This window comes from Streptomyces sp. GL_148 (assembly GCF_057834205.1).
Genome location: NZ_CM174396.1, coordinates 6,411,400 through 6,526,742, shown reverse-complemented (window position 1 = coordinate 6,526,742; position 115,343 = coordinate 6,411,400). Strand labels below are relative to the sequence as shown.

90 protein-coding genes and 2 pseudogenes (2 of these 92 only partly in view) are annotated in these 115,343 nt (G+C 72.1%); 27 read left to right on the top strand and 65 right to left on the bottom strand.

Going from position 1 to position 115,343, the window contains the following annotated elements:
- Positions 1-878, top strand: partial view of a citrate synthase gene (locus AC3IYI_RS29830; RefSeq protein ID WP_489406579.1) — the 3' portion only. It extends 376 nt beyond the left edge of the window; 878 of the gene's 1,254 nt are visible here — the last part of the coding sequence; its start codon lies off the left edge, out of view; the stop codon is at positions 876-878.
- 54 nt (positions 879-932) lie between these two features.
- Here AC3IYI_RS29830 and AC3IYI_RS29825 read toward each other — a convergent pair whose 3' ends face one another.
- From AC3IYI_RS29825 to AC3IYI_RS29800, 6 genes are all read right to left on the bottom strand, one after another.
- Positions 933-2,540: a glycoside hydrolase family 13 protein gene (locus AC3IYI_RS29825; RefSeq protein ID WP_489406578.1), complete on the bottom strand. Its 1,608-nt coding sequence runs from the start codon at positions 2,538-2,540 to the stop codon at positions 933-935.
- Between the two features lie 133 nt (positions 2,541-2,673).
- Positions 2,674-3,549: a carbohydrate ABC transporter permease gene (locus AC3IYI_RS29820; RefSeq protein WP_489406577.1), complete on the bottom strand. Its 876-nt coding sequence runs from the start codon at positions 3,547-3,549 to the stop codon at positions 2,674-2,676.
- Positions 3,550-3,563: 14 nt separating this feature from the next.
- On the bottom strand, positions 3,564-4,472 hold the full coding sequence (locus tag AC3IYI_RS29815) for a carbohydrate ABC transporter permease (protein WP_489406576.1): 909 nt from the start codon (positions 4,470-4,472) through the stop codon (positions 3,564-3,566).
- A gap of 121 nt (positions 4,473-4,593) precedes the next feature.
- Positions 4,594-5,994, bottom strand: a complete 1,401-nt coding sequence (locus AC3IYI_RS29810) for an ABC transporter substrate-binding protein (RefSeq protein ID WP_489406575.1) — start codon at positions 5,992-5,994, stop codon at positions 4,594-4,596.
- 235 nt (positions 5,995-6,229) lie between these two features.
- Positions 6,230-7,249, bottom strand: coding sequence for a LacI family DNA-binding transcriptional regulator (locus tag AC3IYI_RS29805; protein ID WP_489406574.1), 1,020 nt, complete (start codon positions 7,247-7,249; stop codon positions 6,230-6,232).
- Between the two features lie 190 nt (positions 7,250-7,439).
- Positions 7,440-11,732, bottom strand: a complete 4,293-nt coding sequence (locus AC3IYI_RS29800; RefSeq protein ID WP_489406573.1) for a galactose-binding domain-containing protein — start codon at positions 11,730-11,732, stop codon at positions 7,440-7,442.
- 213 nt (positions 11,733-11,945) lie between these two features.
- Between AC3IYI_RS29800 and AC3IYI_RS29795 the strand changes: the two genes are divergently transcribed.
- Positions 11,946-13,568: an ATP-binding protein gene (locus AC3IYI_RS29795; protein WP_489406572.1), complete on the top strand. Its 1,623-nt coding sequence runs from the start codon at positions 11,946-11,948 to the stop codon at positions 13,566-13,568.
- 47 nt (positions 13,569-13,615) lie between these two features.
- The gene (locus AC3IYI_RS29790) at positions 13,616-14,308 is read left to right on the top strand and encodes a DUF7342 family protein (protein ID WP_489411729.1); all 693 of its coding nucleotides are present in this window, start codon (positions 13,616-13,618) and stop codon (positions 14,306-14,308) included.
- A 48-nt stretch (positions 14,309-14,356) separates the two neighbouring features.
- On the opposite strand, the gene AC3IYI_RS29785 is transcribed toward AC3IYI_RS29790, so the two are convergent.
- The 3 genes from AC3IYI_RS29785 to AC3IYI_RS29775 form a co-directional block, all read right to left on the bottom strand.
- Positions 14,357-15,949, bottom strand: coding sequence for a solute symporter family protein (locus AC3IYI_RS29785; protein ID WP_489406571.1), 1,593 nt, complete (start codon positions 15,947-15,949; stop codon positions 14,357-14,359).
- Positions 15,946-16,482 carry a DUF485 domain-containing protein gene (locus AC3IYI_RS29780; RefSeq protein ID WP_489406570.1) on the bottom strand — a complete coding sequence of 179 codons (537 nt, stop codon included), beginning with the start codon at positions 16,480-16,482 and terminating at the stop codon, positions 15,946-15,948. Before AC3IYI_RS29780 ends, AC3IYI_RS29785 begins: the two co-directional genes overlap by 4 nt.
- 177 nt (positions 16,483-16,659) lie before the next feature.
- On the bottom strand, positions 16,660-18,780 hold the full coding sequence (locus tag AC3IYI_RS29775; RefSeq protein ID WP_489406569.1) for a DNA gyrase/topoisomerase IV subunit B: 2,121 nt from the start codon (positions 18,778-18,780) through the stop codon (positions 16,660-16,662).
- Between the two features lie 446 nt (positions 18,781-19,226).
- Here AC3IYI_RS29775 and AC3IYI_RS29770 point away from each other — a divergent pair, with 446 nt between their 5' ends.
- Positions 19,227-19,463 carry a DUF7455 domain-containing protein gene (locus AC3IYI_RS29770; RefSeq protein ID WP_112449103.1) on the top strand — a complete coding sequence of 79 codons (237 nt, stop codon included), beginning with the start codon at positions 19,227-19,229 and terminating at the stop codon, positions 19,461-19,463.
- Positions 19,464-19,570: 107 nt separating this feature from the next.
- On the opposite strand, the gene AC3IYI_RS29765 is transcribed toward AC3IYI_RS29770, so the two are convergent.
- From AC3IYI_RS29765 to AC3IYI_RS29695, 15 genes are all read right to left on the bottom strand, one after another.
- Positions 19,571-20,551 carry a S1 family peptidase gene (locus tag AC3IYI_RS29765; protein WP_489406568.1) on the bottom strand — a complete coding sequence of 327 codons (981 nt, stop codon included), beginning with the start codon at positions 20,549-20,551 and terminating at the stop codon, positions 19,571-19,573.
- Positions 20,552-20,681: 130 nt separating this feature from the next.
- Positions 20,682-22,286: an RNA polymerase sigma factor gene (locus AC3IYI_RS29760; protein ID WP_489406567.1), complete on the bottom strand. Its 1,605-nt coding sequence runs from the start codon at positions 22,284-22,286 to the stop codon at positions 20,682-20,684.
- Positions 22,287-22,769: 483 nt separating this feature from the next.
- Complete coding sequence (locus tag AC3IYI_RS29755) at positions 22,770-23,636, bottom strand: FadR/GntR family transcriptional regulator (protein WP_489411728.1); 867 nt, start codon at positions 23,634-23,636, stop codon at positions 22,770-22,772.
- A 225-nt stretch (positions 23,637-23,861) separates the two neighbouring features.
- Entirely contained in the window at positions 23,862-25,658 is a 1,797-nt protein-coding gene (locus AC3IYI_RS29750; protein ID WP_489406566.1) for an ATP-binding cassette domain-containing protein, read from the bottom strand.
- A 194-nt stretch (positions 25,659-25,852) separates the two neighbouring features.
- Positions 25,853-26,599 (bottom strand): NUDIX hydrolase, encoded by a 747-nt coding sequence (locus AC3IYI_RS29745; protein ID WP_489406565.1) that lies wholly within the window; start codon positions 26,597-26,599, stop codon positions 25,853-25,855.
- 117 nt (positions 26,600-26,716) lie between these two features.
- Positions 26,717-28,651, bottom strand: coding sequence for a glycogen debranching N-terminal domain-containing protein (locus AC3IYI_RS29740; protein WP_489411727.1), 1,935 nt, complete (start codon positions 28,649-28,651; stop codon positions 26,717-26,719).
- A gap of 425 nt (positions 28,652-29,076) precedes the next feature.
- Positions 29,077-30,366, bottom strand: coding sequence for a DUF4192 domain-containing protein (locus tag AC3IYI_RS29735; RefSeq protein WP_489406564.1), 1,290 nt, complete (start codon positions 30,364-30,366; stop codon positions 29,077-29,079).
- Positions 30,367-30,488: 122 nt separating this feature from the next.
- Entirely contained in the window at positions 30,489-31,664 is a 1,176-nt protein-coding gene (locus tag AC3IYI_RS29730) for a hydroxymethylglutaryl-CoA synthase (RefSeq protein ID WP_489406563.1), read from the bottom strand.
- Positions 31,665-31,666: 2 nt separating this feature from the next.
- Entirely contained in the window at positions 31,667-32,659 is a 993-nt protein-coding gene (locus tag AC3IYI_RS29725) for a hydroxymethylglutaryl-CoA reductase (protein WP_489406562.1), read from the bottom strand.
- Positions 32,660-32,724: 65 nt separating this feature from the next.
- Positions 32,725-33,840, bottom strand: a complete 1,116-nt coding sequence (gene fni, locus AC3IYI_RS29720; RefSeq protein WP_489406561.1) for a type 2 isopentenyl-diphosphate Delta-isomerase — start codon at positions 33,838-33,840, stop codon at positions 32,725-32,727.
- Entirely contained in the window at positions 33,837-34,937 is a 1,101-nt protein-coding gene (locus AC3IYI_RS29715; RefSeq protein WP_489406560.1) for a phosphomevalonate kinase, read from the bottom strand. The genes fni and AC3IYI_RS29715 overlap by 4 nt, the downstream gene beginning before the upstream one ends.
- A 14-nt stretch (positions 34,938-34,951) precedes the next feature.
- Entirely contained in the window at positions 34,952-36,010 is a 1,059-nt protein-coding gene (mvaD, locus tag AC3IYI_RS29710; RefSeq protein WP_489406559.1) for a diphosphomevalonate decarboxylase, read from the bottom strand.
- Positions 36,000-37,106 (bottom strand): mevalonate kinase, encoded by a 1,107-nt coding sequence (mvk, locus tag AC3IYI_RS29705; protein WP_489406558.1) that lies wholly within the window; start codon positions 37,104-37,106, stop codon positions 36,000-36,002. The genes mvaD and mvk overlap by 11 nt, the downstream gene beginning before the upstream one ends.
- On the bottom strand, positions 37,103-38,194 hold the full coding sequence (locus AC3IYI_RS29700) for a polyprenyl synthetase family protein (RefSeq protein WP_489406557.1): 1,092 nt from the start codon (positions 38,192-38,194) through the stop codon (positions 37,103-37,105). Before AC3IYI_RS29700 ends, mvk begins: the two co-directional genes overlap by 4 nt.
- The gene (locus tag AC3IYI_RS29695; protein ID WP_489406556.1) at positions 38,191-38,358 is read right to left on the bottom strand and encodes a hypothetical protein; all 168 of its coding nucleotides are present in this window, start codon (positions 38,356-38,358) and stop codon (positions 38,191-38,193) included. Before AC3IYI_RS29695 ends, AC3IYI_RS29700 begins: the two co-directional genes overlap by 4 nt.
- 250 nt (positions 38,359-38,608) lie before the next feature.
- Here AC3IYI_RS29695 and AC3IYI_RS29690 point away from each other — a divergent pair, with 250 nt between their 5' ends.
- The gene (locus tag AC3IYI_RS29690) at positions 38,609-39,757 is read left to right on the top strand and encodes a 3-oxoacyl-ACP synthase III family protein (protein ID WP_489406555.1); all 1,149 of its coding nucleotides are present in this window, start codon (positions 38,609-38,611) and stop codon (positions 39,755-39,757) included.
- A gap of 69 nt (positions 39,758-39,826) precedes the next feature.
- Here AC3IYI_RS29690 and AC3IYI_RS29685 read toward each other — a convergent pair whose 3' ends face one another.
- Together AC3IYI_RS29685 and AC3IYI_RS29680 are read right to left on the bottom strand one after the other, a co-directional pair.
- The gene (locus tag AC3IYI_RS29685) at positions 39,827-41,833 is read right to left on the bottom strand and encodes a LuxR C-terminal-related transcriptional regulator (RefSeq protein WP_489406554.1); all 2,007 of its coding nucleotides are present in this window, start codon (positions 41,831-41,833) and stop codon (positions 39,827-39,829) included.
- 152 nt (positions 41,834-41,985) lie between these two features.
- A complete protein-coding gene (locus tag AC3IYI_RS29680) occupies positions 41,986-44,136 on the bottom strand; it encodes a RecQ family ATP-dependent DNA helicase (protein ID WP_489406553.1) in 2,151 nt (716 codons plus the stop codon).
- 362 nt (positions 44,137-44,498) lie between these two features.
- On the opposite strand from AC3IYI_RS29680, the gene AC3IYI_RS29675 reads away from it, so the two are divergent.
- On the top strand, positions 44,499-45,128 hold the full coding sequence (locus AC3IYI_RS29675; RefSeq protein ID WP_489406552.1) for a hypothetical protein: 630 nt from the start codon (positions 44,499-44,501) through the stop codon (positions 45,126-45,128).
- Between the two features lie 166 nt (positions 45,129-45,294).
- Here the strand turns inward: AC3IYI_RS29675 and AC3IYI_RS29670 are convergent, their stop codons facing one another.
- From AC3IYI_RS29670 to AC3IYI_RS29635, 8 genes and pseudogenes are all read right to left on the bottom strand, one after another.
- Entirely contained in the window at positions 45,295-45,891 is a 597-nt protein-coding gene (locus tag AC3IYI_RS29670) for a hypothetical protein (protein ID WP_489406551.1), read from the bottom strand.
- 59 nt (positions 45,892-45,950) lie between these two features.
- Entirely contained in the window at positions 45,951-46,661 is a 711-nt protein-coding gene (gene rnhB / locus AC3IYI_RS29665) for a ribonuclease HII (protein ID WP_489406550.1), read from the bottom strand.
- A gap of 123 nt (positions 46,662-46,784) precedes the next feature.
- Positions 46,785-47,356: pseudogene (locus AC3IYI_RS29660) on the bottom strand (TetR-like C-terminal domain-containing protein).
- Between the two features lie 4 nt (positions 47,357-47,360).
- A complete protein-coding gene (locus AC3IYI_RS29655; protein ID WP_489406549.1) occupies positions 47,361-49,058 on the bottom strand; it encodes a DUF4153 domain-containing protein in 1,698 nt (565 codons plus the stop codon).
- A 170-nt stretch (positions 49,059-49,228) separates the two neighbouring features.
- Positions 49,229-50,143: an ADP-ribosylglycohydrolase family protein gene (locus AC3IYI_RS29650; protein WP_489406548.1), complete on the bottom strand. Its 915-nt coding sequence runs from the start codon at positions 50,141-50,143 to the stop codon at positions 49,229-49,231.
- Between the two features lie 11 nt (positions 50,144-50,154).
- On the bottom strand, positions 50,155-50,814 hold the full coding sequence (locus AC3IYI_RS29645) for a histidine phosphatase family protein (protein ID WP_489406547.1): 660 nt from the start codon (positions 50,812-50,814) through the stop codon (positions 50,155-50,157).
- A 129-nt stretch (positions 50,815-50,943) separates the two neighbouring features.
- Complete coding sequence (locus AC3IYI_RS29640; protein ID WP_489406546.1) at positions 50,944-51,549, bottom strand: YdbC family protein; 606 nt, start codon at positions 51,547-51,549, stop codon at positions 50,944-50,946.
- A 32-nt stretch (positions 51,550-51,581) separates the two neighbouring features.
- Positions 51,582-52,406 (bottom strand): arylamine N-acetyltransferase family protein, encoded by an 825-nt coding sequence (locus AC3IYI_RS29635; RefSeq protein ID WP_489406545.1) that lies wholly within the window; start codon positions 52,404-52,406, stop codon positions 51,582-51,584.
- A gap of 79 nt (positions 52,407-52,485) precedes the next feature.
- Between AC3IYI_RS29635 and AC3IYI_RS29630 the strand changes: the two genes are divergently transcribed.
- Positions 52,486-53,445, top strand: coding sequence for a DUF1152 domain-containing protein (locus AC3IYI_RS29630; RefSeq protein ID WP_489411726.1), 960 nt, complete (start codon positions 52,486-52,488; stop codon positions 53,443-53,445).
- 51 nt (positions 53,446-53,496) lie between these two features.
- Here AC3IYI_RS29630 and AC3IYI_RS29625 read toward each other — a convergent pair whose 3' ends face one another.
- Together AC3IYI_RS29625 and AC3IYI_RS29620 are read right to left on the bottom strand one after the other, a co-directional pair.
- Positions 53,497-54,234 (bottom strand): class I SAM-dependent methyltransferase, encoded by a 738-nt coding sequence (locus AC3IYI_RS29625; RefSeq protein ID WP_489406544.1) that lies wholly within the window; start codon positions 54,232-54,234, stop codon positions 53,497-53,499.
- 158 nt (positions 54,235-54,392) lie between these two features.
- The gene (locus tag AC3IYI_RS29620) at positions 54,393-54,947 is read right to left on the bottom strand and encodes a hypothetical protein (RefSeq protein ID WP_489406543.1); all 555 of its coding nucleotides are present in this window, start codon (positions 54,945-54,947) and stop codon (positions 54,393-54,395) included.
- Positions 54,948-55,023: 76 nt separating this feature from the next.
- On the opposite strand from AC3IYI_RS29620, the gene AC3IYI_RS29615 reads away from it, so the two are divergent.
- Positions 55,024-55,479 (top strand): hypothetical protein, encoded by a 456-nt coding sequence (locus AC3IYI_RS29615; protein WP_489406542.1) that lies wholly within the window; start codon positions 55,024-55,026, stop codon positions 55,477-55,479.
- Positions 55,480-55,757: 278 nt separating this feature from the next.
- Here AC3IYI_RS29615 and AC3IYI_RS29610 read toward each other — a convergent pair whose 3' ends face one another.
- Both AC3IYI_RS29610 and nrdR read right to left on the bottom strand, forming a co-directional pair.
- On the bottom strand, positions 55,758-58,652 hold the full coding sequence (locus AC3IYI_RS29610; protein WP_489406541.1) for a vitamin B12-dependent ribonucleotide reductase: 2,895 nt from the start codon (positions 58,650-58,652) through the stop codon (positions 55,758-55,760).
- Between the two features lie 142 nt (positions 58,653-58,794).
- On the bottom strand, positions 58,795-59,304 hold the full coding sequence (gene nrdR, locus AC3IYI_RS29605; protein ID WP_250748823.1) for a transcriptional regulator NrdR: 510 nt from the start codon (positions 59,302-59,304) through the stop codon (positions 58,795-58,797).
- A 476-nt stretch (positions 59,305-59,780) separates the two neighbouring features.
- On the opposite strand from nrdR, the gene lexA reads away from it, so the two are divergent.
- Positions 59,781-60,572, top strand: a complete 792-nt coding sequence (lexA, locus tag AC3IYI_RS29600; RefSeq protein WP_489406540.1) for a transcriptional repressor LexA — start codon at positions 59,781-59,783, stop codon at positions 60,570-60,572.
- 100 nt (positions 60,573-60,672) lie between these two features.
- Here the strand turns inward: lexA and AC3IYI_RS29595 are convergent, their stop codons facing one another.
- The 5 genes from AC3IYI_RS29595 to AC3IYI_RS29575 all read right to left on the bottom strand — a co-directional run bounded on the left by AC3IYI_RS29595 (position 60,673) and on the right by AC3IYI_RS29575 (position 70,598).
- A complete protein-coding gene (locus AC3IYI_RS29595) occupies positions 60,673-62,643 on the bottom strand; it encodes an ATP-dependent DNA helicase (RefSeq protein WP_489406539.1) in 1,971 nt (656 codons plus the stop codon).
- A 52-nt stretch (positions 62,644-62,695) separates the two neighbouring features.
- A complete protein-coding gene (locus AC3IYI_RS29590; protein ID WP_489406538.1) occupies positions 62,696-64,510 on the bottom strand; it encodes an IucA/IucC family protein in 1,815 nt (604 codons plus the stop codon).
- Positions 64,511-64,690: 180 nt separating this feature from the next.
- Positions 64,691-65,362, bottom strand: coding sequence for a GNAT family N-acetyltransferase (locus AC3IYI_RS29585; protein ID WP_489406537.1), 672 nt, complete (start codon positions 65,360-65,362; stop codon positions 64,691-64,693).
- 32 nt (positions 65,363-65,394) lie between these two features.
- Positions 65,395-67,257: an IucA/IucC family protein gene (locus AC3IYI_RS29580; RefSeq protein ID WP_489411725.1), complete on the bottom strand. Its 1,863-nt coding sequence runs from the start codon at positions 67,255-67,257 to the stop codon at positions 65,395-65,397.
- Between the two features lie 2,069 nt (positions 67,258-69,326).
- Positions 69,327-70,598, bottom strand: coding sequence for a diaminobutyrate--2-oxoglutarate transaminase family protein (locus AC3IYI_RS29575; protein WP_489411724.1), 1,272 nt, complete (start codon positions 70,596-70,598; stop codon positions 69,327-69,329).
- 388 nt (positions 70,599-70,986) lie between these two features.
- Here AC3IYI_RS29575 and AC3IYI_RS29570 point away from each other — a divergent pair, with 388 nt between their 5' ends.
- A complete protein-coding gene (locus AC3IYI_RS29570) occupies positions 70,987-72,156 on the top strand; it encodes a trypsin-like serine peptidase (protein ID WP_489406536.1) in 1,170 nt (389 codons plus the stop codon).
- 71 nt (positions 72,157-72,227) lie between these two features.
- On the opposite strand, the gene hflX is transcribed toward AC3IYI_RS29570, so the two are convergent.
- The 6 genes from hflX to miaA form a co-directional block, all read right to left on the bottom strand.
- Entirely contained in the window at positions 72,228-73,736 is a 1,509-nt protein-coding gene (hflX, locus tag AC3IYI_RS29565; RefSeq protein WP_489406535.1) for a GTPase HflX, read from the bottom strand.
- Positions 73,737-73,913: 177 nt separating this feature from the next.
- On the bottom strand, positions 73,914-75,362 hold the full coding sequence (locus AC3IYI_RS29560; RefSeq protein ID WP_489406534.1) for a M1 family metallopeptidase: 1,449 nt from the start codon (positions 75,360-75,362) through the stop codon (positions 73,914-73,916).
- Between the two features lie 76 nt (positions 75,363-75,438).
- Positions 75,439-77,529, bottom strand: coding sequence for a RelA/SpoT family protein (locus AC3IYI_RS29555; protein WP_489406533.1), 2,091 nt, complete (start codon positions 77,527-77,529; stop codon positions 75,439-75,441).
- Positions 77,530-77,669: 140 nt separating this feature from the next.
- Positions 77,670-78,545: a diaminopimelate epimerase gene (dapF, locus tag AC3IYI_RS29550; protein ID WP_489406532.1), complete on the bottom strand. Its 876-nt coding sequence runs from the start codon at positions 78,543-78,545 to the stop codon at positions 77,670-77,672.
- A 60-nt stretch (positions 78,546-78,605) separates the two neighbouring features.
- The gene (locus AC3IYI_RS29545; RefSeq protein WP_489411723.1) at positions 78,606-79,229 is read right to left on the bottom strand and encodes a hypothetical protein; all 624 of its coding nucleotides are present in this window, start codon (positions 79,227-79,229) and stop codon (positions 78,606-78,608) included.
- Between the two features lie 132 nt (positions 79,230-79,361).
- Entirely contained in the window at positions 79,362-80,300 is a 939-nt protein-coding gene (gene miaA, locus AC3IYI_RS29540; protein ID WP_489406531.1) for a tRNA (adenosine(37)-N6)-dimethylallyltransferase MiaA, read from the bottom strand.
- 174 nt (positions 80,301-80,474) lie between these two features.
- On the opposite strand from miaA, the gene AC3IYI_RS29535 reads away from it, so the two are divergent.
- Together AC3IYI_RS29535 and AC3IYI_RS29530 are read left to right on the top strand one after the other, a co-directional pair.
- On the top strand, positions 80,475-80,690 hold the full coding sequence (locus AC3IYI_RS29535) for a hypothetical protein (RefSeq protein ID WP_489406530.1): 216 nt from the start codon (positions 80,475-80,477) through the stop codon (positions 80,688-80,690).
- A gap of 22 nt (positions 80,691-80,712) precedes the next feature.
- A complete protein-coding gene (locus AC3IYI_RS29530) occupies positions 80,713-80,958 on the top strand; it encodes an antitoxin (RefSeq protein ID WP_489406529.1) in 246 nt (81 codons plus the stop codon).
- Between the two features lie 96 nt (positions 80,959-81,054).
- Here AC3IYI_RS29530 and AC3IYI_RS29525 read toward each other — a convergent pair whose 3' ends face one another.
- Together AC3IYI_RS29525 and miaB are read right to left on the bottom strand one after the other, a co-directional pair.
- Positions 81,055-81,762: a class III extradiol ring-cleavage dioxygenase family protein gene (locus AC3IYI_RS29525; RefSeq protein ID WP_489406528.1), complete on the bottom strand. Its 708-nt coding sequence runs from the start codon at positions 81,760-81,762 to the stop codon at positions 81,055-81,057.
- 599 nt (positions 81,763-82,361) lie between these two features.
- Positions 82,362-83,810 carry a tRNA (N6-isopentenyl adenosine(37)-C2)-methylthiotransferase MiaB gene (gene miaB / locus AC3IYI_RS29520; RefSeq protein ID WP_489411722.1) on the bottom strand — a complete coding sequence of 483 codons (1,449 nt, stop codon included), beginning with the start codon at positions 83,808-83,810 and terminating at the stop codon, positions 82,362-82,364.
- Between the two features lie 182 nt (positions 83,811-83,992).
- Between miaB and AC3IYI_RS29515 the strand changes: the two genes are divergently transcribed.
- The gene (locus tag AC3IYI_RS29515) at positions 83,993-84,988 is read left to right on the top strand and encodes a TAXI family TRAP transporter solute-binding subunit (protein WP_489406527.1); all 996 of its coding nucleotides are present in this window, start codon (positions 83,993-83,995) and stop codon (positions 84,986-84,988) included.
- 78 nt (positions 84,989-85,066) lie between these two features.
- Here the strand turns inward: AC3IYI_RS29515 and AC3IYI_RS29510 are convergent, their stop codons facing one another.
- The 4 genes from AC3IYI_RS29510 to AC3IYI_RS29495 all read right to left on the bottom strand — a co-directional run bounded on the left by AC3IYI_RS29510 (position 85,067) and on the right by AC3IYI_RS29495 (position 88,072).
- Positions 85,067-85,984 (bottom strand): ROK family protein, encoded by a 918-nt coding sequence (locus tag AC3IYI_RS29510; protein WP_489411721.1) that lies wholly within the window; start codon positions 85,982-85,984, stop codon positions 85,067-85,069.
- Positions 85,985-86,091: 107 nt separating this feature from the next.
- Positions 86,092-87,189, bottom strand: a complete 1,098-nt coding sequence (locus tag AC3IYI_RS29505) for a LacI family DNA-binding transcriptional regulator (protein WP_489406526.1) — start codon at positions 87,187-87,189, stop codon at positions 86,092-86,094.
- Positions 87,190-87,197: 8 nt separating this feature from the next.
- On the bottom strand, positions 87,198-87,512 hold the full coding sequence (locus AC3IYI_RS29500; protein WP_489406525.1) for a hypothetical protein: 315 nt from the start codon (positions 87,510-87,512) through the stop codon (positions 87,198-87,200).
- A complete protein-coding gene (locus tag AC3IYI_RS29495; protein ID WP_489406524.1) occupies positions 87,419-88,072 on the bottom strand; it encodes a glycoside hydrolase family 38 N-terminal domain-containing protein in 654 nt (217 codons plus the stop codon). Before AC3IYI_RS29495 ends, AC3IYI_RS29500 begins: the two co-directional genes overlap by 94 nt.
- Before the next feature lie 453 nt (positions 88,073-88,525).
- Here AC3IYI_RS29495 and AC3IYI_RS29490 point away from each other — a divergent pair, with 453 nt between their 5' ends.
- Together AC3IYI_RS29490 and AC3IYI_RS29485 are read left to right on the top strand one after the other, a co-directional pair.
- Positions 88,526-89,878, top strand: a complete 1,353-nt coding sequence (locus AC3IYI_RS29490; RefSeq protein ID WP_489406523.1) for a glycoside hydrolase 5 family protein — start codon at positions 88,526-88,528, stop codon at positions 89,876-89,878.
- Positions 89,879-89,998: 120 nt separating this feature from the next.
- Positions 89,999-91,830 (top strand): annotated as a pseudogene (locus tag AC3IYI_RS29485) (endo-beta-N-acetylglucosaminidase); the annotation flags it as partial.
- Between the two features lie 55 nt (positions 91,831-91,885).
- On the opposite strand, the gene AC3IYI_RS29480 reads toward AC3IYI_RS29485, so the two are convergent.
- Together AC3IYI_RS29480 and AC3IYI_RS29475 are read right to left on the bottom strand one after the other, a co-directional pair.
- On the bottom strand, positions 91,886-93,304 hold the full coding sequence (locus tag AC3IYI_RS29480; protein ID WP_489406522.1) for a sensor histidine kinase: 1,419 nt from the start codon (positions 93,302-93,304) through the stop codon (positions 91,886-91,888).
- A gap of 12 nt (positions 93,305-93,316) precedes the next feature.
- The gene (locus AC3IYI_RS29475; protein ID WP_489406521.1) at positions 93,317-94,075 is read right to left on the bottom strand and encodes a response regulator transcription factor; all 759 of its coding nucleotides are present in this window, start codon (positions 94,073-94,075) and stop codon (positions 93,317-93,319) included.
- A gap of 284 nt (positions 94,076-94,359) precedes the next feature.
- Between AC3IYI_RS29475 and AC3IYI_RS29470 the strand changes: the two genes are divergently transcribed.
- The 8 genes from AC3IYI_RS29470 (at position 94,360) to AC3IYI_RS29435 (ending at position 100,711) form a co-directional block, all read left to right on the top strand.
- Positions 94,360-95,145, top strand: coding sequence for an amino acid ABC transporter ATP-binding protein (locus tag AC3IYI_RS29470; protein WP_489406520.1), 786 nt, complete (start codon positions 94,360-94,362; stop codon positions 95,143-95,145).
- A 97-nt stretch (positions 95,146-95,242) separates the two neighbouring features.
- Complete coding sequence (locus tag AC3IYI_RS29465; protein ID WP_489406519.1) at positions 95,243-96,097, top strand: glutamate ABC transporter substrate-binding protein; 855 nt, start codon at positions 95,243-95,245, stop codon at positions 96,095-96,097.
- 116 nt (positions 96,098-96,213) lie between these two features.
- The gene (locus tag AC3IYI_RS29460) at positions 96,214-96,888 is read left to right on the top strand and encodes an amino acid ABC transporter permease (protein WP_489406518.1); all 675 of its coding nucleotides are present in this window, start codon (positions 96,214-96,216) and stop codon (positions 96,886-96,888) included.
- Entirely contained in the window at positions 96,885-97,763 is an 879-nt protein-coding gene (locus AC3IYI_RS29455; RefSeq protein ID WP_489406517.1) for an amino acid ABC transporter permease, read from the top strand. The genes AC3IYI_RS29460 and AC3IYI_RS29455 overlap by 4 nt, the downstream gene beginning before the upstream one ends.
- Positions 97,764-97,975: 212 nt before the next feature.
- Positions 97,976-99,559 (top strand): FAD-dependent oxidoreductase, encoded by a 1,584-nt coding sequence (locus tag AC3IYI_RS29450; protein WP_489406516.1) that lies wholly within the window; start codon positions 97,976-97,978, stop codon positions 99,557-99,559.
- Between the two features lie 69 nt (positions 99,560-99,628).
- A complete protein-coding gene (locus AC3IYI_RS29445) occupies positions 99,629-99,715 on the top strand; it encodes a putative leader peptide (protein WP_311318651.1) in 87 nt (28 codons plus the stop codon).
- 73 nt (positions 99,716-99,788) lie between these two features.
- Complete coding sequence (locus tag AC3IYI_RS29440; RefSeq protein WP_489406515.1) at positions 99,789-100,334, top strand: cupin domain-containing protein; 546 nt, start codon at positions 99,789-99,791, stop codon at positions 100,332-100,334.
- Positions 100,325-100,711 carry a rhodanese-like domain-containing protein gene (locus tag AC3IYI_RS29435; protein ID WP_489411720.1) on the top strand — a complete coding sequence of 129 codons (387 nt, stop codon included), beginning with the start codon at positions 100,325-100,327 and terminating at the stop codon, positions 100,709-100,711. The genes AC3IYI_RS29440 and AC3IYI_RS29435 overlap by 10 nt, the downstream gene beginning before the upstream one ends.
- Positions 100,712-101,376: 665 nt before the next feature.
- Here AC3IYI_RS29435 and AC3IYI_RS29430 read toward each other — a convergent pair.
- The 3 genes from AC3IYI_RS29430 to recA all read right to left on the bottom strand — a co-directional run bounded on the left by AC3IYI_RS29430 (position 101,377) and on the right by recA (position 105,804).
- Positions 101,377-103,923 (bottom strand): FtsX-like permease family protein, encoded by a 2,547-nt coding sequence (locus AC3IYI_RS29430; RefSeq protein WP_489406514.1) that lies wholly within the window; start codon positions 103,921-103,923, stop codon positions 101,377-101,379.
- A gap of 117 nt (positions 103,924-104,040) precedes the next feature.
- A complete protein-coding gene (recX, locus tag AC3IYI_RS29425; protein ID WP_489406513.1) occupies positions 104,041-104,676 on the bottom strand; it encodes a recombination regulator RecX in 636 nt (211 codons plus the stop codon).
- Positions 104,677-104,679: 3 nt separating this feature from the next.
- Positions 104,680-105,804, bottom strand: a complete 1,125-nt coding sequence (recA, locus tag AC3IYI_RS29420; protein WP_489406512.1) for a recombinase RecA — start codon at positions 105,802-105,804, stop codon at positions 104,680-104,682.
- 184 nt (positions 105,805-105,988) lie between these two features.
- Here recA and AC3IYI_RS29415 point away from each other — a divergent pair, with 184 nt between their 5' ends.
- Positions 105,989-106,579, top strand: coding sequence for a 2'-5' RNA ligase family protein (locus AC3IYI_RS29415; protein ID WP_489406511.1), 591 nt, complete (start codon positions 105,989-105,991; stop codon positions 106,577-106,579).
- Between the two features lie 78 nt (positions 106,580-106,657).
- A complete protein-coding gene (locus AC3IYI_RS29410) occupies positions 106,658-107,419 on the top strand; it encodes a Clp protease N-terminal domain-containing protein (RefSeq protein WP_489406510.1) in 762 nt (253 codons plus the stop codon).
- On the opposite strand, the gene AC3IYI_RS29405 is transcribed toward AC3IYI_RS29410, so the two are convergent.
- Together AC3IYI_RS29405 and AC3IYI_RS29400 are read right to left on the bottom strand one after the other, a co-directional pair.
- The gene (locus tag AC3IYI_RS29405; protein WP_489411719.1) at positions 107,367-108,461 is read right to left on the bottom strand and encodes an AI-2E family transporter; all 1,095 of its coding nucleotides are present in this window, start codon (positions 108,459-108,461) and stop codon (positions 107,367-107,369) included. The genes AC3IYI_RS29410 and AC3IYI_RS29405 overlap by 53 nt on opposite strands.
- A gap of 358 nt (positions 108,462-108,819) precedes the next feature.
- Positions 108,820-109,014: a DUF3046 domain-containing protein gene (locus tag AC3IYI_RS29400; protein WP_254386113.1), complete on the bottom strand. Its 195-nt coding sequence runs from the start codon at positions 109,012-109,014 to the stop codon at positions 108,820-108,822.
- Between the two features lie 81 nt (positions 109,015-109,095).
- Here AC3IYI_RS29400 and AC3IYI_RS29395 point away from each other — a divergent pair, with 81 nt between their 5' ends.
- Positions 109,096-110,085: a hypothetical protein gene (locus AC3IYI_RS29395; protein WP_489406509.1), complete on the top strand. Its 990-nt coding sequence runs from the start codon at positions 109,096-109,098 to the stop codon at positions 110,083-110,085.
- On the opposite strand, the gene AC3IYI_RS29390 is transcribed toward AC3IYI_RS29395, so the two are convergent.
- From AC3IYI_RS29390 to AC3IYI_RS29380, 3 genes are all read right to left on the bottom strand, one after another.
- A complete protein-coding gene (locus AC3IYI_RS29390) occupies positions 110,054-110,362 on the bottom strand; it encodes an AzlD domain-containing protein (protein ID WP_243331856.1) in 309 nt (102 codons plus the stop codon). The genes AC3IYI_RS29395 and AC3IYI_RS29390 overlap by 32 nt on opposite strands.
- Positions 110,359-111,078 carry an AzlC family ABC transporter permease gene (locus AC3IYI_RS29385; protein ID WP_489406508.1) on the bottom strand — a complete coding sequence of 240 codons (720 nt, stop codon included), beginning with the start codon at positions 111,076-111,078 and terminating at the stop codon, positions 110,359-110,361. The genes AC3IYI_RS29390 and AC3IYI_RS29385 overlap by 4 nt, the downstream gene beginning before the upstream one ends.
- Before the next feature lie 156 nt (positions 111,079-111,234).
- The gene (locus tag AC3IYI_RS29380) at positions 111,235-112,125 is read right to left on the bottom strand and encodes an AraC family transcriptional regulator (RefSeq protein ID WP_489406507.1); all 891 of its coding nucleotides are present in this window, start codon (positions 112,123-112,125) and stop codon (positions 111,235-111,237) included.
- A gap of 80 nt (positions 112,126-112,205) precedes the next feature.
- Between AC3IYI_RS29380 and AC3IYI_RS29375 the strand changes: the two genes are divergently transcribed.
- Positions 112,206-115,343 carry the 5' portion of an ATP-dependent helicase gene (locus AC3IYI_RS29375; RefSeq protein WP_489406506.1) on the top strand. 1,467 nt of this gene lie beyond the right edge of the window, so 3,138 of the gene's 4,605 nt are visible here — the first part of the coding sequence; its start codon is at positions 112,206-112,208; its stop codon lies beyond the right edge, outside the window.

The window sequence follows — 115,343 nt, the reverse complement described above, 5'->3', positions numbered from 1 at the left end:
CCGCTCCCCCGGAATCCCTCGCCGCGGCCCGGCGGGCGGTCGCCGCGCTGCCCGAGCACAGCGGTCCGATCGACCGGCTGCGGGTGGCCGTCGCCGCCGCGGCGGTCGCGGACCCGCTGCGCTTCGACCTGTCCGGGCCGTCCGTACTGGGCTCCGCGCGCTCCCTGATCCCCACCCTGGTCGGCGCCCTGCCCGAGGTGGGCCCGGCGCAGTGGGGCGGGGACGGCCGCCTCTCCCGGCAGCTGTGGCCCCGGCTCTCCGCCCTGGACCCCGATCCGGACGCGCTGGCCGTGCTGGACCTGGCCCTGGCCCTGCTGACCGACCACGATCTGGCCGCCTCGACCCTGGCCGTACGGGTGGCCGCGTCGGCGCGCGCGCATCCGTACGCGGTGGTCTCGGCCGGGCTCGGCGCGCTCGAAGGCCCCCTGCACGGCGCGGCCGGCCGGCTCGCGCACCGGATGCTCGTAGAGGTGCTGGAGCGGGGCGGCGCGGCCCCGGTGGTGGCGGAATACCTGCGGGCCGGGCGCCGGGTACCCGGGCTCGGGCACCGGCTGTACGCGGCCGAGGATCCGCGGGCGACGGCGCTGTTCGCGCGGCTGGAGCCGCTGGCGCAGGCCGGTCCGGCGCTGGGTGCGGCGCGCGAGGTGGCCGGGGTGATGGCCCGGCACGGCGGCGGCCTGTACCCCAACGTGGACCTGGCGCTGGCGGTGCTGACGGTCTCCTGCGCGATGGCCCCGGAAGCCGGGGAGACCGTCTTCGCGGTGGCCCGTACGGCCGGGTGGATCGCGCACGCCCTGGAGGAGTACGAGGAGCGCCCACTGCGGATGCGACCGAGCGGGCAGTACCACGGCCCCCGCCCGCCACAGCCGTTGCCGTAACGGGCGGGGTGGCCGGTTGGTTGGTTGGTTGGTTGGGGCGGTCCGGCTGCGGCGTCAGGTCCGCAGCCAGACCGCCGTGTCCTGCCCGAGCAGCCCGTCCGCATCCAGGGCGGAACTGCTCAGCAGGAGGCTCGTGTGGGCCGGCAGCGGGACGGGCTCCGGGGACAGGTTGGCCACGCAGACCAGGCCGTCGGGGCGGCTGAAGGCGAGCACCCCGGCCGGCGCGGGCAGCCAGTCCAGCGATCCGCCGCCGAAGCCGGCCGCGGCGCGGCGCAGCCCGAGGGCCGTCCGGTAGAGGGTGAGCATCGAGGCCGGGTCCCCGTCCTGCCGGTCCGCGGCGTACTGCGGCCAGCTCGCCGGCTGGGGCAGCCAGGGCTCGTTCCAGGGCTCGGCGGTCCACGGGAGCGGGACCCTGCACCCGTCCCGTCCGGGGTCGGTGCCACCGGACCGGAAGTGCATGGGGTCCTGGATCCGGCCGAGCGGGATGTCGGCCTCCGGAAGCCCCAGTTCCTCACCCTGGTACACGTAGACGGCGCCGGGCAGGGCGAGGGTCAGCAGCGCGGCGGCGCGGGCCCGCCGGGTGCCCAGCACCAGGTCGGCGGGGGTTCCGAAGGCCTTGGCGGCGAAGTCGAAACCGGTGTCGGCGCGCCCGTAGCGGGTGACCGTACGGGTCACGTCGTGGTTGCACAGCACCCAGGTGGCCGGGGCTCCGACGGGGGCGTGCTCGGCGAGGGTCTCCTCGATGGAGGTGCGCAGCCGGCCGGCGTCCCACGGGCAGCTGAGGAAGGAGAAGTTGAAGGCGGTGTGCAGTTCGTCGGGGCGCAGGTAGCGGGCGAAGCGCTCGGAGTCCGGCAGCCAGACCTCGCCGACGAAGATGGCTCCGTATTCGTCGGCGATGGCCCGCCACGAGCGGTAGACGGTGTGCAGGTCGTCGCGGTCGATGTACGGGTGGACCTCGCCGGGCCACGGCTCGGGCGAGCGGCCGGCCAGGTCGGGCAGGGCCGGGTCCTTGGCCAGCAGGGCCGCGGAGTCGATCCGTACGCCGGACACCCCGCGCTCGAACCAGAAGCGCAGGACTTCCTCGTGTTCCCGGCGGACGGCGGGGTGGTCCCAGTTGAGGTCGGGCTGCTCGGGGGTGAAGAGGTGCAGGTACCACTCCCCGTCCGGTACCTGCGTCCAGGTGGCCGCTCCGTTGAACTGCGAGGGCCAGTCGCCCGGCGGTAGTTCGCCGTTCTCGCCGCGGCCGGGCCGGAAGTGGAAGAGCTCCCGCTCGGGGCTGCCGGGGCCGGCGGCGAGGGCGGCCTTGAACCATGCGTGCTGGTCGGACACGTGGTTCGGGACGATGTCGACAATGGTGCGGATGCCCAGCTCGCGGGCCTCGGCGATGAGCTTCTCGGCTTCGGCGAGGGTGCCGAAGGCGGGGTCGATGGCGCGGTAGTCGGCGACGTCGTAGCCGCCGTCGGCGAGCGGGGAGAGGTACCAGGGGGTGAACCACAGGGCGTCGACGCCCAGTTCGGCGAGGTAGGGGAGGCGGGCCCGGACGCCCACCAGGTCACCGGTGCCGTCCCCGTCGCCGTCGGCGAAGCTCCGTACGTACACCTGGTAGATGGCGGCCGAGCGCCACCAGTCTGCGGCGTTTTCGGGCAGGGGAAAGTCAGCCACGGAGGGGTCCTTTCACTGCGGTCTTTTCACTGCGGCGGTCTTTTCACTGCGGCGGTCTTTTCACTGCGGCGGTCTTTTCACTGCGGTCTTTTCACGGGAGGCGGCCGGGCAAGGCGGCGGTGCGGGGTGGCGCTCACCCCTTGAGGGAGCCTGCCGTCAGGCCGCTCATGATGTTGCGCTGGAAGATCAGGAAGATGATGAGCGTGGGCGCCGAGGCCATCGCGAGCGCGGCGACGAGATGGTTCTCGGGCACTCCCCTGGCGAGCGAGTAGATGCCGACGTTGAGCGTCTGCAGGGCCGGGTCGGGGAGGGTGAGCATGGGCCAGAGGAAGTCTTTCCAGACCCCGACGATGGCGAAGATCGACACGACGCCGAGGACGGGCCGGGACATCGGCAGGACCACGGACCGCAGGGTGCGCAGGGAGGAGGCTCCGTCGATGGCGGCGGCGTCGAGGATCTCGCCGGGGATGGAGTCGAAGAATCGTTTCAGAAGGAAGATGTTGAAGGCGTTCGTGACCGAGGGCAGCCAGATCACCCAGGGTGTGTTGAGCAGGTTCCGCTCGATGAGCGGCATGTCCAGGACCGTGAGGTACTGCGGGACGACGAGGACGGTGGCCGGGATCATCAGGGTCGCGAGCATCATGCCGAGGACGGCCTTGCCGAAGACCGGGCGGAGCTTGGACAGCGAGTAGGCGGCGGCCACGTCCAGGACGAGCTGGAAGGCCAGGGCGCCGAAGGCGTAGTAGAGGGTGTTGAACAGCAGTTTGGCGAGGTCCATGACCTTCCAGGCCGCCGAATAGTTCTCGGCGTGCAGGGAGTCCGGCACCACGGTCGGCGGGACCTGGGTGAACTCCGCGGTGCTTTTGAGGCCGTTGACAACCATCCAGTAGAGGGGCCCGAGGAAGACGACCGTGAAGCCGATCACGACCACGGCCAGGACGGTCCAGTAGGCGATCTTGCCCCGGGTGCGGCCGAGTTGGGCCGGCGATATGAGCGTGCGCTCTGACATGTGAGGTGCTCCCGTCAGTTCTCGTTGTCGCGGCTCAGCCGGACGTACACGGCGGAGAACCCGGCGAGCAGGACGAGCAGGCACAGGCCCAGGGCCGCGGCGCCGCCGTACTGGTTGAAACTGAAGGCGTACTGGTAGATGAGGACGACGACGGTGGTGGTCGACCCTTCGGGGCCGGCGCCGCCCGTGAGCATGAACGGTTCTACGAACACCTGCATCGTCGCGATGATCTGCATGAGCAGCATCAGCGAGAGGATGAGCTTCGTCTGCGGGATCGTGACGTGCCAGATCTTGCGCAGCAGCCCGGCTCCGTCGAGCTCCGCCGCCTCGTAGAGCTCCCCGGGGACGCTCTGGAGGGCTGCCAGGTAGATCAGGGTCGCGCCGCCCATGTTCATCCAGGTGGAAGCGATGACCACGGAGAGCATCGCGGTATCGGTGGATTGCAGCCAGTCTTGCGCCGGCAGGTGCAGGAATTCCAGAATCCTGTTGAAGACCCCGTAACCGGGGTCGTAGAAGTACTTGAAGAGCAGGATCGAGGCCACCGGCGGCATCATCACCGGCAGGTAGACCAGCAGGCGCAAGTAACCCTGAGCGTGCCGGAATTCGTTGAGCACGATCGAGACCACGAACGGGACGGCGAAGCCGAGGACCAGCGCGAGCCCGCTGAAGAGCAGGGTGTTGCGCCAGGCCTGCCAGAACGCGGGGTCGTTGAAGACGTAGCGGAAATTGTCCCAGCCGACCCAGTGGACGGCTCCGCCCTCGGTCTTCTGGAAGGCCAGCAGGAACTCCCGGACCATCGGATACCAGGAGAAGAAGGAGAAGCAGAGGACGGCGCCGATCAGAAAGCCGTGGGCCGAGAGGTTCCGCTTGAACGCCCGGGTGAATTCCTCGCGGGAGGTACCGGACAGGGTGGGGGCCGACATCGCCGCTCGCTCCTTGGTGGGTGGGTCGTCGCCATCGGTGTGCGGGGTACGGGGCCTGCGGGCGGGTCCGGGCCGGGGAGGCCGCCCGGACCTCCCCCGGCCAAGACGCGCCCCGGGGCCGCTACTGGTTGGCCAGCACCTGGTTGACGGCCTTCTCGGCTTCCGCGAGGAGCTGCGCCGAGTCGGCGTCCTTGTTGGTCAGGACCCCCGACATCACCTTGTCGAGGACCTTGTAGACCTCCTGGGCCTTCGCCGGCTCGGCCTTGCCGGCCACCGGGTTGTCCAGGAAGGACTTGAAGTTGGCGACCGGCATGGTGGCGCCGGCGGCCTTGAGCTCGTCGTCCTTGGCCTTGCTGGCGCCGGTGAAGAAGGCGGGCTGCGGAAGCCCGACCGGCAGGCCGTCGGCCTTGGAACGGTCGTACTGGAACTGCCCCTTGCCGACGGAGAGCGTCTTGAAGTTCAGCCAGGCGATCGCGGCCTTGACCTTGTCCGGCGAGCTGCCCTTCTTGATCATGTATCCGTTGCCGCCGGCCAGTGTCGCGGCGCCGCCGGGGATGGGGCCCATGCCGAAGTTCTCGTACGTGCCGGAGAGCTGCTGGACCATGTAGGTGATGTCGTCGGGCGCGGCGAGGAACATGCCGAGCTTGTCCGAGGCCATCTGCTTCTGCAGGTCACCCCACTTGAGCAGCTGGGTCTTGCCCATGCTGTCGTCCTCCCAGCGCATGGCGTGGAGGTTGTCCACGAGCTGCTTGCCGGTCGGGTTGTTGAAGGCTGCCTTGCCGTCGGCTCCGACGACGTCGCCGCCCATGCCGTACATGGCGGCCGTGAAGTGCCAGCCGCCGGTGTTCTCGACGCTGTACTCGCCGTAGCCGGCGGTGCCGTTGCCGAGCGCCGCGATCTTCTTGGCGGCCGCGCGGACCTCGTCCCAGGTGCGCGGGGGCTGGTCGGGGTTGAGGCCCGCCTGCTGGAAGAGCTTGCGGTTGATCAGCAGGCCCATCGTGTAGTTGCTGGTGGGCAGCCCGTAGAGCTTGCCGTCCTGCTTCAGGGTGTTGACGACGTTCTTGTCGATGTCGTCGATGCCCGGAACCGTCTTGGCCGTGACGTACGCCGAGATGTCCTCGGCGCCGTCGTTGTCCAGGACCTGCTTGAGGTCGGTGAAGTAGGCGTAGAAGACGTCCGGCTGGGACTTGGCCTTGAGCATCGCCGTGAACCGAGGGGGCTCCAGGCACTGGCCGGGGGTGGAGCGGCCGTCGATCGTGACGTTCGGGTAGGTCTTCTTGAACTCCGCCACGTCCTCCTTCCACTGCTTGAGCTCGGCGGCCTTCGCCGCCGGCGGCATGCAGTCGATGGAGAGGGTGACCTTGGTCTTCGGGTCGAGCGGCGCGGAGGCGTCCGTGGAACCGCCGGACGGCTGGTTCTTGGTGTCGTCCCCGCTGCTGCTCGTGCCGCAGGCCGCGAGGGCGGTGACGGCGAGCGCCGAGACGAGGGCGGTCGCGGTGGTGCGGCGGATGTTGGTTCTCATCGGTGGTCCCCTTCGAGCATCGAGCAGGAGGCGTGGGGCGTGGATGGAGGCGAGCGCGGCACACTCAACCACCACCTACAGATGAACGCAATATCTCGCGCAGATTTCGCAAGAGATTGGCAACATGGCGCCGGACAGCTCGGATGGGGAACGCAAAACAGGGCCCCGAAACGTCAGCGGGACGTTTCGGGGCCCTGTTGCCGGGGGCCGAACTCGGTGGAGCCCGGCGGGGGCGCTACGCCGGACGGGGGCGCGGCACCTGCGCGGTGGAGCCCCGCACGACGAGCTCGGGCTCGAAGAGCAGCTCGCCGGGCTGTACGGCGGCCCCCTGGATCTGCGCGGTGAGCAGCTCCACGGCAGCCCGGCCCATGGCCTCGATGGGCTGCCGGACGGTGGTCAGCGGGGGTTCGGTGCAGTTCATGAAGGCCGAGTCGTCGTACCCGACGACGGAGACCTCGCGGGGCACGTTCAGCCCGCGCCGGCGGGCCGCCCGGATCGCCCCCAGGGCCAGGGGGTCGCTCGCGCAGATGATGCCGGTCACCCCGCGGTCCAGCAGCCTCGACGTGGCCGCGTGGCCACCCTCCAGGGAGAACAGTGCCCGCTCAACGTGTGCGGCGGGCAGCTCGGTACCGGCCGCCGCGGCGACCGCCTGGGCGGCCACCAGCTTGCGCAGGGAGGGGATGTGGTCGGGCGGGCCCAGCACCAGGCCGATGCGCTCGTGGCCGAGGGAGGCCAAGTGGCGCCAGGCCTGTTCGACCGCGACGGCGTCGTCGCAGGAGACGCACGGGAAGCCGAGGTCCTCTATCGAGGCGTTGATGAGCACCACCGGGACCTTGCGGTCGCGGAGCAGCCGGTAGTGGTCGTGCGGGGCGTCGGCCTGCGCGAAGAGCCCGCCGGCGAAGACGACGCCGGACACCTGCTGCTGGAGCAGGAGCTCGACGTAGTCGGCCTCGGAGACCCCACCGGTGGTCTGCGTGCAGAGCACCGGGGTCAGCCCCTGCTGGGCCAGCGCGCCGCCGATCACCTCGGCGAAGGCCGGGAAGATCGGGTTCTGGAGTTCCGGCAGGACCAGGCCGACCAGCCGGGCGCGTTCGCCGCGCAGCTGGGTGGGGCGCTCGTAGCCGAGGACGTCCAGGGCGGTGAGCACGGACTGGCGGGTTGTCTCCGAGACGCCCGGCTTGCCGTTGAGCACCCGGCTGACCGTTGCCTCGCTGACCCCCACCTTCTTCGCCACTTGAGCAAGTCGTCGCGTCATGAGCGCAAGAGTAGCGCAAACAATGCAAGTTCCTTGCAGTTCGATTACGGCCAGTTTGGCCCATCGGAAACCGGCGCGGAACCCCCGCGCCCCACCGGCCCCGGCGGCCCTGGCGGCCCCGGGTCGGCGAGCGGCGGGACACCCCGAAGGGATGCCCCGCCGCCCCCGTTCCCCGGGACCGGGCCGCCCGCTAGGGCAGCTGGTTGATCTTGAACGTCGAGGTCGTGTTCCGTACGTCCACGGCGTTGTCGCTCATCCTCAGGTTCTGGATGGTGACTTCACCCACGGCCGGCCCTTGTCCCGCCTCGGGCATCTCGTTCGCCCAGAGACCGAAGCCGGACTTGGTGTCGAAGGCGTCACCGCTCTTCTTCGCCCCCGTGATGGTGATGTCCTTCAGAACGGTGTCCTTGATGGGATTGACCGGCTGGCCGCCCACGTACTGCGTCTGGAACATGATTCCGCTGTAGGTCGGATCGACGATGTCCACGTTGTTGATGCGGATTCCCTGGAACACCTTGGACGCCGAGAAGATCCAGATTCCGGGGAAGGTCTGCGCCCCCCAGAAATGGCCTCCGGCCCGGACGATCGAGATGTTCTCGAAGAGCGTCGGGTCGGTCCCGAATCCGTTCATCGGATACCCGAAGTCCAGCGAGCTGATGGTGATGCCCGAGTAGACGAGGATGTCGGCGATGTAGATGTTGCGGAAGGTGTTGTTGAAGCCGCCGTAGACGGCGACACCGGCCGCGCGCCAGGTGAGGATCGCGCTCAGGTTCTCGTAGACGTTGTTCTTCATGTCCGCGCCGCCCGCGTCGATGGCGGAGAACAGAGCGAAACTGTCGTCACCCGTGGAACGCGCCTCGATGTTGGTCACGAGGTTGTCCGTGCTGCCGTTGGTCATGTTGATGCCGTCGGCGAAGGTGTCGCGGATCCGCGAGTTCTTGATCGTGATCCGGTCGGTGTTGGCGCCCCAGTAGAGGCACACCTGGTGTTCGTTCCAGATGTTGTCGATGGTCATGTCGGTCACGTTGGAGAAGTCGAAGACCTTGCCCGGACCGTCGATGCGCGAGGTGTAGTTGCCGAAGTAGGCGAAGCCGGTGAAGGACGAGCCCTTCGCGGTGCCCTCCGCGCGCCAGCCGTTGTCGGTGTTGTCCTGCGAGGACGGGGCGTGGAAGCGGGTGAACCACGGTCCGGCGCCCACGACCTGCACGGCCTTCCCGTACACCTGGAACTTGCTCGCCGTGTCGTAGTCGCCCGGTGGCAGGTAGACGCCCACGAGCTTGCCCGTGGTGTCCATGCGGACCTTGTCCAGGGCGTTCTGCACGTCCTGGTGGGTGAAACCGGCGGGCACCGTGTAGGCCGCCGGGTCGGGGTTGGGGATCACCGCGGCCTGTTCCAGGCTCACGAAGTCGATCGCGTAGGTGGCGGTGTTCGCCGCGTCCTTCTGGAGGCGGATCTTGCTGCCCGGCGGGACGGTCTCGCCGAGGAGGATGTTGGCCTCGTCGTAGATGTGCCGCGGGGCTCCGGCGCTCGGCGCGTTGCCCGGCCCGGCCTCGGCCCCGTAGAGCCAGGCGTACTTCGAGGTCAGCGGCAGGGCCTTCTTGAGGACGCCGTTGACGTAGACGTTGATGGTGGAGTCGATGCCGCCACCGCCCGGGGCGTCCGGGATGGAGAAGCGGGTGACCAGGGTGTTGGTCGGGGCGCGGGTGGTGAACTCGACGTACTCGCCCGTCGCGTCCAGGTTCACGGCCTTGCGGCCCGAGGCCTCGCCGGCGATGTCGCCGACGGTCCGGTTGGGCCCGACGACGCCCGCGCCGCCGCCGACCACGCCGTCCTCCGCCTCGTAGGTATCGAAGGGCATGTTCGCCCCGCGGCCGACGAAGAAGGGCTTGGTGGAGGTGTTGTTGGCGCGCTTGACCGGCAGTTCGTCGGCGTCGTCGGCGAGGATCACCTTGACGGTGTACTTGCCGTTGGCCGCGGTCCAGTTGCCGAGGGCGATCGGGGCCGATGAGGCACCGGCCGCGAGGGCTCCGCTGAAGGATCCCGTCAGGGTACGGACGGTGGCGCCGCCCGCGTCCTGCAGGGTGAGGGTGACGTTGTGGGTGCCCGCGGCGGCGGCCACGGTGCCCTGGTTCTTGACCGTGACGGAGAAGTCCACGGACTGGCCGGCGGACGGAGCGCTCGGCGACCAGCCGACGGACGAGGCCACCAGGTCCGAACTGTCGACGGGGCGGACCACCAGCGGGGATCCGGTGAGGCTGTTGTTGGTGTCGTTCTGCTCGATGACCGTGTTCGCCTCGTCGACGATCGCGCTCAGCGGGTAGCTGCCCGCGTCCCGCGGACCGATGCCGGCCGTGACGGTGGCCGTGGCGCCGGAGGCCAGGGCGGGCACGTTGGCGGAGGCGATCTTCGAGCCGCCGAGCTGGAAGGAGACGGAGGTCGCCGGCGCCGGGGCCGGGCCGCTGTTCTTGACGGTGGCGGACAGGGTGACGGAGTCCGACTCGACCGGGGCGGCCGGGCTGGCGCTCACGGCGGTGACCTGGAGGTCCGGGTTGGGCGCCGCGACGCCGATGACCTGGAACTCGGCGATCTGGCCGTTGGAGGAACCGGTGTTGGAGGTGAAGCGCAGCTGCACGTCCGCGACCCGGGCGTTCACCGGGATGGTGACGGTGTTGGAGCCGGAGGCCGGGTTGAAGACGTAGTCCTTGGCGGCCACCAGGCCGGTGACGCCCGAGGCGCTCTGCTCGCGTCCGAGGACCTGGATGTTCTGGGTGCGGGCGCCCCAGCTGCTGTCCGGGTTGAGCCCCAGGATCAGGCGGTCGACGTCGGCGTTTGAGCCGAGCTTGACGGTCAGGGTGCTCGGGTAGGCGCCGCCGGCGCCCTCCCAGTAGGTGGCGGTGCTGTTGTCGTTGGCGTTCTCCGCGACGAAGGTGTGGATCACGGAGGAGCCCTCGATGGGCTTGCCGACGGCCAGGTTGGAGCCGCCCGTGCCTCCGCTGCCGTTGCGGGTCACTGAGTTGCTGTCGCCGGAGCGGTTGCCCGCCGCGTCCTTGGCCCGGACGAAGTAGCTCACGGTGGCGGTGGCCGGCTGCGTGTCGGTGTAGGCGGTGGCGCTGCCCGCGACGGTGGTGAGCAGCACGTTGTTGGCGAAGACCTCGTATCCGCTGACGCCGACGTTGTCGGTGGAGGCCTGCCAGGCCAGCTTGATCTGGCCGGCGGCCGGCTCGGTGTAGCCCAGGGCCCCCGGGGCGGTCGGGGCCTGGGTGTCGCCGGTGTCGCCGGCGCGGGTGACGCTGTTGCTGTTCGCCGACTGGTTGCCGGCCGCGTCCTTGGCCCGGACGGAGTAGGTCACGCTCGCGGAGGCGGGCTGGGTGTCGGTGTAGGTGGTGACGTCGCCCGCGACGCTGGTGCGCAGCTGATTGTTGGCGTAGACGTCGTAACCGGTGACGCCCGTGTTGTCGGTGGCGGCGTTCCAGGTCAGCTTGATCTGGCCGGTCGCGGGCTCGGTGTAGGCGAGCGCCGTCGGGGCGGTCGGGGCCTGGGTGTCGCCGGTCGTCGGGCCGTAGACCTCCAGCTCGGAGAGCTGCCCGCCGGGCTGCACGGAGTTGGCCGATATCCACACCCTCACGTACCGGGTGGTGGTGGCGTCGAAGGTGACGGTCACCGCGTTGGCGCCGGCGGCGCTGAACTCGTAGGTCTTGGACGCCGTCAGGTCGGTGTGGTCGGTGCCGTTGGCGCTGCCCTGGATCTTGAGGGTCTGGGTGCGGGCGCCCCAGCTCTCGGGCAGCTTGAGGACCACGCGGTCCACGCGGACGGAGGAGCCCAGGTCCGCCTGGAGCCACTGGGGCATGGCGTTGTTCACGCTCTCCCAGTAGCTGGCGGCGTTGCCGTCGCCGGCGTTGCCCGGCACGTAGACCTGGGTGTTGCTGCTCGCAGTGAACGTCCTGCCGAGGGCCAGGTTGGTCCCGGAGTCACCCGGGGCGCGGACCTCCAGCTCGGAGAGCTGGGCGGCCTGCCAGCCGGTGTTGGCGGTGATGTCGATCCGCACGTACCGGGCCTGGGTGGCGGGGAAGCCGACGGTGACCACGTTTCCGGCGCCCTGGCCGAAGGTGTACGTCGCCGAGCTCACCAGGGTGCTGAAGCTGGTGCCGTCGGCGCTGCCCTGGACGGACAGGGTCTGGTTGCGGCTCTCCCAGGAGGCGGGGAGCTTGAGCACCACCTGGTCGACGCGGGTGGTGGCTCCGAGGTCGGTCTGCACCCATTGCGGGAAGGTGCTGCCGGCGCTCTCCCAGTACGAGGACGGGTTGCCGTCGGTGACGTTGCCGGCGGTGTAGCCGCCGTTGGTGCTGCTCGCCGTGGCGGGCCTGCCCGCCGAGACGCTCGGTCCGCCGGCGGCCACGGCGGTGAGAGCGGGCCAGCCCAGCATCAGAAGGGCCGTGCTGATCAAGGCGGCCAGGGTCCGCCATCTCCAGTTGTGCCTTCTCATATGTCCTCGTCCCTCGACATGAACTTTCTGAACCATGGGAGATAGGAATTTGCAGGGTGCGGTGCGAGAGTTGCAGAGCTTTGCCGAGTCGTCTACATCTCCGACCGCACTTTCATGCCGTCATCGCTTGCGCAAGCTGGGCGCAAATAACGCAAGCCATTTGCGTGAGAGACCCACATTCCACTTACGCCCGAATCGCCCTACCGTTCCTAGATGCGGTTCCTCCACATGAGGGCTCGGCGCCTCGGGCTCCCCCGACGGGCCGCCTCCCAGATCCTGCTGACCCAGCTGGCCATCGCCGCCGGGGTCCTCGCCCTGGCCACCGGCCTCTTCCTGGCCCCGCTGAGCGCGCAGCTCGACGACCAGGCCATGCGGCGCGCCCTGGCCATCGCCCAGAGCACCGCCGCCGACCCCGCCCTGGCCGCCGGCCTCCTCGGCTCGGCTCCCTCGCCGGACAGCCCGGTACAGGCCTCCGCGGAGCGGATCCGCTCGGCCACGGGCGCCGAGTACGTGGTGGTCCTGGACCTGGACGGCATCCGCCGCTCGCACCCGAGCCCCGACCGCATCGGACGGCCCGTCTCCACCGACCCCGGCGACGCCCTGGCCGGCCGCGAGGTCATGGAGATCGACGAGGGCACCCTGGGCCGCTCCGCACGCGGCAAGGTCCCCCTGCTCGCCGCCGACGGCGAGATCATCGGCGCCGTCTCGGTCGGCATCGCCTACGACAGCGTCCAGGGCCGCCTGCTGGGCGCCATCCCGGGCCTGCTCGCGTACGCGGGCGGCGCCCTGGCCGCGGGCGCCCTGGCCGCCTACCTGCTCTCGCGCAGGATCCACCGGCAGACCCGCGACCTGGCCTTCTCCGACATCGCGGGCCTGCTCGCCGAACGCGAGGCGATGCTGCACTCCATTCGCGAGGGCGTGATCGCCCTCGACCGGGCCGGCCGGGTGCGGCTGGTCAACGACGAGGCGGCCCGGCTGCTGGGCCTCGCACCCGAGGCCGCCGGCGCCGTCGCGGGGCGCGCGCTGGACGAGCTACTCGGCGCCGGCCGCACCACCGACGTCCTCACCGGCCGGGTCACCGGCCGCGACCTGCTCACCGTCCAGGGCAGCCGGGTCCTGGTCGCCAACCGGATGCCCACCGAGGACGGCGGAGCCGTGGCCACCCTGCGCGACCGCACCGAGCTGGAGCACCTGGGCCGCGAGCTCGACGCCACCAAGGGCCTGATCGACGCCCTGCGCGCCCAGGACCACGAACACGCCAACCGGCTCCACACCCTCCTCGGCCTGCTGGAACTGGGCCTCCACGAGGAGGCCGTGGAGTTCGTCACGGAGGTGGTCGGCGTGCACCGCAGCACCGCCGAGCAGGTCACCGAGAAGGTGCACGACCCGCTGCTCGCCGCCCTGCTGATGGGCAAGACCACGGTCGCGGCGGAGCGCGGGGTCCCCCTGCGGCTGGCGGATTCCGCCCTGCTGCCCGACCGCCTCGTCGACCCGGGGGGTCTGGTCACCATCCTCGGCAACCTGGTCGACAACGCGCTGGACGCCGCGGTCGGCTCGCCGGCACCGCTGGTCGAGGTCGACATCCGGGCGGACGGCCGCACGGCGGTCCTGCTGGTCCGCGACAGCGGCCCCGGCGTCCCGGTGGCGCGCCGCGAGGAGATCTTCACCGAGGGCTGGTCGACCAAACAGCCCCAGGCCGGTGCCCACCGCGGACGCGGGCTCGGTCTCGCCCTGGTGCGGCGCCTGGCCGAGCGGCAGGGCGGCACGGTCCGGGCCGGCGGGGCAGCGGACGGAGGGGCGGAATTCTCCGTCGTACTCCCGGAGGCCCTGCGATGAACGATTTCAGCGCACTCAGCGCATCCGGCTCATCGAACTCATCCGGCATTTTCAACGTATTGGTCGTCGACGACGACATGCGTGTTGCCCGGATCAACGCGGCCTACGTGGCCAAGGTTCCCGGCTTCCGCGTGTCGGCCCAGGCCCATTCGGCGGCGGAGGCACTGGCCCTCCTCGACTCACGCCCGGTGGACCTGATCCTCCTCGACCACTACCTCCCCGACGAGAACGGCCTCGACCTGGTCCGGCGCCTGCGCGAGCGCGGCCACCGCACCGACGTGATCATGGTGACGGCCGCCCGCGACCTTGCCACCGTCCAGGCCGCGATGCGCCTCGGCGCCCTCCAGTACCTGGTCAAGCCCTTCACCTTCGCCGGCCTGCGCACCCGTCTCGAGGCCTACGGCGCCCTGCGCCGCACCCTGGACACGGGCGGCGAGGCCGAACAGGACGAGGTGGACCGGATCTTCGGCGCCCTCGCCGCGGCCGGCGCCGACGCCCCGAGCGACCTCCCCAAGGGACACTCCCCCACCACCGCCGACCTGGTCCGCGGGATCCTGCGCACGGCCGAAGGCCCGCTCTCCACCCAGCAGATCGCCGACCGCGCGGGCATCAGCCGCCAGACCGCCCAGCGCTACCTCAAACTCCTCGACCGCACCGGCCGCGTCACCCTCGCCCTGCGCTACGGCGAAACGGGCCGCCCGGAACACCGCTACGCCTGGCGCCCGCCCACCACGGGCTGACACCGGCCGGCGGCCGGCCGGTCCCGGTCCCCCGCCGCCACATCGGCCCTACACCGCCCCGGCCCCGGTCAGCGCGCGGACCTCGGTCTCTGCGTGCGCCCGCTCGTCCGGCTCCTCCGCCGAGGTCACGGTGCCCAGCCAGCCCGCCAGGAAGCCCAGCGGGATGGACACGATGCCCGGGTTCTGGAGCGGGAAGAGCTGGAAGTCCACGCCCGGGAACAGGGATTCGGGGCTACCGGAGACCACCGGGGACAGGGCCACCAGCAGCACGGCCGGGAGCAGCCCCCCGTACACCGACCAGACGGCGCCCCGCGTGGTGAACCCGCGCCAGAACAGCGAGTACAGGAGCACCGGCAGGTTCGCCGAAGCCGCCACCGCGAAGGCCAGACCCACGAGGAAGGCCACGTTCAGCTCTTGGGCGAGCAGCCCCAGCGCGATCGCCACCGCCCCGATCCCGACCGCCGCCACCCTGGCCACCGCCACCTCGCTGCGCTGCCGGGCGTGGCGGCGCTTGAGCGAGGCGTACAGGTCGTGCGCGACGGAGGCCGACGAAGCGAGGGTGATTCCCGCCACCACCGCGAGGATGGTCGCGAAGGCGATGGCCGCCACGAAGGCGAACAGCACCGCGCCTCCGGTCGAGTCGGCCCCGCCGCCCAGGAACGCCGCGAGCAGCGGAACCGCCGTGTTCCCCGAGGCGTTGGAGGCCCGGACCTGCTCCGGTCCGAGCAGCGCCGCCGCACCGAAGCCCAGCACGATGGTCATCAGGTAGAAGCCGCCGATCAGCCCGATCGCCCACACCACCGACCGGCGGGCCGCCCGCGCGGTGGGCACGGTGTAGAAGCGCGACAGGATGTGCGGCAGCCCGGCCGTGCCCAGGACCAGGGCGAGCCCGAGGCTCATGAAGTCGAAGCGGGCCGTCCAGTCACCGCCGTACTTGAGCCCGGGGCCCAGGAACCGGTCGCCGTGCCCGCTGCGCTCGGCGGCGCTGCTGAGCAGTTGGTCGAAGTTCCCGTGGAAGCGCAGCAGCACGAGCACCGTCAGGGTGATCGCCCCGCCCATCAGCAGCACGGCCTTGACGATCTGGATCCAGGTGGTGGCCCGCATCCCGCCGAAGGACACGTAGATCACCATGAGCGCGCCGACCCCGATGACGGTCAACGTCCGTGCGGCCCGGCCCGAATCGGCGAGCAGCAGGCCCACGAGGCTGCCGGCGCCGACCATCTGCGCGACGAGGTACAGCACGGAGACGACCACCGAGGAGGTCCCGGCGGCGATCCGCACCGGCCGCTCGCTCATCCGCGCGGCGACCACGTCGGCGAGGGTGAACCGGCCGCAGTTGCGGACGAGTTCGGCGACGAGGAACAGGACGACCAGCCAGGCGACGAGGAAGCCCACCGAATACAGCAGGCCGTCGTAGCCGAAGAGGGCGATGAGGCCGGAGATGCCGAGGAAGGAGGCGGCGGACATGTAGTCACCGGCGATGGCGAAACCGTTCTCCATCGGCGAGAACAGCCGCCCGCCCGCGTAGAACTCCTCTGCCGAACCGTGCCGGTTACGGCTCACCCAGGTGGTGATGCCCAGGGTGACGGCGATGAAGACGCTGAACAGGAGCAGCGCCAGGGTCTGGTGCTCGGTGGTCACCGGCCCGCCCCCCGTGCGCGGTTGCGCTCCCCGGCGTCGGCCCGGCGGACCTGCTCCTGCTCGAAGACCGTCCAGCGCAGGTCCAGCGCCGCGCGGTCGCGCCGCAGCCGGGCGTGCCGGGCGTAGGCCCAGGTGAGCAGGAAGGTGCTGAGGAACTGGCCGAGGCCCGCGAGCAGGGCCACGTTGACGGACCCGAACACCGGCCGGGCCATCATGCCGGGCGCCGTGGTGGCGGCGATCACGTAGGCCACGTACCAGAGGAAGAAGCCGGCGGTCGCGGGGACGACGAACCTCCGGTAGCGGCCGCGCACCTCCTGGAAGGCGGCGCTGCGCTGCACTTCGAGGTAGATGTCGGACGCTGCGCGCGCGGGGGCGCCGCCGGGGCCGGAGTTCGGGGGTGACGTTTCCGCTCCGCCGCCCGCCGCTCCGAGGGCTCCGTCGCCGGCGCCCTCGCCCCAACCGACGGCCAGCGCGTCGTACCAGGGGTCGTCCAGCCGGATCGTTCCGGCATCACGACCTTCGTGCTTGTCCACCGAACTCTCCTTGTCCGCCGCCGCAGTGGCCGCGTGCCCACAAGGATGTGCGGGAGGGACTGTTTCCGGACTGGCACACCGGTGCTCTTCACTCCATCAGGTGATGGAGTGAAGAGCACCGGTGTGCCAGTGCCCCGGAAGTGCCACCGGAGGTCCCCCCGGTGGCTCCGGGTCCGCTCAGGCGTCGATCCGCGAGCGGTCCAGGGTGGCGGCGGAGCTGGTGATGAACTCCTTGCGCGGAGCCACCTCGTTGCCCATGAGCAGGTCGAAGACCGACTCGGCCGAGTCCAGGTCGCCGATGTTGATCCGGCGCAGGGTGCGGAACCGGGGGTCCATCGTGGTCTCCGCCAGCTGGTCGGCGTCCATCTCGCCGAGGCCCTTGTAGCGCTGGATCGAGTCCTTGTACCGGATGTTCTTGCGCTGGTACTCCAGCAGGGTCTGGCGCAACTCGTTGTCCGAGTACGTGTAGACGTACTTGTCCTGGCCCTTCTTCGGCTGGACGAGCTCGATCCGGTGCAGCGGCGGCACCGCGGCGAAGACCCGGCCCGCCTCGACCATCGGGCGCATGTAGCGCTGGAAGAGCGTGAGCAGCAGGCAGCGGATGTGCGCGCCGTCCACATCGGCGTCCACGAGCAGGACGATCTTCCCGTACCGGGCGGCGTCGATGTCGAAGGTCCGGCCCGAGCCGGCTCCTATGACCTGGATGATCGCCCCGCACTCGGCGTTCTTGAGCATGTCCGAGACCGAGGACTTCTGGACGTTGAGGATCTTGCCCCGGATGGGCAGCAGCGCCTGGAACTCGGAGTTCCGGGCGAGCTTGGCCGTACCGAGCGCCGAGTCTCCCTCGACGATGAAGAGCTCGCTGCGCTCCACGTCGTCGCTGCGGCAGTCGGCCAGCTTGGCGGGCAGCGAGGAGGTCTCCAGCGCGGTCTTGCGGCGCTGCGCCTCCTTGTGCTGGCGGGCCGCGATCCGGGTCCGGGCGGCCGCGACGATCTTCTCCATCACGGAGCGGGCCTGCTGCTTGTCGTCCCGCTTGGTGGAGGTCAGGAAGGCCTTGAGCTCCTTGGCGACGACGGCCGCGACGATCCGGGTGGCCGCCGACGTGCCGAGCACCTCCTTGGTCTGGCCCTCGAACTGCGGCTCGGCGAGGCGGACGGTGACGACCGCCGTCATGCCCTCCATCGCGTCGTCCTTGACCACGTCGTCCTCGGCGACCCGCAGCAGCTTCGCGGAGCGCAGCACCTCGTTCACGGTCTTGGTGACCGAGCGCTCGAAGCCGGAGATGTGGGTGCCGCCCTTGGGGGTGGCGATGATGTTCACGAACGACTTCACGTTCGTCTCGTACCCCGTGCCCCAGCGCAGGGCGATGTCCACGCCGAGCTCACGGGTGACCTCCGTGGGGGTCATGTGGCCGCGATCGTCGAGGACCGGGACGGTCTCCTTGAAGATGCCGGTGCCGGTCAGGCGCAGGACGTCGCAGGCCGCCTTGTCCTGGGCGAGGTACTCGCAGAACTCGCTGATGCCCCCGTCGAAGCGGAAGGTCTCCTCGGTCTTGCCGGCCCCTTCCAGGGCCCGCTCGTCGCGGACCACGATGGTCAGGCCGGGCACGAGGAAGGCCGTCTGGCGGGCCCGCTGGTAGAGCGTCTCCAGCGTGAGCTTGGCGTCCTTGAGGAAGATCTGCCGGTCGGCCCAGTAGCGGATCCGGGTGCCCGTCTTGCCCTTGGCGATCCGCTTGCCCCTGCGCAGACCGTTGGCGGGGTCGAAGGGGCTGTCGGGGCCCTGCTCGGTGAACATGCCGGGGACGCCGCGGCGGAAGCTGATGGCCTGCGTCGCGCTGCCCCGGTCGACCTCCACGTCCAGACGCGCCGAGAGCGCGTTGACCACGGAGGCGCCGACGCCGTGCAGGCCGCCGGAGGCCGCGTACGACCCGCCGCCGAACTTGCCGCCGGCGTGCAGCTTGGTCATGACGACCTCGACGCCGGAGAGGCCGGTCTTGGGCTCGACGTCCACGGGGATGCCGCGGCCGTTGTCGCGGACCTCCACGGAGGAGTCCTCGTGGAGGATCACCTCGATGTGGTCGCAGTACCCGCCCAGGGCCTCATCGACGGAATTGTCGATGATCTCCCAGAGGCAGTGCATGAGGCCTCGGCTGTCGGTGGAGCCGATATACATGCCGGGGCGCTTGCGGACGGCCTCGAGGCCTTCGAGGACGAGCAGGTGCCGCGCGGTGTAGTTGGAGCCGTCCCGGTCTGCTCCGGTCAGCAGTGCGCTGGAAGGCACGGACGTGTCGGCGGTCACGCAGTTCGCTCCTCGCTGAATTCTTTTTCTGGCCCGGTCGGGCGCAGTGGTGGCTCGGTTGCCGCTGGAAGGGTACCGAGGCCTGGTAGAGCCGATGCAACGCCACCCCAGCCCCTTCGTCAGCCTAGTGCAGGTCCGCACGCATGTTCGATCCCCCGTGGGGGTGAAGCAAACATCACGTTCCCTTCCGCGCATGAACCATTTAGTGTTCGGGCACGTCCTCATCAACAACCGGCACTCAGCCGGAGAGGGCAGAACCGCGACAAGCGAACGACCTGACAACGCGAAACCGTAAAGCAACGCAATACGGCTCCTTCGCCGCCAACCGGCAACGGCCGGCCAGCTTCGGAAGGAAGTTTCGAGGAAAAGCCGAGAGCGGGAACGTTTTCGGCCTGGTTGGATGTTGACCCTGGTACGACAGCTCGTCGAGCTAGAGAAGAGGCGACGTGACTACTGTTCTGACACCCGCGACCCCGCTGACGGCCGCTGACCGATGCGACCGTTGCGGCGCCCAGGCATATCTGCGCGTCGTCCTGCTGAGCGGCGGTGAACTGCTCTTCTGCGCCCACCACGGTCGCAAGTTCGAGCCGGAACTCAAGAAGATCGCCGCGGAAATACAGGATGAGACCGAGCGGCTTACGTCCGCTCCGGCGGCCAGTGCCGCCGAACCCGAGGACCGCTGACACAAGGCCTACACCTCGCATCCGACGAGCCAGGACCGGCGAAGCCGGTCGACGGGCGGTGCCTCTGCGACCCAGAGGCCCCGCCCGCCCTCATGTCCGGACGAGCTTCACCCCGTCCGGACGGGGTTCAGCGCTTCGGCGTGGGGCCGGTCCCCGGCCGCGAGGCCCCTCCCGGGCCCCTGAGCGGGGCGTACGTCCATCCCCAGGACTCCTCGGGCACTAGGACGGCCCAGGTCCCCCCGGGCCGTCTCCGGGCCGCTCGCGGAGTCGGCGACGAAGCCGATCAGCGGTGCGATCCGCGTGTACACCCCCGGGCTGTCGGCTCGCCCGCAGCCGCGCCCCCAGGACACCAGCCCGATCAGCCGGCCCTGGGCCACCAGGGGACCGCCGCTGTCCCCCTGGCAGGCGTCCTTGCCGCCCGCGCGGTCCCCCGCGCACACCATGGAGTCGGCCCGGTACTGACCGTCGGCGTCTCCCGGGTAGGCCCGCCCGCACACTTCGTCCGCCAGCACCGTCACCCCGGCGGCCCGCAGCCCGTAGGCGTAGTCGCCGAAGCCGCTCGTGTCGCCCCAGCCGTATACGGCGGCCTCGTTTCCGGCCTCGTACGCCGGGTTCCCGAGGCCGGCCATCGGCAGCACGTTCTGCGCGGCCACGGCTTCGACCAGCTCCAGGACTGCCAGGTCGCCGGCATTGCTGCCCGGGTCGTAGGCCGGGTTCACCCGGGCGGAACGCACCGCGATCTCCCGCCCCTCGCTCGCGCGCAGCTCCGTACGCCCGGTGATCACCCGGAAATCGCGGACGGAGTCGACCGGGCCTCCCAGCACCTGACGCCCCAGGCAGTGGGCCGCGGTCACCACCTTGGTCGGGGCGACGAGGACGCCCCCGCAGAACTGGCCGCCGCGCGTACCCCCGAACCGGTCACGGCTGGCGAGGGCAACGACCCACGGGGCTTCGGCGGCCTTCACCGGCCTTCCGCCGATCACCACGCTGTCCGCGGCCGCTCGCGGCGCCTGGGAGAGCGGCGCCGCCGCCGCTCCCGCGGCCAGGGTCAGCGCTCCCGCCAGGACACGGGCAAAGGGACGACGCATGAGGCCTCCTGACTCCGAGTGTGCATGACTCCACTCAGAGTGGGACGCCCGGTGGCCGTGCGCACCCGCGCGGCCACCGGCGACGACCTGCGGCGAACCCCTCGCCGCGCCCGGTCCGGACCGGTCCGGCTCAGTCGAGGTAGTCGCGCAGCACCTGGGACCGGGACGGGTGACGGAGCTTGGACATGGTCTTCGACTCGATCTGGCGGATGCGCTCACGGGTGACCCCGTAGACCTTGCCGATCTCATCGAGCGTCTTGGGCTGGCCGTCCGTGAGGCCGAAGCGCATCGAGACCACGCCCGCCTCGCGCTCGCTCAGCGTGTCGAGCACCGAGTGCAGCTGCTCCTGCAGGAGGGTGAAGCTCACGGCATCGGCCGGTACGACCGCTTCGGAGTCCTCGATGAGGTCTCCGAACTCGCTGTCGCCGTCCTCGCCCAGCGGGGTGTGCAGGGAGATCGGCTCGCGGCCGTACTTCTGGACCTCGATGACCTTCTCGGGGGTCATGTCGAGTTCCTTGGCCAGCTCCTCCGGGGTGGGCTCGCGGCCCAGGTCCTGGAGCATCTGGCGCTGGACACGGGCCAGCTTGTTGATGACCTCGACCATGTGCACCGGGATGCGGATGGTGCGGGCCTGGTCGGCCATGGCCCGGGTGATCGCCTGCCGGATCCACCAGGTGGCGTACGTGGAGAACTTGTAGCCCTTGGTGTAGTCGAACTTCTCCACGGCGCGGATCAGACCCAGGTTGCCCTCCTGGATCAGGTCCAGGAAGAGCATGCCGCGGCCGGTGTAGCGCTTGGCGAGGGAGACCACGAGGCGGAGGTTGGCCTCCAGCAGGTGGTTCTTGGCCCGGCGGCCGTCCTCGGCGATGATCTCCAGCTCGCGCTTGAGCTTGGGCGCCAGCTTGTCGGAGTTGGCGAGCTTGTCCTCGCCGAAGAGTCCGGCCTCGATGCGCTTGGCGAGCTCGACCTCCTGCTCGGCGTTGAGGAGGGGAACCTTGCCGATCTGCTTGAGGTAGTCCTTGACGGGGTCGGCGGTGGCGCCGGCCACGGCGACCTGCTGGGCCGGGGCGTCGTCCTCGTCGTCCGAGATGACGAAGCCCTTGCTCTCGGCGCCTTCCTCCTCGTCCTCGGACTCGGCCTTGGCGGCCCCGGAACCCTCTTCCGTGGTCTCTTCGTCGCCCGCTGCGTCGGCGTCCTTCTTGGCGGCGGTCTTCTTCGCCGCCGTCTTCTTGGCCGTGGCCTTCTTGGCGGGCGCCGCCTTCTTCGCCGCCGTCTTCTTCGCCGCGGTCTTCTTCGCGGCGGGCTCGGTCGCGGTCCCCTCCGCGAGGGCGTCGGCGTCGGCTTCGACGGGGTCCGGCTGCGCCGCCCCGGCCGCCACGTCCGGTACGGCCGCGGCGGGCGCGGCCGCCGTCTTGGCCGCCGCCTTCTTGGCGACGGGCTCGGTGGCAGTCCGCTTGACGGGGCTCTTCGCTGCGACGCTCTTGCGGGTGGTGCGCTTGGGCGACTCCGCGGCACTGACCATCAGCGTCACACCCTCTTCCTCGAGGATCTGGTTGAGGCTGCGCAGAACATTCTTCCACTGGGTCGCAGGAATCTGGTCAGCCTCGAAGGCCCGACGCACGTCATCGCCGGCGATCTGCCCCTCGGCCTTGCCCCGCTCGATGAGCGCCATCACAGACTCGGAATCGGCGATCTCCGGCGGGAGCGTACGGGATGTGCTGGCCGACACGAACAACCTCTCGGAACGATGGAAACGGCTTCCGACCCCGGCCTGGTGGTGCTGGACCGGAGCCGACGACCACCGACTGGGGATGGGCCGGGGGCGCGGGCAGGGGCCGGGGAGCTGCACAGCACCCGCAAGGGCTGCTGTCTTCCCTCCGTCGGCCATCACCTCTTAGGTCATCGCGTGACCTCGCAGAGCGTTACGCCCAATCTTCGTGGCCCGAGTCACACCCCGTTTGATGCCATGACGGTCATACCGTTATTTGTGCACGTCTGGTGTGTCCGAACACGCCCCGTTTCGCGGGCCGGACGACTCCCCGCAAGCGGAGTCCCGGGAGCCGCGGACCGGAGCCGGGAACCGGCCGGGGCGCTCAGGACCCGGACGGGGAGCCGGACTCCGCTGCCGCCGAACCCTCCCCGGACCGGGTCCGGGGGTGCCACTCGGGACCGGCGGCCCATCGGCACGTCCACGCCCTCGCCCGCGCGCTGCGGCCCGTCAGTGCTCGCGCGGGGCGGGAACCACGCGCTCGACCTCCGGATGCACCGTCAGGAGCTGGCGCATGGCGTTCTCCGCGCCCAGCGCGTCACCGGCGGCGAGGGCCTCGACCATGCGCGCGTGGTGCGCGACGCAGGCCTCGCTGGGACGGTCGCAGGAGGTGACGGGACTGCCGGACACCTGCAGGGCGGCGGAGACGATGCCGGAGAGGTGCTCCAGCATGCGGTTGGCCGCGACCTGGATGAGCAGGGCGTGGAACTCGTTGTCCGCACGCGCGAAGGTGATCGAGTCACCCTGGCCGAGGGCGTGTCCCATGATCTCGACCATGTCGGCGAGGCGCTGCTGGATCTCCGGGCGGCCGTGGCCGGCGGCGAGGCGGGCGGCGAGCGGCTCGATCGTCCAGCGGAGCTCGCCCAGCTCACGGCGCTGGTCGTCGCGCTGCGGGCCGTAGGCGCGCCACTCGATGATGTCGGGGTCGAGCAGGTTCCAGTCGGCGACCGGGCGGACCCGGGTGCCGACGTTGGGGCGGGCGCTGACGAGGCCCTTGGCCTCGAGGACCCGCAGCGATTCGCGGACGACGGTACGGGAGACCTCGAAACGCTGCCCGATCTCCTCGGGGACCAGCGGGCGGTCCGCTCCGAGGTCGCCGGAGACGATCATCTGGCCGAGCTGCTGAACGAGTTGGCCGTGCAGTCCGCGGCCGCGGCTGCCCGCGGCACGGCGGCCGACCCGGCTGAGCTCGACGTCGGATCCGTCCCAGTGGGGCACTCCCACCCGGTCGGCCCCCGAGGCCTCCGGGTAGGGGTAGCGGTCGAGTTCGCCCGCGCCGGCGAGGCCGGAATCGGCATGGCGGGCGGCGGTCATCATGGTGTGCGCAAGGGTACTCACGAATCCTTTGTCGGCCTTGTCTCCGCGACCCTTGAGGTCTTTGGTGAAAAGCACACGAAAGGGTGATCGGTGCCACCTACGCAATTGACGACTTATCGTAAAGAACCGGGCCTTTCGCGGGGAGTTGCGGTCCGTCGGACTTGATGTGGACCACAACGGTCCCGTTGGGTCCGGACCGGCGCCGGAACGATCACCAACGATCCCTCACAAACGGACGCGGCCGCGCAGTCCTGTGAACCCATAGGCGCACAACAGGACCATCAGCGACAACACCAGGGCGGTGCCGACTGGTTGGGCCATCACCCGGATCGCCCCGAGGATCACCCGGTCCGCCTCCGGCGGCCACTGCGCCCAGGCCAGGCCGCGCAGCCGCTCCGCGAGCCCGGTCACCGGGTACGCGGACGGGCCGTCCAGGGCCTTGCGCACCAGCGGTACGACCATCACCGGTACGGCGAGCACCGCGGCCAGGCCGGCGGAGGCGGACCGGAAGACGCCGGAGGCCAGGACTCCGGACCAGGCGCAGCCGATGAGCAGTCCCGCCCAACTCGCGGCCGGGGAGACCCACTCCGCGGGCGTACGAAGCGGCCCGCTGCCGAACACCAGTGTCAGGGCGGCGGCGTCGGCGGTCACGGCGAGGGCGCCGAGCAGCAGCGCCATGGCGGCGCTGACGCCGAGCTTCGCCGTGAGCAGCCCGAGCCGGCGCGGGACGGTGCCGCGGTCGGCGGCGAGCGCGGGATAGCGGTACTCCTCGCCGAAGGCCAGGGCTCCGAGCAGCCCGGCGCCGAGCGCCGCGGGCGGCAGCGGGAGCAACTCCGGCCAGGCGGCCAACAACCGGTTCTGCGGGGTGTGGCCGACCCGGGCCAGGACCAGCGCCGTGACGAGGGAGACGGCGACGACGAGGGCGGCGGTGAGTACGGGGGTGGCGGTGCCGAAGAGCCGGTGCAGCTCGTAGCGCAGTGGCCGCAGCGGGCCGCCGAGCCGACGGACGGCCGAGGCGGGCAGCCCCGTGCGGGCGGGGCGGGGCCGCTCCGCGACGCCCGCGCCGGGCGCGGCCGGCGTTCCGTCCGCGGCCGCGGCCCGGGCCTCGGATCCGGCGCGGTCCCGGGCGCGCGGCAGCGACGGCGGCGCTCCCGCGTCACCGGTCTCGTCGGCGAGTTGGTGGACCAGCACGCCGTGCCGGAAGGCGGCCTCGCCGACCTCGGCGCAGTTGCTGCCGTAGACGGACAGCCGGCTGCCGCTCTCCTCCACGATCTCCACCGTGCGCTGGGCCGCCCGAGCTTCCCGGCCCAGTACGTCGGCCAGCCGGGCGGCGTGCGGGGTGCGCACGGCGACCCGCGGCCGGAGCCGGGTCCGGGCGAACTCGGTGGCGTCCTGGTCGGCGACGAGCCGGCCCGCCTCGATGCTCACGACCCGGTCCGCGCTGCGGGCGGCCTCCTTCGCGTCGTCGGTGGTGAAGAGCACCGCGCCGCCGAGGGAGGCGTGGCCGCGCAGCAGGCCGTGCAGCCAGCTCCGTTCGCGGGGCGAGAGCCCGGCGGCGGGCTCGTCGAGGAGGAGTGTGCAGGGGTCGGCGAGCAGGGCGGCGGCCAGGGCGACCCTGCGCTCCATGCCGAGCGAGAGCGAACCGAGCCGCTGGTCGCGCAGTCCCGCGACGCCGACGACCTCCAGCATGGCGTCGGCCCGCGCGGCCGGCACGCCCGCGGCGGCGCAGAGCATCCGCAGCTGGCCGCGCACGGTGCGCGAGGGGTTGCCGGGGAAATCGCCGAGGAGCACGCCGACCTCGCGGCCCGGATGCGGGATCCGGTGCAGGGGGCGCCCGCGGAAGTAGGTGACTCCGCGGCCCGGTTCGAGTTCGAGCATGAGTCGCAGCGCGGTGGTCTTGCCCGAGCCGGGCTCGCCGAGCAGTGCGGTCACGCTTCCGGGGCGAGCCTCGAAGGTGAGGTCGTCCACAAGGGGAGGGAGGTTTCGACGGGGGGCGCTGGTGAGTCCGATGGCCTGGAGCATCGCTTCTCTCGCGGGGGGTGAGACCGCTCTGCGGCAGGGTGATTACCGCCAACAAGATAACGCGATATATCCGATTTAAGGCGTAGCCCGCCCCGAATCGCGCCCGTGTCGGCGCCGAGGCTGTTGCCCCCGGGGGCGCGAGCTCGGATACCGGCTCGGGTGGCGCCCCGGGGTGGGGGCGGGGCGCCTGGGTTTCAGACTTCCGGGCGCAGCATCGGAGGATTGAGCAGTGTTGCTCCGCCGGCCCGGAACAGCTGGGCGGGACGGCCGCCCTGACGTGTCGTCGTCCCCCCGGCCGGCACCAGGAACCCGGGGGTGCCGGTGACCTTGCGGTGGAAGTTGCGCGGGTCGAGGGCGACTCCCCAGACCGCTTCGTAGACCCGGCGCAGCTCGCCGACGGTGAACTCGGGCGGGCAGAAGGCGGTGGCCAGCGAGGAGTACTCGATCTTCGAGCGGGCCCGCTCGACCCCGTCGGCGAGGATCTGCTCGTGGTCGAAGGCGAGTCCGGCGCCGCTCTGGCCGTCCGTGGACAGGAGCTCGTCGACGGGGGCCCAGCGGGCGCTGTTGGCATCGCCGCCGGCCCGGGGCGCGGGCAGGTCCGGAGCCAGCACCAGGTGCGCCACGCTGACCACGCGCATGCGCGGATCCCGCTTGGGATCACCGTAGGTCGCCAGCTGCTCGAGATGCGCCCCGTTGCCCACGTCCGGAGCCGTCGGGTCGTGGGCGCAGAGGCCGGTCTCCTCGGACAGCTCGCGGGCCGCGGCCGCCGAGAGGTCCTCGTCCCCGCGCACGAAGCCGCCGGGCAGCGCCCAGCGTCCCTGGAACGGCTGCTCACCCCGTCGGATGACCAACGCGCAGAGCGCATGGCGCCGCACGGTGAGCACGACCAGGTCGACGGTGACGGCGAAGGGCGGAAAGGCCGACGGGTCGTAGGGCGACATGCCGCGATCATAGTCGTCTGCCTGACGATAAACAGAGCTTTGGAGATCTTCGGACCACGGAACCGTCCGCGGAAGCGGAAGCCGCGGCCCGATCCGGCCCGATCGGCAGGACGTCCCCTACCCGCCCAGTTGCAGCGCATCGGCGGCCTCCTCCACCATGCCCAGGCCCAGCCGGCTGATCCGGACGGCGAAGGGCTCCCCCGAAACCCGCAGTCCTGAGAGGCGGAGCCCGCCGAGCGGAGCGCCGGGGAGGGGTACGAGGGCGACCGTGCCGGCGGGGGCGTCCGGGCGGATCCCGGCCAGGGCTGTCAGTACGTGGATCCCCGCGGCAGCCGCTACCGCCGCGGGCCGGCAGGCCGCCGGATGCGGAAGCGGAGCGCTGCCCACCGTGCGCTGCTCGACGGCGTACATCTCCGGGAGGCGGTACCCGAAGCCCTCCGCCGCGTCCAGCAGGCCCCGCAGCAGCCCCGTGGCCTCCTTCTCGAAGCCCGCCTGGGCCAGGCCCGCCACGGCGACCGCGCTCTCGTACGGCCGTACCGCGCCCGAGCGGTACCCGAACGGGTTGTGCCCCGGCTCGCGGACCGCCATGCTCCGCAGCCCCCAACCCGAATCCATGGCGGGGGCTCCGAGCAGCCGGGCCAGCTGCTCGGTACGGACCCGGTCGAGCAGCCCCCGCGCGAGCCGGCCGCCCCCGAGCAGCCCGGTGTCCAGCAGGTGGGCGGCGGCCCCCGTCAGCCGGGGCAGGGGCCGCCCGTCGGGATGCAGGGCCGCCGCGGGCCGGCCGCCATCGGGGCCGTCGACCCAGAACCGGGCTGCGAACCGCTCCCGCAGCTCGGCGGCCCGGTCCCGCCACTCCTCGGCTCCGGCCCGACCGCACCCGGCGAGCAGGTCGGCCCCGAGGAGCGCGGCGCGATGGGCGTGGGCCTGGGTTTCACAGCGCCGGGGTCCCGGATCGGGATCGGCCAGGAAGCCGTCCTCCCCGAAGGCGCCCCGGATCCACTCCAGGCACCGCTCGGCGGCGGGGAGCAGCTGGGCCACCTCCGCCTCGGGCATCCCCCAGCGCCGGGCTTCGGCGAGGACCGCGGGGAAGGCGAGCGTCGCCTCGGTCCCGGTGCATCCCGGGGGCAGCTGGGGACCGGCCCCGCGGAGCGGTCCCGGGATCTTCCCCGCATCGGCGCCCCGCCCCCCGGTCTGGGTCCGGGCCAGGACGCGCAGGGTCGCGGCGGCCAGTCCGGTGCCGAGCGGGAGTGCCATGCGGGCGGCCCACAGGGACTCCGCCGGGGCCAGTCCGAGCCGCCACGGCACTCCGGCCGCCGCATAGCTGTCGGCCGGTTCCTTCGGGTCCCTGAGCAGCAGCCCGCCCAGGTCCTGCACGCTCGTGCGCAGCCACGCCTCGGCCCGCGGGTCGTCCCCCTCCGCGCGGGCCTCGGTGGACAGCGGATTGGCCACCTGTCCTGCGGGGGCGCGCGCCCCTCGGTCCCGGGTGGTACGCAGCTCGATGGTGCGGGATTCGCCGGGGCGCAGTTCGAGCTGCCAGCGCAGCAGCCCGGCCGAGGCCAGCGCGTCGTCGGGCGGCGGCTCCGCCGCGGTGACGGCCTGGGCCTCGCTGTTGGCCCAGCGCAGCCCGGCGGCGTGCACCCCGGCGGGCAGCTCCGGCCCGGCCCGGCCGGCGGCCACCTCGGCCAGCTCCGCCAGGTCGGTGCCGAGCGAGACCTCCACCGGGATCCGCAGGGACCGTCCGGTGAAGCTGCGCAGGGTGATCCGCTCGGTGCCGTCGGCGTGCCGGATCCGCTCGACTCCGACGTCGGGATCGGGCCCGGGCTCCGCTCCGGTCCGCACGGTCGCGGTGAAGGAGGCCCGGTCGGCGCCGAGACTGCGGGCCTGGACCGCGACCGGGTCCCGGCCGCCGACGCGCAGCACGCAGCGGGACAGCAGCCGGAGCCCGGCGCGGTAGATCCCGTCGGCCCCCCGCCCGGTGAGCTGGCCGTGCTCGGGCGAGATGACCAGGCACGGCGCGGCGACGCAGATGACGGCACCGTGCACGGGCGGCAGGTCGGCCCTGCTGGATGTGGCTACGCGGGCGGGGGGTACGCGGGCGGGGGGTACGGGGTGAGACATGGGTCGCCTTGTCTGCGCTCCGGGTGGATCGGCTGGGCGGCGGCGCGGCCGGGTCCCCACCACCCCCCAGCGCAACGCCCCGGCCCCCGCCCGGGTCACGGGCCCCGGTGGGGGCTGCGCCCGGCGGAGCACCGCCCTTCGCGGGGGCCGTCGCCGCAGGACCTCTCGCGCCCCTTCCCGCAGCCACCCCCGGAGCACGGACCCACAGCCCTCGCCCCGGCCACGCCCCCGGCCCGCACAGCCGCTTCCGTCCCGGCCCCGGACCCGACCCTGACCCATGTCGCTGCCCCAGTCACCGCCCCGACCCCGGCCCCAGACCCGACCCATGTCGCTGCCCCCGTCCCGGCCCCGTCCGCGCCTCACTGCTCGCTCCCCGCGGTGCTGCCGGACTCGCGACGGCTGCTCGTCCTGCCCGGGCGGCCGGGCGGCCTGGTGACGGCGCCCGCCCGGCGGGGTCCTGCGGTCAGGCGCCCGCGGCGCGGCTCCCGTCGTCGGCGCTCCTCCCGCAGGCACTCCCGCAGCCCCTCCGGGTCGATCCCCTCGTTGCAGGCGTGGTGGAGCAGCTGCGCGAAGCGGTACCCGTCGTCCGCCCGCAGGGCCAGTCCCAGGGCGATCCTGGCCGTCGGCTCGTCCCCGGTGGACCAGGAGACCCAGCCCGCCAGGGTGAGGGGAGCCGCCGCGTGCTCCCCGTAGGCCCCGACGCAGCGCCGGGCCAGGGCCCGCCACAACCGCAGGGCGGGTGCCGCCTCCTCGCCCTCCATCCACTCGGCGGCGATATCGCGGATCTCGCGGTCCTGGAGCCCGAGGATCAACGAGGCGGCTTCGTCGTGGCCCAGCAGCGCGTCATCCCGGGCATCGGAGCCGGTGCCGCCTTCGGCCGGCGGGGCGAGGGTCATGCGCTGGATCAGCGCGCGGGCGAGCAGGACGGTCTCGGCCCCCACCTCCTCCCGTGTGGCCCCGTCGAGGATCTTCGGCACCAGCGCGACGGCCGCCCGGTCCAGGGCGCCCTCCATCTCGTCGGCCACCGTCCCGCGCAGCGGTGTCAGCCGGTGCTCGATCTCCCGGAGGGAGCCGCGTACCTGGAGCCCGGCGAAGGTGGCCGCGGCGGCCATCACCGAGGTGCCGGGCGCGGCCAGCGCACTGCCCTCGGCGGGGCAGCACCGCTCGTCCGGGCAGCAGTAGGACCAGTACCGCCCGGCGGAGAGGCACAGGGCCTCCAGTACGGGGACGTCCAGGGCCCCGCAGGCCAGCCGGATCCGCTGGGCGAGCGGGCGCAGCCTGGTCATCACCCGCTGCGCGCTGTCGCCGCGGTCCGGGTCCTGGCAGAGGAAGACGATGATGCCGTCGGGCCTGGCTCCGCGCCGCACACTGCCGCGGATCAGACAGTCGGCGACTTGCCGGGCGGTGTCCTCCCATTCCTCAGGGTCGGCGGGGATGCCCACCCGGAGCCGGCCGCCGAAGCGGCCGGCCTCCCCGTGGACCGCGACCATGACGAGGGAGTCGCTCGGGTGGAAGCCGAGCATGTAGGGCAGCGCGTCGGCCAGTTCGGCCGGACTGCGCAGGGTGATCCGGGATGCGTCCACGCCTGCGGACGGGCTGGTGGACGAGGGGTCGGACGGGGTGCGTGCTGCTTCGTGATTGTTCGTCATGTTCCGAAGGTCCCGTGTCCGACCGAATCCGGAAACCCCTGTGGATAACCGTGCCGACGGCGCCATGGGGCGCCGTCGGCACACGAGGACGATGCGACTTACCCCGCCTCTAGCCGCACTTCTTACCGCACCTCGTAGACCCGCTTGTGCTCGAACAGCCCGGACAGCCGGTACGGACCGGTCGTTTCCCTCGGCGCCGGGTAGTCGCCGCCGTCGACGGGAAAGGCCTGCTCGTGGCGTTCCCGGTAGTCGGCGTAGCCGATGTCCTGGCGCCGGGCGATCGCCTCGCGATGCTGCTCGGATCGCAGGTGCGACCGGTAGCCCGGGACGGGGATGCCGGCGAAGAACTCGGCGACGCTGCCGGACCCGTAGCTGAGCAGGCCGATGGCCTGGCCGGTCAGATCGTCGGCGTTGTCGAGCAACGCGGCCAGTCCGAGGTACACGGATGCGGTGTAGCTGTTCCCGACGGCCTCGTTGTAGGTCGTCGTCTGCCCGACGGCACGGACGACTTCGTCCTCGTCGACTTCCTGTCCGCAGGTCTCGAGCAGGTGCCGGTGCGCCTTGTAGGCCATCTTCGTGAACGGCTGGTGATAGCAGAACGCGGCGAACTCGCCGAGTGGACGGCCGCCTTGCTCGGCGTAGTCCTTCCACGCACCGTCCGCCGCCTGCAGGTACGCGGAGACGGACTCCTTCCCGTCGACCAGAGCGGTGGTGAGGTAGTTCGGCCGCCAGAAGTCCATGATGTCGGCGGTGAACACCCCCGACGGTTCCTCGATGCGCACCAGAGCGGGATCCGCACTGATCAGCATGGCCACCGCCGCGGCCCCCTGGGTGGCCTCGCCCGGCTGGTCCAGCTCGTACTTCGAGACGTCGCTGGCGATCACGAGGACCTGCTGCGTGGGATCGCGATGGACGAGGCCGATGGCGAACTGCAGGGCCGCGGTCCCGCCGTAGCAGGCCTGCTTGAGCTCGACGACCCTGGTGGCGGAGGGCATGGCCAGGAGCGAGTGGACGTGGATGCCGGCCGCCTTCGCCTGATCGACGGACGACTCCGTGGCGAAGATGACGGTCCGGATCCGGTCGGCGCCGTGCCGGGCGAGGATGGGGGCGGCGGCGGCCGCGGCCATCGTCACGATGTCCTCATCGGTGGCGGGCACGCTCATCGACCGCTGGCCGATGCCCACGTGGTACTTGCCCAGCTCGGTACCGTTGTGAGCGGCCAATGTCTCGTGCGTCAGGGCGAACTGGCCCGTGGCGAAGGAAAGGTCGTGGATTCCGACCGCGAGGTCCCTGGGCATCTCTACCGTCCGATCTTCGTGGTCGTGTTCTTGCGTTCCAATGCGACGTGCGCCCGCATGAGTTCGCCCGGATTGGTCTGCGCCGCCATGAGGGAGAGCTCGCCGCACAGCACGGTCGAAGCCACCATGACCGCGAGCCGCCGTGCGTTCTCGCCGGGCTCGCGCTCCTCGCGGCAGCCCAGGCGCGCCAGGTTGTCCTCGACGAAGCCGAGTCCCTTTCCGTTGCCGACCGTTCCGACGATCAGGTTCGGCAGGGTGCAGGAGAAGTACAGGTCGCCGTCCCGGTCCTCGGCCACGGTCACGCCCTGTGAGCCTTCGACGATGTTGGCCGCGTCCTGGCCCGTCGCCAGATAGAACCCGAGCAGCATGTTCGCGTAATGGGCGTTCGCCGAGCGGATTCCACCGGCGAGCAGGGTGCCGATCAGGTTCTTGCGCACGTTCAGCTCGGCTATCGCGGCGGCCGAGGTGTGCAGCACGTCACGGACGATCTCGCGCGGTACGAGCAGCTCGGTGACGACGTTCTTGCCGCGGCCGAGAATGCCGTTGATCGCGGTGGCCTTCTTGTCGGTGCAGTAGTTCGCGGAGATCGAGCCGTACGAGATCCCCGGAATGGCACCCAGGATGTGCGTCAGGAGCGCATCCGCGGCCAGCGTCGCCATGTTGTGGCCGGAGGCGTCGCCGGTGCTGAACTCGAACCGGAGGAACAGCAGGTTGGCCACGATCTCGTGGCGGAAACCGATCAGTTCGACGAACCGGCCGCAGGTGCGCACGACCGCGCGCAGCTCGTCGAACCGCGCGTCGACTTCGAGCGCCGCCAGGTACGCGGTCTGCGCGTCTTCGGCCGTGACCAGCACCGAGCGCGTCATCCGCTCGTCGATGAGAGTGGCGACGATTCCCTGCTCGACCAGCATGGAGATCTTCGCTCCCCGGCCGACGGAGGGCCACAGGGGCGACTCGTAGGTGGCGAGCGGCACTTGAGTCTCGGTGGTCGCCACGTTCCCCGAAATCCTCAGGGGTCCTACCCATTTCATGGGAACGCCGGCTACCGCGTGCGTGTCGTTCATCGGGTGCCTCCAATCGTCTCGTGAGCGGTGTCGTAGGAGCGGGAGTGGGAGCGGGAGCGGGAGCGTGTGGCCAGCTCGTGGGTGTCGATTCCCCGGTCGGCGCAGAACGCGCGCAGGTCGCCGTGGACGAGCACGTCGCACCGGCTCAGATCGGACGGGGTGCGCGCGCCCAGAGCGGTCATCAGGGCTTCCACCTGATCGAGCCACGTGGTGATCTGGGTGATCAAGGCGGACGGGCCGCCGTCGAGAACGGTCCGGAGGAACCCTCCGGACACGCCTACGGCGGCAGCGCCGAGCGCCAGTCCGCGCACCACGTCGAGTGGGTTGCGGACCCCGCCGGAGGCCAGTACCGGGATGGCGGCGTTCTGGGAGTCCAGCAGGCAGGCGGGAGCGGACTGGCCCCAGCCGTCGAGGTAGGCGTAGTCGGCGTGCTTGCGCCGGTCGTTCTCGATGCGCGCGAAGTCGGTGCCGCCGCGGCCGGCGACATCGGCGACGCGCACGCCCATGTCCCGCAGCGCCGCTACGGTTTCGCGGCTCAGCCCGAAGCCGACTTCCTTCACGATGACCGGTACGTCGGCTCCGAGGGCGTCCGCGATCTTCTCGATCTGCGGTCCCCAGGAGGAGAACGACCGGTCGCCCTCCGGCATGACCGTTTCCTGGATGACGTTGAGGTGGATCTGCAGGGCGTCCGCCCGCAACAGGTCCACGGCCCGTCGTGCCTTCTCGACGGAGGCGTTGGCGTTGATGTTCGCCATGACGAACCCGTCCGGGTTCTCGCGGCGCAGCACGCTGAAGGTGTCGGCGACGGCCTCGTCGGCGAAGTACGCGCTCATGGAGCCCGTCGCGATCGGCACGCCGGTCTCACGGGCGGCGATCGCCAGATCCCGGTTGATGGCGCCCGTCCGCACGCTGCCGCCGGTCATCGCGTTGATGTACAGCGGCACCTTCCACTCCATGCCGCCAAACCGCGTTACCAGCGAGGCATCGGACCGGTCGATGCCGGCCAGGGCGTGGTGGACGAAGGACACCTCGTCGAACTGGTTGTATCCGCCCAGGTGGCGTTGCTGCTCGGCGGCGAACCGCACGTGGTCGTCCTTGCGTTCAGCGATCATGCTGCGCTCCCTTTCGTCGGCTGGAGGCGGATCGGCACGGGGAGCACCCCTGCGGCGGCCCATCCCTTGCGCAGGTGCGAGATCTGCTCGTCCGCCGTGGCGTCCAGCAGCGCGATGCCGCAGTCGCCGCCCCCGGCGCCCGAGGGCTTCCCCGCGCCTCCGACGGCCTCGGCCGCGTCGCACAGCGCGGTCAGTGTGGTGGTGAAGATGCCGAGCCGGACCTCGTCGTCCAGTTCGGCGAGCATCCGGCGGGCGCCCCGGACCTGCCGCAGCAACTCGGGGCCGTCACCCCGTTCGAGTGCGCCGGCCGAGGCGCGCACACAGGCGTCGCTGCGCTCCACGAAGGTCCGCTGCGACGTACTGCCCTGCCAGGCGCGCTTGCCGAGGCTGCCGACCAGGGCGGTGGTGCTGGCGGGTCGGCCGGTCCAGCCCACCTCGAGCGTCACGCCCTGGGGCGCCGGCAGCCGTCGCACCCCGAACCCCGGCCACGGCGCGCGGATCGACTCCTCGATCCCCCGGCGCCGCATCATGTCGAGCACGGCGACCCGGTCGGGCGCGTGGTATTCGATCCAACCGCCCCAGACGCTCGCGGCGAGATCGCCGCCGGAGGATCCGGCGTCGAGCCGCACCGACGCGAGCATCGCCAGCCGGAACCGCTCGTCGTGCGACAGCTCCAAGCCGTAGTACGCGGCTACGGCGGACACCGTGGCGACCGTCACCGCGCCGCTCGATCCCAGGCCGAGTTTGGTTCCCTCGTGGTGCAGGCGACTGCTGATCGAAACGTGGACGGGGGGTGCGGACAGCCCCTGCCCGGCCACCAGTGCGTCGACCACTTCGATCGCCGACACCACGTGGGTGAGACCGTCCCGCACCCGCTGTTCGTCGTCCTCGCCGAGTGCGGCGAGGACGCCGTCACCGCGCCGCAGTCGCGCCTGTTCCGGGCAGAGGTCGGAATCGATCACGACGTCGGCGCCGTGGGATGCCGACACCGTGACGTCGACCTGTCGGTCGACCGCTGCCAGGATCGCCGGGTGGCCCGGCTGCACCACCGCGTACTCGCCGACGATGAACAGTTTGCCCGGCGCTCGCCGGCTCACGGTTCTCGTACCGGTCACTGCTCGGCCGCCGTCAGCAGCCTGGCTCCCGGCCCGCGCCGGGCGGTGAGCACCGAGCATCCGGGGGCGGCGGCCAGCAGCGTTTCGGCGACCCGGGGCGCGGCCTCGGGGTGGCAGAGCACCTTGACGTTCGGTCCGGCGTCCATGGTCGCGTAGGCCGGTACGCCGTCCTTGCGCAGGTGCAGGACGCCGTCGAGTACGGCCACCGTGGCCGGTGACAGGTAGCGCACCGCCGGCCGCGCGGCCAGCATGGTCGCGTGCATGCCGAGGGCGTTGCGCTCCGCGATCTCCCCCACCGCTTCGAGGTCTCCGCGGAGCAGCGCCGCCCGCATGTCGATCAGGTCGCCCTTGCTCGACGTCGCCCAGGCCTGGTAGAGCGGCGAGGTCTCGACGGTCCGCCGCATGGCCGCACGGCTGGACACGGCCTTGGGGCCGGCGTTGACCAGTGCGACCACCAGGGCGGGGTCGAAGTCCGGGAGGGGCACCGGCTCGGCATAGGAGCTGAGGTCCGCGGCCTCGCCGACGCCCTGGCCCGCGTGGCACAGTGCGAAGCCGCCGAAGATCGACCGGGAGGCCGACGCGGACCCGCGACGGGCGAGGCGGGAGAGGGCGGTGGGATCGAGGTCCAGCCCGTACGCGGCGGTGGCGGCGACGGCCAGGGCGGCGAACCCGCTCGCCGACGACGCCAGCCCCGCCCCGGTGGGGACGGCGTTGCGGGTGTCGACTGCCGCCCGTTCGCTCCGCCCGGCCAACTCCCGTACCAGGTCCAGGAAGACGATGACGCGCTCTCGCGGTTCACCCTCCGCGGGCTTTCCGTCGAGGATGACGCTGTCGGTCTGCGCCTCGGGGTCGAGCCGAACGGTGGTGTTCGTCGGGAAGACGTCCAGGGTCATCGACAGGCTGTCGACGTACGGGATGACGAGCCGCTCGTCGCGCTTCCCCCAGTACTTGATCAGCGCGATGTTCGGATGGGCGACGGCGGTCGACCCGTGGTCGAGAAGACCCGTCTGCGGTCCCGTCAGTCCCGTGGGCCCCAACTTGTGGTCAATCGGCATGGTTTACGAACCTTCCCATCGGGACTACCCAGGTACGGACGGCTCCGGCTTCGCGGAGGCTTCGCACGGTCGCCTCGGCCTGTCGCGGCTCTGCGGCCAGCGCGATCACGCAGCCCCCCAGCCCGCCGCCGCTGATCTTGGCGCCGAGGCTGCCGGCCGCGAGAGCGGCATCGACCAGGCCGTCGATCCGGTCCGTACTGAGCCCCATCTCGTGGAGCAGCTTGTGGTTTTCTGTCATCCGCGCGCCGAAGTCGCTCGATCGGCCGCGCGCGAGGTCACGTGTGGCGGCGCGGGTCAGGCGCGACACCCCGAGGACGAAGTCCGCCTGGGTTTGCGCGTTGCGCTCGAATTTCCGCCACAGGAGCTCCACCGCTTCCTTCGTACTGCCGCTGACACCGCTGTCCGCGATGACGAACAGCCCGTCGAAGTCGTAGGGCCGGCCTTCGTCGGCGTGGCCCCCGGTGTCCTCGGAGGGACGTGCGGGGGCGTGCCCCGGCATGGGAACGGGCAGTTCACGGGCAGTGCCGGAGTGGAAGAGGAGCGGAGACGTCACACCGGTGGCGAGCGCGTCGATACCGCTCGACCTGCCGTGCGCCACCTTCTCGGAAGCCTGCACGAGATCGAACACCTCGCGGGCCTCGAGCCGGCGGTCGAAGAGGTCCGCGAGGGCCAGCACGGCCGCCCGGGCGCACGCGGCGCTGGAGCCGAGCCCGCGGCCCTGCGGGATGGCGCAGTCGATGATCACGTCCACACACGCGTGGCCGTCGACGCCCGTCATCGCCTTGAAGTCCGGGAGCAGGCGCCGCAGTCCGTCCGCGGCAAGCGGTGTCACCGCCCCGGACCCCCGGCCGGCCAGTGCGAAGGAGACCCTGTCCGCTCCTTCGTCGGAACACCGCAATCGCTTGGCGGTCGCGGTCACCGTCAGTTGTGGAACCGGAATCGCCAGTGCCGGTGCGCCATAAACGACGGCGTGCTCGCCGAGCAGAATGGCTTTCCCGTGGGCGCGCCCACAACCGATGCGGTCGTATTCAACGTCCGGATCAGCCGTGGAAACGGCCAGATCGGCGAAAACGGGTGAATTCTTTGGTGTCATCATCGAGCTCGCTGCGTCGCATTGATCGCCATGGCGGCGAGCTGGTCCTTTGCCGTGGTGGTGGCACTGCTGGCGTCCAGTACGGCCATGGCCCGGTCGGTGCGGTGTGCGATCTGCCGCTCGATATCGTCCACGGCGCCGACCTTGACGAATATGTCCCGCAGGGCATCGATTTCAAGGCCGGACAGGTCGGTTCCCATCTTCGCCCTGAGGAACCTCGCCGCATCCGGATCCCGTTCGTCCGCATGCTTGAGCGCCGTCGCGAGCAGCACCGTTCGCTTGCCCTCTCGAAGGTCGTCGCCCGAGGGCTTTCCCGTCACCGACGGGTCTCCGAACACGCCCAGCAGGTCGTCGCGGAGCTGGAACGCGATCCCGATGTCCGCCCCGAAGGCACCGTAGGCCGCGACCAGGTCCGCCCCGGCGCCGGCGATCGCGGCACCGAATTGCAGGGGGCGCTCCACCGTGTACGAGGCCGTCTTGTACTGGTTGACGCGCAGTGCCGAATCGATGCTCTCGTCGTCGCCGGCCTGGTTGATCACATCGAGCAGCTGGCCGTAGAGGACCTCCGAGCGCACCGCGGACCACACCGGACCGATCCGGGCCTGCGCGTCCGCCGGTAATCCCGATGCGCGGACCATGACGTCGGACCAGGTCTGGGCCAGGTCCCCGACCAGGATGGCGGCGGCGGTACCGAAGGCCTCGGGGTCCCCGGAGAAGCGCCGCGTCCGATGCCGCTCGGCCAAGGCCACGTGCGCGGCGGGATGACCGCGGCGGGTGTCGGACGCATCGATGATGTCGTCGTGTAGCAGGGCCGACGCGTGCAGCAGTTCAAGTCCCGCGCAGGCGGTCAGCACCGCCGTGGCGCCCGGATCGTGCTGGTCGCCGCCGGCACCGATCCAGCCCAGCCAGGCGAAGACCGGCCGGACGCGCTTGCCGCCGCGCAGCACGTAGTTCTCCAGCTCGGCGACCACGGCCGCGAAGTCCTGGCCGAGCGCGTCGGCTTCGGCCCGGCGCTGTCCGAAGAAGTCACTGATCACGGCGTCGATGGCAGCCGTATCCACGGATGCCGCCCCGAGATAGCTGACGGTCATGCTCTCATCTCCCGGTCGAGGTGACGGTCGCCCTCATCATCAATCTCGTAATCAATCTCGTATTCGCACGAATTCACCGAGATCACGTCACCCGACTCCGGGCTGCCAGCCCTTTCCGAAGAGACATCGGCCTCGCCGATTTCCACAGAAGCCCATTCATGCATGCCCCTGAGTCACCCCACACCTGATCAGCATGCTTCGATGTTAGCCAGGGCATGCCGCTCTGCCCACTACTCACGCGAGTAGTGCCCACCGGTAGGGCCGTATACGGACGGGCAGGATCCCACCCAACCGAGTGAGACATTCCGCGTCAGCGAAATGCGGGAGCATAACGTGCCACGATGAGTTACCCGCTCGGATGATCGTCAGGACAACACGCGGGTGGTCATGAATCCATCGACAGGGCGTGAACACATGCCGTCCACGCCGAGGACGCGCATCGCGCCGATTCCGGTGCGGAAGACGTCAACACCGATCCTCACCACGGGAGTCACCATCCGACCCATCCGATCCATCCGATCCATCGGAATCCTCGGTACCGGCGCGTACCTCCCCCCGACCGAGGTCTCCAACGACGAGATCGCCGAACGGGCCGGCGTCACGGACGAATGGATCGTCCGCAAGACGGGCATTCGGAGCCGCCGCCGGGCGGATCCCGGCCAGGCCACGTCCGACCTCGCCGCGGCGGCCGCCGTCCGGGCCCTCGAGCAGGCGGGTGTCGACCCCGAGGAACTCGCCTACATCGTCGTCGCCACGTCCACACCCGATCACCCGCAGCCGTCCACGGCGAGCATCGTCCAGCACCGGCTCGGGGCGGTGAACGCGGCGGCCTTCGACCTGAACGCGGTGTGCAGCGGTTTCGTCTACGCGCTGACGGTCGCCGAACGGATGCTGCGCACCGAGTCGGCCGAGCGCTACGGACTGGTCATCGGCGCGGACATCTACTCGCGGATCCTCGACTACTCCGACCGCCGGACCGCCATCCTGTTCGGTGACGGCGCCGGGGCCGTCGTCCTCGGCCCGGCCCCGAACGACCGGGGCATATTCGCCACTTCACTGATCACCCGGGGCGACCAGCACGAGCTGATCAGCGTGCCGGCCGGCGGCAGCCGGATACCGACCACCGCCGGGACACTGGACGAGGGCCTGCAGTACTTCCGGATGGACGGCCGGCGGGTCCGCGCATTCGTACAGGACAACCTGCCCGGGGCCGTCACAGACCTGCTGGCCGGCGCGGGCCTGGCCCCGCAGGAGGTCCGTCATGTGGTCGCCCACCAGGCGAACGCGGTGATGCTCAAGGAGGTCTGGCCCTCGCTCGGACTGCCCGGGGCCAGCTTCCACCTGGCTTTGGAGTCCTACGGCAACACCGGCGCGGCCTCCGTGCCCATCACCCTCGACCTCGCCCACCGCGACGGCGCCCTCTCCGACGGAGAGGTGGTCCTGCTCACCGGCTTCGGCGGCGGCATGTCGGTGGGCTCGGCCCTGACCCGCTGGCTGCCCACCCGGCACGCCCGCCCGCCCCGGGATTCGGCCTACGCCGCGGCCCCCGCGCAGTCGAGGTGAGACACCACGTCTCACCCGACCGTCCGAGGGCCAAGCAACCGAGGGACCGACCGCTCGAGGGCCCGTAATCTATTCGGCTTCGATCGAATAGATCGCCGCTTTGCTCGAATAGCTCGCGGCTCCGCGTGCCAGTTCGACACGGGTGTTGATGTTCAGCCTCCTGTAGATCTTCCTGAGGTGGTAATTCACCGTATGCGCCGACAGGTGCACCCTCTTGGCGATCTGCTGGTTCGTCATCCCCGCACTCACCAGGTAGGCGATGCGCCGCTCCATGTCGGAGAGACCGGACCAGTCGGCGGAATTGAGCGGTGCCACCACTTCTTCGGGCTTCGTCTGCGAGTGATCTGAAGGATCCCCATCCGCGTCCTGCCTGCGGGCCGGGACTTTCGCACCGTAGATCTTGGCGAGTTCCTCCGTCGCCAGGGCGACCGAGAGCGGGTCCGGCGACTGCGCGATGATGCGCGACAGTACGGCCGGATCGCCGGCCACCAGAGCGTTCGCGTGCAAGGCGCTGAGGCCGAGCACGGAGATTCCGGGGTTGTCACCCGCGAGACCGTCGACCGTTTCGAGCACGCTGTGCCTGAGGTTGGTGTCACCCACGTCCAGCGCAAGACGGACCAGGAAGGCGGCGGCGGCCGGATCCTCGATGTAGAGGCTCCGCTGCGTCGGCATATGGCTGTACTTGTCGGAGAACAGCTCGACAGCCGCCCTCGGACCCTCCCTTTTCACCGCGATGCGCACGTCGGTCCAGGCGTACTGCGGGGAATAGAGGACCGCCTGATCCGTCTCGAACTCGCCCTGCACCCGCTTCAGGTAATCGGTCGCCGCGGGCAGGTCTCCCTTGTAGAGGAAGATGGTGCTGAGCACCGAGTACGCAAGGGGCCGGAGTCCGGGAACGGCGTCCCGATCGACCGCCCCGGTCGCCACCTCCGCCTGTCGGCGAGCATCCGCGACCCGTCCGGCCTGAAGGAACAACCGGGCCCGCATCGCCGCGAGTGCGCCGTCCCACGCGCGTGCGCCCAGTTCACGCAGGCCGGCTTCGGCGTCGTTGATCAGCGACTCGGCCTTTTCGAATTCGCGCAGGTTCGCGACCTTTCCGGCCAGTGCGAGCTGGAAGTGGAGGCGCCACACGGGATCCGCCTTGTCGCTGTACCGCACCGCGGCACGGCCCAGGCTGAGCCCTTCGCCCAGTTCCCCGGCGCGCCAGCGGGCGTTGGAGAGCGCCGTCAGCGCCATCAGCGAGGCAACGTCACCCGGCCCGGCTCCCTGTTCCCTCAATATCCTGGCGGAACGCTTCTCCGCTTCCTCCATACCGAGCAGGGAGTAGCCCAGGATCACGGACGCCTCCGCATCGAGCCGGGCGGAAGCCGAACTCGCGGGGCTGGAGAGAACGCGCTCCGCGACACGAATTCCGACGGTCGCCTTTCCGTCCATGATCAGACTGTGGGACTTCGAGTACACCTCGCCGGAGTCACCTGCGGCCTCTTTGAGCGGGTCAGCCGGACGGTCGGCCATCCAGAGCGGGTGACCGGTCACCCAGAATTGCCGGTCGTCTGAACCTGCGCGATTCCCGGAGTGCCCCATCGCCTCGCGTTGCAAGGCACCCCGCGCGGGAGCGGGAATCGACTCGACGACCCCTGCCAAGAGGAAATCGCTCTTGAAGACGAGTTGATGTTCCGCCGCAACGACGAAACCCGAGGAGATCGCTTCATCCAGGGATGAAAGCAGGCTGGCCGCGGATTTATCCAGCATTCTGGAGACATCCTCCAGCATGAAGGACCTACCCAGGACTGCCGCAATCTTGAGAAATCGCTGGCAGTCCATGCTGAGATCACCGAGACGGCGCTTCACGAACGCCACCACACGCCCCGGGACCCGCCGTTCCGTCAGCCCGACCGTTCCGCCGTACTCCCTTACCAGCCCTTCCTCCACGAGCCCGGCCGCACATTCGGCAAGCAACCGAGAATTCCCGCCGGCATCTGCCGTGAAGTCGAGCAGCCCTTGGTCCGGTTCACCCCCCAGGATGTCCCGCAGGATCTGTTCGTCGGCAGACTCCTTGAGCAATTCCGTTGCCATGACCCCGGCTACCCCCGTATGTAGTCCGGCGCGCTACAACCCGCACGCCCTCCTGCGAGGATCTTACGAACCATTGTCCGGTCTTGACTTGGCAAACACATGAGCTGGTGCATTATGCACACCGGCCCGGCCGCTGGGGGCGCCGAAGCGCCTCACCCCGCCAGGGCGAGGGTCAGGGGGAGCACCTGGTCGGCTCCGCTCTGGCGCAGGAGACGTGCGCCCACGGCCAGGGTCCAGCCGGAGTCGGCGTAGTCGTCCACGAGCAGGACCGGTCCCGGGGTGGCGGCCAGGGCCGCGGCGAGTTCGTCGGGGACGGTGAACGAGGCGGCCAGGGCGCGCAGCCGCTGGGCGGAGTTGCTGCGGTGTGCGCCGTACTCGCCGGCCTGCGCGGTGTAGGCGAGGCTGCCCAGCAGCGGGAGCCGGCCGACGCGGGCCAGGCCCTCGGCGAGCGAGCCCACCAGCTGGGGGCGGGAGCGGGAGGGCATGGCCACGATCCCGACGGGCCGGGCCATCGAGCCGCCGGCCCACCCACCCGGCGAACGGGCCCAGTCGGCCACCACCTTCACCACGGCCGCCAGGACGTCGTCCGGAACCGGCCCGTCTGCGGCCCGCTCCGACAGGAGCGGGCGCAGCCGGTTGCCCCAGCCGATGTCCGACAGGCGTCCGAGCGCGCGCCCCGTGGCCGCCTGCTGGCTCACGGGGATACGGCCCTTGAGGTCGACGCCGACCGCGGGCATGCCCGAGGGCCACATCCGGCGGGGCTCGACCTCGACCCCCGGGCGGTCCAGCTCACCGGTCGCCGTATCGAGGGCCCCGTGGGACACGGCGGGGTCGAGCCAGGGCCCGGCGCAGGTGTCGCAGCGGCCGCACGGGGTCGCCTTCTCGTCGTCGAGCTGGCGTTGCAGGAACTCCATCCGGCACCCGGTGGTCGCCACGTAGTCCCGCATGGCCTGCTGCTCGGCCTGCCGCTGCCGGGCCACCCACTCGTACCGCTGCGCGTCGTACGCCCACGGCTGTCCGGTGGAGGTCCAGCCCCCCTTCACGCGCTTGACCGCACCGTCCACGTCCAGGACCTTCAGCATCGTCTCCAGCCGCGAACGCCGAAGGTCCACCAACGGCTCCAGCGCCGGCAGCGACAACGGCCGGCCGGCCTGCTCCAGTACGTCCAGGGTCCGCCGGACCTGCTCCTCGGGCGGGAACCCCACCGAAGCGAAGTAGGCCCAGATCGCCTCGTCCTCCTTCCCCGGCAGCAGCAGCACATCGGCGTGGTCCACGCCGCGCCCCGCACGGCCCACCTGCTGGTAGTAGGCGATCGGGGACGAGGGAGAGCCCAGGTGCACCACGAACCCCAGGTCCGGCTTGTCGAAGCCCATCCCCAGCGCGGAGGTCGCCACCAGCGCCTTCACCCGGTTCGCGAGCAGATCTTCCTCGGCCTGCAGCCGGTCGGCGTTCTCCGTCTTCCCCGTGTAGGAAGCCACCGGATACCCGCGCTGCCGCAGGAACGCCGCGACCTCCTCCGCGGCCGCCACCGTCAGCGTGTAGATGATCCCCGAGCCCGGCAGGTCTCCCAGCCGCTCCCCCAGCCACGCCAGCCGATGCGCGGCATTGGGCAGCTCCAGTACCCCCAGCCGCAGGCTCTCGCGGTCCAGCGCGCCGCGCAGAACCAGAGCGCCCCCGCCTCCCGTGCCCAGCTGCTCGGCCACATCGGCCGTGACCCGGGCGTTGGCCGTCGCGGTGGTGGCGAGCACGGGCACGCCGGGGGCGAGCTCGGCGAGCATGGTGCGCAGCCGGCGGTAGTCGGGGCGGAAGTCATGGCCCCAGTCGGAGATGCAGTGGGCCTCGTCGACCACCAGCAGACCGGTCGTGGCCGCGAGCTTGGGCAGCACCTGCTCGCGGAAGTCCACCGAGTTGAGGCGCTCCGGACTCACGAGGAGGACGTCGGTCTCGCCCCGTTCGACCTCCCCGTAGATCGTCTCCCACTCCTCCGGGTTGGCCGAGTTGATCGTCCGCGCCTGGATCCCGGCCCGCGCGGCGGCATCGACCTGGTTGCGCATCAGCGCGAGGAGCGGCGAGATGATCACCGTGGGGCCGGCGCCGCGACGGCGCAGCAGGGCCGTCGCCACGAAGTACACGGCCGACTTGCCCCACCCCGTACGCTGCACCACCAGCGCCCGCCGACGCTCCTCCACCAGGGCGGACACCGCCTGCCACTGGTCCTCCCGCAGCCGCGCCGAGCCCCCTGGGGCACCGACCAGCTCAGCGAGGATGGCATCGGCTTCAGCGCGGAGCTCCAGGTTGTCCATGCCCCCATGCAACCCGATGCCCAGGACAATCGGCCAATTCACCCAGCGTGACCGTCCGACCCACGAGCCGTCCGCCCCGGCGACCGACCGGTGCGACGGACGGTCGCCAGGGCGGTGTTTCCCCTGGTGCCCGCGCTCCGGCCTGGACCGAATGAGTCATCTTCGGCGTAGCGGGGCAAGGATATCAACGGCATACCGGCGAATTCCGGTCGGCGGCTCCAATTGCGCGTTGCCGCATGCTCACGGGCCACGCGAGAATTGTCTTGCTCGCGCTCGGCGCGACGGCGCTCTCCTGGGCCGTGCCGCGGCGCGCCCGCACTCCAGCTGTGCCCGTTCGCGGGCGTGTACCCGAAGGGAGGACCGTGACCTTCGGATTCGCCCCGCCCTCGACCACGTCCCTGACCACGGCCACCGGCGGCGCCAGCCGGCACGGCAGACTGCTGGAACCCTCCGAGTGGACGGCGTCGGGTGTCCCCCTGCTGCGCAATCCGCGCGAGGTCGTCAGCGGACTGCACTCACGGCACAGCCCCGTACCGTCCACGGCCGTGATCGCCGTGCTCGGACCCGAGGAGCGGCTCGTGGCCAGCGCCTCCTTCGTTCAGCGCTCCACCGCGGCCGACGGCTGGGAGTACCGCAACGCCCTGCTCTCCCGGTTGCGCCGGGTCATTCCGCACGACCTGCGGCGACGGACCCCGGTACGGACCGCCGTGCTGCTGTTCTGCCGCGACGGCGACGAGCGCTGGACCGAGGAGGACGGCGCCTGGATGTGGGGGCTGCGGGACGCCTGCACCCTGCACGGGCTGCGCTGCGGCGCGTACATCACCCTCACCCGGAGCGGCTGGCAGGTGCTGGGCGAAGGCCGCGGCGGCCGGAGCCCCAGCTCGGACTCCCGGCCCGAGCGCCTCGGCGATGCGCCGTCCGAGTTCGCCCCGCTCGCCCTGCGCGGCGGCGGCGGAGCCACGGAGGCCCTGCGCCGCACCGCCGCGCGCTGAGCCCGCAGGGCCCGTACCCGAGAACGCGGAGCCCGCAGGGCCCCGTACCCGGGAACGACCAACGGCCGTACACCCGGAAACGGCCGTACGGCTGGTCAGGCCTCGGACTTCGGCAGGGCCGGCCACCGGCCCGCCCCGCCCCTCGACCGTGCGGGGGTACGGGGCGTCAGACGCCCGCCCCCAGCACGGAGTTGATCTGCTGCGGCTCACCGCACACGATCAGGAGCGCACCGGCTCGCGCGAGCGCGACCGGCAGGGCTCCGGCAGCCGCGGCGGCCGGTCCGCCGTTGGCCGCGAAGACCACGACGGGACGGCCCGCGGCGCGCTGAACCTGCGCCGCGTCCGCGTAGAAGACGTCGTCCCGGGCATCGTGCAGCGCCCAGTACGCGGCCTCGCCGAAGGACAGCTCGTGCGCGGCCCACGGGTGCGGGTCGCCGGTGGTGAGCACCAGGATGTCACCGGGCGCACGCCCGGTGTCGAGCAGCAGGTCCACGGCCTCTTCGGCCGCGTCCAGCGCGCCCTCGGCGGATGCCGGGATCAGCTGGACCTGCGGTACGGATGCCGAGACCGAGGGGGCGGTGGCGGCTACGGGAACGCCGGCGGCCTGCGGTTTCCGCGGGGCGGGCGGCGCGGGCCTGGGGGCGGGACGCGGACCGGGTACGGGGCGGGGGGTCTGCGCGCTGCGGCTCGCGGCCGGCGTGACGCGGGGACCCTGGGCACTCTCGTGAATCTGAGGCTCCTCGGGGGCGGGGGTGAGAGGCATGAGCTGATATCTATCAAACACCGGTGCGAAACGTACCGGTTGGTGGCACGTGCGTGCGATCAGAAATCGAAGCCGAGTTGGCCTCCGTTTTCCAGCTCCATCGATTCCTCGCTGCGGCGCACCTTCTTGAGGTGGCTCCAGCGGGGCAGCGCGTCGAGGTAGGACCAGGAGAGCCGGTGGTACGCGGTCGGGCCCTGTTCCTCGAGCGCCGCCCGGTGGGCGGGCGAGGGATATCCAGCGTTGGCGGCGAAAGCGAAGTCTTCGATTCCGCCGCCCTGTTCACCGATTTCGACCATCATCCGGTCGCGCCGGACCTTGGCGATCACCGAGGCCGCGGCGACGGCGACGCAGGACTGGTCGCCCTTGATCACCGTCCGGACCTGCCAGGGCGCACCGAGGTAGTCGTGCTTGCCGTCGAGTATCACCGCGTCGGGCCGCACGGGCAGTGCCTCCAGGGCGCGCACCGCGGCGAGGCGCAGGGCGGCGGTCATCCCGAGCTCGTCGATCTCCTCGGGGGACGAGTGGCCCAGGGCGTAGGCCGTGACCCAGTCCTCCAGGACGCCGACGAGCGCGTCGCGGCGCTTGGGGGTGAGCAGTTTGGAGTCGGTGAGTCCCGCGGGCGGTCGGCGCAGACCGGTGATCGCCGCGCAGACGGTGACGGGCCCGGCCCAGGCCCCTCGTCCGACTTCGTCGACCCCGGCGATGACCTTGGCGCCGGTGGTCGCTCGGAGGGAGCGTTCGACGGTGTGAGTGGGTGCTTCATACGGCATGGCGCCAGCAAGGTTACGCCGCCCCGAGCCGCCTGCACACCCCGCCCCCTCCCCGCCGCGCCGCCGCCCCATCCCCGCCGCGCCCCGGCCACCTCCGCGCCGCGCCACCCACCCCGCCCCGTCTCACACCCTGAGCAGCGGCATCATCACCCCGTCGGTCATCTCGGCGATTTCCGAGTCCGCCCATTCGCTCCCGCACACCTTCGCGCGGTACATCATCAGCGCCGGGATGACCTCGACGAGAAGTGGACCGGTCGCGTCCGAATGGACGTCTCCCCGGTCGATTCCGTGTCGCACCGGGTCGCCGATCAGCACGTGCGCCGGTTCGTACAGCCCGCCCCGGACCAGGTCGCGAAACCGCTCCGCATGCGTGTGATCGCACTCGTGAAGGCACCGTGCGCAGCGCCTGTCCGGCCCGCGACCGCATGACGTCCCGCATCCGCACGCACACCGCGTACAGGTCCTCGCGCACCGACCCCAGGTCCGCGATCCGGCCGAGCGGCGGCAGCCGCGTCCGCAGCGCCTCGGCCACCAGGTTCGCCTTCGGGGGCCGGCGCCGGTACAGCGCGGCCGGCCTTGCCCGTCTGCGCTCCCGAGGCAACGCCCTCCACGGTGAGGGCCTTCCAGCCCGTGGTGCTCAGCTGCTCCAACGCGGCATCGAGAATCGCCCGTTCGAGTTCGGGCCCGCCCCGCACGGTCCTAGTACTCGACCCGGCTCCTGAAGGTCCCCAGGCTCTTGCACTGCTCGTACGAGGCGCTCACCCCGCGCTCGCTCAGGATCTCCCGGGCCCGGCGCTCCCCCAGGCTCGTCGCGTACCAGGGCCTCCGGCCGGCCTCCGCCAAGTCCCCGGCGATCGCGCGCAGGGCGCAGGAGCGCTGGGGCTCGGGCAGCCGGTCCAGGGCGGGTACCGCGTCCGCCGACAGGGACTGGAAGTAGGCCAGGTCGATCTTGCCGTCCTGCTCGTAGCGCGTGACGTTGCCCTCCGCGATCACCCCGTCCGGGGACATCAGGCCGAAGGCCAGTACGGCCGCCACGGCGCTCCCCGCGACCGCGCGGGGCAGCCAGCGCGCGCCGAACAGCCCGCCGGCCATGATCAGTACGATGACCAGCCCGAGCCACAGCTCCACCCCGGCGACGGACAGGCGCAGCCTGGTCAGCCCGTACGCGTCCACGTACAGGTCCATGCGGCGAAGCGCCGAGGCGACGACCACGATGGTCAGCGCGCAGAGCGTTCCGAGCACGACGCGCACCAGCCGCCGGTCGCCGGCTCCGTCGCGCGGGGCCCAGCGCAGGGCCAGCGCGATGACGGCGAGGGTGAGCAGGGTGGCCCAGAGCAGCTGCCAGAAGCCCTGGCGCGCGTACTGCGCGTAGGTGAGGCCGGTGGCCTCCAGGACCTTGCGGTAGCCACCGAAGAGGACGGCGAGCTGGACGGCGTTGAAGGCGGCGAAGAGCAGGTTCAGCACGATGAGCGGAAGGGCCCACTCCACCCGGGAGCGCGCCTTCCCCGGGCGCACCTCGATGCGGTCCCAGCGGGAGGGTGCGGCGGCCGCGCGGGCGACGGCGATCGCGACGAGGAGGCCGAGCGCGAAGAGCAGGAAGCGCACCGGGCCGCCCATGCCGCTGATGTCGGGGGTCAGCCCGCTCAGCAGGTCCGCGAACGCGGCGTCGGCGGAGGCGAACAGGGTGCCGAAGAGCGCCAGCAGGACCACCGCCACCACGACGGCCTTCGCCACCGGCAGCCAGCGCTCCCGGCGCCCCTCGCCGCGCGAGCGCAGCCCGCTCCAGACCCAGCGCACCCCGAGGACGGCGGAGTCGAGGAGGCCGACGGGCCCGAGCAGGATGCCGGGCCACCTGCGGCTGCCGTGCAGGGCCAGGGCGCCCGTCAGGAGGGCCGCGAACAGGGCCGTCACGGCCGGCCAGGCGGAGGCGCGCAGGGCGGGCACGGCGAGCAGTGCGAGGCAGCCGAGCGCCCAGAGCGCGGTCCACGGACGCAGCCTGCGGCCGGCCGCACGGGCGGCCGCGTAGGCGGCGAGCAGGGCCGGGACCACCGCGAGCAGCAGGCCCGGGCCCAGCCCCTCGCCGAGGAGCAGGGAAGCGGCGATGCCGGAGGCGAGTACGGCGCCCAGCACGACGGCCGGTACGGGCCCGACGGCGGCCGGGCGCGCGGCCTCGGCCCAGGCGAGCGGGGCCATCGACCAGGCACCGGAGGAGGCGCGCTCCTTGCGCAACTGGTGGATTCGCCAGGCCTTGGGATCCCAGCCGGGCGGCGCGGGCGGCGTGGGCGCGGGCGCGGGCAGAGCGGACCCCGCGTCGGCCTCCACACCCGCGGCCCTCGCGCCGGCCCCTACCGCGTCCACCGTCCCGGCCTTCTCCGCACCGGCGTTCTCTGCTGACATCGGGTTCCCCTCCCCTGTCGGCCACCCCTGCCATCGGGCGGGGGTGGCGAAGCCGACAGAGTAGGCCGGTCACCTGCAGTTTTGAACAGGATCAAAAGACGCCTGTGGCAGGACCGTGACAAACGGAGGGGTACGAACCGGCACGGACCGCCGCCACCCCCGACACCCCACTACCCCGCCGACTCCGGCAGCCAGGCCGGCAGCGCCTCGGTGCGGGCCAGCCAGGCCTGCGGCAGCACCGCGTCCCCGCGTGCGCCCAGCACTCCGCCGACGATCGCGCAGGTGGTGTCCACGTCTCCGCCCACCTGGGCGGTGGTCCAGAAGGCCCGCTCGTAGTCGTCCAGGCCGCGCGCCGCCGACCACAGGGCGAACGGCACGGTGTCGTGGGCGCTGGTGCGCCGCCCGCAGCCCAGTACGGCGGCGACGGTGGTCGCGTCGCCGTAGTCGAGCATGTCGCGCGCCCGCCGCACCCCGGCGCCCACCGCGCTCCGCGGGACGAGCGCGATCACGCCGTCCAGCAGGTCGGCGGCCTTCGGCGGCCCGGCCGGATCGGCCGCCAGCGCGGCCGCGGCGGCCACGGCCATCGCGCCGCACACCGCTTCGCGGTGCTGGTGGGTGGTGTAGGCGGAGATCTCCGCCTGGTGCGTGGCCTGCTCGGGGTCGTCGGCGTACCAGGCGCCCAGCGGGGCGACCCGCATGGCCGCGCCGTTGCCCCAGGAGCCCTGCCCGTTGAACAGTTCCGCGGCGAGCGTGCGCCAGTCCGCGCCCTCGCGGATCAGGCGCAGCATCCGGTTCACGGCGGGCCCGTAGCCGCGGTCGAAGTCGTGGTGGTGGGCGAAGGAGGCGGCCAGGGCGTCCTGGTCCACCCGGCCGTGCCCGGCGAGCACGGCCACCACGGAGCAGGCCATCTCGGTGTCGTCGGTCCACTGCCACGGATCGCTGCCGGCGGGCAGCTCGCGCCGCTTGAGCAGCGGGTAGTTCACGGGGACGAAGTACTGGGAACCCAGTGCGTCGCCCAGGGCCAGCCCGCGGAGGCTGGCCATGGCGCGTGCGTAGCGCCCTTCGGGGGAGGAGTCAGCGGTCATCGCGCGTCACTCTAGCCGTCCAGGTCATAAGGCTCGGGTGTGGTCCACCGCTCAAACGGGCGGTCCATCCGGTACCGGCCGTCGGACCCCAGCAGGAGCACCCGGTATTCGCCGTTGCCCGGGTTGGAGAGGGCCTCGAACTCGGCCACGGACCAGTGGAACCATCGCATGCAGAACAGTCTCATCGTCAGGCCGTGCGTCACGAGCAGCACGTTCTCCGGATGGTCCGGGGCCTCGAAGCTGCGGTAGAGGCTCTCCAGGAAGGCCCCGACGCGGTCGTACACGTCCGCGCCCGACTCCCCCTGCGCGAAGCGGTAGAAGAAGTGCCCGTACGCGTCCCGGTAGGCCTTCTGCAGCCGTACGTCCTCCCGCTCCTGCCAGTTCCCCCAGTCCTGCTCGCGCAGCCTCGGCTCCTCGCGCATCCGCACGCGCGTCGGGTCCAGGCGCAGCTCCCGGAAGGTCTGCAGGGTCCGGCGGTACGGGGAGACGTACGCGCTGACGTGCTCGTCCCCGAAGAGCTCGCGCAGGCGTCCGCCGACCTCCGCGGCCTGCTCGCGCCCGGTGTGGGTCAGCCGGAGGGCGTGGTCGGGCTCCCGCTCGTACACCGTGTCATCGGCATTGCCCTCCGATTCCCCGTGCCGGACAAGGACGATGCGCCGTGGTCGTACCATCCCACGACCCTATTCGGCCACCGGCGGGCACACCGACCGGGCTCGCCGGTCGGGGCCGGCTGCGGCCGGACAGTCAGCTCGTCAGGCAGGTCCTCAGGCAAGTCCTCAGGCGGGTCGTCAGGTAGGTGGTCACACCGTCCAGGACGCCTCGAGGTCGACGACGTCCCCGGTGAGAGCCTCCACGTCGGCCTGGATCTGGGCGCGCAGCGACAGCCGTTCGACGCGCTCCTGCCGGTACTTCCCGTGTTCGGCCGCCGCGTGCCACATCGACAGCACGAGGAACTCACGGCCCGGGGCCTCGCCGAAGAGGCCCCGGACCATGCCGGGCGAGCCCGCCATGGCCGGGTTCCAGACCTTCTCCTGCATGAGCGCGAAATGGTCCACGCGCCCCTCCCGCACCCTGGTGTGGGCGACCCTGACGACGTCGGCGTCTGTGAAACGTGGCTCGAAACCGGTCTTCACATCGAAGCGGTGATCGAAGAGCGTGGCCCGCGCGTCGGTGTAGGTGCCGTTCTGCGAAGCGGCCAGCCGGTCGTGCGAGCGGGCCATGAAGGAGTCGTAGAAGGAACGGCTCTCCCAGAAGGTGAAGACGTGCGCCACCCCCTGGCGGCCCCGGCTCCAGCCGCCGCCCTGCCCCCGGAATCCCGGCTCGCCCGGCAGTCCCGCCCATTTGCGCTGCCCGCGCTCGAACCCGCGTCGGTCCGTCACCGTGCAGCGAATCCACTTGACCAGCACTGCGCCATCGTACGGTCCCGGCGGGGCCCGGGTCAGTCCTCGGCGCGGTACAACCGAAGGAGTTCGTCCGCGTCCCGCTCGGACAGCCGAAGCCCGAACTCCCGGCCGAGCAGGGCCGGCACCTCCTCGGCCGGCACCTCCCGCCGCTCGATCCGCCCGTCGGGCAGCAGCCGGGAGAGCTCCCGCCCTACGAGGGCCAGCCGGGCGGAGTCGCCCGGGTACTGGACGATGGCCCGGGCGACGAAGGCGGAGCGGGGGTGTGAGGAGCTGTAGTGGTTCAGCACCACGTAGTCGACGGGGTGGTAGGGCTGCGGGGTGAAGGCGTACAGGTCGCGCCAGGTGCCCTCGCGCCATGCGCAGAGCGCGAGGACCCCGTCCGCTTCCTCCCGGACGCGGAACACCCATTCCCCCTGCCGCACTTCGACGCCGGGCCTCGCCAGCGGGACGGGCTCGCGCGGCCCCTGCCAGCCGAACCCGGCGTCACAGAGCCACGGTTCCCCTTCGACGGTGACGACGAGGACGGCGTGCGTCACCGCGAGCAGGGAGTCCCCCCGGGTGCGGTTGCGGGCGCCGCGTCCGCAGACCGCGAAGCCGATCCGCTCCAGGGCGGCGGCCAGCAGGGTGTTCTGCTCGTAGCAGTAGCCGCCGCGGCGCTCGTGCACGAGCTTGTCCTCGACCGTCTTGACGTCCAGCCCGACGGGGCGGCCGAACAGCACGTCCAGGCTCTCGAAGGTGATCGCACCGGTGTGGGCCCGGTGTACTGCCTTCAACGTCGCGAGGTCCGCCCGGAGTTCCCCGCCGTCCCATCCGATCCTCGCCAGATAGGCATCCAGATCCAGTTCGTCACCGCTCCACATGACCACTCCCACGACTCCCCGCTCGGCGCACCACGAAATTCAAGGGCGGCCAGTCGTGGCGCCCCGCACCATGGTCGTCATGACGGCGCTGCACACCAACCCGCTCTTCACCCGCCTGGCTTCGGCCGAGCGGATCCTCGTCGCCGGAGCCGGAGGCGGCTTCGACATCTACTCCGGCCTGCCGATCGCCCTCTCCCTCCTGCACCAGGGCAAGGAGGTCCACCTCGCGAACCTCTCCTTCAGTTCGCTCGCGGGCCTCCCGACGGACGACTGGACGGCCCCTGATCTCGCCGCGGTCACCCCCGGCTCCGCGCCGCACCAGGGCTACTTCCCCGAGCGCACCCTGGCCCGGTGGCTGAAGCTGCACGGGTACCCGTCCACCGTGTACGCCTTCCCCCAGGTCGGCGTACAACCGCTGCGTGCCGCCTACCGGGCGCTGATCGACCTGCACCGGATCGACGCGGTGGTCCTGGTCGACGGGGGCACCGACATCCTGATGCGGGGGGACGAGGCCGGGCTCGGGACGCCCGAAGAGGACATGACCAGCGTGGCGGCGCTGGCCGCGCTGGACGACGTACCTGAGCGTCTCGTCGTCTCGGTCGGCTTCGGCGTGGACGCGTACCACGGGGTCAACCACGCACTGGTCCTGGAGAACATCGCGGCGCTGGAGCGGGACGGGGCGTATCTCGGCGCGTTCTCGATACCCCGCGCCACCCGGGAGGGCGCGCTGTACCTCGACGCCGTGGACCACGCGCAGGACCACACCCCGCAACGCCCGAGCATCGTGAACGGCTCGGTCGCGGCAGCGGTCCGCGGCTCCTTCGGGGACGTCCGCTTCACCGACCGGACCCACGGCAGCGAGCTCTTCGTGAACCCGCTGATGTCCCTGTGCTTCGTCTTCGAGCTGACCGGCCTGGCCGCACGCTGCCTCTACCTGGACCGGATCGAGGACACCCACCTCATGCGCCAGGTCAGCTCCGCGATCGCGGCCTTCCGCGACGAAGTGATCACCCGCCCGGCCCGGACCTTCCCCCACTGAGGCGGGAGCGGGGACCGGCGCGCCGGTCCCCGCTCGCCCAGCCGACGGCCGTCAGGCGCGGCAGCGCAGCATCGTCAGCGGCGGGTTGCCGAGGGCGTCCGCCCAGAAGTCCTCGCCGAACTCCTTCACGCCGGCCTCGGACACCTCCAGCGGAACCCAGGCCAGGTCGCTGAAGCCGGCCGCACGCAGACACTTCTCGTAGACCTCGCGGCGCGGGAAGATGCCGAAGATCGTGACCGGCGGGTCGAGCAGCGCCGTGGTCCGGACTCGCCGTCCCGCCTCGACCTCCTCGCCGGTCAGCTCGGTGGTGAAGCCGTACTTGGCCAGGGAAGGCCCGTCGAAGTCGTAGTCGGGCGACTGGTTGAACAGGAAGAACTCGGCGCCGGGCGCCAGGTTCTGGTGCACGTTGCGGCACATCCGCTCGATGGTGGCGATGTCCTCCGCGTAGTTGAGCAGTTGCACCGCCACCGCGACGTCGAAGGGCTGCCCGAGAGGCCGCAGCTCGGCCACATCGCCCACCTCGTAGCGCACGCCCAGCGGATCACCGGCCTCCAGCGCCCGTGCCACGTTGACCATTTCACCGGAGATCTCGACTCCGAGGACGTCCGCGGCGCCGCGCCGCTTGAACTCCCTGCTGTAGAAGCCAGTGCCGGACGCCAGGTCGAGGACCGACTTCCCTCGCACGTCCCCGACCATGGCGAGGAAGCTCGGCACCTCCCCGTACTTCACTATCGGCAGGCCCTTGAAGCCCTCGAACGCCTCGCCGATCTCGTCGTACTGCTGCACCATGGTGCCGTTCTCCCCGTTCGACATGCCTCGCCACGGCCCCCGTTCCCGGAGCACGCCGTGGCCTCTGACTGGCAGTCTCCACGGATCCCAACAGGCAGACGTACTGGCAGAAACAACAAAGATCCGGACGTCACCCCGGCCGCCCGTACGGGCGGGCGCTATTCCTCGGCATCCGGCTCCCGATCGGGGAATGCGCGCAGCCTCAACTGTGGCGCCCGGTAGTCGGCGAGCCACCTCATCCGGTTGTCATCCGCCGCGAACCCGTCGCGTGCGGTTCGGGTCCACTCGTCCCGGTCGAGGACTTCGAGGTACGTCTCCCGGAGCGCTTCCTGCTGCGCCGCAGTGCACCCAGCAGCCTCAGGAGACTCCGTGGTCAGGTGCTGAGTGAGCACCGCGATCGTGAAGTAGCGCTCGATGGTCGGGCTGAGCGAACCCACCTGGCCGGCATGAGCGTCCAGGACCGCTCCCGAATGGGGGTAGTGGGCGAGGGTGAGCCCCATCCCCCCGCAGTCGCTCATGAGATGGAGTAGCCGACCGATGTGGTCGACCATCTCGCTGTCAGTGCCGAGGTCCGCAAGCGCCTCATGGAGTCTGGCGACCGTGGCGACCTTGCCGGCGAAGTAACCGTTGAGGAAGTCGCCGTCGGCAGGCCCTGCGGAGCAGCCATGGTCGGGCGGTCGGGTCGTCGAGTCTGCAGAGAGCTTCAACGACATAGACGCGTCCCCAGCCGGTGACTCGCTCGGCAAGCCAGAGCAGGGCCTCGACTCCTCCGGGCCGACTCTCGAGAGCATGCGCCGCCAGTGGACCGAAGTGGTGGGAGAGCAGCCCGATCGTCTGGATCAACGGGATGTCGTCGGCTGTCCCCACGGCGGCGACCAGGTGCAGCCCCACGGTGACCGAACATCGGTCGGTCCCGGTTCGGACCAGCCAGCGGCCGGTGTGGCGAACGCGTTCTCTGTCCGCCCGCTCAGCCGCGGCGGCGATGTGCTCATTGGGGTGAATCGGGATGTAGACGTCGTGGAAGGCGTCGGCCAATTCGCCGGGAAGGGCAGAGGCCCGCTCGAAATGTGCGTCGAGGATGAGCGCCGCGTCCTTGCCGGCCGAGTGCCGGTCCTCAGGTGCGCGCGGGCCCTTTCGACGACGGTGCGAGCCGTCGTCGGGGTACGGTTCCCCGTCGCGATGAAGCGGCTCTCCGGGAACCTGCCGGTGCAGCCGGAGCGCGTGGTCGAACAGTGTGGTCGGTGAACCGGGCAGTCCTGTCCCGGTCGTCTCCCTCATCGGCGGACGGAGGACTCGATTCTTTTGATCATGGCCCGGAGCATTCCATGGCAGGGCCATGACCACAAGCCACTTTCCATCTCCGCTCGCGCCTTCGGCGCGATACGCGTCTCCGTACGCAGTCGTTGGTGCACCAACCGCAGAAGGGCGGGGCACCGGCCCTGGGCCGGCGCCCCGCCCTCACGGAGATCACGCTTCGGGTTCAGCTACGTCGCATGGTGCTTCCGACGCAATTCCGCCCGGTGTCAGCTGCAGCCGCTGGTGGAGCCGCAGCCCTCGCAGATGTAGCAGGAGCCGGCGCGCTGCATCTTCGTGCCGCAGGAGAAGCAGAGCGGGGCGTCCGCGGAGACGCCGAGCTGCATCTCGACCAGTTCGGCGTTGGAGTGCGCCGTCTTGGGGGCCGGGACCGGGAGGACCGCGACCGGCTTGGCGGCCGGGGCGGCCGGGACCGCGGCGAGCGGGGCCGCCTGGGTCAGGGACTCCGTGTCGAGCTCCTCGTCGAGGGGCTCGTAGGAACCGGTGTCCAGGTGGCGCTGACGCTCCTCGGCGGAGTGGATGCCGAGGGCCGAGCGGGTCTCGAAGGGCAGGAAGTCGAGCGCCACGCGGCGGAAGATGTAGTCGACGATCGACTGCGCCATCCGCACGTCCGGGTCGTCCGTCATGCCGGCCGGCTCGAAGCGCATGTTCGTGAACTTCGCGACGTACGTCTCCAGCGGGACGCCGTACTGCAGACCGACCGAGACGGCGATCGAGAAGGCGTCCATCATGCCCGCGAGGGTCGAACCCTGCTTGGACATCTTCAGGAAGACCTCGCCGAGACCGTCGTCCGGGTAGGAGTTCGCGGTCATGTAGCCCTCGGCGCCACCGACCGTGAAGGAGGTGGTGATCCCCGGGCGGCCCTTCGGGAGGCGCTTGCGGACCGGGCGGTACTCGATGACCTTCTCGACCGCCGTGCGGATGGTCTCCTCGGCCTTCTCGGTGACCTCGACCTTCTCCTCTTCCTTCTTCTTCGCGGAGAGGGGCTGGCCGACCTTGCAGTTGTCGCGGTAGATCGCGAGCGCCTTGACGCCCAGCTTCCACGCCTCGAAGTAGATCTCCTCGATCTCCTCGACGGTCGCCGTCTCCGGCATGTTGACCGTCTTCGAGATCGCGCCGGAGATCCAGGGCTGGATCGCGGCCATCATGCGCACGTGGCCCATCGCGGAGATGGAACGCTCGCCCATCGCGCAGTCGAAGACCGAGTAGTGCTCCTGCTTCAAGCCTGGGGCGTCGACGACCACGCCGTGCTCGGCGATGTGGGCGACGATCGCCTCGATCTGCTCTTCCTGGTAGCCCATGCGGCGCAGGGCCTGCGGCACGGTGCCGTTGACGATCTGCATCGAGCCGCCGCCGACGAGCTTCTTGAACTTGACCAGGGCCAGGTCCGGCTCGACACCGGTGGTGTCACAGGACATCGCGAGACCGATGGTGCCGGTCGGCGCGAGGACGGAGGCCTGCGAGTTGCGGAAGCCGTTCTTCTCGCCGAGGCGGATCACGTCCTGCCAGGCCTCGGTGGCCGCGGCCCAGATGATGTTGTCCAGGTCCTCGGTGCGCGGCGCGACGGCGTTGGCGTCGGCGTGCTGCTTCATGACGCGCTTGTGCGACTCGGCGTTGCGGGCGTAGCCGTCGTACGGGCCGACGATCGCGGCCAGCTCGGCGGAGCGCTTGTAGGCGGTACCGGTCATCAGCGAGGTGATCGACGCGGCGAGGGTGCGGCCGCCGTCCGAGTCGTACGCGTGGCCGGTCGCCATCAGCAGGGCGCCGAGGTTGGCGTAGCCGATGCCCAGCTGGCGGAAGGCGCGGGTGTTCTCGCCGATCTTCTGCGTCGGGAAGTCCGCGAAGCAGATGGAGATGTCCATCGCGGTGATGACCAGCTCGACGACCTTGGCGAAGCGCTCGGCGTCGAAGGACTGGTTGCCCTTGCCGTCGTCGTCGAGGAACTTCATCAGGTTCAGCGAGGCGAGGTTGCAGGACGTGTTGTCCAGGTGCATGTACTCGCTGCACGGGTTGGACGCGGTGATGCGGCCGGACTCGGGGCAGGTGTGCCAGTTGTTGATCACACCGTCGTACTGGATGCCCGGGTCGGCACAGGCCCACGCGGCCTCGGCGAGCTTGCGGAAGAGCGACTTGGCGTCGACCGTCTCGATGACCTCACCGGTCATGCGGGCACGCAGGCCGAACTCGGTGCCGTTCTCGACGGCCGTCATGAACTCGTCGTTCACACGGACGGAGTTGTTGGCGTTCTGGTACTGGACGGACGTGATGTCGTCGCCGCCCAGGTCCATGTCGAAGCCCGCGTCGCGCAGGGCGCGGATCTTCTCCTCTTCCTTCACCTTGGTCGCGATGAAGTCCTCGACGTCCGGGTGGTCCACGTCCAGGACGACCATCTTGGCCGCGCGGCGGGTGGCGCCGCCCGACTTGATCGTTCCGGCGGACGCGTCGGCGCCGCGCATGAAGGAGACCGGGCCGGAGGCGTTGCCGCCGGAGGAGAGGAGCTCCTTGGAGGAGCGGATGCGGGAGAGGTTCAGGCCGGCGCCGGAGCCGCCCTTGAAGATCATGCCCTCTTCCTTGTACCAGTCGAGGATCGACTCCATGGAGTCGTCGACGGCCAGGATGAAGCAGGCGGAGACCTGCTGCGGCTGGGGCGTGCCGACGTTGAACCACACCGGCGAGTTGAAGCTGAAGATCTGGTGCAGGAGCGCGTAGGTCAGCTCGTGCTCGAAGATCTCCGCGTCGGCGGGCGACGTGAAGTAGTCGAAGTCCTCGCCGGCCTTCGTGTACGTCTTCACGATCCGGTCGATGAGCTGCTTCAGACCGGTCTCGCGCTGCGGGCTGCCGACCGCACCGCGGAAGTACTTGCTGGTGACGATGTTGACCGCGTTCACCGACCAGAAGTCGGGGAACTCGACGCCGTACTGCTCGAAGTTGACCGAGCCGTCGCGCCAGTTGGTCATGACGACGTCGCGGCGCGCCCAGGTCACCTCGTCGTACGGGTGCACGCCCGGGGTGGTGTGGATGCGCTCGATACGCAGGCCGCTCTTGGCAGTCTTGGTGCCCTTGGCGCGGGAACCTCGTGCCGAGCTGCTCGCCGTCTCTGTCATGCCGTTCCTCCCAATGCGGGCAAAACGCCCTAAAGTGCCAGCGCTATTCCGCGGCACGGTGCTGTGTGTCTTGTATCTACGCCTTCTTCGCCAGACCCACCGGCCGTTCCCACGCACGTACGGCGCGGAACGGGCCGTCCGGTCAGTCGGCGGCGGAGGCGGGCACGGGGACCGGAGCGGTCCCACCGGGCTCGCACTCTTCGTGAGGCCGCGGCACGCGGAGTTCCGCGATGGCGGTCTCGAAGTCTTCGAGTGTGTCGAACGCCTTGTAAACGGACGCGAACCGGAGGTACGCGACCAGGTCGAGGTCCTGCAACGGGCCGAGTATGGCCAGACCCACGTCGTGGGTGGTCAGCTCGGCGCTCCCGGTGGCGCGCAGCGCCTCCTCGACCCGCTGGCCGAGTTTGGCGAGGGCGTCCTCGGTGACCGGCCGCCCCTGGCACGCCTTGCGCACGCCGGAGATGACCTTGGTGCGACTGAAGGGTTCGGTCACCCCGCTGCGCTTGATCACCATCAGTGAGGCCGTCTCCACCGTCGTGAAGCGACGGGAGCAGTCGGGGCACTGGCGGCGCCGGCGGATCGACGTGCCGTCGTCGGTGGTGCGACTGTCGACGACACGGCTGTCGGGGTGCCTGCAGAAGGGGCAGTGCATAGTTCCCTCACCCTCCTCTTGGCACGACTGAATCACCTCGAGAGACCCCTGAACGGCAGAGTCGAAGCTCTGCCGGAGGCTCTCGAAGCAGCCACAAGCATATGCGATGTCGGGGACCCCGGCAGACCGAGGACCACAACTTCTGGGCGGCAGCGCTCATCCAACCACTAGATCTTGGGTTGTGGTGGATTTACACCGCTCCGCGTGTCGCGGTGTCCGATGGCCGGATGACAGGCCTCGCGGTGCCACACTGGGCGCATACCCGGACGGTGGCGACCCGACCCGGAAGGGTACCGTAAGCAGTGGCTCCGCAGCCGAACTCCCGTTCGGTCCGGATTAACCTCGGCGGTCCATACACCTCACTAAGTGACCACGGTGGGTGATCTCCGATTTTTCACTCGAACGTGTGTTTGGCGCAACCTTTCGAAAGGCAATACCGTTGTCCAGCTAGGGAGAACATTTCGAGAGGGGCCGACGTGACCACCACCGCAGACAGTGCCACCATCACTGCCCAGAACCGCTCCCAGAGCCGACTTGAGCCGGTGCATGCCATGAATGACACAAGTCTGAACCCGGAGGCGGAGCCCGTACGCCCCGCACGCTCGCTGCCAGGGCGGCCTCCAGGCATCCGCGCCGACAGCTCCGGGCTCACGGACCGGCAGCGGAGGGTCATCGAGGTAATCCGCGACTCGGTGCAGCGGCGCGGTTACCCCCCGTCGATGCGGGAGATCGGCCAGGCCGTCGGCCTGTCCAGCACGTCTTCGGTCGCGCACCAGCTGATGGCGCTGGAGCGCAAGGGCTTCCTGCGCCGTGACCCCCACCGCCCCCGGGCGTATGAGGTACGGGGCTCCGACCAGCCCAGCTCGCAGCCCACGGACACCACGGGCAAGCCCGCGGCCTCCTACGTCCCCCTGGTCGGCCGGATCGCGGCCGGTGGCCCGATCCTCGCCGAGGAGTCGGTGGAGGACGTGTTCCCCCTCCCCCGCCAGCTCGTCGGCGACGGCGAACTGTTCTGTCTCAAGGTCGTCGGCGACTCCATGATCGAGGCCGCGATCTGTGACGGCGACTGGGTCACGGTCCGTCGCCAGCCCGTGGCCGAAAACGGGGACATCGTCGCCGCCATGCTCGACGGCGAGGCCACGGTGAAGCGCTTCAAGCGCGAGGACGGCCATGTCTGGCTGCTCCCCCACAACGCCGCCTACCAGCCGATCCCCGGCGACGAGGCCACCATCCTCGGCAAGGTCGTGGCCGTACTGCGCCGGCTCTGATCGCCTGCGCCCCCATCCAGCTCCGGGACCTACTGCGCCGGTCCCGGAGCTGCTTTGCGTCTGGCCGCCTCGTCGCGGCTCGGCCAAGTCGCCGCTCGGCCTACTTGCCCTCGGCCTCGGCCGCGGCGTCGATCGCGGCGAGCGAGCGGCGGACCTGATTGCGGTCCGTGGTGTACCAGAAGTCCGGCAGCGTGGCCCGCAGGAAGCTCCCGTACCGGGCCGTGGCCAGCCGGGGATCCAGGACCGCGACGACACCCTTGTCGCCGGTGGCCCGTACGAGCCGACCCGCACCCTGGGCCATGAGCAGGGCCGCGTGCGTCGCCGCGACGGACATGAAGCCGTTCCCGCCGCGCTCCTCGACCGCCTTCTGCCGGGCGCTCATCAGCGGGTCGTCGGGACGCGGGAACGGGATCCTGTCCATGACCACCAGCTGACAGCTGGGCCCCGGCACGTCCACGCCCTGCCACAGCGACAGGGTCCCGAACAGGCACGTCTTCGGGTCGGCGGCGAAGGCCTTGATCAGCTCGCCGAGCGTCTCCTCGCCCTGGAGCAGGATCGGGTTGTCGAGCCGGCCGCGCAGCTCCTCGGCGGCGGCCTTCGCCCCGCGCATGGAGGAGAACAGTCCGAGGGTGCGACCGCCCGCCGCCTCGATCAGCTCGGCGAGCTCGTCCATCATGTCGCCGCGGGTTCCCTCGCGGCCGGGGGTGGCCAGGTGCTTGGCGACGTAGAGGATGCCCTGCTTGGGATAGTCGAAGGGCGAGCCGACGTCGAGGCCCTTCCACTGCGGCACGTCCTCGCCCTCGACGCCTTCCGGGGACAGGCCCATCGACGCCGCGACCCCGTTGAAGTCGCCGCCGAGCTTGAGGGTCGCGGAGGTCAGGACCACCGAGCGCTCCGCGAACAGCTTCTCGCGCAGCAAGCCTGACACCGAGAGCGGAGCGACCCGGAGGGTGGCGCCGAAGCGGTCGTGGCGTTCGTACCAGACCACGTCGTACTCGGAGCCGGCCACGATCCGCTCCGCCACCCCGTGCACGCTCTCCACCGCGGCGAGCGCCTGCTTGCGGACGGCGTCCTCGTCGTGGACGGACTTGTCGCGGGTGTTGCCGATCGCCGAGATCACGCTGCGCGAGGCGTCCCGCAAGGCCATCAGCGCGTAGCCGAGGTCCTCGGGGATCTCCTCCAGCCGGCCCGGGAGGGCCAGCTCCATGACCCGCTCGAAGGTCTCGGACGCGGTCTGCAGGGAGTCGGCGGTCTTCTCGTCGACCAGCTTCGCCGCACGCTTCACGGCGCGGTTGACCTGGCCAGGGGTGAGCTCTCCCGTGGCGACCCCGGTCACCCGGGACACCAGCTCGTGGGCCTCGTCGACGATCAGCACCTCGTGCTGCGGGAGCACCGGGGCGCCCTCGATCGCGTCGATGGCGAGGAGTGCGTGGTTGGTGACGACCACATCCGCGAGCTTGGCCCGCTCGCGGGCGGCCTCGGCGAAGCACTCCGCGCCGTACGCGCACTTCGTGGCGCCCAGGCATTCGCGGGAGGAGACGGAGATCTGCGCCCAGGCCTTGTCGGAGACGCCCGGGGTGAGGTCGTCGCGGTCGCCCGTCTCGGTCTCGTCCGCCCAGTCGCGCAGCCGCAGCAGGTCCTGCCCCAGCTTGCTGGTCGGGGTGGCCGCCTCGAACTGGTCGAAGAGGCCCTCCTCCTCGTCCTGCGGGGCGCCCTCGTGCAGACGGTGCAGGCAGAGGTAGTTGGAGCGGCCCTTGAGCATGGCGAACTGCGGGCGGCGGCGGAGCTGCGGATGCAGCGCCTCCACCGTCCGGGGCAGGTCGCGCTCCACGAGCTGGCGCTGGAGGGCCAGCGTCGCGGTGGCCACGACCACGCGCTCGCCGTGCGCGAGCGCCGGCACCAGGTAGCCCAGGGACTTACCGGTGCCGGTACCGGCCTGGATGAGGCGGTGGGAGTTGTCGTCGATCGCTTCGGCGACGGCTTCGGCCATGGCCACCTGGCCGGGCCGCTCCGTGCCGCCGACGGCGGAGACGGCGGCGTGCAGCAGGTCGGGGAGGGAGGGCTTCGTCATAGCAGTGCCAACCCTACGGGGCCCCGCCGACAGTGACGGCACCGGCGAGCGGTCATGACCGGTGGAGGGGGTTCGGCACAGTGCCGTACCGCACGGCGTGCGGGCGGTCGGGCCGGTCGCGGTAGCCGTCCTCGTAGAGACGGTTCCTGTTGAGGCAGAGCCTCCCGATGCGTTCGCCGAGGAGATCGAAGAGCTCGTAGCGCTCCTTGAGCTCCGGGAAACGGGCCTGGTGTCGGAGGATCTCCGCCCGCACGAGCGCCCAGAACGTGTCCTCCGCAACCCCGAGCCGGTCCTCGCAGAGGGCGGAGAGGTAGCGGAAGACGCCGACGAAGAGCCCGGAGTGGATGAACTGGGGCAGGAAGTCCGCGGGCTCGGTGAGCAGGACCGCACGGACCTCGTCGGGCATGGCCGCCAGCTCGGGCAGCGGTTCGGCGCTGATGTTGACGTCGTCCACGAAGTCCTTGACCGCGAGCCGGACCGGGACGTCGTGCTCGTCGAAGATCACGACGGCGTTCTCGCCGTGCGGGGAGAAGACGGTGCCGTAGCGGTAGAGGAAGCGGAGCAGCGGGGGCAGCAGGGCGGCGAAGAGGCGCTGGAGCCAGACGGTGGGGGTCAGGCCGGAGCGGGCGACGAGCTCGGCGGTGAAGGACCGGCCGCGGGGATCGACGTGCAGGAGCGAGGAGAGGGTGCGGGCCCGCTCGCCGGGGGCGAGGTGTCCGGTCAGCGGCTCGCGCCAGATCGCGCCGAGGAGCTCCTTGTACTGGTACGGGGCTTCGGGGAGCGCGTCGTAGACGGGGTGGCGGACCGTGACGGAGGCGACCTCGCCCAGCAGGATCACCCCGCATTCCTCGCGGAGGAAGGCGTCGCCGTCGCGCAGGGAGTGGATCCAGGCGGTGACGGCGGGCGCCGCGAGGGCCAGGTCCGAGGGCAGGCCGCGCCAGACCATCGTGTTGAAGACGGAGAGCGGCAGTTTGACGCTGTGCCGGTCGGGGCGGGTGAGGTTGAGGAAGGTCCGGATCGACTGCTGGGGGAGGCGGAGGTCGGGGTCGGCGGGGAGCGGGACCAGGGTGCCGGCGGCGAGGGCCGGCGCGAAGAGGGGCAGGACGACCTCGTCCCACTGCCAGGGGTGGACGGGGAGGTAGAGGTAGCCGAGCGGGTCGAGGCCGCGGTCGCGCAGGGTCCGGTCGAAGAGGGCCCGGGTGACGGGGTCGAGCTCGGCGGAGTAGAGGCGGGCGGGGTCTTCGAGGCCGGCGGTGCCGCGGTAGTGCGCGAGGGAGGTGTGCGCGGCGAGCCAGGGCAGGCGCTGGGCGGTGCGGGCCTCGGGTGCCCAGGCGGCGGTGTCGGAGGCGGAGAGTCCGATCCGCCCCTTGTTGAGGACGAGCCAGGGGTGGCCGGTCTGGTGGCCTTCGAGGGCCGCGTAGTCGAGGTCTGCGAGGACGTCCGCGGTCAGCGCGGTGTGGTCGATCCGGGCGTCGGCCGCGAGCGTGGCGCTGAGCTCGCGGACGAGGTGGCCGAGGGTGGCGCCGTCGAGAGCGAGGAGCCTGCGCGCGCGGATGAGGAAGGCGTACGGATCCCCGAAGGCGGTCGGCAACCCGGGTGCGGCGGGCTGCGGGGTGAGCGTGATCGTGTCGGGTGCGACGTGCCAGCTGCCGTACGAGCGGCGGCGGGCCCGGAAGCCGAGGCTGCTGCCGTCGTCGAGGGTCAGCGTCCAGGCGTCACCGGAGGCGGCCGGGGCGGGGACCGGGGTGACGATCTCCTCGTACGCGAACTCGCCGAGCATCTTGGCGAGCAGGCGGCGGGCGGCGAAATCCCAGGTCGGACGGTTCAGTTCGGGCGGTGTGCACGGGTGCTGGGGCGACGGGGGCACGGCGTCGGGGAATGGGGGGAAGTGGGGGCCTGGGGAGTCGGGGGCTGCGGAGAAATTCTGCACGGGACTCCTCGGGATCGGGAACTTTGCTGCGTGACGCAGAGTTTTCGAGGTGAGAGGTACGGGAAGTGAAGAGATGTGCGAGACCAGCCGGGAGGGACGGGACGTGCGGGGCGGCACTCAGAGGAGATTGCGCAGCGCCCGCTCGCGGATCATCAAGGCGGCTCGCTTGCCGGGCAGTTCGATCTCGGTGGGGCAGCGGAAGCCGGAGTTCAGGAAGGCTGATACGGAGGGGGTGTTGCGGATGTCCGGTTCGGCGATGACCCGCATGCAGCGGGGGCGGTTGTCGAGCACCAGGTCGGCGACGGCGCGCAGGAGCTCGGTGCCCAGACCTCGGCCGCGGTTCGTGCCGTCTCCGATGAGCAGGTGGATACCCGTGTCGTGGGGGCGCGCCGGGTAGTGCGCGGCGAGCGGGTCGAGGTCGGCCCGGTAGATCTCCCAGTAGCTCATCGGCGTGCCGTCGAGGAGGCCGAGACACGGGATGCTGCGGCTGCCCCCGGTCAGCTGTGCCCACACGTGGGCGGCGGTGACGGCGGCGGGGCCGGCGAGTTCCCAATAGGCGTCCACCTGCGGGTCGTTCATCCACGCGGTGAGCAGCTTCAGGTCGCGGCGGAGCCGTACGGGTTCGAGTCTGAAGACGCCGGACCGCGTCGTGACGCCGCCCCAGGCCGCCGGGGAGTCGAGGAGATCGGCCTCGGCGAGCTGGGGCAGCGACTCGGGGCTGAGACGCGGCGCGGCTGTGCGGAGCTCATCGGCGAGGAGCACGCCGGTGTGGAAGTCGGTGGAGGGCATCGGTGGCTCTTCTCCGTTTCTGTGGGGACGCGTCATTCGTGAAGGGGGTTGGCGATGGAGACGTAGACGGACTGGGTATCGACGGGGCCGACGAGCTCGTCCAGACCTCCGAGGCGGGTGAGCAGATTCGCTTTGCAGCGCAGGGTGGGCGAGTCGAGCAGCCTCTCGGGGAGCGGTCCGAGGCCCGTGGCCTTGCCGAGGAACCGGCGGAAGGCGGCCAGCAGGACGCGTTCGTCGGCGAGCCGCTGGGATCCGAAGGCTCCGATGAGACCGAGCACGTTGTTGATGCCGAGGTAGTAGGCGAAGCGCTCGTCGGTGACGGCGTCGGAGACGAAGGTGCCGCTCGTGGCGCCGATTCCGGGGAGCCGGCGCTCCAGTTCCGCGCGGCGGGAGGCGCGGAAGTAGTAGCCCTGGTTGTCGCGGTAGCGGCCGCCGACCGGCCAGCCAGCCGGGTCGAGGAGGACCAGCGTGTTCTGCTGGTGCGCTTCGAGTGCGATGCCGGCGAGCGCGTCGAAGGCGAGGACCGGCAGGACGACGTGTTCGAGGTAGCGCAGGAACCACTCGGCGGCGACGGCGGAGGTCGTCCGCCCGGTGGTGGTGGCGAGGTGCGAGACGGTCTCGGCGAGGCGGGAGCTCATGGTGGTCCGCCCGGGCCACGGGCGTGGTGCGGTGAGCGCGGCGACGCAGAGGGCGTCGTCGCCCGACCGGAAGGGGTTGTGACGCAGCAGGACGTCGAGTCCGGGGACGGGGTCGCCGTCCTGCGTGTCGACGGCGACCCAGGCGGGATCGCGGACGATGTCGAAGCCGGGATGGGCGGCCTGCCACCGCTCGGCGAGTCCGGTGCGGAGCAGTCGGTGCACCTCGATGCCGCGATGCAGTTCCTTGCGGAGGTTCTCACGACGGGAGTTGGTGATGCGCAGGCCCAAGGAGAGCTTCAGCATCGCGGGGGCGCCGGGCTGGTGGACGGTGCGGATGGAGGAGGTCGGATACCAGGGGGCCCCGTACGGGCCCAGGTCGTGGAGGAGTCCCGCATCGCGGAGGGCGGCGACCGCGGGGCGCTCGAGCAGGTCGCGGGCCTGCCAGGGGTGAAGGGGAAGGGGGGTGGCACCGTCGGGCACCGGGAGGCCGGGGGCGAGGCGGCCCAGCAGCCGGGCGGCGGAGACCGGGCGGCCGCGTTCGGTCCAGGCGGAGTCGGTGGCGAGGGCGGCGGGTTCGACCGCCACCCAGTGCAGGGGGAAGGAGCCGTGGAGTTCGGGTGAGTAGCGGCGCACTTCGGCTTCGGAGAGCCCTTCGCGGCTCTTCGGGGTCGGGTGGAGCGGGTGGCCGAGGAGGAGGGACTGTTCGGCGGTGAGGAACCGGTCCGCGGCGACGGGGACGGGTGCGGCCGGGCGTTGGCGGCGGTCGGTGATGAACTCGGCGGTCCGGCGCACCGAGTCGGCGACCCGGCCGACGAGGTCGGCGCTGCCGGGGTCGCCGGGGGCGCCGCCGCTGGGGGCGCCGGTTCCGGGGCCGCCGTCGCCTTCGCGGGCGATCAGTGCCGCGAGGGTGACCGCGTCCACGGCGGGGGCGTCGGCGGGGACACCTTCGATGCGGGCCGGGCCGAAGCGGTGCCAGCCGGCCGCGGACCAGTAGCGGACCGCGACGAGCAGGGCGGCGCCCGATGCGGGGAGGGGGATGCGCAGGACGGGGCCGACGGGCTGTTCCAGTCCGGTCTCGCGGACCCAGCAGCGCAGCAGGTTCTCCACCGAGGCGGCCTCGGCGGCGACCCTGGGGTCGGGGTGGTCCAGCGGGTCCGCAGCTCCCGCGCGGGGTCGGACGGTGCCGTCCTTCTGCCGTGGCACCGCGGCGGGTGCCTGCGGCTCGGCCGCCGGCCAGGGCATGCCCGCGGCCGGCATGCCCGGGAAAGCACCGGCAGGACCGGTCCAGCCGTCCCCCGGCGACGCGGACGCTGCGGCCCGCTCCCCCGGTTCGGCTGCGCCGGGTCGCGGGGCCGCAGCGTCCTGGGCGGCGATGGGCTCGGTAGTGGAACCGGAGGCCGACGGGGCCGCCTCGGAAGGCCCCTTGGGCACGGTCTTACCCTGCCCCCCTGAAGGCAGCTCGTCCGAACGCCCCGGACCGGGCGGCGCCGAGTCGGCCGCGGAGCCGGGACCCGTGCCAGGGCGGGGGCCGGGGCCCGGGCCCGGGCCGGGCGATGCTCCCCGTGCCTCCGCCCGGGGCCGCCCGGCGAGGGCGTCCGCCGAACCCTCGGCCGGCAGACCCCCTGCCCGGCTCGCCGGACCAGCGCCGGCCGCAGCGCCGTAAGCCGGCTGCGAGGCCGCGGGCGACGGCGCACTGCGCGAGGCGTCGCTGGTAGCCGGTACCCCGGACCAGGCCACGGCACCGGCCAACGGCGGCCACGCGGTGGGGGCGGAATTAGATCCGGCGGACACCGCCGGATCAACGGCGGGCCGGGGGGCGCTGTCCGCGGGAGCGGACAGCGGCGGCCATGCGGTGGGGCTGGGCGGGGAACCGAGGGACACCGCCGGATCGACGGCGGGCCGGAGGGCGCTGTCCGCGGGAGCGAACAGCGGCGGCCATGCGGTGGCGGCGGGGGGAGAGTCGCCGGGCCCGGCGGGAGGGAAGGCGGGCTGGGGAGAACGTTCCGCTGGAATGGGTGGCGGCTGCCACGCGGCGGCGGCTGGAGGCTCGGTGCCCGTGGCCGCAGGAGAAGTGGGCGGCTCAGGTCGGGCCGTAGCACCGGAAGGCGACGGGCCCGGCCTGGCGTCCGGGGAGCCGGAGGGGGTGGGCCGCGCGGGCGTAGCCATCACGGCCGAGGTGGCGCTGACGGGAGTCGGCCCGCCCGGCGCGCCTGGGGCGGCCGGGGCCAGGCTCGGACCGGGAGCCGTGGGCTCGGTACCGAAGGGCTTCCCGTGCCGGGTCGGCGGATGCCCGTTGAGAGCCGTCAAGGACGGAGAGGCGTGGCCGTCCGGCGGTGGGGTCGGTGCCCCGCCGAGGGCCAGGGCCGGGGCCGGGGCCGGGGCCGACGGCGGGGTAGGCCCGGCTGGGGCGGTGGGAGACGACGCCGGCGTGCTCTCGGCGACGGGCCGAGCCCCGGGGGCGGGGGCCGGCGGCTGCAGGGGCCCGGCGGAGACGGTCGGAAGCACGGACGGGCGATGCCCGGCCGCAGCAGCCGAACCCGGGGCGGCCGCTGGCGGTGGTGCCCCGACGGTGGGCGGGACGCCGGGAGGCGGGGCTGAGTCCGTTGAGAGGGCCACGGTCTCCTCCGGAGTCGACAGTGGTGAGGAGCCGGAGGGCTTGTGCCCGTACCCGAGAGCAGGGGGAGAGCCCGGGGCGTCCGAAGGCTGGACCGGACCGCTCCCTGCGCCGGGTCGCGTACCCAGGGCCGGCGCCGACATGAGCTGCGGCGGCGCAGCCGCAGCAAGGGGTGACCGCCGCGGCTGATCGGCGGACGCCGAGGAAGGCGACACAGAAGCGGCCTGCGGAAGCGGCGGACTCAGCCGATCAGCCGACGCCGACCACTGCAGGGCGGGGGCGGGCGGAGAGTCCGGCGACGGCAGCGCGTCGGTACGCACCGGCTTCGGTGGCGCCGACTCAGCCGGAGGCTGCGGGGACCGTAGCGGAGTGGCGGGCGCCAGCGGTGACGGTGGTACGGGGTTGGCCGGTGCCTGCGCGGTAGGGGGAAGGGCGGTGCCCAAGAGGGGCGCAGGGTGGAGCGCCTCGGCAAGCGGAGGGGTGGGGCCCAAAGGGTGCGCAAGGTGGAGCGCCTCGGCAGGCGGAAGCGCGGGGCCCAAAGGGGGCGCAAGGTGGAGCAGCTCGGCAGGCGAAGGGGTGGGGGCCAAGGGGGGCGCCGGGTAGACCGTGTCGGCACGCGGAGGGGTGGGGGTCGCGGGGTGCGCAGGGTGGACCGTGTCGGCAGGCGGAGGGGTGGGGGCCGAGGGGTGGAGGGGGTTGGGCATCGGGGTCCTTAGCGGCGGGTGGCGGCGGAGATGGCGTCGGCGAGGCGGTCGAGGACGGCTGAGGCCTGCTCGTCGGTCAGGGTGAGAGGGGGGAGGAGGCGGACGACGCTGGAGTGGCGGCCGCCGAGTTCGACGATGAGGCCCCGGTCCAGACAGGCCTGGCGGACGGCCACCGCGAGGTCCGAAGAGGCTTCGCCGGTGTCGGGGTCGGCCAGTTCGACGCCGATCATCAGCCCGCGGCCCCGTACGTCCGCCACGCACGGGTGGGCCGGAATCAGGCCGCGCAGCGCGGCGAGCATTTGTGCGCCCAGGGTCGCGGCGCGCTCCGCGAGGCCGTTCTCCCGGACGTAGGCCAGCGTCGCGGTGCCCGCCGCCATGGCGAGCTGGTTGCCGCGGAAGGTGCCGGCGTGGGCGCCGGGGGCCCACTGGTCCAGCTCGGCCCGGTACACGATCACCGCGAGCGGGAGGCTGCCCCCGATGGCTTTGGAGAGCACCATCACGTCGGGGACGACCCCCGCGTGGTCGACCCCCCAGAAGGCCCCGGTGCGCCCGACCCCCGTCTGGACCTCGTCGGCGATCAGCGGGATCCCCCGCTCCGCCGTGATCTCCCGCATCCTGCGCAGCCAGGCGTCGGGGGCGGGGTGGACTCCGCCCTCTCCCTGGACGGGTTCGACGATCATCCCGGCGGGCGCGGGCACCCCGCTCTTGGGGTCGTCGAGCAGGTTCCGCGTCCAACGGGCCGACAGTTCCGCGCCCTCGGCCCCGCCGACTCCGAACGGGCAGCGGCGGTCCTGTGGATACGGCAGCCGGGTCACCCGTACGTCCGTGGCACCGCCGGAGACGGCCAGCGCTCCCGCGGTCATGCCGTGGTAGGCCCCCGTGAAGGCGAGCATCCCGGACCGTCCGGTCGCGGTGCGGACGAGGGTGAGCGCGGCCTCCACCGCGTCCGTCCCGGCCGGTCCGCAGAACTGGATGCGGGCGTCCGCGGCCAGCTCCGCCGGCAGGCTGGCGAACAGCTCGGTGGTGAAGGCGTCCTTGACCGGAGTCGCGAGGTCCAGCACGTGCAGCGGGGCTCCCGAGTCGAGGACCCCGCGGATGGCTTCGAGCACGACCGGGTGGTTGTGGCCGAGGGCGAGGGTTCCGGCGCCGGAGAGGCAGTCGAGGTAGCGGCGTCCGTCCGCCCCCTCGATGGTCAACCCCCGTGCGCGCACGGGCACGATGGGCAGGGAGCGCGCGTACGTCCGGGCGGCGGACTCCCGTTGCGCCTGCCTGCGCAGGATCCCCTCGCCCGCGGCTGTCCCCGGAGCCGCGGACGGCGCCTGCCCTCCGAACTGCCCTGCCTCCGGAGCCCGGTTCGCCTGCGCCGGAACCTCCGCCCCGGCCGTGGCCTGCTCGCCCGTCCAAGCCGTCAAAGGCACGAGTGTCGCTCCTCCCGCACGGTTGCTCTTCCGGGGTGCGCTTCGAACACCCACACTGCTCACCCATCCCCCGTACGTACCAACGACGGTGGCGGCGACGGATCACGGGTGAGCCCAAGATCCTTGTCCCGCCCGGGGGAACCGGTGCCCCGGGCTGTGCCGTCCCTCACGGCAGCGGCATAGTGGGGTGCTGCAACCCAGGCGCCCGCCAACCCAGGCACCATCCCGAACCACCAGGGGGATTCACGACATGCGACCGATCCGACCGGTCACCGCGATCCTGTGCGCGGCCGCGCTCGCGCTGACCGCCGCGGCGTGCGGGCCCGGCGACGGTGAGACCGACGCCAAGCCGACCGTGGCGGCGAGCCTGCCCACCAGCCTGGACGGGGTGAAGATCCCGGACGGGCTGAAGGACAAGCTCAAGGAGCACGGCATCGACCTGGAGAAGTGGAAGGGGGGTGAGTGGAAGAACTGGAAGAAGGAGGACTGGCTCCGCGAGGCGGGCGACTACATCAACCCGATCATCGAGGACCTCTGGGACTCGGACCGGATGCGCGAGGCGGACAAGATGCCGCAGCCTCCCGCCGTCGACCCGGACGCGGGCAAGGACCAGGGCGTCACCGACCCGACTCCCGCTCCGGTGGCCGCCAAGGCCGCGGCCCCGCCCTACCACCAGAGCGTCCCCGCCTCCGGCAAGGTGTTCTTCGACGGCCCCGAGGGCTCGATGGTCTGCTCGGCGACCGTGGTCAAGGACCCGGCGCACCCCGGCAAGTCCAACATGGTCTGGACGGCCGGCCACTGCGTGCACGCGGGCAAGTCCGGCGGCTGGTACCGCAACATCGCCTTCGTCCCGTCGTACAACAACAAGGGCAAGTCCGCGGCCGCGCTCAAGGGCGCGCCCCGCGAGGAAGTGGCCCCGTACGGCGTGTGGTGGAGCGACTGGGCGCAGACCTCCGACCAGTGGATCGCGACCGGCGGTCCGACCGGCGGCGCTGGTGCCCCGTACGACTTCGCGGTGCTGCACGTGACCCCGGAGAAGGGGGGCGGCAAGTCGCTGGAGGAGACGGTCGGTACGGCGCTCCCGGTGGAGTTCAACGCTCCGGCCGCGCCCAAGATCGCGAAGATGACGGCCACCGGCTACCCGGCGGCGGCTCCGTTCGACGGTCAGAAGACCTTCCAGTGCGCCGACAAGCCGGGCCGGCTGTCGCTGAACGCGACCGACCCCACGATGTACCGCATCGGCTGCACGATGACCGGCGGTTCCTCGGGCGGCGGCTGGGTCGCGGCGGGTGGCGACGGCAAGCCCGCGCTGGTGTCGAACACCTCCATCGGTCCCGCCAAGGCGGGCTGGCTGGCCGGGCCGCGGCTGGGTCCGGAGGCGAAGGGCGTCTTCGACGCCGTGAGCGGCAAGTTCAAGTAACCGCATCAGCGCACCACATGGCTGAGGGCCCCCGCTGCTGCGGGGGCCCTCAGTCGTTCATCCGGTACGCGTCAGTGCTTCGCGAGCACGTACGGAGCGAACTCCGCCGCCAGCTCCGCGTGCACCCGCGCCTTGAGCAGGGTGCCCTCCGCCGTGTGCTCCTCGGAGATCACCTCGCCCTCGGCGTGGGCACGGGCGACCAGCCCGCCGCGCGTGTACGGCACGACGGCCTCGATCTCGATCGCCGGCCGCGGCAGCTCGGCGTCGATGAGCGCGAGGAGTTCCGCCATGCCCTGACCCGTGCGCGCCGAGACGGCGATGGAGCGCTTCTCGATCCGCAGCAGGCGCTGGAGCACCAGCGGGTCGGCCGCGTCCGCCTTGTTGATCACCACGATCTCGGGCACCTTGACGGCGCCGACCTCGCGGATGACCTCGCGGACCGCCGCCAGCTGCTCCTCCGGCGCCGGGTGCGAGCCGTCCACGATGTGCAGGATGAGGTCGGAGTCGCCGACCTCCTCCATCGTGGAGCGGAACGCCTCGACGAGGTGGTGGGGCAGGTGCCGGACGAAGCCGACCGTGTCGGCCAGGGTGTAGACCCGGCCGGACGGCGTCTCGGCCCGGCGCACGGTCGGGTCGAGGGTGGCGAACAGCGCGTTCTCCACCAGGACGCCCGCGCCCGTGAGGCGGTTGAGCAGCGAGGACTTGCCTGCGTTGGTGTAGCCGGCGATGGCGACCGAGGGCACCTTGTTGCGGCGCCGTTCCTGCCGCTTGATGTCGCGGCCGGTCTTCATCTCCGCGATCTCCCGGCGCATCTTCGCCATCTTCTCGCGGATCCGGCGCCGGTCGGTCTCGATCTTGGTCTCACCGGGGCCGCGGGTGGCCATGCCGCCACCGCCACCGCCACCCATCTGCCGGGACAGCGAGGCACCCCAGCCGCGCAGTCGCGGCAGCATGTACTGCATCTGCGCGAGGGCGACCTGCGCCTTGCCCTCTCGGGACTTGGCGTGCTGGGCGAAGATGTCGAGGATGAGCGCGGTCCGGTCGACCACCTTCACCTTGACGACGTCTTCGAGGGCGATGAGCTGGCCGGGGCTGAGCTCACCGTCGCAGACGACGGTGTCGGCGCCGCTCTCCATCACGATGTCGCGCAGCTCGCGCGCCTTGCCGGAACCGATGAAGGTGGCCGGGTCGGGCTTGTCGCGGCGCTGGATCACTCCGTCGAGTACGAGCGCGCCCGCCGTCTCGGCGAGGGCGGCGAGCTCCGCGAGGGAGTTGTCAGCGTCCTGCACCGTGCCGGAGGTCCATACGCCCACGAGGACGACCCGCTCCAGGCGGAGCTGGCGGTACTCGACCTCGGTGACGTCTTCGAGCTCGGTGGAGAGGCCGGCCACGCGGCGCAGGGCCGCGCGCTCGGAGCGCTCGTACTGGGCGCCGTCCCGGTCTCCGTCGATCTCGTGGCTCCAGGCGACGTCCTCTTCCATCAGGGCGTCGGCCCGAAGGCTCTCGGTGAAGCTCTGCGGATCCGGCGCACCCTGTGCGTCGTCCCGCGCGTCCTGGGAAGGGGAAGAAGAGGAGGTCATTGGATCCTTACGTCGTTTTCGAATGCGTCCGCGTCAGGCGAAGCGGAGCCAAGGCCAAAGCTACTCCCGCGCGTGACATAACACTGTCACGTCCAACGTGTGACACTCCCCCGAGATTCCCCGGCGGCGCCCCCGCGGAACGGCCTCGTCGATGGTGGCATGCCCGTTCCGCACGCGTCACACGCTTTTCGGGGCGCTCCACTCCGGGTGCCCGGGCATCGCCGGCGTCTTCTTCCCGTACAGCCACGGCTCCAGGAACGCCCCCAGGTCGCGGCCCGCCTCCTGCGAGGCCAGCCGTACGAAGTCCTCCGTGCCGGCGATCCCGTCCCGGTGCTCCCCCACCCAGCGCCGCTCCACCCGGTCGAAGGCCTTGGCCCCGATCTCCTGCCGCAGCGCGTACAGGATCAGCGCGGCGCCGTCGTAGACCACCGGCCGGAACAGCCCGATCTTCTCGCCCGCGGCGGCCGGCTTGGGCGCGGCCGGGGGGCCGCCGGCCGCCCGCCATTGGTCGGAGCGCTGGTACGCCTCGCGCATGCGCCGCTCCAGGGAGTACGTGCCGAGGCCGTCCGCGTACAGGGCTTCGTACCAGGTGGCGTGGCCCTCGTTGAGCCACAGGTCGGACCAGGTGCGCGGGCTCACGCTGTCGCCGAACCACTGGTGGGCCAACTCGTGGACCATCACGGACTCGACGTACCACTCGGGGTAGCCGCCGTTGCCCGCGAACAGTGCGCTCTCGAACAGCGACAGGGTCTGCGTCTCCAGCTCGAAGCCGGTACGGGCCTTCGCGATCAGCACCCCGTAGTTCTCGAAGGGGTAGCGGCCGACCCGTGCCTCCATCCACTCGATGTGCCCGGCGGTCTTCTTCAGCCACGGCTCCAGCCGCTCCCGGTCCGCCGCGGGGACCACGTCGCGCAGCGGCAGCCCGTGCGGGCCGGTGCGGTGGACCACGGCCGAGTCGCCGATGGAGACCTGGGCGAGCTCGGTGGCCATCGGGTGCAGCGTCCGGTACGTCCACGTGGTCGCGGCGCCCGCCCCGCGGGCCGGCAGCGCGCCCGGCACACCGTTGGCCACGGCCGTCGTCCCGGCCGGCGCGCTCACCCGGAAGGTGAAGTACGCCTTGTCGGCGGGATGGTCGTTGCAGGGGAAGACCCGGTGCGCGGCGTCGGCCTGGTTCGCCATGGCCAGCCCGTCCTCGGTGACCACCCAGCCGCCGTCGCCGCGGCCGCGCGGGTCGCTCGTGTGCCGGACGGTGATGTGCAGGGGCAGGTCCGGCTCCACCGGCCGGGCGGGGGTCAGCACGAGGTCCTCGCCGACGTATCCGAAGGCGGCGGGTTCCCCGTTGACCTCGGCGGAGGCCACTTTGCCGTGGGTGAAGTCGAGATTGACGGTCTCGAGCCGCGTGAGGCTGCGCGCGTCGATGACGGTGACCGCGTCGAGGGGGCTGCTGTTGTTCTTGTAGGCGAAGGACAGGTCGTACGAGAGCACGTCGTACCCGGGGTTCCCCAACTCGGGGAAGAGCGGGTCGCCGATGCCGAGCGCCCGGGGCGGGGGCACGACGGCGGCGACGAGGGTGAGGGAGGCCGCGGCCAGCAGGGCGGCGCGCAGGCGCGGGGAGGTGAGCTGCATCCCCCACCGCTTATCAGCGACCGCCACGCGCCTGCGAACGGCGCGCGACGGCTCCACCCGAAAGGGGTCTGCCCCCTTACGCCCGGCTGACGTCGTAGACCCCGGGCACGTCCCGCATGGCCCGCATCAGCGCCGGGAGGCCAGTCGCGTCGGGCAGCTGCAGGGTGTAGCTGTGCCGGACCCGCTGCTCGACCGGCGGCTCCACCGTCGCGGAGACCACCTCGACCCCCTCGCGGGCGATGGCCTCGGTCAGATCGGCCAGCAGGTGCGGGCGGCCGAACGATTCGGCGAGCAGGGTGACCCGACAGTCCGCGGTCGCCCGCCAGTGCACGGCGATCGGGGTCCGCCCCACGGCCCGCATCTGGGCCACCGTCGCGCAGTGGACCCGGTGCACGGTGACGGCCCCGCCGCGTACGACGAACCCCTCGACGGCGTCCGGCGGTACCGGGGTGCAGCACCCCGCGAGCCGCACGGTGGCGTCGGGCAGGTCGGCGACGGCGTTGCCCCCGCCGCTGCGGAGGCCGATCACCGACAGCGGCGGCCTGGGTGCGGCGTCGGCGGGCCGGGCCCCGTCGGGGTGGGCCTCCAGCCAGCTGCTGACGGCGATCCGGGCGGCCGGGGTCTTCGCGTGGTCCAGCCAGTCGGCGGTGGGCCCCGAGGAGGCGTCGTGCGCGAGCAGGAGCTGGACGGTGTCCCCGTCGGAGAGCCGGGAGGACAGGGAGGTCAGGCGCCCGTTGACCCGGGCGCCGATACAGCCGTGGGCCGCCTCGCCGTGCTGCGCGTAGGCGGCGTCGATACAGCTGGCGCCGGCCGGCAGGCCCAGGGTGCCCCCGTCGGCGCGGAACACGGTGATTTCCCGGTCCTGGGCCAGCTCCGAGCGCAGGACGTCCCAGAAGGTGTCGGGGTCGGGCGCCGACTGCTGCCAGTCGAGCAGCCGCGACAGCCAGCCGGGCCGGGTCGGGTCCACGCGCTCCTCGTCGCAGTCGGCCGCCGCGATCTGCTCCGCGGACGGCGGGCCCGTGTACGGATTGCCGAGCGCCACCACGCCCGCCTCCGCGACCCGGTGCATCTGCCGGGTCCGGACGATGACCTCGGCGACGTAGCCCTCGGGCGTGGCGAAGGCCGTGTGCAGGGACTGGTAGAGGTTGAACTTCGGGGAGGCGATGAAGTCCTTGAACTCGGAGATGACCGGGGTGAAGCAGGTGTGCAGCTCCCCCAGTACGGCGTAGCAGTCCGCGTTCTCCCCGACGAGGACCAGCAGGCGGCCGAAGTCGGAGCCGCGCAGCTCCCCGCGCTTGAGGGAGATGCGGTGCACGGAGACGAAGTGGCGGGGCCGCACGACCACCTCGGCGGCGATGCCCGCGTCGCGCAGGACGGCCCGTACCGAGTCGGCGATGGCGGGCAGCGGGTCGCGTTCACCCGCGTGGGCCGCGATGAGGGCGCGCGTGTGCTCGTACTCCTCGGGGTGCAGGATCGCGAAGACGAGGTCCTCCAGCTCGGTCTTCAGGGCCTGTACGCCGAGCCGTTCGGCGAGCGGGATGAGGACGTCTCGGGTGACCTTGGCGATGCGTGCCTGTTTCTCGGGCCGCATCACCCCGAGGGTGCGCATGTTGTGCAGCCGGTCGGCGAGTTTGATGGACATCACGCGGACGTCGTTGCCGGTGGCGACGAGCATCTTGCGGAAGGTCTCGGGCTCGGCGGCGGCGCCGTAGTCGATCTTCTCGACCTTGGTCACGCCGTCGACGATGAAGCAGACCTCGTCGCCGAACTCCTCACGGACCTGATCGAGGGTCACGTCGGTGTCCTCGACGGTGTCGTGGAGGAGCGAGGCCGTCAGAGTGGTGGTTTCGGCGCCCAGTTCGGCCAGGATGAGCGTGACGGCGAGCGGATGTGTGATGTACGGCTCACCGCTCTTGCGCATCTGGCCGCGGTGCGAGGTCTCCGCGAGCAGGTACGCGCGGCGCAGCAGCGACAGGTCCGCGTCGGGGTGATGGGCGCGGTGCGCTTCGGCGACATGGCCGATGGCGTCCGGCAGCCGGTCCCGGGGCGTGGGCCCGAGCAGTGCGGCGCGTCCGAGTCGTCGCAGGTCAAGCCTGGTCCTGCCACGTCTGCGAAGTTCAGGGAGCGCTTCGGGACGTGCTTCGGGGTTCGTGGCCTCTGCACTCATGGGCACCTCCGACGGCATCGGCCGGCGGTGGTGGGCATGGGGTGAGCCCTCAGGGCCGGTGCCTGATGCTACCGACCCCACCACGTGGCGCAGTCCACCTCTCGCTCAGCGTGAAACGGATCACCCATTAGAGGGAAGCTTCAGGCGAAAGCCGTTTCGGTGAGCCAGGCGGGATCGAACTCGCCCTCGGCCACGATCACGGCGGGTCCGGTCATCTCGATCCGCCCGTCGGGGTGCTCGGTGATGACCAGGGTGCCACCGGGCAGATCGACGGTGTACGTGGCGGGCGCGCCGGTGACGGACGGGTCCGCGCCGTCGCGGCGGATGGCGGCCACGGCGACCGCGCAGGCGCCGGTGCCGCAGGAGCGGGTCTCGCCGGAGCCGCGCTCGTGGACGCGCATGGCGACGTGCCGGGGGCCGCGGTCGACGACGAACTCGACGTTGACACCCGTCGGGTAGGCGGACGCCGGGCTGTACGGGGGCGGGTCTAGCAGCGTCCCGGCATCGTCCAGGCTGTCAACGAACGCCACCGCGTGCGGGTTCCCCATGTTGACGTTGCGCGCGGGCCAGGAACGGGACCCGACGGAGACGGTGACCTCGCCCTCGGGCAGCTCGGCGCGGCCCATGGAGACGGTCACGTCGCCGGTCTTGTCGAGGTGCACCCGCTTGATTCCGCCGCGGGTGGCGACCGCCAGTTCTCCGGGCTCCACGTGCCCCGCGTGCTGGAGGTAGCGGGCGAAGACGCGGACGCCGTTGCCGCACATCTCGGCGATGGAGCCGTCGCTGTTGCGGTAGTCCATGAACCACTCGGCCTCGTCGGCCAGGTGCGCCGCCTCGGGGTGCGCGGCGGAGCGGACGACGTGCAGCACGCCGTCCGCGCCGATCCCGGCCCGCCGGTCGCACAGCCGCGCGACGGCGGAGACCGGCAGTTCGATGGCGTTGTCCGGGTCCGGGACGATCACGAAGTCGTTCTCGGTGCCGTGGCCCTTGAGGAAGGAGAGGCTGGTCTGCGTCACCCGCCCATGGTACCGAGCCGGCGCCCGGCGCAGCCGGGCCGCCCCTGGGGACGACGGGCCCTACCGGAGCCGGGCCACCCGGTACACCGCGAGCGCTACGACACCCAGCGCGACCAGCGCGTACAGCAGGGCGAGGCGCCAGTCGGGCCGCTGCCCGGAACCGCGGGCCGGGAGCCCCGGCAGGGCGTAGCCCACGCGGCGCGCGGCCATCAGGCCCCAGCCGCCCGCGCAGCAGCTGATGAGGAATCCGAGCATGGCGACGACCGCTCCGCCGTCGCCGAACTCGAAGGCGAGCGGGAAGGCGAACATCAGGGATCCGGCCGCGGCCAGCACGACGATGGGGGCGATCTGCCACAGCCTCAGCCGGCGCTGGGGGCGCAGTTCCACCTCGAAGGCGGGGGCGGCGGCCGCCTCCGCCTCGGCGGAGTCCGGCGCGTCCGGGCCGTCGGGGGTCAGCCGCGCGGGATCAGCGGGCAGTCCGAGGCCGTCGGCGTCCGCGGGCAGCGCGAGGCCGTCGGCGTCCGCGGGCAGTGCGAGCCCGTCGGGGAGGCCGTCGGCGAGCCCGTCGGCGGTCACCGGCGCTCCGCCGGGCAGGCCGTCGCCGTCGGCGGGGGCGCCGTGAAGCATAGGGTCCGTTTCCCGTCGGGTGTCGTCCCGACCGGTGTCACGAGGGCCGGCCTCCATCGCCACGCGCCCTCCCCACTTGGACTTCGCACGCCGTCGTTCACCGCCGGTGACGGCACCGGCGGAAGTTTGATGATGGCACGCCGTCAGGCCCGGGACGGGCGTGCGGGGCGTCCCGATGCCATCACGTGATCAGGCTGTAACCGCTCGTTCGACCAACGACTGCGCGAGTCCGGCGAGTTCCCCGCGGTCCTCGGCGGCCCCGCTGAGCCAGTGCACCCTCGGGTCGCGGCGGAACCACGAGTCCTGCCTGCGGGCGAACCGCTTGGTGGCGCGGACGGTCTCGGCGCGCGCCTCCTCCTGCGTGCACTCCCCCGCGAGGGCGGCCAGTACCTGCTGGTAGCCGAGCGCCCTGGAGGCGGTGATTCCGTCCCGCAGGCCGGCTGCCTCCAGCGTGCGGACCTCGTCCACCAGCCCGGCCTCCCACATCCGGTCCACGCGCAGCGCGATCCGCTCGTCGAGCTCGGGCCGGGCCACGTCCACGCCGATCTGGACCGTGTCGTAGACGGACTCGTGGCCGGGCAGGTTGGCGGTGAACGGCCGTCCGGTGATCTCGATGACCTCCAGCGCGCGCACGATGCGGCGGCCGTTGCTGGGCAGGATGGCCTGCGCGGCGGCCGGGTCGGCGGCCGCGAGGCGGGCGTGCAGGGCGCCGGGGCCGCGCAGGGTGACCTCGGCCTCCAGCCGGGCCCGGACCTCGGGATCGGTGCCGGGGAACTCCATGGCGTCGAGCGCGCCGCGGACGTAGAGGCCGGAGCCGCCGACGAGGACCGGCGTACGGCCCTGGGCGAGCAGCTTGTCGATCTCGGCGCGGGCGAGGCGCTGGTACTCGGCGACGCTCGCCGTCTCGGTGACGTCCCAGACGTCGAGGAGGTGGTGCGGGACCCCTCCGCGCTCCTCGGTCGTCAGTTTGGCGGTACCGATGTCCATCCCCCGGTACAGCTGCATCGAGTCGGCGTTGACGACGTCGCCGTCGAAATGACGGGCCAGGGCTACGCCCAGATCGGACTTTCCGGCCGCGGTGGGTCCTACGACGGCGATGACCCGCGGGGCGGGGGCTGCATTCCTCACCGCACCAGTCTCGCAGCCCCCGGTCAAGGCCATGCCATGTACCCGATCGAGCTACGTGACGGGACCGGACCGGGGTCGTTGCCTTGGCGGGGTTCCGGCCCGGCGCGCGCCTGCCGTACCGCGGCCCGTCCACGGCGGAACTTCACTCACACGAGTAACGTTATAGGAGTAGACATGGGCATTTTGGACCGGCTTCTCGGCCGTAAGACCCAGGCGACGACCGACGAGGCCGTTTCCGTGGATCTGACGGTGGAGTCCGCGACGGCCGACGAGGCCGGAACCGAGCAGGCTGTGGCGGAGGAGAGCGCGGTGGAAGCCGTCGAGATCCCGAAGCAGCAGTCGGCGGAGGTCAGCGCGGACAGCGAGGCCGCAGAGGGTGCCCGCACGTAGCCTCGCAATTGGAAGGTGACCCATGGGCCTGCTGGACAATCTGAAGGCCAAGCTCGCGCCCGCCAAGGGCAAGGTCGGTGACCTCGCCGCACAGCACGAGGGCAAGATCAGCCAGAATCTGGAGAAGATGGCGAAGGCCGTCGACTCGAAGACCAAGGGCAAGTACAGCGGCCAGATCTCTAGCGGCGCGGACAAGGCGAAGGACGCCCTGGGCAAGATCGCGCACAAGGACTCTCCCGGCGGGCCGACGCCGCCGGCCGCTTCCTGACGCGGTCCCGGAATCCCGGAAGGGGCGCGGCACCTGTGGGTGCCGCGCCCCTTCTCCGTTCTGTGCCGGCGCTGCCGGCCAGCGCTGTCGCCGCCGCTACGACCAGGCCGCGACGAAGTACCCGACCCCGTACGGGGCGTCCTCGTACAGCAGCCGCCCTTGGAGCCCGGCGCCCTCGGCGGCGCCGGCGAGCACCTGCCAGGGGGCCCGGCCGGCGGCCTGCAGCTCGGCGGCGAGTCCCGCGTCGAGGGCGGCGAGGGCGGGCAGGTCGGCGGCGCCGAGCGCGCGGGCGGCTTCGGCGTCGAAGGCGGCGGAGCGTTCGTCGAGGTAACCGGGGGCCTTGAGGGAGCGGCAGGCGCTGCCGTCGCCCATGACGAGCAGGGCGACCCGGTCCTCGCGCGCGGCGAGCTCCCGGCCGGCCTCCAGACACCGCTCGGTGTCCAGCGGCCCGGCGACCCCGAACCCCTCCAGGGGCGCGGCGCCCCACCCGGCCCGGCCGAGCAGCCAGGCCCCGACGGCGAGCGGGGTGGGCAGCAGGCGCGGGCCCTCCTCGCCCTCGCCCAGCCGTACGTCGGCTCCGGCGCCGAATCCGCGGAAGGTGCCGCGGGCACCCTGGGGGTAGGCACCGTGGTGGTCCGGGTCGCAGGCTCCGACCACGACGAGCAGATCGGGCCGGGAGGCGGCGAGCACGGACAGCGCGTCGGAACACGCGGTGCGGGCGTCGCCGAGTTCGGCGGCGGCTCCCGTGGCGAGCTCCGGCAGGAGCATCGGCGGGGCGGGGCAGACGGCGGCGGCTACGAGCATGATCCGCAGCGTAGCCTCCGGCGGCTGGGCGCGGGGCCGGCTCTCCTTCTTGACGCGTCCCTCGCACCGCTCGGCCCTGGCGGGCCTCCCGGGCATCGGGCCGCTGCGCCGGACTCCGTCCGGCGGGGGCTGGGCGGGGTTGCCGCCACTGCCGGCTGGCGCGGGGGTCGGTGGGCGGGTGCGGGTGATTGGGCCCTGCGGGGCGGGGTCCCCTACCCGCCCTTCCACCGTTCCCCGGGCTCCGCCCGGACCCCATGCCGCGTGCGGCACCGTTCCCGGGGGGCCAGCCCCCGGACCCCCGCGCCTCAAACGCCGGCGGGGCTGAGATTTCGTGCGGCGCCGGCCAAATCCAGCCCCGCCGGCGTTTGAGGCGCGGGGTCTGGGGCGGAGCCCCAGAGGGGTCCGGGCGGAGCCCGGGGAACGGGCGAAGGGCGGGTAGGGGACCCCGCCCCGCAGAGCCCAACCCCGCCGCACCCGCCCACCGGCCCCCACGCCGGGACGGCGGTGGCGAGCACCCCGCCGGCAACCGCCGGACGGAGTCCGGCGCAGCGGCGCGAAGCCGGGGAGGCCCGCCAGGGCCGCACCGCGCGAGCGGCGCGTTAAGAAGGAGAAGGCTGGCAGCCCGACGTCGTCGTCGGGAGGGGGGCCGGGACGCCCAGGGTCGGGATGCCGAGGAGGACGCCCTTCGGCTGCGCCGGAGCCTCGTTGCGCTTCTGCCAGGCGTCGCCCGCCCGGGTCCGGCGTACCGCTCCCGTCGGGCCCTCCGCGAGGAGGTGGTGCGGAGCCGCGTAGGTGATCTCCACGGTCACCACGTCACCCGGGCGGACCTCTTCGTCCGGCTTGGTGAAGTGCACCAGGCGGTTGTCGGGGGCCCGCCCGGACAGCCGGTGCGTGGCGCCGTCCTTGCGGCCTTCGCCCTCCGCGACCATGACCTCCAGGGTCCGGCCGACCTGCTTCTTGTTCTCGTCCCAGGAGATCTCCTCCTGGAGGGCGACCAGGCGCATGTACCGCTCCTGGACGACCTCCTTGGGGATCTGCCCCTCCATGTCGGCGGCCGGGGTCCCGGGGCGCTTGGAGTACTGGAAGGTGAAGGCGTTCGCGAAGCGCGCCTCGCGCACCGCGTGCATGGTCTGCTGGAAGTCCTCCTCCGTCTCACCGGGGAAGCCCACGATGATGTCGGTGGAGATCGCCGCGTGCGGGATGGAGGCGCGGACCTTCTCGATGATGCCGAGGAAGCGCTCCTGGCGGTACGAGCGGCGCATCGCCTTGAGGATCGTGTCCGACCCGGACTGCATGGGCATGTGCAGCTGCGGCATGACGTTGGGGGTCTCGGCCATCGCCGCGATCACGTCGTCGGTGAAGTCGCGCGGGTGCGGGGAGGTGAAGCGGACCCGCTCCAGGCCCTCGATCGCGCCGCAGGCGCGCAGCAGCTTGGAGAAGGCCTCGCGGTCGCCCAGGTCGGAGCCGTAGGCGTTGACGTTCTGGCCGAGCAGGGTGATCTCGGAGACGCCTTCGGCGACCAGGGCCTCGACCTCGGCGAGGATGTCGCCGGGACGGCGGTCCTCCTCCTTGCCGCGCAGCGCCGGGACGATGCAGAAGGTGCAGGTGTTGTTGCAGCCGACGGAGATCGAGACCCAGGCGGCGTACGCGGACTCGCGCCGGGTCGGGAGCGTGGAGGGGAAGGCCTCCAGCGACTCGGCGATCTCGATCTGCGCCTCCTCCTGGATGCGCGCGCGCTCCAGGAGGACGGGCAGCTTGCCGATGTTGTGCGTGCCGAAGACCACGTCGACCCAGGGGGCGCGGTCCACGATCGTGTCGCGGTCCTTCTGCGCGAGGCAGCCGCCGACGGCGATCTGCATGCCGGGGCGCTTGGTCTTCATCGGCGCGAGCCGCCCGAGGTTGCCGTAGAGCTTGTTGTCGGCGTTCTCGCGGACGGCGCAGGTGTTGAACACGACGACGTCGGCGTCGCCGTCGGAGCCCTGGGGCGCGCGGACGTACCCGGCGTCCTCCAGCAGGCCTGACAGCCGCTCGGAGTCGTGCACGTTCATCTGACAGCCGTACGTCCGGACCTCGTACGTTTTCACAACAGTCGCCTCGCCGCTCTCGGTACTCACCCAGCAAGGGTACGGGTCGGGCGCGGCGCCCCGGGCCGGGCGTGGGCCGGGGCGGGCCGGGCGGGCCGGGAGGGCGGGCCGTGACAGGACGGCGGGTCGGTGGCAGGATCGCGGCCATGCCTCTCGTACCGCCCCGGATCAGCAGGCGCCGTGCCCTGCGGGCCCTGGTGGCCGTCCTGGCGGTGCTCTGCGCCCTCGTCTGGTGGCTGCGGCCCTTCGGACGGCCGGAGCTCACGGGCGGGATCACCCTGAGCACCGGCGTCCAGAGCGGGGTCTACCACCGCTACGGCCTGCTGCTGGAGCAGGCCCTCGCCAAGGACGTGCCCGGGGTGCGGGTCCGGCTGAAGACCAGCGAGGGCTCTCAGCAGAACCTGCAGCGGGTGGCCGCGGGCGAGGCCGACTTCACGGTGGCGACGGCCGACGCGGTGGCCAAGTACCAGGTCGACCGGAAGCCCGGGGCGGAACGGCTGCGCGGCCTGGCCCGGCTCTACGACGACTACGTCCAGCTCGTGGTGCCCGCCGGTTCGCCCGTCCAGTCCACCCGGGACCTGCGGGGCAAGCGGGTTGCCGTCGGCCAGGACGGCTCGGGGGTGCGGCTGATCTCGGAGCGCATGCTCACGGCGGCGGGGCTGAACCCGGTGCGCGACGTCACCCCGGTGGCCATCGGCATCGACACCGTGCCGGCGGAGCTGGAGGCCGGCCGGATCGACGCCTTCTTCTGGTCGGGCGGGCTGCCCACCACCGCCGTGCGGGAGCTCTCGGAGCGGTTCGAGATCCGGCTCGTGCAGCTCGGCGACCTGGTGGAGGCGCTCCAGGCCAGCGGCAGCCCCGCGCGGTACTACCGGGCGGCGGTGATGCCGCAGGACGCCTACAGCCGCGCCCGCAACACCTCGGCCGTCTCCACCGTGGCGGTGCCGAACCTGCTGGTGACCCGGGAGGACGCGGGCGCCGAGCTCACGGAGCAGTTCACGCGCACCGTGATCGCCAGCCGGGACGAGATCGGGGGCCAGGTGCACGCGGCCCAGCTCGTGGACCTGCGCACGGCGATCTACACGGATCCCCTGCACCTGCACGAGGGCGCGGCCCGCTACTACCGCTCGGTCAAGCCGTAGGGCGTGCCCCGGCCGCCTTCACCACGGCCGCCTTCACCACGGCCGCCTTCACCACGGCAGCTTTCACGACGGCAGCCATTACGACGGCAGCAGCATCGTCGCCGCCGCGGCGGCCCCGATCAGGCCCGCGTGGGTACCCAGCGTCGCCGGGACGACCTGGAGGTCCTTGACGAAGGACAGGGTCGCGTACGAGGCCAGGTGCGCCCGGACCGGCCCGAAGAGGGTGTCACCCGAGGCGGCGACCCCGCCTCCGATGACGGCGATGTCGGTCTCGACGAGGGTGGCGGTGGCCGCGATGGCGGCGGCCAGCGCCCGGCCCGCGCGGTCGAAGGCGGCCAGGGCGACGGGGTCGCCCGCGGCAGCCGCGGCGGCCACCCCGGCCGCGGTGGCGTCCCCGGCCGGGACCCATCCCTGGGCCAGGGCCCAGGCCGCGATGGCGGTGCCGGAGGCGAGGGACTCCACGCAGCCGCGGCCTCCGCAGGCGCACGGCTCCCCGTCGAAGGCGACGCTGATGTGGCCGATGTGACCCGCGTTCCCGGTGGGGCCGGGGTGCAGCTGGTTGTTCAGGACGAGTCCGCCGCCGACGCCGGTGGAGACCACCATGCAGAGCGCGTTGGCGTGGCCGCGGGCGGCGCCCATCCAGTGCTCGGCGGCGGTCATCGCCACCCCGTCGCCGGCCAGCACCGTCGGGATCCGCAGCCCGTGCCGCGCGAGCTCGGCCTCCACCCGGGCCTGCACGGGGAAACCCCGCCAGGCGCCGATGTTGACCGGGCTGACCGTGCCGCGCGCGGCGTCCACCGGGCCCGCGCTGCCGATCCCGCACCGGACGGCCGAGCCCCACAGCGGAGACGTGGCGAGCTCCGCCACGACCTCCGCGACGGCGGCGAACACGGTGTCCCCGTCGGCGCCGCGCGGGGTGGGCCGGCGGGTGGTGGCCGTCATGGCGCCGTCGCAGTCCACCAGCGCTCCGGCGATCTTCGTACCGCCGATGTCGATCGCGACCGTGAGGCCGGATCCGGCCGGCGAACCGGCGCGGGGGGCGGGGAATGCGGAGGTGGGGGTGGGAGGAGTGGTCACGGTGGCGCTCCAGGAAGGGGTCGGTTTCAGTATGCGGCCGGCGGCGGCGCCGTACTCTCGCGGGGCTCCAGCCTGGGCAGCTCGCTCTCGCGTGACCGCGGCGGGCCCCCCGCGAGGAGGCCGAGAAGCTCCTCGGCGGCGAGCCGGCCGAAGCCGGCGGTGTCGCGGACCAGGGCGGTGAGCCGGGGACGGGTGACCCGGCAGAGCGCGGAGTCGTCCCAGGCGACGACCGAGATCCCGCCCGGGACCGGGATGCCCAGCTCGGAGGCGACGGCCACGCCGGCCACCGCCATCACGTCGTTGTCGTAGACGATCGCGGTCGGCGGCTCCGGCTCGGCGAGGATCCGGCGGGTGGCCTCGGCCCCCTCGGCGTCGGAGTAGTCGGTGGTGACCGAGCGCACCTGTCCGGGGCCGAGGCCCAGCCGCTCGGCCTCGGCGCGCAGCGAGGCGATCCGGCGCTCGGTGTGGGCGAGTCCGGGCAGTCCCGCGACGTGCGCGACCCGGCGGTGGCCGAGCCCGTACAGGTGGTCGAGCACCTGCGCCATGGCGCTGGCGTCGTCGGCCCGGACGGCGGACAGGGCGGCGGGGGCGGCGGACAGGGCGGCGGGGCCGGCCGAGTCGGGAGAATCAGCAGAGTCGGGAGCGGCGGAGGCCGGTCCCGTCTCCCCCACCGTGACGGCCGGCAGGCCGAGCTGTTCGAGCAGGGCCGGGCGCGGGTCGTCGGTCCTCGGGTCCACGACGACGACCCCGTCGACGCGCCGCTCGGCCCACCAGCGGCGGTAGACGGCGCATTCGGCGTCGAGGTCCTCGACCACCTGGAAGAGCAGGGCGATCCGGCCGGCGGCCAGGACCTCCTGGATGCCGGAGACCAGTTGGAGGAAGAAGGACTCGACTCCGAGGGTGTGCGCGGGCCGGGCGAGGACCAGGCCGACGGCGCCGGACTGTTCGCCGGAGAGGGCGCGGGCGGCGCTGTTGGGCTGCCAGCCGAGTTCCTCGGCGACCCGCCGGATGCGGGCGCGGGTGTCCTGGGAGACCCCGGGCCGGTTGTTGAGCGCGAAGGAGACGGCGCTCTCCGACACCCCGGCCTGGCGGGCGATGTCCTTGATGGTGGGTCTGCGGGCCATGGCCTGTCTCATCCCTCGCTGACGTGGACGGCAATGGCCGGACCGTACGCGATCCTGCCCTGGCAGACCGCCTTGACCACGACCCAGTACTCCCCGGCGGGGGTGGCGAGCGGCGGCCGCAGCTCGAAGACGGCCTGGGCCTCGCCGTCCGCCGGGACCTCGACCGGCAGGACGGCGGGGGCCGTCAGCTCCCAGGTGCCGAACGGGGAGACGGCGTACGCCTGCCCCGTCAGGGCGGTGCGGATGCCGGTGGAGCCGATGCGTGCCCGTACGAGAGCCCGCCCGCCGGGGGCGATGGTGACGGCGGGCTCCGGCGCGTCCACCCACAGCCCGGCCGGAGCCCCGGCCGGACCGCCGGGGACGGACCGCCGGGGACGGGGACGGTGACGGTGACGGTGAGTACATCCTCGAAGATGCCCGCCGGGGTGGTGGCGAGGATCCGGACCGCGCGTTCGGCGGGATGGGTGTCCCAGTAGGGCTTGAGGTAGTCGACCTCGGAGAGCACGAAGCGGTACGCCGGGTCCTCGCGCGCCTGCTGGAGGTGGAGCGGGATCAGGGTGAAGGCCGGGACGCCGGTGTACTCCCAGCCGCGCTCGGCCTCGCCGGGTTTCGGCGTGGCGTCCCAGAGGGCGGTGTAGGCGGCCTGGGTGTTCCACCACATGGGGTCGTAGTGGAAGTGCGGGACCAGACGGACGGTCCAGCCGGGCTCGGCGACGACCAGGCCGAAGGGCAGCTCGGCGAGCGGGCGCCCGTCGGGGGTGGTGACGCGGACGGTGGGTGGGCAGGACGGTCCCGGGGGCGGCGCCGGGGGTGCGGACGGCGACCTCGACGGTGGACTCCGGGACGGGCCGGGGGCCGGACCCGGCCAGATCCGCGCGGGCATCGGTGCCCGCGTAGGCCTCGGCGGTGTCGGCCCGCACGATGCGGGGGTGCGGGGTGGTGATGCCGTCGCCGTGCACCGCCACGTGCAACGGGCCGGCCGGGCGGGCCCTGCGGATGCGGACCCGGACGATCTGCGAGGGGTTTTCCGGCGGGCCGGCGAAGAGGGCCGGGGTGGTGACCTTCGTGACGGTAATTCCGCTGCCCATTTCTGCACACTTCCCTGTGGGACAACACCGTCCACCAACAACTAAACCGCATTAGTGTGCTTAGCTTCGGGCGACCGGAACCCGTCTGTCAACTGGCCTGAAGCGCATAAGTAGCAGAGCCGTGGAGGTCAGGACTTTCATCCCGCCAAGTCGGGACGTTCGGAGATATGGATCCTGTTGACTTATCCCCCGCACAGGCGGCAGGTTGTGGGCATCCCGCGAATTCCCCCTGAACTCCAGGACCCTTCATGCACGACGGCAACGCCGCCTCCGCACCCGCCCCGGCCCCGGCCCCCGCCTCCGCACCCGCACCCGCACCCGCCCACACCCGCGCTCACGCCCCCGCCCGCGCCCTGCGTTTCGGCGCCAACTACACGCCGACGCGCGGCTGGTTCCACCACTGGCTCGACTTCGACCTCGACGAGGTCAAGGCCGACCTCGACTCGATCGCCGGCCTCGGCCTGGACCACGTACGGGTCTTCCCGCTGTGGCCGGTGTTCCAGCCGAACCGGACGCTGATCCGGCCGCGCGCCGTCGAGCAGCTCGTCGCCCTCGCCGACGCGGCCGCCGACCGCGGGCTCGACGTCAACGTGGACGGGCTCCAGGGGCACCTGTCGAGCTTCGACTTCCTGCCCGCGTGGACCGGCACCTGGCACCGGCGCAACATCTTCAGCGATCCGCAGGTCGTCGCCGGGCAGGAGGAGTACCTGCGCACACTGGCCGCCGCCCTCGCCGACCGGCCGAACTTCCTGGGCATGACGGTCGGCAACGAGATCAACCAGTTCTCCGACGACCCGCACCCCTCCCCCGACCGGATCACCCGGGAGCAGGCCGGGCGCTGGCTGGAGCGGATGCTCGCCGCCTGCGAGGCGGGCGCGCCGGGCCTCATGCACCTGCACGCCGAGTACGACGCCGCCTGGTACCAGGACGGCCACCCCTTCACCGTGGCCCAGGCGGCCCGGCTGGGCGCCGCGACCGCCGTGCACTCCTGGGTGTTCAACGGCACCGCCCAGCGGCACGGCCGGACCGGGACGGCGACCGAGCACCACGCCGCGTACCTGATCGAGCTCTCCAAGGCCTGGGCCCGCGATCCGCACCGCCCGGTCTGGCTCCAGGAGGTGGGCGCGCCCGCGCCGCTGATCCAGCCCGAGCACGCGGCCTCCTTCACCGAGGCGACCGTGGCGAACGCCCTGGACTGCCCCGGCCTGTGGGGCGTGACCTGGTGGTGCTCGCACGACGTGTCCCGGGAGCTCGCGGACTTCCCCGAGCTGGAGTACGGGCTCGGCCTGCTCACCAACGACCGCCGGACCAAGCCCGCCGGCGAGGTGATCGCCAGGATCACCGGGGAGTGGCGGGGCCGCGAGCACCGCCCGGCGGTCCGCAGGACCGCGCTCGCCGTGGACGTCGGCGGCGCCGAGTCCGCGCCGAACCGCTCGGTGTGCGCCCCCGGCGGGGCGTTCTTCGAGGCCTGGGCGGCGCTCACCGCCCAGGGGGTCCGGCCGGCCGTGGTCCTGGCGGAGCTGGCCGGGGACGCGGAGCACCTGGCTGCCCGCGGCATCACCGAGGTACTGCACGTGTCCGACGTCCACACCCGGGCCTGACCGGCCCCTACCGAGGAGACCCCTCATGTCCGAGACCGACAACGGCGTCGAACCTCGAACGTCGAACCGCCCGACCGCGCCCCGCCCCGCCCCGCCTCCCCGCGCCCGACCCGGCGCGGGATGCTGCTCGCCGGAGCCGGAGCCGGAGCGGGCGCGGCCACCCTGCTCTGCGGGACGGCCGCCCCCGCGGTGGCCGCCCCGGCCGCCTCCCTCGCGCCGGCCGGGCCGCCCGCGGACCTGTCCCCGTACGCCTCGTACTGGTTCCCGGACTCGCTGCCCGCCGGGACCCCGGGCCCCGGGATCACCTGGCGCTCCCTGATGCGCTGGACCCCGGAGTCCGACCCCGATCTGGCCTACAACACCGCCACCGTGCCGCTGGCGCCCCGCTTCACCCCGGTGCCGCCGAACACACCACGGCGCGCGCCGGCCAGGCCCGTATCGCCTCGCTCGTCTCCTTCGGGAACACGGCCGGCAATCCCGCGCAGGGCTCCCCCACCGCCGACTACTACGCCCTCACCCACTGGGCGTACATCGACGAGCTCGTCTTCTGGGGCGGCTCCTGCGCCGAGGGCATCGTGCTCGCCCCGAACGCGCCCGTCACCGACGCCGCGCACCGCAACGGCGTCCGGGTGATGGGCAACGTGTTCCTGCGGACCGTGCCCTACGGCGGCGACCTCCAGTGGACCCGCGACCTGGTCCGGCGGGACTCCCTCAGCCGGTTCCCGGTCGCCGAGAAGCTGGTGGAGGTGGCGCGGGCGTACGGGTTCGACGGCTGGTTCGTCAACGCCGAGACCGAGGGCGGCGACAGCGAACTCGCCGCCCGGATGCAGCGGTTCCTGCGCGCCCTGCGCGCCGCCGGTGAACCGCACGGCCTCGCCATCACCTGGTACGACGCGATGAACTCCACCGGCGGGGTCGGCTGGCAGGGCGCGCTCAACGAGCTCAACCAGGAGTTCTACGAGGACCGCCGCGGCAAGGTCGCGGACACCGTGTTCGTGGACTTCCGCTGGACCCCGGCGAAACCCGCCGCCTCCGGCGACCTCGCCGACCGGCTCGGGCGCAGCCGACACGAGCTGTGGGCGGCCGTGGACATGGAGTCCAACGGCTGGAACTCCCAGGTGAACTGGGACGCGATCGCCCCGCGTGGAAGCGACCACATCGTCTCCTACGGCTTCTACCGGCCCGAGTGGACCCGGAACCACCTCGCCGACCGCTCCCCCGGCGCCTTCCACCGCGCCGACGACCGGTTCTGGACGGGCGAGTCCCTGGATCCCGCCCACCCCTCCCCCGAGGACGCCTGGCGCGCCCCCGCCACCGTCGTCGCCGACCGGTCCACCGTGACCGCACTGCCCTTCGCCTGCTCCTTCAACACCGGGCACGGGGAACGCTGGTACGAGAACGGCGAGCCCGTCTCCGACACCGGATGGAACCACCTCGGCCTCCAGGACCGGCTCCCGGGCCGCCGCTGGGCCGTGCACACCACCGGGACCCGCCCCGAGGTCACCCTCGACTTCGCCCGCGCCTGGCGCGGCGGCTCCAGCCTGCTCGTCACCGGCGACCTCACTGCGCCCGCCGCCGTGGGACTGCACGCCGTGCGGCTGCCGCTGACCCGCTCCTGCGTCGCCGAGCTGGTGCACCGCACCGAGTCGGGCCCGGTGACGGTCGAGCTGGGCGTGGCCACCCGTGAGCCGTCCGGCCCGGGGCAGGAGGTCCCGTACACCTGGCTGAAGGCGCAGACCCTCGGGACCGGGCAGGGGTGGCGCACGACCAGGGTCCGGCTGTCGGAGCTGGCGGGCCGCACCGCCCACGGTCTGGCTGTACGGATCACCCGACGCGGGAAGCAGGCGGTGCGCTGGCGACTCGGAGCGGTGACGGTACGCGAGGCCGCCGCGCGGCCCCGCCCGGCGACTCCGGGCACCCCGGCCGTGTCCGCCTCGGCCCAGCAGTCCGGCAAGGCCTACGTGCAACGAGAGGGTGGCGGTCCGTTCGAGCTGATGACTCTGCGGTTCACTCGGGGCTAGCGGAGGGATCGGTGCGCGGGACGGCCACCGTCACGCGCAGCCCGTGCGGCGGGTTCTGCTCGTAGGAGAGGGACCCGCCGCCCGCGGCCAGCAGGATGCGGGAGATGGAGAGACCGAGCCCGGAGCCCTTGATGTTCTGGTGGCGTCCGCTGCGCCAGAACCGGTCCCCGATCCGCAGCAGCTCCTCCTCGGTGAGCCCGGGGCCCCGGTCGGCGACCACGATCAGCACCTGGTCGCGCTCCACGGAGAGCGCCACCTCGACGGCCTCACCCGCCGGAGTGAACTTCAGGGCGTTGTCGATGACGGCGTCGAGCGCGCTGGAGAGCGCGATCGGGTCGGCCCAGCCGGTGGCGGCGCTGCGCCCCGTCCCGGTGAGCCGGACGCCCTTCTCCTCGGCGTACGGGCGCCAGGCGGTCACCCGCTCCGCGGCCAGCCCCGCGATGTCTATCAGGCAGATCTCGGCGGTGGCGTGCTCGGCCAGGGCCAGGTCGAGCAGGTCGTCCAGGACCTGGGTCAGACGCTTTCCCTCGGTCCGTACGGAGGCGATCTCCTCGTTGCCCTCGGGCAGTTCGAGGGCGAGCAGCTCGATCCGCAGGAGCAGTGCGGCGAGCGGGTTGCGCAGTTGGTGGGAGGCGTCGGCGACGAAGGCGCGCTGCTGTTCCAGTACCTCTTCGACGTTGTCGGCCATCTCGTTGAACGAGCGGGCCAGGCGCCTGAGTTCCGGGGGCCCGCCACCCGCCGCGACACGGGAGTTCATCCGCCCGGTGGCGATGCCGTGGGCGGCCGCGTCCAGGGTCTGCACGGGCTTGAGCACCCAGCTGGTCAGCCGCAGGGCGGCGCCGAAGGACATGAGCATGGCCGCGCCGAGCCCGGCGACGATGAGCAGCCACCCCCGCAGGATCCGGCCGCGCATCTGGCTGGTGGGCGACTCGGTGGCGACCACGGCGACCACGTCCCCGTCGAGGACGACGGGGGAGGCGACGAGGAGTTTGCCGTTGGTCTGCCAGGGCCATACCTGGCCGGGATCGTGGCTGCGCCGTCCGGCGAGCGCTTGTTTGAAGGCCTCGCGGCCCTCCCCCTCAGCCGGAACCACCCACCAGCTGGGGGACCGGGCGATGGCGTTGTCGTCCCTGCGGAAGATGCCGACGCGGATCCCGTACAGCTCCTGGTAGCGGACCAGTTCGTGCTGGAGGGTTTCGCGGCGCTCGTCGGCTCCGCTGGACTTCGAGCCCTCGGCGTCGATGACGAACTGGGCGAGCGCGGCGAAGCGGGCGCTGTCGTCGATCCGGTCGACGACCACCCGCTGCTGCTGCCCGGCCGCGAGGGCCACCGCGAGCGGGAAGCCCAGGGCGAGCAGGACGCCCGCCATCAGGACGACGAGCAGCGGGAGCAGACGGGCGCGCACGACGGGTGACCGCTAGACGGCGGGCGGGGCGGAGGCGGCGGGCGGGGCGGGGGCCGTCGGGGCGGGCGGTGCGACGAGCCGGTACCCCACGCCGCGGACCGTCTCGATGAGCGCCGGCATGCGCAGCTTGGACCGCAGCGAGGCCACGTGCACCTCGAGGGTCCGGCCGGTGCCTTCCCAACTGGTGCGCCAGACCTCGCTGATGATCTGCTCGCGGCGGAAGACGACGCCGGGGCGCTGCGCGAGCAGGGCCAGCAGGTCGAACTCCTTGCGGGTGAGCGGTACGTCGACACCGTCCACGCTGACCCGGCGGGTGGACAGCTCGATGCCGACGGCCCCGAGGTCGACCACGCCGGGCGTGCCCGAAGGGCCGGCGGCGGCCTCCTCGGAGACGCCGGTACGACGGGCCACCGCGTGGATGCGGGCGAGGAGTTCGCCGGTGTCGTAGGGCTTGGTGACGTAGTCGTCGGCGCCCATGTTGAGTCCGTGGATGCGGGAGCGCACGTCGGCCCGCGCGGTGACCATGATGACGGGCGTACTGGTGCGCTTGCGGATCTTGCCGCACACCTCGTACCCGTCCTGGTCGGGCAGGCCGAGGTCGAGCAGGATCACCCCGTAGGGAGCGGCCACGGGCGGTGCGCCCGCCGACAGCAGGGCCTGCAGGGCCTCCTCACCGCTGCGGGCATGGGTGACCTTGAAGCCGTGCCGGGCGAGGATCGCGGACAGGGCGGCGGCGACGTGGTCGTCGTCCTCGACGAGCAGCAGTCTCATGTCGTCCCCCTCTCCATCTCTTGATCCCTTCACGTTCGCTTCGCGGTCATCATGGGCCATCAAGCATCCACGCCGATGCGGACTCCCACGTCAAGGTGGTTCCGGTCCGAGGGCGCTTCCGTTACGCACCCGGTACTGCTACGACCCGTGCGGGGGACCCGCGGGTACGGAGCGTATCGGTGCGAGGCCGGATCGTTATGCTCAATTCTCCCTCAGATGTAATGACGGTGTGCGCACCACATCACTACTGTCCTCCCAACCGAGGAGGACGGAGCCACAAGCCGATGAGCGGAGTATCAGTGACCAAGGACGTGCGGGACGCGGCCGGTGCCGCGGACGACCTGGTCGTGCTGAGCAACGTCAACAAGCACTTCGGCGCGCTGCACGTGCTTCAGGACATCGATCTGAGCATTGCCCGCGGTGAGGTCGTCGTGGTGATCGGCCCTTCGGGGTCGGGCAAGTCCACGCTGTGCCGGACCATCAACCGCCTGGAGACCATCGATTCGGGCACCATCACGCTCGACGGCAAGGAACTGCCCTCGGAGGGCAGGGAACTCGCCCGGCTGCGCGCTGATGTCGGCATGGTCTTCCAGTCGTTCAACCTCTTCGCGCACAAGACGGTTCTGCAGAACGTCATGCTGGGCCAGCTAAAGGTCCGCAAGACGGATCAGGCGGCCGCGCTGGAGAAGGCCAAGTCCCTCCTCGACCGGGTGGGCGTGGGCTCGCAGGCCGACAAGTACCCGGCGCAGCTTTCGGGCGGCCAGCAGCAGCGCGTGGCGATCGCCCGCGCGCTGGCGATGGAGCCGAAGGTGATGCTGTTCGACGAGCCGACCTCGGCCCTCGACCCGGAGATGATCAACGAGGTGCTGGAGGTCATGCAGCAGCTCGCCCGGGAGGGGATGACCATGGTCGTCGTCACGCACGAGATGGGCTTCGCCCGCTCCGCCGCCAACCGGGTCGTCTTCATGGCCGACGGGAAGATCGTCGAAGAGGCGACCCCCGAGCAGTTCTTCAGCAACCCGCGGAGCGACCGGGCCAAGGACTTCCTGTCGAAGATCCTGCACCACTGACCTTCGTATCTGGTAGTGATCCGGTGACGGATCGTCGTCCAGCACGGCACGTCTCACTTCACGTCTGTCTCACGTCTCACTCCGAGGGAAGTCCACCATGAAGCTCTCCAAGGTCGGCGCGGCCGCCGCCATCGCCGTTGCTCTCGCCCTGACCGCGACCGCCTGTGGCGGCGACAGCGACAAGACCGCCAGCGACGCCGGCGCGTCGGGCGGGGCCAAGAAGGACAAGATCGTCATCGGCATCAAGTTCGACCAGCCGGGTGTGGGCCTCAAGACCCCCGACGGCAAGTTCACGGGCTTCGACGTGGACGTGGCGACCTACGTGGCCAAGGAGCTCGGCTACGCGCCGGACCAGATCGAGTTCAAGCAGGCCGTCAGCGCCGAGCGCGAGAACCTCATCGCCAACGGCGACGTGAAGCTGGTCGTCGCGAGCTACTCGATCAACGACAAGCGCAAGGCGAAGGTCGACTTCGCCGGCCCGTACTTCCTCGCGCACCAGGACCTGCTGGTCCGCGCCGACGACACCTCGATCACCAAGGCCGAGGACCTCAACAAGAAGAAGCTCTGCTCGGTCACCGGCTCCACGTCGGCGCAGAACGTCAAGACCACGCTGGCCCCCGAGGCGGACCTGCAGCAGGTGGGCGGCTACTCCGAGTGCCTGACCGGCCTGGAGAACAAGACCATCGACGCCCTGACCACGGACAACTCGATCCTGGCGGGCTACGCGGCGCAGGACAAGAACAAGGGCAAGTTCAAGCTGGTCGGGCTGAGCCTGAGCAACGAGAACTACGGCATCGGTCTGAAGAAGGGCGACAAGGAGCTCCAGACCAAGGTCAACGCCGCCATCAAGAAGATGGAGGCGGACGGTGCCTGGGCCGCGGCCATCGAGAAGAACTTCGGCCCGGCCGGCTACAAGGCCGAGCCGGCGCCCGCGGTCACCGAAGGCAGCTGACCCGGCGGCCGGTCCGCCGGCCGATCCATCGGTGAGGAGCGTCGCCGCCCGCCTGCCGCGGGCGGCGCCGTGCCCCACCGGCCCACCTGGCCATCCTGGGGAGAGCGCAGGCCATCGTGTTCGATTTTCTTGATTCCGGGCAGTACGACGTGCTCGGAGCCTTCTGGGTGACGGTTCAGCTCACCCTCTACTCGGCCGTCGGGTCCCTGATCTGGGGCACCGTACTGGCCGGGATGCGGGTCAGTCCGGTCCCGCTGATGCGGGGCTTCGCCACCGCGTACGTCAACCTCGTGCGCAACACCCCGCTGACCGTGCTGATCATCGGGTCATCGCTGGGCCTCAACCAGACCCTCGGCGTCACCCTCGGCGGCGGCACCTTCAAGGAGATCGGGTTCCGGCTCGCGGTCCTCGGATTCATCGCCTACACCGGCACCTTCGTCTGCGAGGCGATCCGCTCGGGCATCAACACGGTCCCGGTCGGCCAGGCCGAGGCGTCCCGCGCCCTGGGCATGAGCTTCCTCCAGACGCTCACCCTGATCGTGCTCCCCCAGGCGTTCCGGGCGGTCATCGCGCCGCTCGCCAACGTCCTCATCGCCCTCACCAAGAACACCACGGTGGCCGCGGCGATCGGCGTGGCCGAGGCCGCGCTGCTGATGAAGGAGATGGTCGAGAACGAGCCGCAGGACCTCTTCGCCGTCTTCGGCGTCTTCGCCCTCGGCTTCGTCCTTCTGACCCTGCCCACCGGCCTGCTCCTGGGCTGGGTTGCCAAGCGAGTGGCGGTGAAGCGATGACCTCCGTGCTGTACGACGCCCCGGGCCCCAAGGCCAAGGCGCGCAACTGGATCTACAGTGGGATCTTCCTCGTCGTGGCCGCGGCCGTCGCCTGGTGGGTGCTGTCCGCCCTGGCGGACAAGAACCAGCTCGACGCCGACAAGTGGAGCCCCTTCTTCACCGACGATCAGGTATGGACGACGTTCCTGCTCCCCGGACTGGGCGAAACCCTGCGGGCCGGCGCCATCTCCATGGTGATCGCCCTGCCGCTGGGCGCCCTCCTCGGCATGGGCCGGCTCTCCGACCACGCGTGGGTACGCAGCATCGTGGGCACCTGGGTCGAGTTCTTCCGGGCCATCCCGGTACTCATGCTGATGCTCTTCGGCTCCGCCTTCTACGTGCAGTACACCGGGGTGGACTCCGAGGTGCGGCCGCTGTACGCGGTGGTCACCGGGCTGGTCCTGTACAACTCCGCGGTCATCGGCGAGATCGTCCGGGCCGGCGTCGAGTCGCTGCCGAAGGGCCAGACCGACGCCGCGAAGGCGATCGGCATGCGCAAGGGCCAGGTCATGACCTACGTCCTGGTCCCGCAGGCCGTGACCGCGATGCTGCCCGCGCTGGTCAGCCAGCTCGTGGTGATCCTCAAGGACACCGCCATCGGCGGTGCGGTCCTGGGCCTCGCCGAACTGCTGACCCAGTACCGGCAGATCTCGGCGAACTACAGCAACACCATCCCGACCCTGATCGTGATCGCGGCGATCTACATCGCGGTGAACTTCGCCCTCACCTCCTTCGCCTCCTGGCTGGAGGGCCGCCTGCGCAAGTCGAAGCGGACCACCGACGCGATCGTTCCGGTGAGCCAGTTCGAGGCGGGCGAGAACACCGGCGTCGTCTGACCGTCCTCCCGGCGCGGCATCGGACATCTGCTCGAACCCGCGTCCGGCATCCGGCCTGACAGCCGGTCAGTACACTGGCGGGACACGTGTGGTGCGGCGGAACTCATCCGCCGCACCACTCGGCATTGTCCGGACCGGCGTCACTTGACGCAGGCACCTCCAGTGGGTTGCATACGTTCTGTGATCACATACCGGACACCGGGAGCCACATCATGGACCCGGTGATCGTCGTCGGCGCGGGGCCCGTCGGGCTGTCCCTGTCCCTCGCCCTGGCCGGCCAGGGCGTGCCCTGCGTCGTGCTCGACGAGGGATCCGGCAAGGACGAGCCCCGCCCCGCCCGCACCGTCGCCCTGCACGCCGACACCGCCGCGATGGTGCACCGGCTGGGCTGTACGACGCTGCGCGACGAGGGCGCGTACTTCACCGCCTGGCGGACCATGCGGCGCGGCCGCGAGTCCCAGCGGATCACCTTCGAGGACGGCCCGGCCCCGATCCACCTGCCCCAGCACGCCCTGACCCGCGGACTGCGCGACGCCGCCGCCGCGCACCCCCTGGTCCAGCTGGTCACCGAGAGCAAACTCGACGCCCTGGAGCAGGACGACCGCGGGGTCACCGCCCACACCCGGGGCGCCGAGACCACGTGGTGGCGCGGGAGCCACCTGGTCGGCTGTGACGGGGCCCGCTCCACCGTGCGCAAGCTGCTCGGCATCCGCTTCCCCGGCCGCACCGCCGTCGAACGGCACGCCGTGGCCGCCCTGCGCACCGAACTGCCCTGGCCGGGCGAGGCATTGCTGGACCGCAGCCCGCCGGAGGAGGTCACCGCACGGCCACTGGCCGACGGGGTGTACCGGCTGGACTGGCTGCTCCCGTCGCGCGGGGACCTCGTCACCCCCGACGCGATGGTGACGCTCATCCGCGACAGCCTCGCGCTGTGGTGCGGGGGCACGACTCCCCCGTACGAGCTCCTCGACACCGGGGTCCACACCCTGCACCACCGGCTCGCCCGGCGCTGGCGCGACGGCCGCTGCTTCCTCGCCGGGGACGCGGCGCACCTGCTCGGCGCGCTCGGCACCCAGGGCGTCGAGGAGGGGCTCCGGGACGCCGAGAACCTCGCCTGGAAGCTCTCCCTCGCCTGGCACCAGGGGGCCTCCGAGGAGCTGCTCGACAGCTACGAGGCCGAGCGCCGCAGGGCGGTGGCCGCCCGGCTGCGCGCCGCCGACCAGGCCATGCCCGTGCTGCGCACCGGGGGCGGGCTGCGCACGTACCTCCCCGGAGCCTCGCGGGCCGCCGAACTGCTCCTGACCGACGGCCACTTGGGGCGCGGCCCGCTCGGCGCGGAGCCGGTGTACGCCCCGCCCGTGGCCGTCGACGACGTGCCCACCGCCACCGAGCCGGGCGGTCCCGTCGCGAACGTCCCGGTGACCGCGCCCGACGGCTCGACGGTGCCGCTGCGCGACCAGCTGGGGCGGGGCCGGCTGCTCGTCGTCCTCGTCGCCCCGGGCACCGGGGTCTGGGACCGGCGGCACTGGCTGGGCGCCGGACTGATGCCCCGCCTCGCGGCGGCGGTGGCCGCGCTGCCGGTCCGGGCGGAGCTGCTCGTGGCGGACGGCTACCCGGGGGCGGCGGCGCACACCGTGCTCCTCGTACGGCCGGACGGGCATCTCGCGGCCACGTTCGCCGGGGTCCACCCCGCCGGGCTGTACGAGGCCGCGGACGCGGTCCGGCACGGCGCACCGGCCGCCGCACCGGCCCCGGCGCCCAGGGGTTTGCCCACCGCCGCACCCGTCATCGACTGAGCGTTCATTGACCATCCATCGAGCGATGATCGATTGACCCTCCGGTCGACTCGTGCTTCACTCGCGGACATGACCGGCAACGACGTACGCCTGTGGCGGAGGGTCCATATGGACCTGCTCCGCTATGCGGGCTGCGTGTGTCGCCCTTCCTGCTGATTCGCCCTTCCCCCGCGCGCCCCCATGCGGATGTTGCGCGCACTCTCGCGAACCCCCAGGACGGTCATCCTCCATGTCTGCACCCACGCACGCCCCCGCCGCGCCCTCGGCTGCGGCTGCCGCCCCGGCCATCTCGGCGGCGGATCTCCTCGCCTTCACCCTGCGCATCGCCTCCGACCCCGAACTGATCGCCTCCCTCCCCCTCGATCCCGAGGGCCGGACGTGGATCCGGCTCGACGGCCCGGGCGGCAGCGAGGCCTGGCTGATCGGCTGGCCGCCCGGCACCGGCACCGGCTGGCACGACCACGCCGAGTCGCGGGGCGCGTTCACCACCGCGCGCGGGCGCCTCACGGAGAACTCCCTGGCGGTCCGCCTCCCCTCGGAGGGCTGGCGGTCCCTCTCCCTGGCCCCCGACGTGGACCGCTCGCGCGCACTGGGCGCGGGCACCGGGCGGGCCTTCGGCGAGCACCACGTGCACGAGGTGCTCAACGAGTCCGCGACGGAGCACGCGATCTCCGTCCACGCGTACTACCCGCCGCTGCCCCTGATCCGCCGCTACAGCCGCACCGGCCCGGTGCTCACGCTGGAGCAGGTCGAGCGTCCGGCGGACTGGCAGTGAGCGGCATCGACGCGCTGGTCGACCGGCTGCGCACCACGTACACCCGCGTGGACCCGGCCCAGGCGCACGCGGAGTCCCTGACCGGAGCCCTGCTGGTCGACATCCGGTACCAGGCCCTGCGCGAGCGGGACGGACTGATCCCGGGCGCGCTCATCATCGAGCGCAACGAACTGGAATGGCGCCTCGACCCCGAGGGCTCCCACCGCCTCCCGGAGGCGGTGGACCACGACGTCCGCATCATCGTCATCTGCAACGAGGGCTACGCCTCCACCCTGGCGGCGGCCTCCCTCCACGCCCTGTCCCTCCCCAACGCGACGGACCTCACGGGCGGCTTCCAGTCCTGGAAGGCAGCAGGCCTACCCGTCTCCCCCTTTTGACGCGTCGCTCGCGCGGTGCGGCTCTGGCGGGCCTTACCGGCTTCGCGCCGCTGCGCCGGACTCCGTCCGGCGGTGGCGGGTCGGCGTGCCGCCAGGGCCGCCTGGTCCGGGCTCCGGTGGGCGGGTGCGGGTGGGTCGGCCCTGCGGGGCGGAGTTCCCCTACCCACCCTTCGCCCGTTCCCCGGGGCTCCGCCCCGGACCCGTTGCCGCGTGCGGCGCCGTGGCACGGGGGCCGGCCCCCGGACCCCCGCGCCTCAAACGCCGGCGAGGCTCAATTTGGCGGGACCGGAGCGTGTCAATGCGGGGACGGAAGTGCCCTCCGGGCAATCCAGCGCACCGCGCGCAACGCGCACGTACGAGCCGAGGCCGGCCAAAATCCAGCCCCGCCGGCGTTTGAGGCGCGAGGTCTGGGGCGGAGCCCCAGGCGGGTCCGGGCGCAGCCCGGTACCCCCTCCCAGCCCGTCCGGCGTTTGAGGACCGGGTCCGGGCCGAGCCCGGGGAACGGGCGAAGGCCGGGTAGGGGACTTCGCCCCGCGCAGCGGCACACCCGCGGGCGTTCGGGCCGACAAGGCCGCCCCCGGCCCGCCGGCGCCTGGGGCGCAAGGGGACCGGGGGCAAACGCCCGCGGGAACACGGGCCCGGGGCGGAGCCACAAGGCCGACGGCCTAGCCCTTGGCCGCCGCGAGGTCCACCGGCCGGGGCCGCATCGCCACCCGCCCGGCGAAGCCCGTAGCGCACAGCGCCACCAGCCCCGCCCCACCCACGACCACCCCGTACACCAGCGGAAGCACCACCGCAGCCGCCGCCCCCGTCATGCCCACGCTGAACGCGGTGAGGACCGCCAGCGAAATCCCCGACCCCAGCACCACCCCCATCAGGAGCACCGCCAGCGCCTCCACCCGCAGCATCCCCCGCAGTTGCCGACGCGTCGCCCCCGCGAGCCTCAGCATCGCGAACTCCCGCAGTCGCTCCCCCGTGGACATCGCCAGGGTGTTGGCCACCGCGATCGCGGTGAAGGCCAGGACGAGGCCCATCGCCAGCAGGTTGATCTCCGCCCCGGCCGCCTGCCGTTCGGCCCGCGCGCCATCCGCTTCGGCCGCCGAGAGCACGGCCACGCCCGGGTACTCCCGTACCGCCGAGGCGAGCGCTTCCCGCGCCGTCGGCCCCGCCACCAGCACGCTCGAAGCCAGCGGGTCGTCGACGTGCGCGGCGACCAGACCGTGCGGCAGCGTCACGTCCCCGAAGCCCAGCCCCCGCGCGTACACCGCGGACACGGTCAGGGTGACCGGCGTTCCGTCCCCCAGCGTCAGCGAGAGCGGGCTGCCCGGCTTCAGGCCCAGCTGGTCCGCGGCCAGGTCACTCACCGCGACGCTCTTCTCCCCGAACCCCGCCAGGCTCCCGGCCGTCACCCCCGGGTCCCAGGTCCGGTCGAGCCCGGCCGGGGTCACGCCCTGCGCCGCGTACTTCGTCAGCCCCACCCGGATCGACGTGTGCACGATCTCGGTGGCCGCGAGGACCCCGGGGGTCCGGCGGATCCGCTCGGCGACGGCGCCGGGAACCCCCGGCCCCCGTCCCTGGAGCACCCACTCGGCCCGTACGCCCTCACGGGCCTGCGCCCGGGCGGCGTCACCGAGCGTCGGGGTGACGAAGAGCACGGTGCAGGCCATCCCGATCAGCAGCGTGAGCGGGGTGACCGCGGAGGCCATCCGGGTCGCGTTGCCGCGCAGGTTCGCGGTGGCCAGCCGGCCGCCGGGGCCGGCCAGCCGCAGCGGCCCGTCGAGCAGCGCGGCCGCGCCCTTGACGATCAGCGGGCCCAGCAGCGAGACGGCTCCGGCGAGCACCACGACGGCGAGGAAGGTGACCGGTGTCGAAGCCGGCTCGGTGCGGAGCGTACTGAGTACGGCGACCAGCACCACCCCGGCCGCCAGCAGCAGCGCCCCGGCGACGAGCCGCGCCCACCTGGGCCGGCTCCGCTCGACGGCGGCCTCGGCCAGTGCTTCGGCGGGACGGACGCGGGCCACCCGCCGTGCGGTGATCCGGGCCGCGGCCCATGCTCCGAGCAGGCTCGCGCCGACGGCGGCGATCATCGGGAAGATCCCGGCGGTGCGCTCCAGGGTCACGGGGACGACTCCCGCGTCGACGAACCGGCCGTGCAGCCAGGCGGCCAGCGGCAGCCCGGCGAGGGCTCCGGCGACTCCGGCGGCCAGCCCGACGAGCAGCGCCTCGCGGCCGATCATGCGCCGCAGCTGCCCGGGGGTGGCCGCGATGGCGCGGAGCAGGGCCAGCTCGCGGTGGCGCTGCTGGATCGACAGGGAGAAGGTGCCGACGACCACGAGGACGGCCACGAGGAGCGAGGTACCGCCCATCGCGCCGCCCATGGAGACCAGCTTGATCCGGGCCCCGGCCGCGTCGAGGAACTCCACGGGGCCCCGCTCGTCGCCGGTGGCCACCTGTGCGGTGGTGCCCTGGAGCGCCTGCCGGATCCGCCCGGCCAGCTCGCCGGCGTCCACGCCGGCCTTGGCCAGTACCCCGATGGCGCTGACCCGGCCTTCGCGGGCGGCGAGGCGCTGCGCCTCGGCGTCGCCGAAGAACAGTGAGCTCTGGTGCGCGAGGCTCCCGCCGGCCGCGGCGGCGATCCCGCTGACCGTATAGGTCTTGGGCGCGCCGGTGGACTGCACGGTGAGCTCGGAGCCGGGCTTCAGGGCCGCGCGGGCGGCGAGTCCACGGTCGACGACGACCTCGTCACCGCCCTGGGGGGCGCGGCCTTCGGCGAGCGTGAAGGGGGTGAGCGCGGCCGAGCTCCAGGCGTGCCCGTACGAGGGCTTCGCGCCTTCGCCGCCCGGGCCGCCCCGGGTGAGCGGCGCGGCCTGGAAGGTGAGTTCGGGGACGGCCCGCTCGACTCCGGGCACCGCGCGGACGGTGTCCACGGTGGCGGCCGGCAGCCAGGCCCGCTCGGCGACGGGCTTGGCCTTGTGCTTCGTCTTCTTCTTGCCCTTCTTCTCCTTGACCGTCGTCGCGTGGACGTTCTGGTCTGCGGAGACGACCACCGGGGCGCCCGCGTAGCGCTCGGTGGCGATCGTCCCGCGGAGTCCCGTCTCCAGGAGGGTTCCGCAGGCGGTCACGAGGGCCGCCGCGCACAGCAGGGCGAGGAAGGCGCCGAGGAAACCGGCTTTGCGGTCTCGGACGGTCTGGAGTGCGTAGCGCAGCATCATGGGGAAAACTCTGCCGCCGGGGCCGCCTTGAGACATTGGAGCGCCCCGGCGTCCTCGGCCGGGGGCTAGCCCCACCCCATGCGGTCCCGGCCGACCGCCCGGCCCCGTGCCACTCCGTCAGATCGTCAGATCGTCGGCGTCTTCGCCCTCCGCCTCCAGTGCGCGGCGGACCACCCGCAGGGCCATGCCCTCGGGGTACCCCTTGCGGGCGAGCATTCCGGCGAGGCGCCGGATCCGCTTGTCCCGCTCCAGGCCCCGGGTCGCGCGGAGCTTGCGCTCCACGAGCTCCCGGGCGGTCTCCTCCTCCTGGTCGGAGTCCAGCTGCTCCAGGGCCTCCTGTACGAGGGTGGGTGCCACCCCCTTGGTACGGAGCTCCTGTGCGAGCGCCCGGCGGGCCAGCCCCCGGCCCCGGTGCCGGGACTCGACCCAGGCCCCGGCGAAGGCGGCGTCGTCGATCAGGCCCACCTCCTCGAACCGGGAGAGGACCTGCTCCGACACCTCCTCGGGGATGTCCCGCTTGGCCAGGGCGTCCGCGAGCTGGCGCCGGGTGCGCGGCATCCCCGTGAGCAGACGCAGACAGATCGCCCGCGCCTGCTCCTCGGGACTCTGGGGCGGCAGCTCCTGGCGGTCCTCCCGGCCCTCACGGCCCTCCGCACGGCGGCCTCCCCGGCCGCCGCTCTCGCGGCGGCCCCGGCGACTGCCCTCGCGGCGGTCCTCACCGCCGTCCGCGCCGCCCCTTTCCTGCTCCCACACGGGTCAGCTCTTGGCGACGGCGGCCTTGACCGCGGTCTTGGCCTTCGACGCGGGAGCGGGCACGGCAGCGGTCTCGGCAGACGCGTCCGCGCCGGCCTCGGCCGCGACGGCGGCCGTCGCAGCGGCGTCCTTGCGGATGCCGACGCCCAGCTTCTCCTTGATCTTCCGCTCGATCTCGTCGGACAGGGCGGGGTTGTCGCAGAGGAACTTCCGCGCGTTCTCCTTGCCCTGGCCGAGCTGGTCGCCCTCGTACGTGTACCAGGCTCCGGCCTTGCGGACGAAGCCGTGCTCCACGCCCATGTCGATCAGGCCGCCCTCGCGGCTGATGCCGTGGCCGTAGAGGATGTCGAACTCGGCCTGCTTGAAGGGCGGCGCGACCTTGTTCTTGACGACCTTGACGCGGGTGCGGTTGCCGACCGCGTCCGTGCCGTCCTTGAGGGTCTCGATGCGCCGGATGTCGAGGCGCACGGAGGCGTAGAACTTCAGCGCGCGGCCACCGGTGGTGGTCTCCGGCGAGCCGAACATCACACCGATCTTCTCGCGGAGCTGGTTGATGAAGATCGCGGTGGTCTTGGACTGGCTGAGCGCACCGGTGATCTTCCGGAGGGCCTGGCTCATCAGACGGGCCTGGAGACCCACGTGCGAGTCGCCCATCTCGCCCTCGATCTCCGCGCGCGGCACGAGGGCCGCCACGGAGTCGATGACGATGAGGTCCAGCGCACCGGAGCGGACCAGCATGTCCACGATCTCCAGCGCCTGCTCACCGGTGTCCGGCTGGGACAGGATGAGGTTGTCGGTGTCGACGCCGAGGGCCTTGGCGTACTCGGGGTCGAGCGCGTGCTCGGCGTCAATGAAGGCGACGGTGCCGCCGGCCTTCTGCGCGTTGGCCACGGCATGCAGCGTCAGGGTCGTCTTACCGGAGGACTCCGGCCCGTACACCTCGATCACACGGCCGCGCGGCAGCCCGCCGACGCCGAGCGCGATGTCCAGCGCGGTCGATCCCGTGGGGATGACCTCGATGGGGTCGTTCGGCTTGTCGCCGAGACGCATCACGGCACCCTTGCCGAACTGCCGTTCAATCTGTGCGAGCGCGGCGTCGAGAGCCTTCTCGCGGTCGTTGCCTGCCATGGGTTCCACCCGATTTGCTTGAGTCGATCGCTTCACGCCATTGACGCTAACGCCTGCCACTGACAACGCGGTCCCACGCCCGGTTCGGCTGTGGATAACCCATAAGAATGCGTGTTCGATTTCCGTGTCAAGCGCGCCACGCCGGACCCGTCCGCCACACCGGCGGGTGGCATGATCCACTCCCGTGACGGACACCACGGACACCGCAGACGCCACGAACACCGCGGCCACCACCTCCAGCATGTTCCCCGCCGGCCGCACCGCGCTCATCGTGCGGATACCCGAAGCGGAACCCGTCGTCCGGGACTGGCGGGACCGGATCGACCCCGCGGCCCGGGCCGGGGCCGGGGTCCCGGCGCACGTGAGCGTGCTCTACCCGTTCCTCCCGGAGAGCCTGATCGACGCCTCGGTCCACGCCGGGATCGCCGCGGCCCTGCACCTCCACCGCGCCTTCGACCTGCGCTTCGAGCGGACCGGCCGGTTCCCGGGGATGCTCTACCTCGCCCCCGAGCCGGACGCCCCGCTGCGCCGGCTGACCCTCTCGGTCACCGAGCGCTGGCCGGAGGTCCGACCCTACGGCGGTCGCTACCCGGACCCGGCCCCGCACCTCACCGTGGCCCAGCGCGCCCCGGAGGCGGACCTGGACGCCGCCGAGGCGGACCTGAACGGCCGGCTCCCCCTCACCGCCCGCGTCCGCGCCGTCGACCTGGTGGCCTACGACGGGACGGCCTGGCACGAGCGCGCGAGGTTCACGCTGCGGGAACCCGGAGAGTGACGGCCGGAGAGTGACGAGCGCGGCAAAGTGACAACCCGGGGTTGACACCCGCTCGACTGTCAACCTAGGGTTGCACCTATGACGAACCCTTCGGTGGAACCCGTTCGCATGACCAATCCGGTACGCCTCGACGACCTCATCGAGGCCATCAAGAAGGTCCACACCGACACCCTGGAGCAGCTCAGCGGCGCAGTCGTGGCCGCCGAGGCCCTCGGGGACGTCGCGGACCACCTCATCGGTCACTTCGTCGACCAGGCCCGCCGCTCCGGCGCCTCCTGGACCGACATCGGCCGCAGCATGGGCGTCACCCGCCAGGCCGCCCAGAAGCGCTTCGTGCCCAAGGCCGACAAGGAGGGCGACGCGGGACTCGACCCCAGCCAGGGCTTCGGCCGCTTCACCCCCCGCGCCCGCAACGTGGTGGTCACCGCGCAGAACGAGGCCCGCGCCGCCGGCAACACCGAGATCCGCACCGAGCACCTCGTCCTCGGACTCCTCGCCGAGCCCGACGGCCTCGCCGCCCACGCCGTCGCCGCCCAGGGAATCGCGGCCGACGACGTACGCGCCGCCGTGACCGCCGCCCTGCCCCCGGCCGTGGAGGACGTCCCCGAGCTGGTCCCCTTCGACGCCGCGTCGAAGAAGGCCCTGGAGCTCACCTTCCGCGAGGCCCTGCGCCTCGGCCACAGCTACGTGGGCACCGAGCACATCCTGCTCGCGCTCCTGGAGCTGGAGAACGGAACGGGGGCGCTCAGCGACCTCGGCGTGGACAAGGACATCGTCGAGAACTGGGTCAACGACGCCCTGGAATCCGTACTCGGCGCCTCGGCCGATCCCGGGAAGTAGAGGCGTCCGCTGCACCGGTCAGCGCGTACCGCTTCACGTACGCGCCGAGGAAGGCCTGCATCGTGGCGACGGCCGGGATCGCGATGAGCGCCCCGACCGCGCCCAGCAGGGCGGTGCCCGCGATGACCGATCCGAAGGCCACCGCCGGGTGGATGTCCACCGTCTTCGAGGTCAGCTTGGGCTGGAGCACGTAGTTCTCGAACTGCTGGTACACCACCACGAATCCGAGGACGTACAGCGCGTACCAGGGGTTGACCGTGAAGGCGATCAGCATCGGCAGCGCCCCCGCCAGGTAGGTGCCGATGGTGGGGATGAACTGCGACACCAGCCCCACCCACACCGCGAGCGCGGGCGCGTACGGCACGCCCAGCACCGCGAAGACGATGTAGTGCGCGATCCCGGAGATCAGCGCCATCAGCCCGCGCGAGTAGAGGTATCCGCCCGTCTTGGTGACGGCGATCTCCCAAGCCCGCAGCACCTCCGCCTGCTTGGCGGGCGGCAGTACGGAGCACAGGGCGCGGCGCAGCCGCGGCCCGTCGGCGGCGAAGTAGAAGGAGAACAGACCGATCGTCAGCAGCTTGAACAGACCGCCGAGCACGGTGGCGGACACGTCGAGCACGCCGGTCGCGCTGTTCTGCACGTACTTCTGCAGCCAGTCCGAGTGCAACAGGCTGTCCTGGATCTCCAGTCGGGACAAGTCCGTGTGGAAGGTGTCGTTGATCGAGCCGATCAGCGAGTCGAGATAGCCGGGGAAGCCCTCCACCAGGTCGACGATCTGCCCGGCGAGCACCGAGCCGAGCAGGACGACGAATCCGACGGCCGCGACGAACACCCCGAGGAACACCAGGAAGGTGGCGCACCCGCGGCGCATGCCGCGGGCCGCCATCCGGGCCACGGCCGGTTCGATCGCGAGCGCGAGGAAGAACGCGATCAGGATGTTGACGAGCAGCCCGATGAGCTGGTGGAAGGCCCAACTGCCGAGCTGGAAACAGGCCACCAGGGCCAGTACGAGAACCACGGCGCGCGGCAGCCAGCGCGGCATCCGGGCATCCGCCGGAGCCGGTTCCCCGGCATGACCCGGCGCTTCTGCAGGACCCGGCGCTTCGGGGGCCGCCGTCACGGGGCCCGCGGCCGAGGGGCCCGCGGCCGAGGGGGCCGCCGGGCGGGGCGGCGGCGGGCCCTGGAGGTCTTCGGGCCGGTCGGTCATCTCATCACTGGCTGCCACGCCGACCAGTCTGTCCCACCGACGCCGTGAACCACGAAGCGGCCGCCGTGACCCCGCCCCGGCCGGGCGGACCGGGCGGCAGACAGATCGCCGGCCCCGTCGCCTGAACCCGTGGCCGGACCGGCCTCCGGACCAGGCGCAAGACGTCCGCCGGACCCACCGGGGCACGGCCGCCCTAGCGCAGCGAAGCGGGCACGTCCACCGCCGAACACACCGCGCGCCACACGTCCTTGGTCTCCCAGCCCGCGTCCAGCGCCTCGTGGACCGTGCGTCCCCCGAGCTCCGTCATGACGTGGTCCCGCGCGAAGGAGTCCGCGTAGCCCGCGCCGAAGTGCTCGGCCATCCGCTCCCAGAAAATCGTCAACCGCATGACTCCAGTATCCCGCCCCGGAGAGTGCACCCTCCCCGTTCGGGCCACCTCGGCGCCACCGGGGCCCCTACGGTTCCTGGCATGCCTGGAGACGAAGCTTGCGCCCCGGCGGCGCCGACGGCGACGAGTGCGCTGGCCCGCGCCGAGCAGTTCATCTGGCTCACGGCCCGCGTACTGGAGCAGCGGCGGTTCGCGTTCCACTTCCTCGGCGGAGACGCCGACCCGGTCGATGCCGCCCTCGGCGCCTACCTCGGCGGCGACGGCGGCTACGGCCACGCCCTCGACCCGGACCTGCGCGGTCCACTGAGCCACCCGCTGCACACCGCCCACGCCCTGCGCGTCCTGGACGGCCTGGGCCGCTGCGCCGGACAGCGCATCGAGCGGCTCTGCACCCACCTGATCCGGGTCTCCACCCCGGACGGGGCGCTCCCGGCGACGGCTCCGGCCTCCGGCGGCTACCCCGCGGCCCCCTATCACCCGCTGCACGACGATCCGCCGGGCGACCTGCTGGCCACCGGCCCCGTCGTCGGGATCCTGCACCGCAACCGGGTGTGGCACGCGTGGCTGTTCCGGGCGACGGACTTCTGCTGGGACCGGGTGGAGAACCTGCGCCACTGGAACCCGTACGAGATCCAGAGCGCGGTGGCCTTCCTCGACGGGGTCCCCGACCGGGCCCGGGCGTCGGCGGCCGCCGACCGGCTGGGGCGCCTCGTCCGCGAGCAGCGGCTCGTCGTACTGGACCCCGCGCGGCAGGACGCGGACCCGCCTGTCCCCGGCCGTGCGCCGGACGAGCACCTGTACCCGTACGACTTCGCCCGCCGCCCGGAGTCCCTCGCCCGCGGCTGGTTCACGGACGCGGAGCTGTACGGCTCGCTGCGCTTCCTGGCGGGCCGGCAGCAGCCGGACGGCGGCTGGCCGGTGCACCGCGGGGCGTGGGCGCCGGGCAGCTCGCTGGAGCGGCGCCCGATCGCCACGCTGGAGGCGCTCCTGACCCTGCGCGCGTACGGCCCGCTCCCCGGCGCGGCTGAGGGGTGCAGCCCTAGCCTCCCAGGGCCCGCAGCCCCGCGGTGACGGCGACGGCCGCCGCGACCACGACGAGGAACGGGGCCCGCAGCAGCAGCGCGACCCCGGCGGCCGCGAGCCCGGCGGCGCGCGCGTCGAGCACGAGCTCCTGCCCGGTGGCGAAGGTCTGCTGCGCGGTGAGGGCGGCGAGCAGCGCGACCGGCAGGAGCGCGGCGAGCTTGCGCACCGCGGGCCGCTCCAGGGCTCCGGCGGGGACGAGCAGTCCGGCGAGCTTCACGGCGTAGCAGCCGACGACGGTGAGCCCGATGGCGATCCAGACGTTCACGAGCGGCGTCCCTTCATCCACAGCACGATCGGCGCGGCCAGCGCCGCGATCAGCACGGGCACCCCGGCGGGCAGTACGGGCAGCAGGCCCAGCCCGAGGACGAGGGCGAGCGCGGCGACGGCCCGCTCGGTGCCGGTCTTGAGCATCGGCGCGAGCAGCGCGAGGAACACGGCGGGCCCGGCGGCGTCCAGCCCCCACGCCCTGGTGTCCCCGATGGCCTCGGCTCCGAGCGCGCCGAGCAGGGTGGTGAGGTTCCACAAGACGTAGAGGGTCAGCCCGGTCACGGTGAAGCCGAGCCGGGCCGACTTCCGGTCGGGCTGGGCCAGGGCCACGGCGGTGGTCTCGTCGATCACCCAGTGCGCGGCGAAGGGCCGTACGCCCGGGGGCAGTGCGAGCAGTTGGGACAGCCGCAGCCCGTAAAAGGCGTTGCGGGTCCCGAGGAAGAAGGCCCCGGCGGCGGCCGTGAACGGATTCCCGCCGGCGGCCAGTGCCCCGACCAGCGCGAACTGCGAGGCGCCGGTGAACACCAGCAGGCTCAGCACGCAGGCCTGGAGGGTGCTGATCCCGGACCCGGCGGCGGTCACCCCGAAGGCGAACCCGGACAGCCCGACCGCCACTCCGACGCCGAGCGCGTCCCGGACCACGGCCGCGCGCGGCTTGTCCACCACGGGCGCCCCGCCGGGAGCCTCCCGGCCGAGTTCTTCTTGTATGACCATCCGATGTTCTCCCACGCCCCGAACGTACGCAGTCCACGCCATCCGGGTCTTGTACGTTCTTGCACCCGGCACGAAGTGATCACCCGCGCGGAGCCGGCCCCGGCCTAGGGCCTGTCGTCAAACTCCCGTCTGCCTCGCGACGCCTGGCGACAGGCCCTAGCCCCGGGGACGGGCAGGCCCGGGATCCACCGCGCTGCCCGGCACACCGCCGCGCCCCCGCCGGTAGGCCCCCGGGGGCACTCCCACGATGCGGGTGAAGTGCCGGTTCAGGTGCGGCTGGTCGGTGAAGCCGACGGTGACGGCCGCCTCGGCCGGCGGGATCCCGGCGTCGAGCAGCCGGCGCGCCCGCCGGACCCGGGCGTCGGTCAGCCAGGTGTGCGGGGGCATGCCGTACCGGTCCCGGAAGGCCCGCAGCAGGGCGAAGGGGCTCGTGCCCAGCTCCGCCGCGAGCTGCTCCAGCGACGGGGGCTCCCCCATCCGCTCCTCCAGTACGGCCCGGGCCCGCTCCGCGTCGGCGGCGCCCGCGCGGCCCGCCGTACGGGCGGGCAGCGGCCCGGCGTGCCGGGTCAGCATCCGGGCCACCACCCCGCGCAGCAGGGTGTCGGCGGCCAGCGCGTTGCCGGCCTCGGCGGCCCGGTGGACCTCGGTGATGGCCCGCGAGGCCTGCGGGTCGCCGACCATGTCGGCGGTGAAGCCGGGGGTCCCGCGCAGCGTCCCGATCTCGGTGGCGACCTCGGTGATCAGCGCCCGGGAGGGGTAGAGGGTGGCGTAGGCCCAGCCCTCGGGGACCCCGGCGCGGGCGGTGTGCGGGACCTCGGGGTTGATCAGGACCACGCTGCCGGGCCCGGCGCGCAGGGTGTCTCCCGGCAGGCCGATCTCCTCGACTCCGCCGGTGACGGCCGCGATGACGTACCCGTCGTGGGCGTGGCGCGGGAAGGTGTGGCGTACGTAGTGGGCACGCAGGAGGTCCAGCCCGGGCAGTTCCGCGTACTGCCAGTGCCGCGCCCACTCCCGGCGGCCCTCGTCCGCTCCGGTCCCGGTCCCCATCCCCCCATTCTGCGCCCGGCCCGGCCGGGGTGTTTCCACAGGTCCGGCCGGTTGTCAGTGGGCGGGTGCACGATGGGGGCATGTCCGGTACCGCGCTCGACTCGTTCTCCCCCGCGACCCGTTCCTGGTTCACGGGGGCCTTCGTCTCGCCCACCTCCGCCCAGGAAGGCGCCTGGCGGGCCATCGGGGCGGGCTCGGACGTGCTGGTGGTGGCCCCCACCGGCTCCGGCAAGACCCTGGCGGCCTTCCTCGCCGCCCTCGACCAGCTCGCCTCGGCCCCGCCCCCGGCCGAGCCGAAGAAGCGCTGCCGGGTGCTGTACATCTCGCCCCTGAAGGCCCTGGCGGTGGACGTGGAGCGCAATCTCCGCAGCCCGCTGACCGGCATCCGGCAGGAATCGGTGCGCCTGGGCCTGCCCGAGCCGGAGATCCGGGTCGGGATCCGCTCCGGCGACACCCCGCCGGCCGAGCGGCGCGCGCTGGTGACCCGGCCGCCGGACATCCTGATCACCACGCCCGAGTCGCTGTTCCTGATGCTGACCTCGGCGGCCCGCGAGGCCCTGGCCGGGATCGAGACCGTGATCCTGGACGAGGTGCACGCGGTCGCCGGGACCAAGCGCGGCGCCCATCTCGCGCTGTCCCTGGAGCGCTTGGACGAGCTGCTGCCCCGCCCCGCACGCCGGATCGGACTGTCGGCGACGGTCCGCCCGGTGGAGGAGGTCGCCCGCTACCTCGCTCCGCGCGGCAAGGTGGAGATCGTCCAGCCGCCCTCCACCAAGGAGTTCGACCTGTCGGTGGTCGTCCCGGTCGAGGACATGGGCGAGTTGGGCGGCTCCCCCGCCACCGAGGGCAAGGAGGGCGGCGACAAGCCCTCCATCTGGCCGCACGTGGAGGAGCGGATCGCCGATCTGGTCCAGGCCCACCGCTCCACCATCGTGTTCGCCAACTCCCGCCGCCTCGCCGAGCGCCTGTGCAACCGGCTCAACGAGATCGCGTACGAGCGGGCCACCGGCGGCCCGCTGCCCGAGGGCCCGCCCCCGGCCGAGATCATGGCCCAGTCGGGCGCCGCCCAGGGCGCTCCCCCACTGCTGGCCCGCGCCCACCACGGCTCGGTCTCCAAGGAACAGCGGGCGCTGGTGGAGGAGGACTTGAAGGCCGGCCGACTGCCCGCCGTGGTCGCCACCTCCAGCCTGGAGCTCGGCATCGACATGGGCGCGGTCGACCTCGTCATCCAGGTGGAGTCCCCGCCCTCGGTGGCCTCCGGGCTCCAGCGGGTGGGCCGGGCCGGGCACCAGGTGGGCGCGGTCTCCACCGGAGTCGTCTTCCCCAAGTACCGGGGCGACCTCGTCCAGGCGGCCGTGGTCACCGAGCGGATGCGCACGGGCTCGATCGAGTCCCTGCGGATCCCCTCCAACCCGTTGGACGTCCTCGCCCAGCAGCTCGTCGCGATGACCGCGATGGACACCTGGCAGCTGGACGACCTGCTCGCCCTGGTGCGGCGGGCGGCCCCCTTCGCGGCGCTGCCCGACTCGGCCTTCACGGCGGTACTGGACATGCTGGCCGGCCGGTACCCGTCGGACGCCTTCGCCGAGCTCAGACCTCGCGTCGTGTGGGACCGCGTCGCCGGTACGATCACCGGCCGGCCCGGCGCCCAGCGCCTCGCGGTCACCTCCGGCGGGACCATCCCGGACCGCGGCCTCTTCGGCGTCTTCCTGGCGGGAGCGGACCCGAAGAAGGGCGGCGGCCGGGTCGGCGAGCTCGACGAGGAGATGGTCTACGAGTCCCGCGTCGGCGACGTCTTCACCCTGGGCACCACCTCTTGGCGGATCGTGGACATCACCCGCGACCGCGTCCTGGTCACCCCCGCCCCCGGGGTCCCGGGCCGGCTCCCGTTCTGGAAGGGCGACCAGCTGGGCCGCCCGCTGGAGCTGGGGCGCGCGGTCGGCGCGTTCCTGCGCGAGCTCGGCGGCCTCGACACCGAGGACGCCCGGCTGCGCCTGGTGGCGGCGGGCCTGGACGCCTGGGCCGCGGAGAACGTCCTGTCCTACCTCGCCGAACAGCGCGAGGCCTGCGGCCACGTACCCGACGACCGGACCATCGTCGTCGAGCGGTTCCGCGACGAGCTCGGCGACTGGCGCGTCGTCGTCCACTCCCCCTTCGGCGCCCAGGTGCACGCCCCCTGGGCGCTGGCGCTCGGCGCCCGGCTCTCCGAGCGGTACGGGATGGACGCGCAGGTCATGCACGCCGACGACGGCATCGTGCTCCGCCTCCCGGACGCGGACCTGCTGAACATGGACCTGGACCTGCTGGACCACGACCCGGCGCGCAGCAGCACGGCCCACTCCTTCGACTTCGACGACGACAAGCCCCCGCTGGGCGCGGCGGACGTGGCCTTCGACCACGGCGACGTCCAGCAGATCGTCACCGACCAGGTGGGCGGCTCCGCGCTGTTCGCCTCCCGCTTCCGCGAGTGCGCGGCGCGCGCCCTGCTGCTGCCGCGCCGCAACCCCGGCAAGCGCACCCCCTTGTGGCAGCAGCGCCAGCGCGCCTCGCAACTGCTTCAGGTGGCCTCCGAGTTCGGTTCGTTCCCGATCGTGCTGGAGGCCGTACGGGAATGCCTGCAGGACGTCTTCGACGTGCCCGGCCTGACCGAGCTCATGGGGGACATCGAGGCACGCCGGGTCCGCCTCGTCGAAGTCACGACGCCCGAGCCCTCCCCCTTCGCCCGCTCCCTCCTCTTCGGATACGTCGCCCAGTTCCTCTACGAGGGCGACTCGCCGCTCGCCGAGCGCAGGGCGGCCGCGCTGTCGCTGGACTCCCGGCTGCTGGCCGAGCTGCTCGGCCAAGCCGAGCTCCGCGAGCTGCTCGACGCGGAGGTGCTGACGGAGCTGGAGCGGGAGCTCCAGTGGCTGACCGAGGACCGGCGGGCCAAGGACGCCGAGTCGGTGGCCGACCTGCTGCGCATGCTGGGCCCGCTCACCCCGGCGGAACTGACCACCCGCGGAGCGGAACCGCAGTGGGCTCCGTCCCTCTCCGCCTCCCGCCGGGCGATCCGGGTCCGGATCGGCGGCGAGGACCACTGGGCGGCCATCGAGGACGCGGGCCGGCTGCGCGACGCGCTGGGCACGGCGCTCCCGGTGGGCGTTCCGGAGGCGTTCACCGAGCCGGTGAAGGACCCCCTCGGCGACCTCCTGGCCCGGTACGCCCGCACCCACGGCCCC

Bases quoted from the DNA above. Each gene is read 5' to 3' on its own strand.
- AC3IYI_RS29545 (WP_489411723.1), bottom strand. From the start codon at position 79,229: ATGGAGGCCGGCCCTCGTGACACCGGTCGGGACGACACCCGACGGGAA.
- mvk (WP_489406558.1), bottom strand. From the start codon at position 37,106: ATGATGACACCAAAGAATTCACCCGTTTTCGCCGATCTGGCCGTTTCC.
- hflX (WP_489406535.1), bottom strand. From the start codon at position 73,736: ATGACCTCCTCTTCTTCCCCTTCCCAGGACGCGCGGGACGACGCACAG.
- AC3IYI_RS29555 (WP_489406533.1), bottom strand. From the start codon at position 77,529: ATGAGTGCAGAGGCCACGAACCCCGAAGCACGTCCCGAAGCGCTCCCT.
- AC3IYI_RS29475 (WP_489406521.1), bottom strand. From the start codon at position 94,075: ATGAGACTGCTGCTCGTCGAGGACGACGACCACGTCGCCGCCGCCCTG.
- AC3IYI_RS29395 (WP_489406509.1), top strand. From the start codon at position 109,096: ATGCCTGGAGACGAAGCTTGCGCCCCGGCGGCGCCGACGGCGACGAGT.
- AC3IYI_RS29700 (WP_489406557.1), bottom strand. From the start codon at position 38,194: ATGACCGTCAGCTATCTCGGGGCGGCATCCGTGGATACGGCTGCCATC.
- AC3IYI_RS29505 (WP_489406526.1), bottom strand. From the start codon at position 87,189: ATGGCCCGCAGACCCACCATCAAGGACATCGCCCGCCAGGCCGGGGTG.
- AC3IYI_RS29735 (WP_489406564.1), bottom strand. From the start codon at position 30,366: ATGACGAACAATCACGAAGCAGCACGCACCCCGTCCGACCCCTCGTCC.
- recA (WP_489406512.1), bottom strand. From the start codon at position 105,804: ATGGCAGGCAACGACCGCGAGAAGGCTCTCGACGCCGCGCTCGCACAG.
- AC3IYI_RS29680 (WP_489406553.1), bottom strand. From the start codon at position 44,136: ATGGACAACCTGGAGCTCCGCGCTGAAGCCGATGCCATCCTCGCTGAG.
- AC3IYI_RS29820 (WP_489406577.1), bottom strand. From the start codon at position 3,549: ATGTCAGAGCGCACGCTCATATCGCCGGCCCAACTCGGCCGCACCCGG.
- AC3IYI_RS29745 (WP_489406565.1), bottom strand. From the start codon at position 26,599: ATGTCGCCCTACGACCCGTCGGCCTTTCCGCCCTTCGCCGTCACCGTC.
- AC3IYI_RS29570 (WP_489406536.1), top strand. From the start codon at position 70,987: ATGCGACCGATCCGACCGGTCACCGCGATCCTGTGCGCGGCCGCGCTC.
- AC3IYI_RS29795 (WP_489406572.1), top strand. From the start codon at position 11,946: ATGCGGTTCCTCCACATGAGGGCTCGGCGCCTCGGGCTCCCCCGACGG.
- miaB (WP_489411722.1), bottom strand. From the start codon at position 83,810: ATGAACGTGCACGACTCCGAGCGGCTGTCAGGCCTGCTGGAGGACGCC.
- AC3IYI_RS29630 (WP_489411726.1), top strand. From the start codon at position 52,486: ATGACGGCGCTGCACACCAACCCGCTCTTCACCCGCCTGGCTTCGGCC.
- AC3IYI_RS29515 (WP_489406527.1), top strand. From the start codon at position 83,993: ATGCCTCTCGTACCGCCCCGGATCAGCAGGCGCCGTGCCCTGCGGGCC.
- AC3IYI_RS29385 (WP_489406508.1), bottom strand. From the start codon at position 111,078: ATGGTCATACAAGAAGAACTCGGCCGGGAGGCTCCCGGCGGGGCGCCC.
- AC3IYI_RS29490 (WP_489406523.1), top strand. From the start codon at position 88,526: ATGCACGACGGCAACGCCGCCTCCGCACCCGCCCCGGCCCCGGCCCCC.
- AC3IYI_RS29530 (WP_489406529.1), top strand. From the start codon at position 80,713: ATGGGCCTGCTGGACAATCTGAAGGCCAAGCTCGCGCCCGCCAAGGGC.
- AC3IYI_RS29440 (WP_489406515.1), top strand. From the start codon at position 99,789: ATGTCTGCACCCACGCACGCCCCCGCCGCGCCCTCGGCTGCGGCTGCC.
- AC3IYI_RS29455 (WP_489406517.1), top strand. From the start codon at position 96,885: ATGACCTCCGTGCTGTACGACGCCCCGGGCCCCAAGGCCAAGGCGCGC.
- AC3IYI_RS29815 (WP_489406576.1), bottom strand. From the start codon at position 4,472: ATGTCGGCCCCCACCCTGTCCGGTACCTCCCGCGAGGAATTCACCCGG.
- AC3IYI_RS29670 (WP_489406551.1), bottom strand. From the start codon at position 45,891: ATGCCTCTCACCCCCGCCCCCGAGGAGCCTCAGATTCACGAGAGTGCC.
- AC3IYI_RS29465 (WP_489406519.1), top strand. From the start codon at position 95,243: ATGAAGCTCTCCAAGGTCGGCGCGGCCGCCGCCATCGCCGTTGCTCTC.
- AC3IYI_RS29755 (WP_489411728.1), bottom strand. From the start codon at position 23,636: ATGATGACCGCCGCCCGCCATGCCGATTCCGGCCTCGCCGGCGCGGGC.
- fni (WP_489406561.1), bottom strand. From the start codon at position 33,840: ATGATCGCTGAACGCAAGGACGACCACGTGCGGTTCGCCGCCGAGCAG.
- AC3IYI_RS29810 (WP_489406575.1), bottom strand. From the start codon at position 5,994: ATGAGAACCAACATCCGCCGCACCACCGCGACCGCCCTCGTCTCGGCG.
- AC3IYI_RS29400 (WP_254386113.1), bottom strand. From the start codon at position 109,014: ATGCGGTTGACGATTTTCTGGGAGCGGATGGCCGAGCACTTCGGCGCG.
- AC3IYI_RS29580 (WP_489411725.1), bottom strand. From the start codon at position 67,257: ATGCCGGCCGCGGGCATGCCCTGGCCGGCGGCCGAGCCGCAGGCACCC.
- AC3IYI_RS29655 (WP_489406549.1), bottom strand. From the start codon at position 49,058: ATGTCAGCAGAGAACGCCGGTGCGGAGAAGGCCGGGACGGTGGACGCG.
- AC3IYI_RS29380 (WP_489406507.1), bottom strand. From the start codon at position 112,125: ATGGGGACCGGGACCGGAGCGGACGAGGGCCGCCGGGAGTGGGCGCGG.
- AC3IYI_RS29610 (WP_489406541.1), bottom strand. From the start codon at position 58,652: ATGACAGAGACGGCGAGCAGCTCGGCACGAGGTTCCCGCGCCAAGGGC.
- AC3IYI_RS29695 (WP_489406556.1), bottom strand. From the start codon at position 38,358: ATGCATGAATGGGCTTCTGTGGAAATCGGCGAGGCCGATGTCTCTTCG.
- AC3IYI_RS29405 (WP_489411719.1), bottom strand. From the start codon at position 108,461: ATGCCGCGCTGGCTGCCGCGCGCCGTGGTTCTCGTACTGGCCCTGGTG.
- AC3IYI_RS29525 (WP_489406528.1), bottom strand. From the start codon at position 81,762: ATGCTCGTAGCCGCCGCCGTCTGCCCCGCCCCGCCGATGCTCCTGCCG.
- AC3IYI_RS29495 (WP_489406524.1), bottom strand. From the start codon at position 88,072: ATGCCCGCGCGGATCTGGCCGGGTCCGGCCCCCGGCCCGTCCCGGAGT.
- AC3IYI_RS29615 (WP_489406542.1), top strand. From the start codon at position 55,024: ATGCGCCGCCAGTGGACCGAAGTGGTGGGAGAGCAGCCCGATCGTCTG.
- mvaD (WP_489406559.1), bottom strand. From the start codon at position 36,010: ATGCCGATTGACCACAAGTTGGGGCCCACGGGACTGACGGGACCGCAG.
- AC3IYI_RS29645 (WP_489406547.1), bottom strand. From the start codon at position 50,814: ATGGTACGACCACGGCGCATCGTCCTTGTCCGGCACGGGGAATCGGAG.
- AC3IYI_RS29730 (WP_489406563.1), bottom strand. From the start codon at position 31,664: ATGCCCAGGGACCTCGCGGTCGGAATCCACGACCTTTCCTTCGCCACG.
- AC3IYI_RS29685 (WP_489406554.1), bottom strand. From the start codon at position 41,833: ATGGCAACGGAATTGCTCAAGGAGTCTGCCGACGAACAGATCCTGCGG.
- AC3IYI_RS29535 (WP_489406530.1), top strand. From the start codon at position 80,475: ATGGGCATTTTGGACCGGCTTCTCGGCCGTAAGACCCAGGCGACGACC.
- AC3IYI_RS29560 (WP_489406534.1), bottom strand. From the start codon at position 75,362: ATGCAGCTCACCTCCCCGCGCCTGCGCGCCGCCCTGCTGGCCGCGGCC.
- AC3IYI_RS29595 (WP_489406539.1), bottom strand. From the start codon at position 62,643: ATGACGAAGCCCTCCCTCCCCGACCTGCTGCACGCCGCCGTCTCCGCC.
- AC3IYI_RS29470 (WP_489406520.1), top strand. From the start codon at position 94,360: ATGAGCGGAGTATCAGTGACCAAGGACGTGCGGGACGCGGCCGGTGCC.
- rnhB (WP_489406550.1), bottom strand. From the start codon at position 46,661: ATGCCGTATGAAGCACCCACTCACACCGTCGAACGCTCCCTCCGAGCG.
- AC3IYI_RS29625 (WP_489406544.1), bottom strand. From the start codon at position 54,234: ATGGTGCAGCAGTACGACGAGATCGGCGAGGCGTTCGAGGGCTTCAAG.
- AC3IYI_RS29690 (WP_489406555.1), top strand. From the start codon at position 38,609: ATGCCGTCCACGCCGAGGACGCGCATCGCGCCGATTCCGGTGCGGAAG.
- AC3IYI_RS29765 (WP_489406568.1), bottom strand. From the start codon at position 20,551: ATGCGTCGTCCCTTTGCCCGTGTCCTGGCGGGAGCGCTGACCCTGGCC.
- AC3IYI_RS29445 (WP_311318651.1), top strand. From the start codon at position 99,629: ATGACCGGCAACGACGTACGCCTGTGGCGGAGGGTCCATATGGACCTG.
- nrdR (WP_250748823.1), bottom strand. From the start codon at position 59,304: ATGCACTGCCCCTTCTGCAGGCACCCCGACAGCCGTGTCGTCGACAGT.
- AC3IYI_RS29620 (WP_489406543.1), bottom strand. From the start codon at position 54,947: ATGTCGTTGAAGCTCTCTGCAGACTCGACGACCCGACCGCCCGACCAT.
- AC3IYI_RS29750 (WP_489406566.1), bottom strand. From the start codon at position 25,658: ATGCTCCAGGCCATCGGACTCACCAGCGCCCCCCGTCGAAACCTCCCT.
- AC3IYI_RS29635 (WP_489406545.1), bottom strand. From the start codon at position 52,406: ATGTGGAGCGGTGACGAACTGGATCTGGATGCCTATCTGGCGAGGATC.
- AC3IYI_RS29410 (WP_489406510.1), top strand. From the start codon at position 106,658: ATGACGAACCCTTCGGTGGAACCCGTTCGCATGACCAATCCGGTACGC.
- AC3IYI_RS29650 (WP_489406548.1), bottom strand. From the start codon at position 50,143: ATGACCGCTGACTCCTCCCCCGAAGGGCGCTACGCACGCGCCATGGCC.
- AC3IYI_RS29800 (WP_489406573.1), bottom strand. From the start codon at position 11,732: ATGAGAAGGCACAACTGGAGATGGCGGACCCTGGCCGCCTTGATCAGC.
- AC3IYI_RS29585 (WP_489406537.1), bottom strand. From the start codon at position 65,362: ATGCCCTCCACCGACTTCCACACCGGCGTGCTCCTCGCCGATGAGCTC.
- AC3IYI_RS29450 (WP_489406516.1), top strand. From the start codon at position 97,976: ATGGACCCGGTGATCGTCGTCGGCGCGGGGCCCGTCGGGCTGTCCCTG.
- AC3IYI_RS29805 (WP_489406574.1), bottom strand. From the start codon at position 7,249: ATGACGCGACGACTTGCTCAAGTGGCGAAGAAGGTGGGGGTCAGCGAG.
- AC3IYI_RS29430 (WP_489406514.1), bottom strand. From the start codon at position 103,923: ATGATGCTGCGCTACGCACTCCAGACCGTCCGAGACCGCAAAGCCGGT.